The following is a 115,343-nucleotide window of genomic DNA, read 5'->3' as shown; positions in this document are numbered from 1 at the left end:
GTGATGCCGCGTGACGACGAGTTGTGGAGCGTGGAGCGCACTTGCGCCGAGATCGAAAAGCACGGCATCACCATCGCCTGCTTCACCCCGAGCTACCTGGTGCAGATCGCCGATTTCATGGGCGAAGCGGGGCGTGATCTGCCGATCCGTTCCTACACGCCGTGCGGTGAAGGCATGGCCAAGCATGCGTTCGATGAAGTCCAGCAGGTGTTGCAACCGAAGCGCCTGATCAATGGCTATGGCCCGACCGAAACGGTGATCACGCCGCTGATCTGGCTGGCGTATCCGGATACCGAGTTCGACTCGGCGTTCATGCCGATTGGTCGCCCGGTCGGCAACCGCAGCGCCTATATCCTGGACGGCGGCTTGCAGCCGTTGCCGGTTGGCGTGGCGGGTGAGTTGTACCTGGGCGGCGAGGGCGTTGCGCGGGGTTACCATCAACGTCCGGACCTGACCGCTGAACGTTTCGTGCCGGACCCGTTTGTGCCCGGTGGCCGCTTGTATCGCAGTGGCGACCTTGCGCGGTTCCGTGCCGATGGCGTGGTTGAATACCTCGGCCGTATCGACCAGCAAGTGAAGATTCGCGGCTTCCGTATCGAGCTCGGCGAAATCGAAGCCTGCCTGCTGGAGCATGAAGGCGTGCGTGAAGCCTTTGTCATTGACCGCGATGGCCCGGTGAGCCGCCAGTTGGTCGGCTACGTGGTGCCGCGCGATCCGCTCGCCGACGAACAGGATTTGCGTGAAGCGTTGACGTTGCACCTGCGCAGCCGTCTCCCGGCGCACATGCTGCCGGCGCACTTGATGTGCCTGGCCGCATTGCCGCTGACGCCGAACGGCAAGCTTGATCGTCAAGGCTTGCCGGCGCCTGAAGCCACCCGGCAGAACCACGAACAAGTCGCTGCCGCGTCTCCGGCGGAAGCGCTGCTGGTGGAGATCTGGCAAGAATTGCTGGGACTGGAGTCGGTGGGCGTCACCGAGAACTTCTTCGAACTGGGCGGTGACTCGATTATCTCGTTGCAAGCGGTAAGTCGTGCCGGGCAGCGCGGGCTGGTGTTCAGTCCGAAGCAACTGTTCGAGCAGCAAACCATCCGTGCCTTGGCTGCCGTCGCCAGCAGCCGTGAAGACGCGTTGATCGAAGCGCCAAAACTTGAGGCTTTTGCTTTGGTGCCGCACATCGACATCGCCGCCCGCGAAGGTCTGCAAGACTTGTATCCGCTGTCGCCGATGCAGCAAGGCATGCTGTTCCATTGCCTCGATTCGCCGGAGCTCAACCCCTACGTCAACCAGTTGAGCGTAGCGGTGGATGGCTTGCAGGTGCCGCGTTTCCGCGCCGCTTGGCGAACCCTGGTCGAGCGTCATGAAGTGCTGCGCGCGGCGTTCCGCTGGCGCGATGGTTTGGCCGATCCGCTGCAAGCGGTGTTCGCCGACGTCGAGTTGCCGATCGAAGAACTCGACTGGCGCGACCGCTCCGACACCGAACAGGCGCTGAGCGAATTGGCGGCGGCGGAGCAGGCCAAGGGCTTCGACCTCAGTTGCCCGCCGTTGATGCGTTTCATCCTGGTGCGCCTGGGTGACGACCGTTACCAGATGATCTGGATTTACCATCACCTGTTGCTCGACGGTTGGAGCGCCTCGCGGTTGTTGGGCGACATGCTGCGCCTGTACCACCACGAAAGCCTGCCGACCCTGACCGGTCGTTATGCCGATTACATCGCCTGGCTGCAACGGCAGGACGGCGCGCAGGCCGAAGGTTTCTGGCGTGAGCGCCTGGCCTTGCTTGAAGAACCGACCATTCTGGCCAAGGCTTCGGGTGCGGCGGGCTCCGGTCACGGCGTGATGTACAGCAACCTTGACGCCGAGGCGACGCGCAAACTGCACAGCTTCGCCAAGCGTCAGCGCGTGACGTTGAACACGCTGGTGCAAGGCGCGTGGCTGCTGCTGTTGCAACGCCACAGCGGCCAACGCAGCGTCGCGTTCGGCGCCACGGTGGCGGGGCGCCCGACCGGGTTGGCCGGTGCCCAGGATATGCTCGGCCTGTTCATCAACACCTTGCCGGTGATCCAGACGCTTGATCCGCAACGACCGTTGGGCGAGTGGTTGCGCGACTTGCAGGATTACAACCTGATGGTCCGCGACTACGAACACACGCCGCTGTCGGACATTCAGCGCTGGGCCGGGCAGGGTGGCCAGGGCTTGTTCGACAGCATCATCGTGTTTGAAAACCATCCGGTGGACCGTGCCTTGAAAGGGGGCGAGGAAGGTGAACTGCGCTTTGCCGAAGTCGGCAGCGGCGGGGTGACCAACTTCCCGATGGACTTGATGGTCAGCGCCAACGAGGAAGGACTGGAAGTTGAATACCTGTTCCTGCGTGATCGTTTCAGTGACGTGGAAGTGCAGCGGATTCGTGCGCAGCTGGAAGGTTTGCTACGTACGTTGCCTGAGGATGCGACGTGCCTGCTCGGCAACATCGGTTTGCCGGAGGCGCTTATCAGCCTGCCGCAAGCGTCTACCGAAAGCGCCGATTTGCTGCATGCGTTTAATCAGCATGTGCGCATGCAGCCGCAGAAAATCGCTTTGTTCTGTGAGGATCGGCAAGTGAGTTATGCCGAGCTTGAGGCACAGGCCAATGGGCTGGCGCAGCAATTGATCAGTCGCGGTATCGGCGCGGAAAGTCTGGTGGCGGTCGCGTTGCCGCGTTCCGAGCGCACCATCGTTGCCTTCCTCGCGGTCCTGAAAGCCGGCGCGGCGTATTTGCCGCTGGACCTCGCGTACCCGGCCGAACGGCTGGCCTACATGCTCAACGATTCGGCGGCCAGCCTGTTGCTGTGCGACAGCGATCTGGGCGAGCGATTGACCCTGGCTGACAGCCCGCCACGCTTGTTGCTCGATCAGCTATCCAGTGATCACGGTGTCGAGTGCCCGGTTTCCAATCCGCTGCCGGGGCACCTCGCGTACCTGATCTACACCTCCGGTTCCACCGGCCAGCCGAAAGGCGTGGCCGTGGCCCGCGGACCGATTGCCCGGCATTGCCGCGGCATCATCGACCTCTACGAACTGGCACCCCGCAGCCGCGAGTTGCACTTCATGTCGTTTGCCTTCGACGGTGCTCAGGAGCGCTGGTTGAGTGTGATGTTGGCTGGCGGCAGCCTGGTGATTCGCGATGACAGCCTGTGGACGCCCGAACAAACCCTGGATGTGCTGCATCGCCACAACGTCACCGTGGCCTGCTTCCCGCCGGCGTATCTGCAACAAATGGCCGAAGTGGCGGAGCGTCTGGGCAGTCCGCCGGCGGTCGAGGTGTATTGCTTTGGCGGTGACGCGGTACCGGAGGCCAGTTTCGAGCAGGTCAAACGCGCCTTGCGTCCGCAGCGTCTGGTCAACGGTTACGGCCCGACCGAAACCGTGGTCACGCCGCTGTTGTGGCGTGCCGAAATCAGCGAAACCTGCGACGCGGCCTATGCGCCGATTGGTCGTGGTGTGGCCGGGCGTGGGTTGTACGTGCTGGATGCCGACCTCAATCCGTTGCCGGTCGGTGTCAGCGGTGAGCTGTACCTGGGCGGTGAATGCCTGGCCCGTGGTTATCACCAGCGTCCGGGCATGAGTGCCGAGCGCTTCATTCCCGATCCGTTCGAGGCCGGTGGTCGCATGTACCGCACCGGCGACCTGGTGCGCCAGCGTGAGTGCGGGTTGATCGACTACTTGGGGCGTCTTGACCAGCAAGTGAAGATCCGTGGTTTCCGCATTGAGCTGGGCGAAATCGAAGCGCGTCTGCGCGATTGCGTTGGCGTGCAGGATGCGGCCGTGGTGGTGCACGACACGCCGACCGGCAAGCAATTGGTCGGTTATGTGGTGGCGGCGGGTACGACCGGACTGGATCGCCGGCTCAAGGCTGAACTGCAAGCGCAACTGCCGGACTACATGGTGCCGGCGCGGATCATGGTGCTGGAGCGCTTCCCGCTGTCGGCCAACGGCAAGCTTGATCGCCGCGCACTGCCGGAACCTGAATGGGCGCTCGGCGGTTATCGCGCGCCACGCAACGCACTGGAAACGGCGCTGACGGCGATCTGGCAAGAGGTGCTCGGCGTGCCGCAAGTGGGCATCGACGACAACTTCTTCGAACTCGGTGGCGACTCGTTGCAGGTGCTCAAAGTCATCTCGCGGGTACGCAGCCAGCCGCAACTGGGCTTCGAATTGAAGCTGCGGGATTTGATGCAGAAACCGTGCATTGCCGAACTCAGCGGTTATCAGGCGGCCGAGCCTGCGAAAGCTCCGGACCCGTTATTGGCGCTGAATGCGCGGATTCCAAGCGTGCCGGCGCTGTTCTGCCTGCACGCCGGTTTCGGCACGGTGTTCGACTACGAACCGCTGGCGCGGCGTCTGGAAGGCCGGCGCACGGTGTACGGTTTGCAATGCCGGTTGCTGCTCGATCCGCACTGGCAGGATGCGTCGTTGCTGGCGATGGCCCAGGCCTATGCGCAACGGATTCGCGCGCAGCAGGCTGATGGTCCGTATTACTTGCTGGGTTGGTCATTGGGTGGCGCGCTGACGCAATTGGTCGCGCATGAACTGGAACTTCAGGGTGAGACCGTCGCGTTTGCCGGGTTGGTCGACAGTTATGTGGCGGGTACGGCGGAAGCGGGGGATTGGCGTGAGGATCTGGGGGACTTTTTGAAGTTTGTACTGGGGCTGCCGGCCGATGAGGCTCAAGCGCTGATCGCGCTGAAAGCCGCTGACTTGAATGAACGCGAGGGTGCCGCCGCCGTGATCGAGGCCGCCATGCACGGTTCCAATGGTCATGCGGCGTTGGGCTCGGGCGAACTCACGCAGATCTTCGCCACGGGCTCATCGCTCAAGCAATTGGCGTTGGCCCATCGACAACTGCCGAAGGTTCAGGTCGCGGCACATCGCTGGTGGGTGGCCGGGCGCGACGATGAGCGCCGGGTGTTCGAGGCGCAGGTCGGCAGCCAGGGTATTGATCGCTTGTTGGCGGGTGGGCATTACGAGTTGCTGCGCGGTGACGAGTTGCTCGATGAGCTGGAGCGGCTGTTGGAGCGCAGGCCCGCTATCGCATAACCCCTGTGGGAGCGAGCCTGCTCGCGAAGAGGGAGTGTCAGACGGCATTCATGTTGCTGACACGCCGCCTTCGCGAGCAGGCTCGCTCCCACAGGTTCTTTACTGGATTCGAATTTTTTGTACTGTCCGACTTTTGACCTCTTTGTGTAAAAGGATTCGTCCCATGGCTGTGTTGCCAGAACTTGAAGCTTTCCTCGAACTCGCCGAGTTCGGCCGCCTGACCGGTAAAAGCCGTGCGATGCACGAACAGACTCCGCAACAGGCGCGGATCGATTTCGAAGCGTCCTCGGGGTTTCTCGATGTGCCGCTGGACAGCGTTGTCTGTGAGGACTTCACCATTCCCGCGCGGGATGGCCATAGCTTGTCGGCAAGGGTGTATCGCGACGGGAATGCGGTCGCCGGGTTGCAACCGGTGGTGCTGTATTTCCATGGCGGCGGCTACGTGGTGGGCAGCCTGGATTCCCATGATGCGCTGTGTCGGCGGCTGGCGGCCCAGGGTGGTTTTGCCTTGTTGACGGTGGATTATCGCCTGGCGCCGGAGTGGCGTTTCCCGACGCCGGTGCAGGATGCCTGCGATGCCGGCAACTGGCTGATGCGTGAGGGCGCGGTGCGTGGTCTGGACGCGACTCGGGTGGCGGTGGCCGGTGATAGCGTTGGTGCGACATTGGCCACTGTGTTGTCGATCATGGCGGTGCGTGAACCTGAGGAACTGGCGTTGAAGCCCAAGGCGCAATTGCTGGTGTACCCGGTGACGGACGCCACGACAAAACGTGCCTCGCACCGGGATTTTGCCGAAGGCTATCTGCTGGAGACGCCGACGCTGGATTGGTTTTATGCTCATTACGGGCGCACGCCAGCGGACCTGGCCGATTGGCGCTGCTCGCCGTTGCTGGCACAGGATCTTTCCGGCGTGGCCCCGGCGCTGGTGTACCTGGCCGGGCATGATCCGTTGCATGACGAAGGGCTGGCCTATGTCGAGCGCTTGCGTGGTGCCGGTAATGACGTGACATTGCTGGAACAGCCGGGCATGACCCATGACTTTATGCGCATGGGTGGGTTGCTTGGCGAAGTGGCGGGGATTCACGCGGAAGTGGCGGGGTGGGTGCGTTCGCGGCTTTGAATGATCGTTCCCACGCGGAGTGGGAACGATCAAAAAAAATGCCCGCATCTCACGACACGGGCATTTTTCATTTCAGCCTGGCGCTCAGAAATCGTACTTCGCAGTGAGCTGGAAGTTGCGCGGCTCGCCGTAGAACGTGGTGCCGAAGTTGCCCAGGCCCGTCAGGTACTTCTTGTCGAAGACGTTGTACGCGTTGGCGGTGAAGCTCAGGTGTTCGTCGTACTGGTAGCGGGTCATCAGGTCCACGAGGGTGTAGCCACCTTGCTTGAGCATGGTGCTGCCGCCTTCGCCGCCGCCCACGTTCGGGCTGTAACTCTGGCCGTAGAAAGCGCTCTGCCAGCTGACACCGCCACCGACGGTGAACTGGTCCAGCGCGCCGGGCAAGCGGTAGGTGGTGAAGGTACGCACCACGTGCTCCGGTTTGCTGGTGGCCAGCGGGAAACCGAAGATGCGCTGGTGGTCATCGTCACGCGTACGGGCGTAGGTGTAGCCGGCCGACAGGTTCCAGTCTTGCGCCAACTCACCGGCCATTTCCAGTTCCACACCCTGGGTGGTGGCGCCGGAGATGGCTTTGTAGACGTCCTGGCCGTCGTCGACGTTGGTGGTGACGTACTGGGCGACGTTGTCCTGGTCGATGCGGAAGAAAGCCAGGCTGGCGTTCAGTTTGCCTTCGAAGTAGGCCGCTTTCAGGCCGGTCTCGTAGCTGTTGCCTTCAACCGGCTCCAGGGTCTTGCCGCTGGCGTCCTTGTAGATTTGTGGCTGGTAGATGCTGGTGTAGCTGGCGTAGACCGAGTACGTATCGTCCAGGTCGTAGACCACGCCGGCATAAGGCGTGACGACGCCGTGTTCCTTGTAGCTGGCGTGGGTGTCGGCGACGCCGGTGCCCGGATAGTAGGAGTAATCCTCGTTGTACTTGTAGGTGCTGACACGGCCACCGAGGATGAACGACAGGTCGTCGGTCGGACGCAGGCGCGTGGCCAGGTAAGCGCCGTTCTGGCTCTGGGTGCGCTCGTACTTGCCGTTTTTCGGGAAGTCCTGTTTCGCCAGGTGGCCTTCCCAGTCGAAGATGTTGCCCGTCACCTCACCGAAGGCGGTGGAGTCGTAGGTCGCGCCGGTCTGACGGGAGTGGGAGGTCATGAAACCTGCCACCAGTTCATGCTCGCGACCGCCCAGGCTGAACGGGCCGGAGACGTTGACGTCTGCCGTGTTCTGCACGCGATGACCTTCCCAGCGACCCCAGTAAAAGAACATGCCTTCGCCGGTAGCGCGGTCCGGGTAGTTGCCGCTGGCCGAGGCCAGTTGGGTGTCGTGATCGGTGGTTTTCTGATCGAAGCTGGCCTTGAATTTCCAGCCATTGGCCAGTGCTTGTTCCAACGACGCGAAGTAGGTGACGCTGTCGAAATCACGACGGCTCCAGTCGGCACCCGGGTTGAAGCTGCGCGTGAAGTCGGTGCGGCCGCCGTCGGCGAAGTACGGCGAGTTACCGGTCCAGGAACTGCCGCGCGGGGTGGCACTGGACTTGTCGACGCCCACGGTCAACAGGGTATCGTCGGTCAGGTCAGCTTCGAGGATGCCGTAGTACAGGTCTTTCTTCTGGCTGTAGTGGTCAATGTACGAATCTTTGTCCTGCAAGGCGCCGACGAAGCGGCCGCGCACGCTGCCGGTATCGTTCAAGGAGCCGGAGATGTCGCCTTCGGTGCGGTAGTTGTCCCAGGAGCCGGCGGTGGCGCTGACCGACGCCTTGAAGTCCTTGGTCGGCTTCTTGCGGATCAGGTTGACCGTGGCGGACGGGTCACCGGCGCCGGTCATCAGGCCGGTAGAGCCCTTGATGACTTCGATGTGGTCGAGGCTGGCGGCGTCGTCGCTGTTGTTCGGGTTTTCACCGTACACGCCGTCGTAGGGAATGTTGACGCCATCGTACTGAAAGTTGGTGATGGCAAAGCCGCGGGCGGAAAACTCGGTACGGTCACTGTCGTACTTCTGCGTCGTCACGCCGGGGGTGTTGCGCAATGCGTCGGCAACGCTGGTGACGCCGCGATCGTCCATCTGCTGACGAGTGACCACGGTCACCGACTGCGGGGTTTCACGAATGGTCAACGGCAGCTTGGTCGCGGTGGTGGTGGCGCCAGTGGTGTAGGCGCCGGTGTCTTCGGTGGTCAGGCCCAGGGCCTGGCCGGAAATGGTGGTCGCGCCCAGTTGCAGGCTCGAACCGCCGCCGGACACCAGCGTCACGCTATTGCCGTTGATCTGGAACGAAATGCCGGTGCCTTGCAGCAGGGCCTTGAGGGCGTCGGACGGTTCCAGGGAACCGGACACCGCGCGGGACTTGATCCCGGCCACCTGGTCCGGGCTGTACAGAATTTGCAGGTTGGTCTGCATACCCAGTTCGGTCAACGCGTTGGAAAGCGCCTGAACAGGAATATTCACTTTTACCGGTGCAGCATTGGCCATCGAGCTCCCCAGCAAGGTGGCGGTCAGCAGTACGCTGGTGAACAGGGTGCGATGCAAAGTCGGGCGCTGTACAGCCAGCGCGAGAGGTGTGCGGCGTGTTTGAGGTCGCATTACTTACCTGAGCTCCTGAAAAAGGGGTGTGCAGAGTTTTTGTTAATAAGAATGATTATTAGACGCGGCACGAACGAGAAACCGGAAAGAAACCGGGAAAATAAAATTCATAAATAATGGAAGCAGCAGAAGTGGTCGCTTTTTGTAGGAGCCAGCGGTGCGGCGATCCGACTTGCCGGCGAAGGCGTACTCAAGATCGCCTTCGCCGGCAAGCCTGGCTCCTACAGGGCGGTGTTTCAGGCAGGGGCGAGCTCGGTGATGACCCGTCCGCTTTCCATGCGCACCAGTTGGTCCGCGACGTCGAAGTAACGGTCATCGTGGGAGATCACGATGATGGTCTTGCCCAGGCGCTTCAGGTCCGGCAGCAGCTCGGTGTAGAAAATGCGGCGGAAGGTCGGGTCCTGATCGGCGGCCCATTCATCGAACACCAGCACCGGACGTTCCTCCAGCCAGGCATTGACCAACGCCAGGCGTTTGCGCTGGCCCGTGGAGAGGTCTGTGGTGGTGAAGCTGCCGTCCTTGACGCTGACCTTGTGTGCGATCTCCAGCCGTTGCAGGTATTTATTGGCGTCCTCGGGGATGTGCGTATCGCCCTGGACCACGTCATCGAACAGGTAGTAGTCGGCGAAAATGGTGGTGAACAACTGGCGATAGTCATCGCGGTTGGCAGCGTCGATCACTTCGCCGTTGACGTGGATTGCACCCTGCTGCGGCGTATATAGGCCCAGCAGCAGTTTGATCAGCGTGGTCTTGCCGCAACCGTTCTCACCGACAATAAAGGTGATGTCGCCTTGCTTGATCGTCAGGTTCACTGGCCCGAGCTGGAACGGTGCGGCACCTTCGGCCGCCGGGAAGCTGAAGCGCACATCAGCCAGTTTCAGCTCGTGTACAGCTTGCTTGACGTTGCCTTGATCGCTGAGCAGCAGATGAGGTTCCGGCGTCGAAAACTGCTCGGACAGTTCGGCGATCCGGCGGAAGGCAATTTGCGCGCGGCTGACGATCGGCAGGGTGCTGATCAAATGTTCCAGCGGGCCTTTCATGTACAGCAGCACCAACACGAAGCCGCTCATCACGGTTTTGTCGGCGCTCGGCCAGTAGGTTTGCAACGCCAGCGCCAGGCCGATCACCACGAAGAACAGCATCGAGCCGAAGGTCTTGGCGATGACGAAGGTGTTGATCGAGCGCACTTGGGTGTTGCAGATGAACTCGGCAGTGGCCTTGATGCCCGAGACGAACATGCGCTGGCGGCGTGGCCGGTGGATGCGCAATTCCTTGGCACCTTCGGCAATCGCGTTGTAGTGCTTTTGCAGTTCGTCTTCGGCGTCACGGGCGGCCATGAAACCTTGCACGCCTTTACTTTGGGCGTAGGCCTGGATCGCGGTGCCAATCAGGATCGCCGCGACCATGATCAGGAACATCGGCCACGACAGAATCGCCAGGTAGCCCATGCAACCGAGGGTCACGGTGACGGAAATCGCCAGGGGCGCGAAGGCGAAGGCGAAGTCGCTGATGGTGTCGACGTCGTGGGTCAGCACCGGAATCAGGCGATGGCTGCGGTAGCGCTCGATCTGTTCGATGGGGGCTGACAGGACTTTTTCGCCCAGCTGCTTACGCAGCTTGGCGATGATGTGCTGGCCGACATAGTTGGTGCCGATGTCCGAGCAGATCGAGCTGGCCAGGGCCAGCAGGCACAGGCCGGCGAACAGCGCGACGACCCCCTGGGTCAGGCCGGTTTCCGAATGCAGGGCGTTGTTGATGGTCGCCAGCAACACCGTGACGCTCAGGCCGCCGACCATGCCCAGGAAGATCGACGCGGCGACGATGAGCCGAAAGGGTTTCAACAGGGCGAACAATTCGCCGATGGCGCCACGGGTTGGCTGGGTCATGGAAGACAGTTCCTTGGGTCGTAAAGGCAGATACCCAGTAGAACGTCTGGTCGGGGGCTTAATTTAGAAGGTCGCCGACTGGCGGCAACCCGATAGCGGCGTGCCTGTTGATGGCGATATTGGTTGATGGTCCGCCTTCGCGAGCAAGCCCGCTCCCACATTCGACCGTGTTTCTTCAAGGGGAATGCGGTCGAATGTGGGCGCGGGCTTGCTCGCGAAGAACGATCACACGGTGTTTCTGCCAGGCTTAAAGCTCCCGCACGATACGGAAACCCATCCAGTCCCCACGCTCTTGCGGGTACTGGCTGTTGCGGTTGCCGGAGCGGGAGAACACCGGAGCTTCACCCCAGTCATTGCCGCGAATGCGCACGGCTTCGCAGTGGGGCTCGACCCAGGCGCTGCCATCGGTGGGCGCGCCGACGTAGTCCGGGTGTTCGCAGTCTTCGACCCACTCGTAGACGTTGCCGTGCATGTCGTACATACCGAAGGCGTTCGGCGGGAAGCTGCCCACCGGCGAGCTGAAGCTGTAACCGTCCGCCGGGCCGTAGGTGTTGGCGTGCCTGGCGATGCTGTATTCCTTGCCTTCATCGAACGGGAAAGGGAACGGACCTTTGCTGCCGCCGCGTGCGGCGTACTCGCGTTGCGCCTCGCTGACCATTTTGTACGTCTGCCCGGTCTTTTTCGACAACCAGGCGACGTAGTGTTTGACGTCGTCGAAGTTCATGCACACCGCAGGCTGGCGCGGGCTCTGCGGATAACGCGGCTTGCTCGCAACGCACTCGCGGCCAGGCCGGGTGTCACCGTTGGCGATGGTCACGCCGCTCTCGCGCACGTAGCTGTCCCATTCACCGGCGGTGACCTGGAAGCGGCTCATGGCGAACGGCTTGGCGAAGGTCACTTCGTGCATCGGGCCTTCGTCGGGTTCGCGGCCGACTTCATCGTCTGGCGTGCCCATGGTGAAGGTGCCGGCGGGTAGCACGATCATTTCCGGGCAGTCGCGGCAGTCCTTGAACACGTTGCCCGCTGGCGGGGGAGTGGCGGCCTGCGCGGCGGTCGGCAGCAGGCCGGCCATGAGGGCGGTCAGGGCGAGGGCCTTGAGCGGCAAGGCCAATTGATCTCGGTTCATGAGTCATCTCGATAAAAAAAACGGGTGTCAGGCCAGGTCCAATGTGGGAGCGAGCCTGCTCGCGATTGGGCCATCACATTCAACACTGAGGGTGACTGATCCACCGCTATCGCGAGCAGGCTCGCTCCCACAGGGTTCTGCGTCATGGCGTCAGGTGGTTTTGTGTAGCAGGGCCATGAAGCGGTCGATATCGTTCTCGGTGTTGAGCAGGCCGGGGGCGATGCGAATCACCGGGCCGACGTCGCGCTCCACCGAGTCGCAGACCACGCGGTTCGCCATCAACTGGGCGGCGACTTTTTCGCAGTCGCGGTCCTTGATCCGGAAGAAGGTGAAACCGGCCGACAGGTCCGGGCTCATTGGCGTGACCCGTTCGATTTGCGGCTGTTCCAGCAGGCGATTTTTCGCGTAGGTGTTGAGAGCATGGATGCGCGCCTGCACCTCGGCTTTGCCCAGTTCCAGGTGCAGCTTGAAGGCTTCGTCCAGGGCCCAGCGATGTTCGAAGCTGTGATAGCCGCCCGGGGTCATGATGGTCGAGAACGAGGTCGCTTCGGAGAAGGTCGGAATGGTCGGCGTCACGTCCTTCAACTCGGCCGACCGCGCGCAGATGATCCCGGTGCCGCGCGGGCCGAACATCCATTTGTGGGTGCCGGCAATGAAGAAATCACAGTGCATGTCGGGGAAGTCGAGGTCCTCGACGCCGAAACCATGCACGCCGTCGACCACATAAAGAATGCGATCCTTGTCCTCGCGGTTGCGATTGTGTTCGTCCACCAGTTTGCCGATTTCGCCGATCGGCAGCTTCACACCGCTGCCGGATTGCACCCAGGTCATGCCGAGCACGCGGGTGTTCGGGCGAATGCCTTTGGCGATCGAGCCGAGTACCTCATCCACTGAAATATCGCGACTGTTCTCGAACAGTTTCAGCTTGCGAATCTTCACCCCGTCCTTTTGCTGGCGGTAATCCAGCGCGTAGTGGGTCGCGTAGTGCTCGTGTTCGCTGGTGAGGATTTCCTGGTCGGGGCGCACATGAATGCCGCCGTAGATCAACGATAAACCTTCGGTGGTGCTGCCGGTGAGGGCGATCTGCTCAGGTGTGGCCTTGAGGTAACGACCGGCCCAGATGCGTACGGCCTGCTCGCGTTTTTCGGTTTCCCCCAGGTCCCAGTCCATGGCCCGGCCGGGATTGCGGTCGAGGTTGGCGCGGTGCATTTCGATTGCGTCCCGCACGGGTTTCGGGTGCGAGGTCACCAGGAAATTGGCGAAGTGCAGGTAGTCCGGGTCCTGATTGAACAGCTGGCGCAGTTGCGCCCACTTGTCCCTCGGCTGTGCGGGTGCAGTGGCGGCCAGCGCCGGCAGATTCACAGCGCTGCTCAGGGGCAGGCCGGCGGCGAGAATGCCGGCCTGCTTGAGGAATGAACGACGGTTGGTCATGGGCTCGATTCGCTTTTGCAAAAAGTGGGGATCAGTTTTTCGCCACAGGCTTGGACGACTGCTGCACCTGGTCCCAGACCCGCAGGAAATTGCCGCCCCAGAGCTTGGCGATATCGGCTTCACTGTAGCCACGGCTGATCAGCTCGGCGGTCACGTTGCGCGCCTCGCTGACGTCCTTCCAGCCATCAAGGCCGCCGCCATCGTTGAAGTCGGAGCTGATGCCGACGTGGTCGATGCCGATCTTCTTCACCGCATAGTCGATGGCGTCGCCGTAGTCCTTGAGCGTGGCCTTCGGTTCTTCGTCGACGATGGCGTAGAGCTGGCTGGCGTATTCGCCGAAACGCTGTTCGGACCAGACGGTGATGATCGGGTCCCCCGGCATCAGCGCCATTTCCAGGCCTTGCAGCGGTTGCAGGTCAAAGCGCGCACGCAGGGCGTTGAGTTTGTCCTGGGTGGCCTGGCTCAATGGGCGGATGTACGTCGGGAAACCGACAATCTGCACCACGCCGCCACTGTTCTTGATCAGTTGCATTTCCTGGTCGCTGAGGTTGCGCGGGATGTCCACCAGCCCACGCGGGGCCGAGTGCGACGCGACCATCGGGGTGCGGCTCAGTTGAGCGACTTGCTCCAGGGCCTTGGTCGACATTTGCGACACATCGATGATCACGCCGAGGTCGTTGAGGCGATGCACGGCTTGCTTGCCGATCTCTGACAGGCCGCCGAGGGCGTCTCGTGAATCATTGAAGAACGGCAGCGGGCGCGACGAATCGGCCCAGGCGTTGTTGCCCACGTAACTGAAGCCGAACATGCGCATGCCCCGGGCGGCCCACTTGTCCAGGGCGTTCAGGTCGTTGCCCAGCGGGTAGGCGTTGAGCATGCTCATGAAGATCGCGAACTTGCCTTCGCCGTGCAGGCGACGGAAATCGTCGGGGGTGTAGGCGATGGCGACCTGATTGGGGAAGTCGCGCACCAGGGTGCTGATGATTTTGTAGCGGGTTTCCTGCTCGAACCGTGCCTCGTCGACGAAGCCGGCGGTGGGGCGATGCGGGGCGTTGGCGCCGTTCCAGATTTCCGGCCAGCCGAAGATGGTCAGGGCTGCGCCGGAGAGGCGTCCGCGCCCGCTCTTGACCAGGTCGAACTGGCCGGGGCCGTCTTTGTCCGCTTCATTGCCGGCGGTGCCGAAGTCCAGGGGGACGGTGACGTGGCTGTCGAAGGAGAGCATGCGCTCGTGCAGTTCATCGGCCTGTTTCATCACCTTGACCGGGTAGCCTGGGTTGTCCTTGAACCAGTAGCCCCAAGCCGCAAAGCCTGCACCGGCGCTGATCGCCAGCGCCAGCGGCAGGCCGAGGTAAAGCGCCTTTTTCGAACGTGGTTTTGTCATGTTCATCTCAGTCAGGTTCGTTGCCCCGGTGTGGGGGGCTTTGCTATCTGGGATGGACGAGTGATCCCGTTGGAAATTTAGGGTGGGGCTGATGGCCTCATCGCGAGCAGGCTCGCTCCCACAGGGATTTTGCGAACATCGGAAGTCCACTGTGGGAGCCAGCCTGCTGGCGATGCTGTTAAATTTTTGAAGGGGGTGAACGTTCTAGCTTGGATAAAGCCTGCTTCATGGCTGACACAGGTAGGGCAATGACGATTTCTCGACGATGGTTCATGGCAGGCCTGGCGCTGACCGGCGCCGCCGTGCCTGCGGCTTTTTATGGGCATCGCCAATGGACGAAAGCGGATCCGACGATCACCCCCGGCGAAGCGTCGTTCGATGTCGCGGATGTGGCCGGCCAGCACTTGGCGAACACCTTGCGCGGTGTCTGGCAGATTCGCTTCGAAGGGCGTGATGCCGGCATCGAAGGCCTGCCGCTGGACGGGTTGGAGGTATTTCTCGACATCGGCCACAAAGGACGCGGCGTGTGCGGGTTTCTTGACACCGCCGAGCGTTTGCGTTCGACCGAAGCGCCGCGTTACCGGGTGCTCGGCGACCTGGCCGGGGCCAAACCGGCGCAATTGAGCTGGCGGTTGCTCAGCGTCAACGGAACGGCCGATTACGAATTCAGCATGGCGCTGGACGAAGTCTGGGCCGGTTTCGGCAACGCTGGCAGCGGCACGCTCAGCGGTCGGGTGTTGAACCTGGATCGCCCGCTTATGTTGACCGCGCAGGACAATCGCTTCATTGCCGTCAAACGCGTGTTCCCTGAAGCTCGCGAGCGCACCGGTCTCAATCCGACGCTGCTGGGCTGGCTGGTGTCTCCGGAGCATCGGCTGTTTCACCAGCTCTGGCATGCTTCCCGGGACAAATGGCACACCTTGTCCGAAGACAAGCGCGGCGCCCTGCGCGGTATCGGCTGGCAGCCCGGCCCCAGGGACAAGGAGCGTGATGCCCGGGGCGCACGCAAGGACCGCAACGGTTCGGGGGTGGATTTTTTCTTTATGCACCGGCACATGCTCGGCAAGGCGCGTTCGATGCAGGACTTGCCGTCGTGGCCGCATTTTCCGTTACCACAGCCGGAATTGGCGCGGGATCGTGTCGGGTTTGCGCGTTATTTCGACAACCACGACGGTACGGCACTGCCGCCGACCTGGCTGGCCGACGACGATGCCGAGTACTCGCAATGGGTCAGCGACATCAAGACCGCCGAGACCTACCACAGTAATTTCCAGGTCTGGGAATCGCAGTACCGCGATCCGCGTTATCTGTCGAAGCTGACCTTGGGGCAGTTCGGTTCAGAGGTCGAACTGGGCCTGCACGACTGGCTGCACATGCGCTGGGCGTCGGTGCCGCGCGATCCGTCGAACGGGCATCCGGTGCCCTTCGCCCGGGATCCGGCGGACTTTTCCGCGCGCTGGTTTGCGCCGGAAAACGATTTTCTTGGCGACCCGTTTTCCTCCCATGTGAACCCAGTGTTCTGGCACTTTCATGGCTGGATCGATGATCGTCTGGAAGACTGGTTCCGCGCGCATGAGCGCTTTCATCCGGGGGAGGTCAGTCGGCTGGAGGTCAATGGTGTGGCGTGGTTCGCGCCGGGGCGTTGGGTTGAGATCGACGATCCGTGGCTCGGCCCGAGTACTCATGGTTGCGCCACCACGCCGGGATTGCAGGCCGGCAAGTCGCTGGAGATGGACCCGGAAACCATGAAGCTGGCGTTGCGGATCACCTTTGGCGAGGACGAGAAGAAGCTCGCGGATCTGTTCCGCAAGGTGCCGCAGCGGCCTTGGTATGCGCGGCATTTGAAGGCCAGGCAAAGCCAGGCTTGATGAACGCGTAATCGTTCAATCGCGGGCAAGCCCGCTCCCACAGGTTTTGTGTCGTGCCCGAATCATGCGGCAAACACAACACCTTGTGGGAGCGGGCTTGCCCGCGAAGACGGCCGAACAGACACCACCCATTACATCGCCTGCCACCCGCCGCCCAGCGCCTTGTACAGCGCAATACTCGCCTGCAACCGCGACAAGCGCAGCTGCACATTCAAATCCTGCGCCGCATACAGCGTACGCTGGGTTTCCAGCACCGTGAGCAAATCCTCGGCCCCGGCCTGATAGCGGCTTTGCGCAATGTTGAATGCGGTCTGTGCCTGGTTCAGTTCTTCACCTTGCCACTGACGCTGTTCATCGAGCCTGCGAATGCTGTTGAGGGCTTTTTCGACGTCGGCGAAACCGTTGATGATTGCCCCACGGTAGGCTTCCAGCAGTTCTTCCTGACGCGCCGTGGCTTTGTCGCGTTCAGCGCCCAAGCGTCCATTGTTGAACACCGGCGCGAGCAATCCGGCGGTGAGGTTGTAAAAGGGACTGCGCAGGATGTCACCGGCGCGATCGGCGCCGGAGCCGATGTCGGCGGTCAAGGTCACGGTCGGCAACATGGCTGCGCGAGCGACGGTGACGTCGGCTTTAGCGGCCGCCAGTTGCGCTTCGGCACGAGCGATGTCCGGGCGGCGGCTGAGCAATTCGCTGGGCACACCGGCGGCGATGGTTGGCCACGACAGCTGCTCAAAGCGCTCGCCACCCAAGCGCAGTTCCTGAACGGGTCGACCGAGCAGGGCGGCGAGGCTGATCAACGCGTCCTGTGCCTGTTGCTGCACCAGCGGCAATTGCCGTTGTTGCGCGGCCACCAGGCTTTTCTGCTGGGCCAGTTCCAGCGCCGTCGCCGAGCCCGAGTCGAAACGGGTCTGCACCAGTTTCAGAACGTTCTGCGCATTGGCCAGATTCAGCCCGGCAATGCGACTTTGTTCCTGCAGCGCCAGGGTTTGCGCATAGGTGTTGGCGACGCCGCTGAGTAACGTCAACTCCACCGTGGCCTGATCGAACTCGCTGGCCTGCAAGCCGAATTGCGCACTGTCACGGGAGGCGCGCTGGCCGCCCCAGAAATCGATTTCGTAACGGGCGCTGAGGTTGGCGTCGAAGTAATCCACAGCCTTGTTGCTGCTGTCAGCATCGAGTTGGCTGTAACCGTTGCCGCGCAGCAGTTTTTGGCGGTTGGCATTTAAAGCGGCGGTCACCTCCGGCAGCTGCGAACCGCCGGCAATCACCGTGTCGGCCTGCGCCTGGCGGACCCGGGCGATGGCGGCGGCCAGGTCAAAACTGCCGACCCGGGCCTGTTCGATCAATTGATCAAGCTGCGGGCTGCCGAAGTGCGTCCACCATTGCAGGTTGCTGCGGGTGGCGCGCTCGGTGTGCGGCGATTGCCAGGAAGAGGGCGGTTGAATGCCGCTGTCCGGGCGCTGGGCGGGACTGCCGCAGGCGCCGAGCAACAGGCAAAGGGTCAGCAAACTCAGTTGCGGCTTCATCAAGAGATCATTCACTGGTAAGGGCCGTGACCGGGTCGAGTCGGGCAGCTTTGCGGGCCGGCATGAAGCCGAAGACAACACCGGTGACCAGTGCGCAACCGAAGGCGCCGAGCACCGCCATCAAGGAGAACGCGACGGCGACTTCGCTGAGAATCAGCACGCCACCGACGATCAATGCCAGGGCAATCCCGGCAAGCCCGCCGACCACCGAGAGCATCACCGCTTCGGTGAGGAACTGCCGGAGGATGTCCCGTTGGCGGGCACCGGTGGCCATGCGAATACCGATCTCGCGGGTGCGTTCGCGCACGGTCATGAGCATGATGTTCATCACGCCGATGCCGCCGACCAGCAGCGAAATCGCGGCAATCGAGCCGAGCATCAGCGACAGGGTATTTTGCGTACGTGCCTCGGCCTGGATCATCGCGGCGTTGTTGGTCAGTTCGAAATCCTTTTTGCCGTTGTGCAGGCGCAGCATCAGCTGCTCGATGGCTTTTTCGGTCTCCTTGACCTTGCGTGCATCAGCGGCGGCGATGGCCACGTATTCGGGATTGTGCGTGCCGAACAGCCGCACGCTGGCAGCGGAATAGGGGATGGCGATGCGATCGTCGCTGTCGGAATCACCGGAGCTGGCGCCTTTTTCCGCGAGCACGCCGACCACCTGGAACGGCACGTTTTCGATGAGGATGTATTGGCCGATCGGGTTGGCGACGTCCTTGAGCAACTTGGTCCGCACCTTGTGGCCGATCACCGCGACCGCCGCCGCGTTGCGTTCATCATCCTGGGTGAAATAGCTGCCTTCCACCACGGGCCAATTAAAGATGGCCGGGAAGTTGGTGTCATTGCCGCCGACATAGCTCAAGTGGTCGAGGTTGCCGAAACGCACCCCGGCCTCCTGGCCATTGACCGGCATGATCCGCGTCACTTGCGGCAGGCTCGCTACCGCCGCGACGTCATCCAGGGTGACGATGCCCAGCGGCGTGCGCGGGTTCGGTGACGAGCCGCCGAGGTAAATGATGTTGGAACCGAACGCGCCCATCTGCGCCATGACCTGGCGCTTGCTGCCTTCACCGACGGCCAGCATCACCACCACCGACGCAACACCGATGATGATCCCGAGCAGTGTCAGGGCAGTACGGAATTTGTTGATCCACATCACCCGCCAGGCCGCTTGCACGGCATCGACCAGTTCGCCTTTCCAGGCGCCGGTGGCTTCGGCGCCTTCGATCAGGCGTTTGCGCAGATCCACCGCTTGCAGCGCGCCGGGATTGGCTGAGGTTTGTACGTCGGGGTTGTCTCGGGCGCTGTCGCTGATGATCAGCCCGTCGCGAATCTCGATGATGCGTTTGGCCCGGGCCGCGACTTCGCGGTCGTGGGTGATGAGGATCACCACGTGGCCCTGGCTCGCCAGTTCGTCGAGCAGGGTCATGACCTCGGCGCCGCTGTGGCTGTCGAGGGCGCCGGTGGGTTCATCGGCGAGAATGATGTGGCCGCCGTTCATCAAGGCACGGGCGATCGATACCCGTTGTTGCTGGCCGCCGGAGAGTTGATGCGGGCGGTTGCCGGTGCGCGAGGCCAGCCCGAGGCGGTCGAGCAGAGCGGCGGCGCGGGCGTGGCGTTCGGCTGCTGGCAAGCCTGCGTAAATCGCAGGCATCTCGACGTTTTCCTGGGCCGAGCCGGACGGGATCAGGTGATAGCCCTGGAACACAAAACCAAAGGCTTCGCGGCGCAGCCAGGCCAGTTCGTCGCTGTCGAGGGCGGCGACGTTTTCTCCGGCGAAGCGGTATTCGCCCGACGTCGGGCGGTCGAGGCAGCCGAGGATATTCATCAGCGTCGACTTGCCGGAGCCGGACGCGCCGACAATCGCCACGAATTCGCCGGCATGAATCGACAGGTCGATGCCGCGCAACACGTGAACTTCAGGGGCGTCGCCACCGCCGTAGGCTTTGCGGATGTCCTGCAGGTCGATCAGGGGCGTCAGCATTCAGCCGCCACTCCCGTCGGCCGGGCCGATCAGCAAGTGATCGCCTTCCTGCAAGCCCTCGAGGATCTGCACGCGCAAGCGATCGCTGATCCCGGTGCGGACGTCGCGTTGCTCGATGCGGCCGTTTTTGGCGACCACCTGCGCGGTCTGCTGGTCTGCTTGAGTGCCGGTTTGCAGCGCGGCGATCGGCGCGGTGAGGACGTTTTTCGCTTGATCGGCGACGAAGAAGACTTGCGTGGTCATTTCCGCCATCAGCGCGTTGTCGGCGTTATCGACGTCGAGCAGCACGGTGTAAAGCACCACGCGAGCGCTGCCGCTTTTGTTCGAACTGGCCGGGCTGCCGCCGCCCTGGCTGGTCTGGTCGAGTGGCTTGGGCGGCACCGGCAGAATTTGCCGCACGGTGCTGTTCCAGCGCCGGTTGCCGCCGCTGAGGGTGGTGAACCAAGCGGTCATGCCGGGTTTGACGTGGCCGATGTCCGCTTCTGAAACCTCGGCCCAAACGGTCATGGGCGACAATTTGGCGATGCGCAGAATCAACGGCGTTTGCTGCTGGGCGTTGAGGGTCTGGCCTTCACGGGCGTCGAGGGCGACCACGGTGCCGGACATCGGCGCGTAAATCCGCGTGTAGCCCAGTTCGGCCTGATCGCTGCGCAGGCTGGCCTGGGCCTGGCGGATCTGCGCCTGGAACATGTCGATGCGCGCCTGAGTCGCACGCAGTTCGGCCTCGGCGGTCTGCACATCTTCTTCGCGGGTGGCGCCACCGGCCTTAAGGTTCTGTTGGCGCTGGTATTTCTGCTTGGCGAGGTCGTGTTGCGCCCGTTGCTCCTGGAGCTGCGCCTTGAGGTTTTCGATGGAGAAACGCCCAGCGTCGAGTTTAGCCTGCTGCGTCGACGGATCGATTTCCACCAGCAACTGGCCTTCCTTGACCCCATCACCGACTTCCACGTGGATCTTGTGGATTTGCCCGGACGCCTGGGCACCGACGTCGACATAGCGTCGCGGTTGCAGAGTGCCCAGCGCGGTGACGCTGCTTTCGATGTCGGCGCGGGTGACCTGCACGGTGGCGAACTGCTCGCGACCGGGCGGGATGATCTGCCAGGCGGCGACGGCGATAACGGGGATCAGGCAAAGTGCTACAAGCAGGGCGCGTCGGGTCTGTCGGGGACGTTTCATGCAGGTTTCCGGCCAATGAATATCGGCCCGTCGTTCAAAACAGTTGAACACTGCCAGGGAGTCGGCAGGGACGGGGAGCTGTCCTGTAAACGAAGAAAGCAGTGGGGGATTTAGGCCCCGACACAATCTAACTGTGGGAGCGGGCTTGCTCGCGAATAGGGCCTTACATTCAACGGTGTATTTGACTGACACGCCGCCTTCGCGAGCAAGCCCGCTCCCACAGGTTTTTGACTATTTATCGGGTAAGTCAAAGCAACTCTTTAAATCTATATGAGAATTACTATAAATTACGCAACTCGAACTGCCACTATCGTGCCACTGCCTATGTCGGCGGTTGATCAGGTGGCTCAAGGATGGAAACCGCACCCGTGCGGCCGGGAGTCATGTTGGAAAACTACTATCGCGAGCTGGTGTGTTTTTTGAACGCCAAGCTGGGCAACCGTCAGGTGGCCGAAGATGTGGTGCATGACGCTTATTTGCGGGTACTAGAGCGTTCCAGCGACACGCCGATCGAGCAACCCCGGGCCTTCCTTTATCGCACCGCGCTCAACCTGGTGATCGACGACCATCGGCGCAATGCCCTGCGTCAGGTCGAATCGTTGGAAGTGCTCGACAACGAAGAGCGCTACTTCACCCCCTCGCCGCATCACAGCCTCGATCACGGCCAGCGCCTGGAAATGCTCCAGCGTGCCTTGGCGGAACTGCCAAAGCTGTGCCGCGAGAGTTTCCTGCTGCGCAAGATCGATGGCCTGTCGCACCCGGAAATCGCCGAACACCTGGGAATTTCCAAGGCCTTGGTGGAGAAGCACATCGTCAATGCGATGAAGCATTGCCGGGTGCGAGTGCGGCAATGGGATGCGCATTGACCGGTTCTGCTTCGTAAAAAACAGTATTAAATTTTGTTTCATTGTCCTCGTTCCATAGCAACAGACGATCTGCTGTCCTGCTCAAGGCCGGTCAGGTCACTTAGGCTTACGCCCCGTTGCTCGGGGGTTCATCCAGAGGACACTGGAAATGACACAGGCAATTGCATCGCCCTTCGTTCACGACCTGATCGGGGTCGGTTTCGGCCCTTCGAACCTGGCGCTGGCCATCGCCCTGCAAGAGCGCGGGCCGAGCCAGGGCGAACTGGATGTACTGTTTCTCGACAAGCAGGCCGACTACCGTTGGCATGGCAACACCCTGGTGACCCAGAGTGAGTTGCAGATCTCTTTCCTCAAGGACCTGGTGACCCTGCGCAACCCGACCAGCCCTTACTCGTTCGTCAATTACCTCAAGCATCACGGTCGTCTGGTGGACTTCATCAACCTCGGCACCTTCTATCCGTGCCGCATGGAGTACAACGACTACCTGCGTTGGGTCGCCGGGCAATTTGAAGCGCAGAGTCGTTATGGCGAAGAGGTGTTGACCATCGAGCCGGTGCTGCATAACCAGCAGGTCGAAGCGCTGCGGGTGATCTCCCGTGATAGCCACGGTCAGCAGCACGTACGCACCACCCGCTCGGTAGTGGTGAGTGCCGGCGGCACGCCGCGCATTCCCGAAGCGTTCAAGGCGCTGAAGGGTGACAGCCGGGTCTTCCACCACTCCCAGTACCTGGCGCAGATGGCCAAGCAGCCGTGCGTGAACAATCAACCGATGAGCATCGCGATCATCGGCGGCGGGCAGAGTGCGGCGGAAGCGTTCATCGACTTGAACGACAGCTTCCCGTCGGTGCAGGTCGACATGATCCTGCGCGGTTCGGCGCTGAAGCCGGCGGACGACAGCCCGTTCGTCAACGAAGTGTTCTCGCCGGAGTTCACCGACCTGGTGTTCCAGCAGGCGAGCAGCGAGCGCGAGCGTCTGGTCAACGAGTACCACAACACCAACTATTCGGTGGTGGACATCGACCTGATCGAACGCATCTACGGGATCTTCTACCGCCAGAAAGTCTCGGGCATTGCACGCCACGCGTTTCGCACCCTGACCACGATCGAAAAAGCCACCGCCACCGAGCGTGGCATCGAACTGGCGGTGCGCAATAACGCCACCGGTGAAGTCACGGTTCGTCAGTACGACGCCGTGGTGCTCGCCACCGGTTACGAGCGTCAGATGCACCGCAAACTGCTGGCGCCGCTGGAGCAGTACCTGGGCGATTTCGAGGTGGATCGCAACTACAAGCTGATCACCGATGAGCGCTGCAAGGCCGGCATCTATATGCAGGGCTTCTGCCAGGCGAGTCATGGTTTGAGCGATACGTTGCTGTCGATCCTGCCGATTCGTGCCGATGAGATTGCCGGTTCGTTGCATGAGCATGGCAAGGCGCGGGGGCATGGGCGTTCGGTGATGGATTTGTTGTTGGCCACAGCGAGCTGAGATTTTTTGTGGCTGTGAGGCCGCTATCGCGAGCAGGCTCGCTCCCACCTTTGATCTTTGTCTTACACAATATCTGTGTTCACTGAAGATCTATTGTGGGAGCGAGCTTGCTCGCGATGGGGCCCTCATCAGCACCACAAATCCAGAATCCTGAACCCTCCCTGAAGAACCCCGCGATTCCCCCGTCACCTGCCGTTTCTTCGTTTATTCTCCAGAAATCAATCAATAGCGGAGACCCACAGTGGGTACTTGTTCGAGTGACAGTCGTCGGCCGGTTTCAATAACCGGCACCTTCCCGGCAAGATAACGCGCTGCTTTTTATGCCGTTGTCTCGCCGAATAGCGAGCAGCGGCATCCCGATCGCGGCCAGTCCTGGTCCGCGTCCCGACGTCCCTCTCATCGACGCTGAACCGTGCGTGATGTTCGACTTTTTTGGTCGGCATCGCGGCGCACCGACACGCCTGCTCGACGGTTTCCCGGCTGACCCTGGGGGAACTGCCATGAACCTGACCCTGCTCAAGGAATTCTTCGCCGGATTCCTGCGCACCCGCCACATCGCCCGACACTTCCGTCGCCTGGCGTTGCTGGAAAACTTCACCGACACCACGGTCAGCCGTGAAGTGCCGCCCACCCTGGCGCAAACATTGGTGAGCGCCGCCAACAGCGACACCGGCCCACTGCTGGACACTCTCGGCAGCCACACCGACGGCTTGAGCGAGCTCGAAGCCGATGCCTTGCGCGTGCAATTCGGCCTCAACGAAGTCGAGCACGAACAGCCGCTGCCGTGGTGGACCCACCTGTGGCACTGCTACAAAAACCCGTTCAACCTGCTGCTGACGTTGCTCGCAGTTATCTCCTGGCTGACCGAAGACATGAAAGCCGCCCTCGTGATTTTGTCGATGGTGGTGCTCTCGACCTTGTTGCGCTTCTGGCAGGAAACCAAATCCAACCAGGCCGCTGACGCGCTCAAGGCCATGGTCAGCAACACCGCCACGGTGATGCGTCGGGACGCGCAGCGTATCGAACTGCCGATCAAGCAACTGGTACCGGGCGACCTGATCGTGCTCTCGGCCGGCGACATGATCCCCGCCGATTGCCGGGTGCTCAGCGCCAAGGACCTGTTCGTCAGCCAGGCCGCCATGACCGGCGAATCGATGCCGGTGGAAAAATTCCCCCGCCAGCAAGACAACAACACCCGCAACCCGCTGGACCTCGACAACATTCTGTTCATGGGCACCAACGTGGTGTCCGGCACGGCGCTGGCGGTGATTCTCACCACCGGCAACAGCACCTATTTCGGTGCCCTGGCCCAGCGGGTCGGTGCCACCGATCGGGCGCCCACCTCGTTCCAGACCGGGGTCAATAAAGTCAGCTGGTTGTTGATCCGCTTCATGTTCGTGATGGCGCCGCTGGTGCTGTTCATCAATGGTTTCACCAAGGGCGACTGGACCGAAGCGCTGCTGTTCGCGCTGTCGATTGCCGTGGGCCTGACCCCGGAAATGCTGCCGATGATCGTCACCTCGACCCTGGCCAAGGGCGCGGTATTCCTGTCGCGCAAAAAAGTCATCGTCAAACGTCTCGATGCGATCCAGAACTTCGGCGCCATGGACGTGCTGTGCACCGACAAGACCGGGACCCTGACCCAGGACAAGATTTTCCTGGCACGCAACGTCGACGTCTGGGGCAACGACTCCGACGACGTGCTGGAAATGGCCTACCTCAACAGCTACTACCAGACCGGCCTGAAAAACCTGCTGGACGTCGCCGTGCTCGAACACGTGGAAATCCACCGCGAACTGAAAGTCGGCACGGCGTTTCGCAAGGTCGACGAAATTCCGTTCGACTTCACCCGTCGACGCATGTCCGTGGTGGTGGCCGAGCGCGATCAGTCGCACCTGTTGATCTGCAAAGGCGCGGTGGAGGAAGTGCTGGCGGTGTGCACACGAGTGCGCCACGGCGTTGTCGATGAAGTGCTGACCGATGAACTGCTGGCGCGTATTCGCGAGGTCACCGCCACCTTCAACGCCGAAGGCCTGCGGGTGGTTGCCGTGGCCGCGCGGCCGATGATCGAGGGGCGCGAGACTTACAGCCTGGCGGATGAACAGGCACTGACGCTGATTGGTTACGTGGCGTTCCTCGATCCACCGAAAGAAAGCACCGCGCCGGCCCTCAAGGCATTGGCCGCGCACGGCGTGGCGGTAAAAGTGCTGACCGGCGACAACGAACTGGTGACCGCGAAGATCTGCCGCGAAGTCGGCCTGGACCAACAAGGCCTGCTGATGGGCAACGACATCGAGCGCATGAGTGACGCGCAACTGGCGGTGGCCGTGGAGACCACCAATGTCTTTGCCAAACTGACCCCGTCGCACAAGGAACGCATCGTCCGCCTGCTTAAAGCCAACGGCCATGTGGTCGGCTTTATGGGCGACGGCATCAACGACGCGCCGGCCCTGCGCACCGCCGACATCGGCATTTCGGTGGACAGCGCGGTGGACATCGCCAAGGAAGCGGCGGACATCATCCTCCTGGAAAAAAGCCTGATGGTGCTGGAGGAGGGCGTGCTGGAAGGGCGACGGACCTTTGCCAACATGCTCAAGTACATCAAAATGACCGCCAGTTCGAACTTCGGCAACGTGTTCTCGGTGCTGGTGGCCAGCGCGTTTATCCCCTTCCTGCCGATGCTGCCGATGCACCTGCTGGTGCAAAACCTGCTCTACGACATTTCGCAGATCGCCATCCCGTTCGATAACGTCGACGAAGAAATGCTCAAGCAACCCCAGCGCTGGCAGCCAGCGGATGTCGGGCGTTTCATGCTGTTTTTCGGGCCGATCAGTTCGATCTTTGACATCACCACGTTTGCCTTGATGTGGTACGTGTTCGACGCCAACACCCCGGACCACCAGACCCTGTTTCAGTCCGGGTGGTTCGTGGTCGGCCTGCTGACCCAGACGCTGATCGTGCACATGATCCGCACACCGAAGATCCCGTTCCTGCAAAGCCGCGCGGCGATGCCGCTGATGGTGATGACCGGACTCATCATGGCCGTGGGGATTTTCCTGCCGATGGGGCCGCTGGCGCACTACTTCAAATTGCAGGCGCTGCCGTCGCTGTACTTCGTATTCCTGCCGGTGATTCTGCTGGCGTACATGGCACTGACCCAGGCGGTGAAGGGGTTTTACATTCGGCGGTTTGGCTGGCAATAAACAGGTAGTTAAGCGAACGCTCCTACATCCCACGTCCCGTCGGATAAAACAACGGGGTTTTTAGGAAATGTCCTACATCAAGCCGGGTGGGTCTTCCGTAGCCTTGCGCCCCTACGAATCCGACACCCTGCTGGGGGCCCACGTTGTCGAACAAAGCCTTACGTATCCTGATCGCCGACGAGCAGCATTTTCACCGAATGAAGGTCGAGCGACTGTTCAACCACCTCGGCTACTATCGGATAGCACCGGTCAACAGTCTCGAAGAGCTGTTGACCCTGGTCGACTACGGTAGTGCGCCATTCGATGCGGTGGTCATCAATGCATCGCTCGGGGGCGAGGCGTTGAACCTGTTCGATTTCCTGCGCGATCACCCGCAGGTTCATCACGCCTTGATCTACCATGGGCAACAGGCTCGACTGCCGATCTGTGTTGAACAGAAAATCGAGGTGAGCCATGGCGCGTTGCCTGATTTGCCGAGTATCCAGCGTCTGATGTCGATCGTTGATCCCAGGCTACCGTTCGTCGGCACTGTCATTTCTGTCAGGTAGATCCGCCCGGATTTCCATGCAAGAGTCTTCGCGCAGCTGCTGCGTCTAACCTGGGTCAGGCCCATGGGCATTGTTCGCCCGAACGTCGTGTTTATGCACAGGGAGTTGCCATGAAGTCAGTGCTGATTGCGGACGATCATCCGGTGGTTCGCGCCGCAGTCAAACTCGTACTCATGCAGGAGGGGTTCAAGCAGATATACCAGGCGTCTTGCGGGAACGAGGTCCTGCCGGCGATTCGCCAACATGCGCCGGATTTGATGGTGCTGGATCTGGTCATGCCTTCGCTCGACGGGCTGGATGTGCTGGCACGCATCGCAAGCAGTGAGGTGTCGTGCCGAGTCCTGGTCTTTACGTCCCAGGAACCGTTGTTTTTCCAGGAGCGCTGCAGGCGTGCCGGCGCCGCCGCCTATGTGTCCAAAACCAATGACCTGGAGCATTTGCACAAGGCTGTGCACGCGGTCATGGCCGGGTATACCTATTTCGCCCAGCTGCCTTCGAGCTCAGTGTCGCTGAACACGCTGCAACACAGCGAAAAGCAATTGATCGACACGCTCTCCGACCGCGAATTGACCATCCTGCAATACCTCGCCCGAGGCATCACTAACAAGTCAATTGGTGAGACCATGAACCTCAGCCACAAGACCGTCAGTACCTACAAGACCCGCCTGATCGAAAAACTCAAAGTGAGATCACCGGTGCACCTGAGGGATTTCGCCTTACGCAATCGCTTGATCTGAATGAACACCTTCGCCGCGGTGCGTGGCCTGGCAGGCCTGGTGTTGCTGGGGCTTTGTCTCGGTATATCGAGCGTCTACGCGCAGCCGCAAACCCTGACGTTGCTGGGGCGCTCCAGTGTTGATGGCTACCAGGCCAGGCTGTCGCAAGCCGACGCACGCTGGCTGCAACAAAAGGGCCGATTGGTGCTCGCTGTTTCTGCTCCGGATTATCCACCGTTCGACATCACCACCTCGGGTAACGCGTTCGAGGGGCTGACGGCAGACTATGCCAGTCTGCTCCAGCAACTGCTGCACGTGGAAATCGATGTTCGTCGCTATCCATCGCGAAAGGACGCGGTACAAGCGATCAAACAAGGGATGGCGGACCTGCTGGGAACGGCCAACAGTTATGAGGCCGAAGACCCGGAGCTGTGTCTGTCCAGTGCCTATGCCGTCGATCAACCGGTGCTGGTGACACGTACCGATTCACCTCAGGTGCTGGACCCGGACCTGGCTGACACACGGTTGGCGATGCTGTACCACTATTTGCCTGAACATAACGTGCAGCGGTTTTATCCCGAGGCCGATGTTCAGCTGTTTCCCTCGACGCTGGAAGCCGTAGGGGCCGTCGCCTTTGGAAAGGCCGATGGCTATCTGGGTGATGCGATCAGCGCCCATTACCTGATCAATAAAAACTACCTCAACAACGTCCAGCTGGCCGACTTTTCGCGCATGGAGCCCGGTCGCTTCGCCTTTGCCATGGCCCGCGACAACCAACAGTTGCAGCGGATCGTCAACCGGGCGCTGGCGGCGGTAACGACCAACGAGCAAATGAACATCCTGCGTCGGTGGGACGCCAGCGGTACGTCCATCGCCGGAACACAGCCGCTGCACTTCAGCGTGGCCGAGCAGCGCTGGCTCGATCAGCACCCGCACCTGAGGGTGGCGATCAATGAAAACCTGATGCCGATTTCGTTCTTCGACACTGAAGGCAAGTTTCGCGGGATCAGCGCTGATGTACTGGAGAAAATCAGCCTGCGCACCGGATTGAAATTCGACATTCGGCCGACAAAATCAGTGGCCGAGATGTTTGAGTGGATCAGGACCGGGCAGGTCGACCTGGTGGCCGGGATAAGCCCCAGTATCGAGCGTGAAGCCGAGCTGCGCTTCACCCGGCCGTTCCTGACCAGCCCGAATGTGCTGGTGACCCGCGTAGGGCCGGACAGTCCCACGACCCTGGATGAAATGGCCGGTAAAACCCTGGCGGTCACCCAGGGCAACAGTGCCGGCGAGTACATTCGCCAGCATTACCCACAGATCAGGCTGGCCAATGCACCGCTGACGGCAGAGGCCATGGAAATGGTCGCACAGGGCAAGGCACAAGGCGGCATCAATTCATTGATCGGCGCCCGCTACATGATTTCCCGGCAATACCGGGGTCGATTGCAAATCACCAGCACGGTCGGCACCGACCCCGCCCGTAGCACCCTGGCGACCAGTCGAGACGCGCCTGAGTTGTACTCGATTCTGGACAAGGCACTGCTCAGTCTTGCACCCGATGAAATCGATGAGATGGCCCAGTATTGGCGCAATGATCGGATGGTGGAGCAAAGCTATTGGCTGCGTCATCGGCAGGAGATTTTCCAGGCATTCGCTGCGGCTGGAATTTTGCTTCTGCTCGCGCTGGGCTGGATCGCCTATCAGCGCCGGCAGATCCGGCTGCGCCAGCACCTGCTGGGCCAATTGCAGGACGCCAAGGACGCCGCCGACGACGCCAACCGGGCCAAAACCACGTTTCTGGCGACCATGAGCCATGAGATCCGCACGCCGATGAACGCCTTGCTCGGCATGCTCGAACTGGCACAGAAACGTGCGGACGAGGGCGTCACCGACCGTTCCGCCATCGAGGTGGCGTCCAATGCCGGGCAGCAGTTGCTGGCGTTGATCGGCGACATTCTGGACATCGCGCGTATCGAGTCCGGTCATTTATCGCTGACGCCTGAGCGGGCCAATCTGCGGGCGCTGGTCGAATCGGTGTGCCGGGTGTTCGAAGGGCTGGCTCGGCAGAAGCATTTGCAGTGGCGAGTCGAACTGGACGAGCACAGTGACTGCGATGTGTTGATCGACCCGACGCGCTTCAAGCAGGTGCTGTCCAATCTGTTGAGCAACGCGATCAAGTTCACCGGTGAAGGCGAGGTGAGCCTGACGCTGCGGGTGGAGCCTGGCTTGTCGGAACACCTGGCCGTGAGTGTGCGCGTTGAAGACAGCGGCATTGGCATCAGCGAGGCTGATCAGCAGCGGCTGTTCAGCCCGTTCGTGCAGGCCGGCAACAGTCAGCAATCAGGCCGGAGCGGCTCCGGGCTGGGGCTGGTCATCAGTCGCACGCTGTGCGAAATGATGGGCGGTCGATTGCAGCTGGGCAGCGTCCTCGGGCGGGGTACGCAGGTTGAGATCAGCTTTGACTTGATCGTGTTGCAACCGTTGACCGGCAGCGAGTTGCCGGATAGCGAGTTGCAGGTGCCCAGTCGGGCATTGACGATTCTGGTGGTCGACGATTACCCGGCCAATCGATTGTTGCTCTCACGGCAGCTGAGCTACTTGGGGCATCGTGTTGTCGAGGCTGAAGATGGCGAGCAGGGTCTTGTACAGTGGCACGAGCATGAGTTCGATCTGGTCATCACCGATTGCAACATGCCGGTGGTCAGTGGCTATGAATTGGCGGGTGCGATCCGCGATGAAGAGCGCTTCGAGGGCGCCACGCCGACGCTGATCCTGGGGTTTACCGCCAATGCGCAGCCCGAGGAGAAGCTCCGCTGTGTGGAGGCGGGCATGGATGACTGCCTGTTCAAGCCCATACGTCTGGCGGATCTGAGCACCTGGTTGGCATCGCGGTTTGTCAGCGAAACGCCCATCGCGATTGAACAACCTTCAACCCCTGAGATCGACCTGAGCGGTCTGGAACGATACGTGGGGGCGGACCGAGCGCTGATCGATGAATTGCTGCGCGATCTGGCGGTGGCCAACCGCAGTGATCGCGATCACCTGCTCCAGGCGCATGCCAGTGGCGATCAACAGGTCCTGCAAGTGCTGGCGCATCGCATCAAGGGCGGCGCGCTAATGGTCCGGGCGGTCAGCCTGATCGAATGTTGCGAGCAACTCGAACGCGCGTGCGGTGAGGGCCGCGCGGCGCTGATCGACGATGCCGTCGATCAGTTGCAGCAAGCCATGACGCGCCTGGACCAGAGTCTCAAGCAGGCCTGACGCTTAATCCCACTGCGGTGCGATGCCTTTGGGGCTGGTCAACCGATGGCCGCGATCAAGACCGGCGATCAAAGCCATGTCGGCCTCGCTCAACTTCATTGCGCAGGCTTTGAGGTTGCTGGCGAGGTTGGCGCGCTTGGTGGACGAAGGGATCACCGCGTAACCCAGTTGCATGGCCCAGGCCAGGGTGACGTGGGCCGGTGTGGCCTGAAGGCGATCAGCGATTTTCTGGATCACCGGATCTTTCAGCACTTCGCCGTAGGCCAGGGTCATGTACGAGGTGATCTGGATGCCCTGGCTCTGCGCGAACTCGACGACTTTGCGGTTTTGCAGGTACGGGTGCAGTTCGATCTGGTTGGTGGCGATGTTCTCGGCACCGACGGCGGCGATCGCCTGTTTCATCAGGTCGATGGTGAAGTTGGAGACACCGATCTGCCGGGTCAGGCCCAGTTGTTTGGCTTCAAGCAGGGCGCCCATGAACGCTTCGACCGGTACCTGATCTTCCGGGGATGGCCAGTGGATCAGGGTCAGGTCCAGGTAGTCGGTCTGCAATTTCTGCAGGCTTTCCTTGAGGCTGTCGATCAGGCGGTCCTTGGCGAAGTTGGCGACCCAGATCTTGCTGGTGATGAACAGGTCTTCACGGGCAATGCCGCTGGCGGCAATGGCTTCGCCGACTTCAGCTTCGTTTTCGTAGATTTGCGCGGTGTCGATGGCGCGGTAACCGAGTTCAAGGCCAGTGCTCACCGAATCGATGACCACCTGGCCTTGCAAGCGAAACGTACCAAGACCGAATGCGGGAATAGACATCAATGACTCCAGGGTTGCAGTGGGAATGGGCAGCAGTATCCGCGCCCGCATCCGTGAGAAAAACCGCTGGTGGGGCAAAGCAATGTTTACCGAAAGTCATGAATGGTGGGTGTCAGTGGCATTGTTGGTGTTTGCTCCGACGCCTTCGCGGGCAAGCCTCGCTCCTACAGGGAAGGTAGGAGCGAGGCTTGCCCGCGAAGGCCGCGACTCGGTTTCGGAGCCTACCCCCGAGCCTCAAGAATCATGCAGGTGGTCGACCCGGTCGCATACAACCGCCCATCCACGTCATAAATCCGCCCTTCGGCCAACGCCGTAGAGCGCCCCAAGTGCACAATTTTGCCCTCGGCCCGCACCGGTCCGCTGGCGCCGGTCAACGCGCGAACATAGCTGATGCGCAAATCCAGCGTCGTATAGCCCTGACCCTTTTTCAGCTGCGTATGGACCGCACAGCCCATGCACGAATCCAGCAAAGTCGCGGCATAGCCGCCATGCACGCTACCCAGCGGGTTGTAATGCCGCGAGTCCGGCGTGCCCTGGAAGATGAAGAGCCCGGCCGACCATTCGATGGGGATGAAATCCATCAGCGTGCCAATGGGCGGCGAGGGCAGTTCGCCGTTGCCGATGCCTTCGAAAAAATCGGCGGGCGACAGGGCGCTGACCTCGTCCATGGACAAACTGCCAGGCCCGGCAAGGCGGGCGCGCATGGCCTGTTCCTGAGCGATCCATTGGGCGAGTGTGGCGTCGCGGGATGGGCTTTGCATGATCATGTCCTCGGGCGGGAGCGGATATTATGGTTGTAATCTCGCTCGATATTATGTCCGAAATAAAAACTCCGCCACCCTTTACGCGACCTGCTACAAAGGATGTGGTGCGGCTAGGCGATGTCGCTTTGGCTGAACTCTTCGCCCAGAAAGTCGATCAGCGTTCGCACCGACGGCAGCAGCCCACGGCGCGAAGGGAAGATGGCGTGGACGATCCCGCATTTCGGCGCCCAGCCCGGCACCAGTTCAACCAGGCGTCCGGCGGCAATGTCATCGCGCACCACCACATTGGGCAGATGGGCGATGCCGATCCCGGCGAGGACCGCATGACGCAATGCCAGCAAATCGTCGGTGACCATTCGCGGTGCGTGGCGAATCACCGCGCTGGCGCCGTCCGCCCCGAACAGTTCCCACTGATATTCACGCTGCGCCGCGCCCCAATGCAGGCTCGGCAAACCGCTGAGGTCGGCCGGGGCGGCCGGAGTCGACAGGCGCGACACAAACGCCGGGCTGCCCACCAGGCTCTGGACACTGTTGCCCAGCACCTTCATCACCATGTCGGTGTTTTCCAGCGGCGGAAAACGCACCCGCAGCGCGATGTCGAAACCTTCGTGGATCAGGTCGACCCGGCGGTTGGTGCTCTCGATGAACAACTCCACCAGCGGGTACTTGAGCATATAGCGGGTCAGCATCGGCCCGACCCAGGTGTTCAGCAGCGCGGTCGGGCAACTGATGCGCACCAGGCCCTGGGGTTCGGAGCGGTTGCGTTCGATCAGTTCGGCGGCGCTTTCCGCTTCTACACGCATGGCCAGGCAACGCTGGTAGTAGGCCTGGCCGATTTCCGTCAATGAACAATGCCGACTGGTGCGATGCAGCAGACGCACACCGAGGCGTTCTTCGAGCTCGGCGATGCGCCGGCTCAGCTTCGATTTGGGCATGTCCAGTGCCCGCCCGGCGGCGGCGAAACCGTGGTGTTCCACCACTTGGGTGAAGTAGTAAAGGGTGTTGAGGTCTTCCACCATCGTTCTCCAAATAGAACGCTAAGGCTGATTTTTGCAGTCTAGTGCATCAAAGGCTTCAGTTTTAAGCTTTGTCCATCGCGTCAAGCACCTGATTCGGAGGCGGCATGAAAAAGATCATTGGTATCTACACCAGCCCACGGACCCATTGGGTCGGCGACGGTTTTCCGGTTCGCACGCTGTTTTCCTACGACAACCTGGGCAAACACATCAGCCCGTTTTTGCTTCTGGATCACGCCGGTCCCGCTGAATTCACCCCGACCACCGAGCGTCGTGGCGTTGGTCAGCATCCGCACCGCGGGTTTGAAACCGTGACTATCGTTTATAAGGGCGAAGTGGAGCACCGCGACTCCACTGGCAGCGGCGGCAAGATCGGCCCCGGCGACGTGCAATGGATGACCGCCGCCTCGGGGATTCTCCATGAGGAGTTCCACTCCGAAGGCTTCGCCAAAACCGGTGGAACGCTGGAAATGGTCCAGCTGTGGGTCAACCTGCCGGCCAAGGACAAAATGGCCGATGCCGGCTACCAGACGATTCTCGACGCTGACATCCCGAGCATCCCGCTCAAGGACGAGGCCGGCAGCCTGCGCTTGATCGCCGGCGAGTTCGACGGCCGTCGCGGCCCGGCGCGCACGTTTACCCCGATCGACGTGTGGGATCTGCGCCTCAACGGCGGCAAGTTGTTGACCCTGGATCTGCATGAAGGTCGCAACACCGCCCTGGTGGTGCTGCGCGGCACGGTTCAGGTCAACGGCCTGGAGCTGGTGCGCGAAGGGCAGTTGGTATTGCTCGAACGCAACGGCCAACAAATCAGCCTGGAAGCCAATAACGACGCCGTGGTGTTGCTGCTCAGCGGCGAGCCGATCGACGAACCGATCGTCGGCCATGGCCCGTTCGTGATGAACAGCGAGCAAGAGATTCACCAGGCATTCGCCGATTTCCAGTCAGGCCGGTTTGGCCGGATGCACGGCTGAATTAGTTGTTGTGCTGCTGTGGCGTGCCGGGCTTGGGTGACTACGCTTGCCTGGCCGTGATTTAACGAAACATCGGATTTCACTCACGCCGGCCCGTTCGGCATCGATAACACGCGAGGACTACTGCAATGACTACTTCTTACAAACGTCTCGACAAGGATAACGCCGCCGTTCTGTTGGTCGATCATCAGGCGGGTCTGCTGTCTCTGGTACGCGACATTGAACCGGACCGTTTCAAGAACAACGTGTTGGCGCTGGCCGACCTGGCCAAGTACTTCAAGTTGCCGACCATCCTCACCACCAGTTTCGAAACCGGCCCCAACGGCCCGCTGGTGCCCGAGCTCAAAGCGCTGTTCCCGGACGCGCCGTACATCGCTCGCCCTGGGCAGATCAACGCCTGGGACAACGAAGACTTCGTCAAGGCGATCAAGGCCACCGGCAAGAAACAACTGATCATCGCGGGCGTGGTGACTGAAGTGTGCGTGGCGTTTCCGGCGCTGTCGGCCCTGGCGGAAGGCTTTGAGGTGTTCGTGGTGACCGACGCGTCCGGCACGTTCAACGAACTGACCCGCCAATCGGCCTGGGACCGCATGTCGGCCTCCGGCGCGCAACTGATGACCTGGTTTGGCCTGGCCTGTGAACTGCATCGCGACTGGCGCAACGATGTGGAAGGCCTCGGCACGTTGTTCTCCAACCACATCCCGGACTATCGCAACCTGTTTACCAGCTACAACGCCCTGACCAACAGCAAGTAACCGGCGACAAAAATCTAATGTGGGAGCGGGCTTGCTCGCGAAGGCTGCCTGACATTCAACAAATGAGTTGACTGTTAGTCCGCTTTCGCGAGCAAGCCCGCTCCCACACTTTTTGTGTTGTTCTGAAGTCATCAATTGCTCCTACACTGTGCCCAATCTGTGCGATCTTCGCGCCAATGGCCCTTGCTGGAGTTGCTTGATGCTGTCATTGCTCACCGATCACCCACTGGTTTGCGCGCTGGCCTTGATCCTGATCGATCTGGTGTTGTGGCGCTTGATCACCGCCAGTGGCAGCAACTGGAAACTGTTGGTGCGGCTGGTGATTTTCTCGTTGTTCAGCGTCCTGCTGTTCAACGAAGGCTTGAACCCCCTGGAAACAGCACCCTGGCCCGACAACGTCCCGTTGCACCTTGCCGCCACCGGCTTGCAGATCGGCTGGTGGCTGTTCGGCGCGCGCACCCTGACGGTGCTGATCGGCGCGGTGATGATGCAGCGGGTCGGGCACACCGGGCGCCTGTTGCAGGATTTGCTCGGCGCGGTGATCTTCCTGATTGCGGTCATTGCCGCCCTGGCGTACGTGCTCGATCTGCCGGTCAAGGGCGTGCTGGCGACCTCCGGCGCACTGGCGATCATCGTCGGCCTGGCGTTGCAAAGCACCCTCAGTGACGTGTTCTCCGGGATCGTCCTCAACACCACCAAACCCTATCAACTGGATGACTGGATCTCCATCGACGGCACCGAAGGCCGGGTGATCGACATCGACTGGCGCGCCACGCGCCTGCAAACGTCCCAGGGCAGCATGGCGGTGATTCCCAACTCGCTGGCGGCCAAGGCCAAAATCATCAACTTCAGTCGGCCCAGCGATATTTTCGGTGTCTCGATCAGCCTGCAAGTGAGTCCGCACGCTCGCCCGCAAACGGTAATCGACGCGCTGGAGCGGGCGATGCAAGGTTGCCGCTACCTGTTGAACAAACCGGCGCCATGCGTCGCGCTCAAAGGCTCCAGCGCCGCCGGCGTGGAATATGAAATCAGCGGCTTCGTGGTCTCCATGGACCAGAAACGCATGGTGCGCAATCTGCTGTTCGACCTGGCGTACCGGCACTTGCAGGCTAGCGGTGTCACCCAGTTGTCGAGCGTAGAACCCAACACGCCTGCCGGCCTGTCCCGGCCACGGGCATTGCTGGACGCCTCGAACATTTTCTCGACCCTGCGCCAGGAAGAGAAAGAAACCTTCAGCCAGAACATGACCCTGCAAACCTTCCGCGCGGGCGAGATGATCTTGCCGGCGGGAGAGATCAGCGATCACCTGTTCATCATCGAATCCGGTGTGGTATCGGTGGAACTGAGCCGTGGCGGGGTCAAGTTCGAATCCGGACGCATGGGGCCGGGCGAGGTGATCGGCGAGGGCGGGATATTGTCCGATACAGCGCTGCCAGCGGACTTCAGCGCCAAGACGTTCTGCAGCTTGTACCGGATCGAGAAGGAATACCTCAAACCGTGCCTGGATGCGCGGCATGACATCAGCGAAGCGATGAAGGCGTTGCTGGATTTCCGCTTGAACAAGGCGCAGACCTTGACTCAGGAAGTGCCGAAGGTGGTGGAGAAGAGGGGGTTTTTGCAGTGGTTGCGTAAGCGGGCTTAGCGTTCGGTGGTGAATGGCCGCCGCGCGGTTCGCGGGCAAGCCTCGCTCCTACAGGGGTTGTGCAGACCTTGTAGGAGCGAGGCTTGCCCGCGAACCGCGCAGCGGCCATGCTTCCACAATCAGAAATCCACAGTCGCCGAAACCTTCAACGTCCGCGGCGTACCCTGTGTCAAATATCCCCCATTCGCCGACGCCCAATAAGCTGGTTCGCCACATTCTCCAGATTGGCGCGCAAGGTGATTTCCTTCTCATCCAGCTTGAAGGCATACCGCGAACCCACATCAAACCGGTTCCAGGCCGGAATGCTTTGGGTGTTGGCGCTGCTGAGCAGGTTTGATCACCAGCCCGTAGACCGGCGTGGTAATCGACTCTTCATAACTGGAGATGCGCAATTCTCAAGTAACACTTTCTTTTGGGGCGCCCGCCAATGGCCTTCTCGACTTCTGAAATATTGGCTATTTGTGCAATGGGTCAGCGGGACTAACGTATCCCCCCACACCCACTTGCACTGGAACCCACGATGAAACCTCGTCTCGATTTCTACACCGCATCCCCTGACGCACTCAAAGCGATGATCGCGCTGGAAACCGCTGTGTCGAAGTTGCCGCTGGAAAAAAATCTGATCGAACTGGTCAAACTGCGCACTTCGCAAATCAACGGCTGCGCTTTCTGCCTCGATATGCACAGCGCCGATGCCCTCAAGAGCGGTGAAGACCCGCGCCGTCTGCATACGCTGTCGGCCTGGCGTGAAACGCCGTTCTTCACCCCGCGTGAACGTGCGGCGCTGACGTGGACTGAGTCCTTGACGCTGCTGAGCCAGACGCATGCGCCGGATGCGGATTACGAACTGGCATTGTCCGAGTTCAGCCCAAAGGAATTGGTCGACCTGACCGTGGCCATTACCACCATCAACGCCTGGAATCGCCTGGCAGTTGGCTTCCGTAAAATGCCGCAAGCCTGATCAATGAGCGTCTGCTGACGGCGCGGCCGGTGGTTGCACCTTGCGCATCAAGGGCACCATCGCCGTGGCGATGACGAAGCACACCCCGATCATCAAAAACGCGTCGCCATAGGTTTGCGTCTGGGCTTCGCGGTAGGTCAGCAGCCATAGCTGATGCAGGCTGGCAGTGACGCCGGCATCGCCGCTCTGGCCAAGGGCGGCGAAGTTGTGGCCGACCTGGGACAGCCACTGATTGAGTGCTTCGTTGGTGCTGTTGAGGTTTTCCGCCAACCGTGTGAAGTGCAGGTTGGTGCGGTCGTTGAGGATGGTCGCGCACGCGGCGATGCCGATGGCTCCTCCCAGGTTTCGCATCAAGTTGAACAACCCCGACGCATGTTTGAGCCGTGCTGGCGCCAGCCCGCCGAGGGTCAGGGTCACCGCTGGCGGCACCGCCAATTGCTGGGCAATCCCGCGCAAGGCTTGCGGCAACATCAATTCTTTAGCGCCCCAGTCATGGGTGATCGGGCTGAAATCCCACATCGACAGCGCGAACAGCCCAAGGCCGGTCATCATGATCCAGCGCAGATCGACGCGGTTGGCCAGAAAGGCGTACAGCGGAATCGCCATGATCTGGAACACCCCGGTGGAAAAAACCGCCAGACCAATGTCCAGCGCACCGTAGCCGCGCACCCGGCCGAGAAACAGCGGCGTCAGGTAAATGGTGGCGAACAGGCCAATCCCGGTGACAAACGAAAAGAAGCAGCCGAGGGCGAAGTTGCGGTCTTTCAAGGCGCGTAAATCAACGATCGGGTTGGCCACGTGCAAGGTCCGGCCGATGAAGGCGAGACCGGCCAGGCCGCTGATCCACGCGGTGGTCAGGATCGTGCTGTCGCTGAACCAGTTCCAGCGCGGGCCTTCTTCGAGGGTGTATTCCAGGCAGCCAAGAAACAGCGCCATGAACACCATGCTCAGGTAATCGGCGCCCTTGAGCAGCGAGAGTTCCGGTTGGTCGATCTTCACCAGCATCGGCACCGCCACGGCGACAAAAATGCCCGGCACCAGGTTGATGTAGAACAGCCAGTGCCAGGACGACACATCGGTGATCCAGCCACCGATCACCGGTCCCAGGGTGGGCGCCAATGAAGCCACGGCACCGATGGTCGCGGCGGCAATCACTCGTTGCTTGCCGGTGAAGAAAAAGAACGCCGTGGTGAACACCAGCGGAATCATCGAACCGCCAAGAAACCCTTGCAGGGCGCGGAAGGCGATCATGCTCTGAATGTTCCAGGCCGCGCCGCACAGCAGGCTGGCCAGGGTAAATCCTACGGCTGAAGCGCAGAACAGCCAGCGCGTCGAGAACACCCGGGACAGCCAACCGGACAGCGGAATCACGATGATTTCGGCGATCAGGTAACTGGTCTGCACCCACGCGGTTTCGTCGGTACCGGCCGAGAGCCCGCCGCCGATATCACGCAAAGACGCTGAGACGATCTGGATATCCAGCAGCGCAATGAACATGCCGATGCACATGCTGGCGAAGGCAAAGACCTTGGTCGCCGTCGCCATGCTCGCGGCATTGAACGGTTGCGCGGGGGCGGCGAGGGTGCGGCTCATGGCGCGCTGGCCACGGCTGCGGTTTCAGGCTCCTTGCGCGTGTCGACTTCTGCCGTGACCGACAAGCCCGGACGCAGATGGCCGAGTACGCCGTCTGCCGGGTCGAGCAGGATCCGCACCGGCACGCGCTGGACGATTTTGGTGAAGTTGCCGGTGGCGTTTTCCGGTGGCAGCACGCTGAACTGCGAACCACTGGCCGGAGCGAGGCTGTCCAGATGACCGTGAAATTCCTGCCCCGAAAGTACGTCGGCATGAATGATGACCCGTTGACCGGGGATCATGCGCGACAGTTGATCTTCCTTGAAATTGGCATCGACCCACAGACCGCTGGCCGGCACCACCGATAGCAGTTGCGAACCGGCCTGGGCATAAGCGCCGACCCGCGCCCGGCGATTACCGATCACGCCGTCTACCGGAGCCTTGAGTTCGGTGTAGGCCACATTCAATTGCGCCAGATCCCGTTCGGCCTTGGCCTGCATTAACGCGGCGCGGGCTTGCTGTTTCTGGGTCGCGATCACGTTCAATTGCCGTTGCGCCGCCAGCAGTTCAGCCTGGGCGCGGGCACCTTGGGCTTGCGCCGTCTTGAACGTGGCGTCGACGCGTTGGGCACTTTCCACCGAGACGGCATTGGTGCTGACCAGGCGTTTGTAGCGGGCATTGTCGTCCCGTGAACGAGTGGTTTCGGCGTTGGTGGCATCGATGCCGGCGCGGGCCTGGCCGATCACGGCGTGTTGCAGCTGTTCGGTGGCGTCGAGGTTGGCGAGCAACGCTTCTTCAGCTGCAACCGCGCCTTCAGCCTTGGCCAGGTGGGCGCGGTAATCGCGGGAATCGAGACGAATCAGCACATCCCCGGCCTTGACCTTCTGATTGTCGGTGACCAACACGTCTTCGATATAACCCGCCACCTTCGGCCCGATGACCGTCACATCGCCGCCGATGTAGGCGTCGTCGGTTTCTTCGATGAAGCGGCCAGCGGTCCACCAGTGAGCGGCATAAAAGCCGGCAAACACCAGCGCGGCAAGGGCCGCTGTCAGCAGGATCAACCGTTTGAGCAGGGGAGGCTTGGGTGTCACCGGGACAGCAAGGTCTTGTTCAAGGCTGGGCATGCTGGTCATGGAAATTACCTGTGGAAAGCGGGTCTTTATTACGCATGTAATATGACGCAGGTAATATATTGTGGCAAATGATTTCTGCTGCCGGTCGTCAAGTGTCTGGTCGCAAGCCTGGAAGAGGGCAAGGTAAAGGCCTCTTCCGGGTCCTGATGATCCCCGCCGTCTTCGGGGCTTTGCTGTTTGCGGGTTTGGCAGCTTTGCATGGGGCGATCTCCACAGTGACAGGCCGCACGGCACGGCGACGTGTTCTGGGCGTTAATCCAGGGCGCGGGGAGGGGGCGGGATTGATCAATTGCGACCCGTTACGCGAGAAAATCATCAACCCCGTACCCCTGTAGGAGCTGGCGCAGGCTGCGCCAGCTCCTACAAGGAAGGGCGGGGGTTAGAAGTCGTATTTGAAACTGGTCATCAGGTTACGCGGGGCGCCGTAGTTGCCGGTGTAGCCGGCGAAGTTGTAGTACTCGCGGTCGAAGACGTTGTTCAGGTTGACCGAGGCGCTGAGGTTTTTGCTGATGTCATAGCGGGCCAGCAGATTGGTAATCGCATAACTGCCTTGGGTAAACGTGTGCAAGTCGCTGCCGACTTTGCTTTGCCAGTTGACGCCGCCACCCAGGGTCAACTTGTCGAGTTCGCCGCCCAGTCGGTAAGTGGTGAAGGTCTTGAGGCTGTGACGGGGCAGGGTTGTGTTAATGCGCTGGTCGTCGGCATCGGTGGTGACTGTGTAGGCGTAGCCTGCGCCGATCTGCCAGCCTTGGGCCAGTTCGCCGTCCAGTTGCATCTCCACGCCTTTGGAGGTGGTGTCCTGCTCGGACTTGTAGACGTTGCTGCCCGGGGCCTCGGCCTGCCACACCGCCAGGTTGTCCTGTTCGAGTTTGAACAGTGCCAGGCTGGAATTGAGCATTCCATCGTAGTGACTGCCCTTGATGCCGACTTCGTAGCCTTTGCCTTCCATCGGGTCCAGCGGTTTGTTGTTTTCGTCACGCACCCACGAGGCTTGGGGATTGAAGATGCTGGTGTAGCTGGCGTACAGCGACCAGACGTCGGTCAGGTCGTAGACCACGCCGGTGTAGGGGATGAACACGCCGGTTTCCCTGGAGTGGGTTTCGGTGTCATCGCCCGCATAAGGCCGGTCTTCGGTATCGCGTTTCCAGTCCACGACACGGCCACCCAGTATCAGGCTCAAATCGTCGGACAGGTGGAAGCGCCCGGTAAGGTAGGCGGCATATTGGGTTTCATCGATCGACGTTTTGCCGGTGACCGGAAAGTCCGGTTTCGGGTTATTGCCGTCATAGTCGAACAGGTTGTCGATGGCGCCCTCGGCAGACCCCGAATAGTCGTACAGCCAGCCGCCGTAACTCGGGACGCTTTCGTTGTACTTGGACAGCGTCAGGCCACCGATCAACTCATGCTCGCGACCGAACAGGTTCAGCGGCCCGGTCAGGTATACGTCGAGATTGTCCTGGCGCGGTGTACCGGTGAACTTGACCGGCAACAGATTGGTGCCGCTGCCATCGGTTTGCAGGGTGCCATTGAGGTAGGTGAAGACCTCGTCGAATTTGTTTTCGGTGTGAGTGAACTCGATTTTTCCACTCCAGCCGTTACCCATTTGCTGTTCGATGGACGTGAAGTAACTGGACTGCTCATGGTCATTGTGGGACCAGTCCGGGGAGCCGTTGGTCGAGCGACTCAGGTTTGTCCGGTCGCCATTCGGGAAACGCGTCGGCAAGCCCGAGCGCAAGGGCGATTCGACATCGGTGCGCAGGTAACTGAAGCCCATGGTCAGCAGGGTGTCTTCGCTCAGGTCAAACTCGGTGATGCCGTAGAACAACTGCGAATCTTGCTTGAAACGGTCGATCCAGGCGCCGCCGGTTTTGTAATCCGCCACCAGGCGCCCACGAATGTTGCCGCTTTCCGTCAACGGGCCGGAGACGTCGAAACCCGTGCCATAACGATCCCAGTTGCCCGCCTCACCGGTCACGCTGGCCCGAGCCTGCGCGGTCGGGCGCTTGCGGATCAGGTTGATGGTGGCGGCAGGGTTGCCCAGACCGCTGATCAGCCCCGTGGCCCCGCGGACGACTTCCACACGGTCGTACTGGGCCATGCTCTGGGCGTAGTTATCCATGCGCGTAACGGTCGGCACGCCGTCGATTTCGAAGTTCTGGATCTCGAAACCACGGGACCAGAAACTGTCGCTTTCCGCGCCCAGACCGTCGCGCAGCACAATGATCCCGGGTGTCGCATCCAAGGTATCGCTCAGGGTGGTCAGGCGTTGGTCATCGAGCCGCTGGCGGGTCATCACCGTCAGCGATTGCGGCGTTTCGCGAGGCGTCAGGTTCAGGCGCGTCGAGCTGCTGGACGATAGCGTGGTGTAGGAGCCGGTGTCTTCTGTGGTTGAGCCGGGCGCCTTGCCCGAAATGCTCAGCGCGTCCAGCTGCAAGGCGTCGGTGCTCAAACGGCGGGCAATCTGGTACGAGCCATTGGTGCCGCGCAACGCTTCAAGGTCGGTGCCGGCCAACAGCGTCGCGAGCCCGCTCTCGATCTCGAAACGACCGTTCAAACCGCGGGTGTTCCGGCCTTCGGTCAATTGCGCCGGGTAACTGATGAGCAGGTGGGCCGTTTCACCAAATTGCGCGAGGGCATTGCTTAACGGTCCGGCCGGGATAGCGAAGTCAGCGTGCGATTGCTCCGCCTGGAGGTAACTCGAAGCCAGCAAGCACGGACCGGCAACGCTCATGCACGCCATGCCCCGCAGGACGGCGGCGGCGAGTTGATGCTTGATCAGGCGCGGGCGCCGTTGGCGTATTTGTTGCGAGTGCGGCATGTGTCATTCCCCAATGAAAGTGATCTTTGGGGATACAAGTCTCGCGAGAAACGAAAACGGCTCACCCGAACGGAAAAAAGATTCAGCTGTGGACGCGTTTCGACTTCAGCGTCACCCAGTAGCGCGTCATGTGGTGCACGTCGAGATTGAAGGTATCGCTCACGGCCGCGAGTACCCGGTCAGTGTCATCCAGTGGAAAGGTGCCGGAAACCTTCAGGTCGGCAAGGCCCGGATCGCAACCCAGATGCCCGCGACGGTAGCGCGCCAGTTCGGCCAGAAAATCCGCCAGACGCTGGCCTTGGGCGATGATCATGCCGTGGCTCCAGGCCTGTTCGGTGCTGAGGCGGGGCCGCTGCGACAGCAACTGGCGGTGATCGAAACTGACCACTTGGTCTTGCGCCACAGTGGCAAAACCGTCCCGTTGATCCAACGGATAAATGCCGATGGCCCCGGCAAGGCTACTGGCCTGGGTAAAGCCCTGACGCTGACGCACGGCAACACGTTGGCCCAGCAGTTGAATCCGGCCTTGCGCAGTGTGTATCCACAGTGGCCGGCCAGGCGGTGCGTCCACGAGAATCTCGCCACGCAGCAGGTGAATCAATCGTGCCTGCTGATCGAAACGCACGTCGATGGCGCTGTCGGTATTGAGTTGCACGTGCACCTGTTCGGCCAACTGCACACCGCGGCGCTCGCCGACGGCGCTGCTGAAGTCGCTGGTCCAGTCTTGCACCAGCGCAGTGTCTTTGGCGGTCCAGGCCGAACCTGCGGCGGCCAACAGTATGGCGAGGTTTTTCAGCGTGCTGCGGCGCGAGAGCATTGGCGACAGCACGGCACTGGCGAGCGCTTGCTGGCCGGGTGAACGCAGAGTGTTCATGCGCGAAGAAAAGGCTTGCGCCCGTTGCCAGGCCATTTCGTGCAGCGCGTCGGCTTGTCGCCACTTCAGCCAATCAGCACGGGTTTGCGCGTCGACGTCCGGCTCTTGCAGCTCCAGTAGCCAATGCATGGCCTGTTCGGCCACGGGCAGAGGAATCGGAGCCTGGTTCACCGAGCCTGCCTGCGACTTCATCAAGCCAGACTGCCATCAAGCACGATGCAATGGGCACCGGCCTTTACGATGTAGCGTTTTACGGTGGCAATCGAGACCTGCAGCCGTTTTGCGATCTCGCCGTGACTCAGGCCGTCGAGCTGCGACCACAAAAAAGCCCTGCGCACGGGCAGTTCAAGACGCTCCAGCACCGCGTTCAGTTCCAACAGGGTCTCCAGCATGATTGCCTGGGTCTCAAGGTCCGGCACGACGGCTTCCGGCAGTGTCGCCAGGGCTTGCAAATAAGCCTTTTCAAGCTTCTGCCGTCGGTAATGGTTGGACAATACACTCTGCGCGACCGTTGCCAGAAAGCTGCGCGGTGCATGCAACTCAATCAACTCGGCCTTGGCCAGCAACCGGACGAAGACATCCTGTGCCAGATCTGCCGCGCTATGGGAGCAACCGAGGCGGCACCGCAGCCAGCGTTGCAGCCAGGAATGCTGCTCGCGGTAAAGGGTTGCGAGACCGTGGTGGCTTGCTGAAGGGGTCGAAGGCATTGGGTTCGCACAAAATGAAAAGGCTATAAATGATAATGATTATCATATTTGGCGATGTGTTGACTGGCAAGCGTTGTGGACAATCCCTCGGGAATCCAGCAGAGAAATGACACAAACAGGAATCGGAGACGGTCATTTCGCAAACTTCCCACACCCAGAATGTGAGCTTCCCGGTAGACCCTGTAGCAGCTGGCGAAGCCTGCGTTCGGCTGCGCAGCAGTCGTAAGACCGGAGTGCGAGGTCTTCCTGAAACACCGCGTAGTCTGATTTCACGACTGCTTCGCAGCCGAACGCAGGCTTCGCCAGCTGCTACAAGGGAACGCGACAACCCAGGCCACACACCCATTCGGGGTATGGCGCCACTCGCCAAACCACCCAATAGTAGGCCCATCCGCTCATCCAGAGCCGAACTCGCTTGATAAGGTGAATTTGCTATGCGCAAGGCCCTCACGGTGATTTCCAGCCTGTTTTTCGTTCCTTTTCTAACCCACGTCCAGGCCGCTGAGGTGGACGACAGCCATACGCTGCGGCTCTATAACTGGGCGGATTACATCGGGGAAAAAACCCTGGCTGATTTCGAAAAAGCCACGGGTATCAAAGTCATCTACGACACCTTCGATGCCTATGAAACCGTCCAGGCCAAGTTGCTCACCGGGCACTCCGGTTATGACCTGGTGGTACTCAACGCATCCCTCGCTCCGCCGCTGATCAAGGCCAACGTGTTCCAGCCCCTGGATAAAAAACTGCTGCCGGGCTGGACCAACCTCGACCCGAAAGTCCTGCAGGACATGCAAGGCTTCGATGCCGGCACCGTGTACTCCGCGCCGTATACCTGGGGCAGTAACGGCATCACGTACAACGTCGACAAGATCAAGGAGCGCATGCCGGATGCGCCGATCGGTTCATTGGCGATGATCTTCGATCCGAAAATCGTTTCGCGCTTCGCCGACTGCGGCGTGACCCTGGTCGATGCCCCCACGGAAGTCATCCCGCTGGCGCTCAAATACCTTGGTCGAGACCCGAGAAGTGCCGCGCCGGCAGACTTGAAAGCCGCGCAGGAGTTGCTGTTGTCCGTGCGGCCTTACATCCGAAAATTCGATTCGGTCAACTACCTGACCAGCCTGCCCAATGGCGATGTGTGCATGGCCATGACCTGGTCCGGCGATTATGCGACGGCCATGGCCCGTGCCGAAGAAGCCAAGTTGAAAATCAAACTGTCCTATTTCATCCCCTCGGAAGGCTCATTGATCTGGTTCGACAATATGTACATTCCAGCCGATGCCCCGCATGTCGCCAACGCGCACAAGTTTCTCGATTACCTGATGCAGCCGCAGGTGATGGCCGATGTGACGGATTACATCCACTACGCCAACAGTAACGCGGCAGCGACGCCGTTGCTGAGTGCCGATGTGCGCAACAACCCCGCCATTTATCCCGATGCAGAAACCCGTCAGCGCCTGTTTCCGCAAAAGACCCAGGACGCGAAAGACATGCGCGCGATGACTCGTGTCTGGAGCACGGTGAAAAGCGGGATCTGATCGTTCAACTATTCGGTTTGAGGTTTTCATATGGCTACGCCAACCAGAAAAGTAGTGTCCGCCGTTGATGAGTCGCACTTGGTCAAGGCTGACAAGGCTCACTACATGCACGGCTATCACATGTTCGACGAACACAGCGAACAGGGTTCCCTGAACATTGTTGCGGGTGAGGGCGCCTATATTTACGACACCCAGGGCAACCGTTTTCTGGACGCCGTCGGTGGCATGTGGTGCACGAACATTGGGCTGGGTCGTGAAGAAATGGCGTTGGCGATTGCCGACCAGGTGCGGCAACTGGCGTACTCGAACCCGTTCTCCGACATGTCCAACAACGTCGCCATCCAGTTGTGCGAGAAGCTCGCCAGCCTGGCGCCGGGGGATCTCGATCATGTGTTCCTGACCACCGGTGGCTCCACCGCCGTGGACACGGCGTACCGGTTGATTCAGTACTACCAGAACTGCCGCGGCAAACCGGACAAGAAGCACGTCATCGCACGCTTCAATGCCTATCACGGCTCGACCACGCTGACGATGTCGATCGGCAACAAGGCGGCCGACCGCGTGCCGGAGTTCGATTACGCCAATGACCTCATTCACCACGTGTCCAACCCGAACCCCTACCGCGCTCCGGCCGGCATGGACGAAGCGCAGTTCCTCGAGTTTCTGGTGCAGGAGTTCGAGGACAAGATCCTGTCCATCGGCGCGGACAAGGTCGCGGGCTTTTTTGCCGAGCCGGTCATGGGCTCCGGTGGCGTGATCATACCGCCCAAGGGCTATCTGAAACGCATGTGGGAGGTCTGCCAGCGCTACGACATTCTGTTCGTCGCCGATGAAGTGGTGACGTCCTTCGGCCGCCTTGGCAAGTTTTTCGCGTCCTATGAAGTGTTCGACGTGCAGCCCGACATCATCACCACGGCAAAAGGACTGACGTCCGCTTATCTGCCGTTGGGTGCCTGCATCTTTTCCGACCGTATCTGGAAAGTGATCGCCGAGCCGGGCAAGGGCCGCTGCTTTACCCACGGTTTCACCTACAGCGGTCATCCGGTGTGCTGCACCGCAGCGCTGAAGAACATCGAAATCATCGAGCGGGAAAACCTGCTGGAGCATGTCGATGTGGTTGGCGCCTATCTCGAAGAACGCTTGGCGACACTCAGCGATTTGCCGCTGGTGGGCGATGTGCGCTGCCAGAAGTTCATGGCGTGCGTCGAGTTCGTGGCCGACAAGCGCACCAAGGCGCTGTTTGCCGACGAGGTCAACATTGGCGAGCGGATTCATTCCCGTGCGCAGGCCCGAGGGCTGCTGGTGCGGCCGATCATGCACCTTAACGTGATGTCGCCGCCGCTGATTCTGACGTGCGCCCAGGTGGATGAAATCGTCGAGACCTTGCGGGTGTGCATTCTTGAGGTGGCGGCCGAGCTTGAGCAGAGCGGTCAGTATTTCGGCCAATGAGTTCGATCACCGGGCACTTACGAGGTATCGGTTCTCCCGCTAGACTGCGGGGCATGAGCAAACCAAACGACGACACATTGATTGCCTTGCCCTTCGGCGCATTGCACAAATGGCACGGTGACCTGCGCGAGGCATTCGCCCACATCGATGAACCCGACGCGCTGCGCTATCTGGCGTCGGCGTTCGGACATCTGGTGTCGATCGAATCGGTGATGATCAGCCTGGAACACAAGGACCGTGCGCCACAGTTGCTGTATCAGCAGGGCATTGCGGAGCAGTATCGGGTGTCGTTGCTCGAACGCTATTTTTCCGGGGGCTATCTGCTCGACCCGTTTTGCCTGGCGGTGGAGCAGGGATTGGCGCAAGGGTTTTACCACCTGGAGGAAATTGCCCCGGACAACTTCTTCGACAGTGAGTACTACAAGACTTACTACTTGAAGGCGGGCAGTTCGGAGGACAGTTTTTACCTGGTGAATACCGGCAATGAGACGCAGATTTCCGTGAGCCTGTTTCAAGGCTTCGGCGGTGAGAGCCTGCGGGTCGAACAACTGAACCTGTTGCGGGCCGTTGAACCGCTGGTGCGGGAGTTCATTGCCGAATTTGGCCAGCGTGGCTTGCAGCATCGTGCGGTGATCCAGAGCGATCACGAAGCGGGTGGGCGTGACGATCTCAAGCAACGAGTGCAGTCGGCTTTCGAGCATTTTGGCAGCGACTTGCTGACCGAGCGCGAGCGCCAAGTGGCGCACATGGTGCTGCGCGGGCACTCGGTAAAATCCACGGCCAGCCAGTTGAGCATCTCGCCGGAGACAGTGCGCATGCACCGCAAGAACCTGTATTTGAAACTGAACGTCGGTTCGCAAGCGGAATTGTTTGCGTTGTTTATCGAGTGGTTGCGCAGGCATTGAGGTGGGTGATTGTCTGTGGTCTTGCGGGTAACAGAGATCAAATGTGGGGAGCGGGCTTGCTCGCTCCCACATTGGTTTTTGGTAGACCTCAAGATCAGTGGTCAGCCAGGTGGTTCGTGATCAATCCTCGCGTTTAACCACGAGGGTCAAAATGTCGTAACTGGCGACCAGTTCGCCCAACTGATTAGTGACTTCCACATCCCACGCCACCACACCCTGCGCAATCCCTTGCGGGCTCTTTTTGCCCTGGTCGATTTTGCGTTTGCAGGTCAGGCGTGCCTGGATGGTGTCGCCGATGCCCACCGGGTTGATGAAGCGCAAGGTGTCGAGGCCGTAGTTGGCCAGGACCGGGCCGGGCGCCGGGGACACGAACAGGCCGGCTGCGGCCGACAGCACGAAGTAGCCGTGGGCGATGCGTTTGCCGAATTGCGATTCCTTGGCGGCGATGTCGTCGAAGTGCATGTAGAAGTGGTCGCCGGACAGGCAACCGAAGTTCACCAGATCGGCCTCGGTCACGGTGCGACGGTGGGTCAGCAGCGATTCGCCGATCTGCAAATCCTGGAAGAAGCGGCGGAACGGGTGCACTTCGGTTTCGATGACCTTGGCGCCACGCACGTATTCGCCGGTGACGGCGGCGAGCATGGTCGGCGAGCCTTGCACCGCGGCGCGTTGCAGGTAGTGTTTCACCGCGCGCAAGCCGCCGAGTTCTTCACCGCCACCGGCACGACCCGGGCCGCCGTGTTTGAGTTGTGGCAGGGGCGAGCCGTGGCCGGTGGATTCGGCGGCGGATTCACGATCCAGCACCAGCAAGCGTCCGTGCCAGGCCGCGGCGACCGGTATGGCCTTGGCGGCGATTTGTGGGTCCTTGGTGATCAGACTGGCCACCAGGCTGCCCTTGCCGCGAGCGGCCAGAACCAGTGCTTCGTCCAGGTCGTCGTAAGCCATCAAGGTGCTGACCGGGCCAAACGCTTCGATGTCGTGAGCGCCACCTTCGGCGTGCGGGTCGCGAGCCTGCAACAGGGTCGGCGCAAAGAACGCGCCTTGGTTGACGTTTTCACCGCGCGGTTCGAAACCGTCGCGGGCGCCGAACAACATATCGCTGCTCTGCAACAGGCTTTCCAGGCGTTCGGCGACGTCTGTTTGCTGATCGTGGGAGGCCAGCGGGCCCATGCGCACGCCTTCCACCGACGGGTCACCGACCACGACTTTTTTCAGTCGATCGCGCAAGCGAGTGGCGACCGCATCAATGTGTTTGGCCGGGACAATGGCGCGGCGGATGGCGGTGCATTTCTGCCCGGCCTTGGTGGTCATCTCGCGCGCGACTTCCTTGATGAACAGCTCGAACTCTTCGTCGTCCGGGGTCACGTCCGGGGCGAGGATTGCGCAGTTCAGCGAGTCGGCTTCGGCGTTGAACGGCACCGAGTTGCGGATCAGGTTCGGGTTGACCCGCAGCTTGGCGGCGGTGTCGGCGGAACCGGTGAAAGTCACCACGTCCTGGCCTTGCAGGCGATCGAGCAAGTCACCCGTGCTGCCGATGATCAACTGCAGGCTGCCTGCCGGAAGCAAACCGGACTCGTCCATCAGCCGCACCACGGCTTCGGTCAGGTAACTGGTGGCGCTGGCGGGTTTGACGATGCACGGCATGCCGGCGAGAAAGCTCGGGGCGAATTTTTCCAGCATGCCCCAGATCGGGAAGTTGAACGCGTTGATGTGCACGGCCAGGCCGCCGCGTGGCACCAGAATGTGCGTGCCGGCGAAGGTGCCGAGTTTGCTCAGTTGCATCGCCGGGCCTTCGTGGACGATGTTGCCCGATGGCAATTCCCGCGAGCCGAGGCTGGCGTAGGTGAACAGCGTGCTGTTGCCGCCTTCGATGTCGATCCAGCTGTCGGCGCGGGTGGCGCCGCTGTGGTGGGAGATCGCGTACAGCTGTTCTTTGCGTTCGCTCAGGTACAAGGCCAAGGCCTTGAGACGCTGCGCCCGTTGCTGGAAGTCCAGCGCCATCAGCCCGCTGACGCCCTGGCGGCGACCGTGCTCGATGGCTTCGGCAAAGTCCGGGCGTTCTTCATGGGTGCGCGCAATCTCATGGCCGTCGATGGCGCTGCGCAGCACCTGGGCACCGTGTTGACCGATCCAGCGACCGGCGATGAAACTTTGCAGGGTAGGGGCGTGAGGCATCACGATTCCTCCAATTTATGAAAAGTGTTGGCGCGACCGTGACCGCGCCATTAAGGGATTACCAAAGCGCCAGGGTGTAACCGACAATCAGCCGGTTCTCGTCGAGGTCGGTGGTCAAGCCATTGCCGGAACGGAAGGTCACGTTGCGCCAGCGCAGGCTGACGTCCTTGAACACGCCGCTCTGGATCACGTAACTGATGTCGGTGTCGCGTTCCCGCTCGCGGCCGTTGTCGACGCTGCCGGCCTTGACGTGGTTGCCGTCGGTGTAACGGGTCATGAAGGTCAGGCCGGGGATGCCTTGCGCCGCGAAGTCGTAGTCGTAACGCAGTTGCCAGGAGTCCTCGTCGGCGCGGGTATAGGTGTTGAAGGTCACCAGGTTGACCACGTACGGATCGCCGCCGTTGAGGAACGGAAAGGCGCTGTCGCCGGACAACTGCTGGTACGTGGCACTGACCTTGTGGGCACCGTGGGACACGCTGAACATACTGTTGAAGTTGCGGTTGTCGATGCGCCCGGCCCGCTCGGCGCCATCGCCCCGACTGTCGAAATAGCGAATGTCGCTGCGCAGGTTGAACCCGTTGCCCAGCGGCTGGGTATGCACCAGCCCGACGAATTGCTGGCGATAGATCTGATCGAGCTTGCCGTAGTAGTAGCTCAGGTTCAGTTGCGGGCTGAAGGTGTAGCTGCCGCCGGCGAAGTCGAAGTGATCGCTGCTGGCGGCGCCGAAGCCGATGTCATCGTTGCTGGACGAGTCCCGCAGGTTGGCCTTGGTCAGGCGCCCGGCATTGACCGTCAGGCCAGTGATTTCCTGACTGGTGAGCAAGCCGCCCTCAAAAGTGGAACTCAGCAGGCGGGTGTCGTTGTAGGTCGCTACCGGCAACAACGGTTGCAGGGTGCCGAGTTTCAACACGCTTTTGGACACCCGCAGCTTGCCGGTCAGCCCCAATTCGCTGAACTCGTCCGCCGGTTCATGGCTGTTCGGGCCAAAGGGCAACAGCCCGGTGCCACGGCGATCCGCGCTGGAATCGAGTTTCAATCCCAGCTCGCCCAGCGCATCGAGACCGAAGCCGAAGGTGCCGTCGGTGAACCCCGACTCGATGCGCGCGGTGAAGCCCTGCGCCCATTCCTCGGCCTTGGATTGCGGCGCGTTGTCCTGACGGAAATCGCGATTGATATAGTGGTTGCGCATTTCAATACGGGCCTTGCTGTCGTCGATGAAGTCGGCCATGGCGCACGGTGCGACCATGGGCAGACTCAATGCGGCGGCTAACGAAAACAGTGATTCGTAAGGGGCGGTACGTGCGGGCTTCATTGTTTTTATTCCCTGCCTTGATCGTCGTGGTTTAGTGCTTGCTGGCGCCGGAGGCACCAATGCCGGTCATCGAACGGATGAACTGCGCCAGATAACGGCCACGCTCAAGGGCGGCACGGGGCGAGGTGTCGGTGACGGAAAACACCCAGGCGCTCAAGAAGGCCAGGCTCATGGAAAACAGCGCCGGGTTGGAGTAGGGGAACAGGGCTTTGTCGTGGTGCAGCACGTTGACCCACACCGCCGGGCTCAGCACCAGCAAGACAATCGCCGAGGTCAGCCCGGCCAGACTGCCGGTCACCGCGCCGCGAGTGGTCAGGCCTTTCCAGTACATCGAGAGGAACAGCACCGGGAAATTCACCGACGCGGCGATGGCCAGCACCAGCCCGGAGAGGAAGGCAATGTTCTGCGATTCGAACAACAGGCCGAGGATGATCGCCAGCACGCCGATGCACAGCGTGGCAATCCGCGAGACGCGAATTTCCTGCTGTTCGCTGGCCTGGCCCTTGCGCATCACGCAGGCATACAAATCGTGGGACACCGCCGACGCGCCGGACAACGCCAACCCGGCGACCACCGCCAGAATGGTCGCGAACGCCACCGCCGAGATGAAGCCGAGGAACAGGTTGCCACCGACGGCTTGCGCCAGGTGCACGGCGATCATGTTGCCGCCGCCGATGATCGCGCCGCTGGCATCGCGGAACGCGGGATCGGTGCCGACCATGACGATGGCGCCGAAGCCGACGATGATCAGCAGCAAGTAGAAATAGCCGATAAAACCGGTGGCGTAGAACACGCTTTTACGCGCTTCCTTGGCATCGCTGACGGTGAAGAAACGCATCAGGATATGCGGCAGGCCGGCGGTGCCGAACATCATGCCCAGCCCCAACGAGATCGCATCGATCGGGTTCGACAGCAAGCCGCCCGGCGCCATGATCGCGTTGCCCTTGGCGTGCACGGCGGTGGCGCCGGCGAACATGGCTTCAGTGCTGAAACCGAAATGCTTGAGCACCATGAACGCCATGAAGGTGGTGCCGAACAGCAGCATCACCGCTTTGATGATCTGCACCCAGGTGGTGGCGAGCATGCCGCCGAAGGTCACGTAGAACACCATCAACACGCCGACCAGCATCACCGCGTAGAGGTAATCGATGCCGAACAGCAACTCGATCAACTTGCCGGCACCGACCATCTGCGCCACCAGGTACATCAACGCGACGGTCAGGGTGCCGAAGGCCGAGGTCAGGCGCACCGGGGTTTGTTCCAGGCGATAGGACACCACGTCGGCGAAGGTGTATTTGCCGAGGTTGCGCAAGCGTTCGGCGATCAGGAACAGAATGATCGGCCAGCCTGCCAATACGCCCAGGGCGTAGAGCAAACCGTCATAACCATTGAGGAACATCATCGCCGAAATGCCCAGGAAGGACGCTGCGGAGATCATGTCACCGGCAATCGCCAGGCCGTTCTGGAACCCGGTCATGCCACCGCCTGCGGTGTAGAAATCACTGGCGGAACGGGTGCGCAACGCGGCCCAGCGGGTGACGCCGAGGGTGAACAGGACGAACACCAGGAACATGCCGATCGCGTTCCAGTTCAACGGGCGGGATGCGCCGTCGGCCGCAGCCGCAAAGTCAGCGACACAGGCCAGGGGCAGCAGGAAAAACGCTAGAAGCCGGCTCATTGGGCGCACTCCTGCTTCAGCTTTTCGTTGAGCGGGTCGATCACGTTGTTGGCGCGATAGACGTAGAAACCGGTCAGCGCGAACGCCAACACCACAATCACCACGCCGACCAGCATGCCCACGCTGGTCACGCCGCCACTCAGGGATTGGCCGAGGGTGCTGGGGGAGAACGCCACCAGCAGGACGAAGCCGAAATAGATCACCAGCATGATCAGCGACAGCGACCAGTACAGGTTCTGCTTGCGGCGAACCAACTGGATGAAGTCGGGGTGCTGGCGGATGAGTTCTACGTCTTTGGGGGTCATGGCGCGCTCTCGTTTTGTTGTTTTTGTTGTGGGTAAATCTGAAATGCGGTGTCCCCCCCTGTAGGAGCTGGCTTGCCAGCGAAGGCAGCCTGAAGATCGACGGAGATCTCACTGGCCTCTTCGCTGGCAAGCCAGCTCCTACAGGGGGGTGTGGTGCTTTAGAGCTGGTCGAAATCCAGTACGACTTTGTCGCTGATCGGGAATGCCTGGCACGACAGCACATAGCCGGCGGCCACTTCGTAATCTTCCAGGGCGTGGTTGCTGTCCATGTCCACTTCGCCTTCGATGACCTTGCATTTGCAGGTCGAGCACACGCCGGCCTTGCACGAATAAGGCAGTTCAGCGCCTTGCGCGTTACCCGCGTCGAGGATGCTTTGCGTGTTGCGCGGCAGGTCAAAGGCCAGGGCGCGGCCGTCGCTGATCACGGTGATCTGACTGACCGCCGCATCAACCTGGCGAGCGGCCTCGCGGGCTTGGCGTTTTTGCGGGCTGCCGGCAGCGGCAAACAGCTCGAAATGGATGCGTTCAGCCGGCATACCTTTGGCTTTCAGGCTGTCGCAAACGGTTTCGGTCATCTCCTGCGGGCCGCAGATGAACGCGGCGTCGAGGGCTTTGACGTCGAGCCAGCGGCTGAACAATTGCTCGCACTTCTCGGCGTTGATCCGGCCGTTGTACAGGTCGACATCCTGCTGCTCGCGGCTAAACACGAAGATCAGGTTCAAGCGCTGCAAGTAGCGGTTTTTCAGGTCTTCGAGTTGTTCGCGAAACAAGGCGCCGGAACTCGAGCGGTTGCCATACAGCAGCGTGACGCGGCTGTGCGGTTCGGTTTGCAGGGTGGTCTTGATGATCGACAGGATCGGCGTGATGCCACTGCCCGCCGCAACGGCCAGGTAGTTGCCATGGCGAGTCGGGTCCAGTTCGACATGAAAGTGCCCGGCTGGCGGCATCACTTCCAGGCTGTGCCCGGCCTTCAGCTGTTCGTTGGCAAACGCGGAAAAACGCCCGCCGGCCACGCGCTTGATGGCGATGCGCAGTTCACCGTCATTGACCCCGGTGCAGATCGAATACGAGCGGCGCACTTCTTCGCCATCCATCTGCGTGCGCATCACCAGGTGCTGGCCTTGAGTGAAGTGAAAACTGTCTTGCAGGTGCTGCGGAATATCGAAGGCGATGGACACCGCGTCACGGGTCTCGGGGCGCACGTCCTTGATGGTCAGGCTATGAAATTTACTCATTTTTGTTCTCCAGCTGGGACGGCCGATCGCCGCTCAGATGCACTTGAAATAGTCGAACGGTTCCCGGCAATCGCAGCAGCGGTACAACGCCTTGCAGGCGGTGGAGCCGAATTCGCTGAGCACTTCGGTGTGCGTGCTGCCGCATTGCGGGCAAGCAATCACCGGGCTTTCGCCAAGCAGGCTGCGTTTGCTGGAGCTGCCGTCGGGCGGTGCGATGCCGTAGGCGCGCAGGCGTTCGCGGCCCATGTCGGTGATCCAGTCGGTGGTCCAGGCCGGGGTCAATTTGCGCTCCAGTTGCGGCGCCCTGAACCCGGCGAGTTCCAGCGCGTCGCGGATATCGCTTTCGATCACTTCGGTGGCGGGGCAGCCGGAGTAGGTCGGCGTGACCACCACGTGCAAGTGCCCGGCCTGCCAGTCGAGATCGCGAACGATGCCGAGGTCGACCACGCTGACCACTGGCACTTCCGGGTCCATGACCCGCGCCAAGGTTGCCCACGCAGCGGCCAGGTCGGTCGGTTGTGCCGGCCGCGCGCCCTGGTCGCTGGCGATCAACTCACCAGGTCGCATCGGGGTACGCTCGGGGCAGGAACTGCATCTCGGCCAGCAAAATACCCAGGTGTTCGGTGTGCAGGCCCTTGCGAGCATTCAGGTAGAAATAGCTCGGCGCGGCGGGCACGGGCAGAGTGGCGCTGGCGAAAATCTCGCTGACCGTGGCTTGCCAGGCCGCAGCGACTTGCGCGGTGTCCGGGGTGATGCCGGCATTGCACAGACGTTGTTCGCTGTCGTCGGCGCTGGTCAATTCGACCGTGAAACGCCAGACCTCAGGGATGGCCGCGAGCATGCGTTTGTGGCTTTCCTCGGTGCCGTCACCCAGACGCTCGACCCACTCGCCGGAACGGCGCAGGTGATAGGTGACTTCCTTCACTGCTTTGGCGGCGATCCCGGCAATGCGCTCGTCGCTGGACTGACTCAGGCCACTGAGCACTTGCAGGTGCCAGGCGTCGTAGAGGAATTGCTTGAGAATGGTCACCGCGTAATCGCCGTTGGGTTGTTCCACCAGCAGCAGGTTGCGATAGGCGCGCTCATCACGGCGGAACGCCAGGTCATCGGCGTCGCGACCGTCGTCGAGCAATTCGGCGGCGTAGTCCAGCCAGTTGCGGGCCTGGCCGACGAGGTCGAGGCCGACGTTCATCAGCGCCAGTTCTTCTTCCAGCGCCGGGGCCTTGCCGCACCATTGGCACAGGCGCTGGCCCTGGATCAGGGCGCTGTCGCCGAGGCGCAGCAGGTATTCGATCAGATCAGTCTGGTTGTTCATGGTCGACCTCACATGTGCCCGACTTCGGCCGGCAGCTCGTAGAAGCTGGCGTGGCGGTAGACCTTGTCGTCCGCCGGGTCGAACAGCGGGTCTTTTTCATCCGGGGAGGAGGCGGTGATCAGCTTTGAGGGCACGACCCACAGGCTCACGCCTTCGCTGCGGCGGGTGTACAACTCGCGCGCATTCTCGATGGCCATGGTGGTGTCGGCGGCATGCACGCTGCCGACATGCTTGTGGTTGAGACCGTGCTTGCTGCGCACGAAGACTTCAAAAAGGGTCCATTCAGACATTGCGGTGACTCCACATCAGGTGGCCGATCAGGCGGCGTTTTTGTTCTGTTTTTTACGCGCGTGGGCGACCGCGGCTTCGCGGACCCAGGCACCGTCTTCAATGGCTTTGCGGCGGGTGGCCACACGTTCCTGGTTGCATGGACCGTTGCCCTTGAGCACTTCGTAGAATTCGCTCCACTGGATTTCGCCGAAGTCGTAGTGACCGCGCTCGGCGTTCCACTTCAGGTCCGGGTCGGGGCAGGTGCAGCCCAGCAATTCCAGCTGCGGGATGGTCTGGTCGATGAAGCGCTGGCGCAGTTCGTCATTGCTCTGGCGCTTGATTTTCCAGGCCATGGATTGGGCGCTGTTCGGCGAGTGTTCATCGCTCGGGCCGAACATCATCAGCGACGGCCACCACAGGCGGTTGATCGCGTCCTGGACCATGTCTTTCTGCGCCTGATTACCGTGACGCATCATGGTCAGGAGGATTTCGTAGCCCTGGCGCTGGTGGAAACTTTCTTCCTTGCAGATCCGCACCATGGCCCGGGAGTAGGGGCCATATGAGGTGCGCTGCAGCACCACCTGATTGACGATCGCCGCACCGTCCACCAGCCAGCCCACCGCGCCCATGTCGGCCCAGTTCAGCGTCGGGTAATTGAAAATGCTCGAGTACTTGGCCTTGCCGCTGTGCAGCTTGGCGATTTCTTCGTCGCGGTCGGCACCGAGGGTTTCCATGGCGCTGTACAGGTACAGGCCGTGGCCGGCTTCGTCCTGAATCTTGGCCATCAATTGCAGTTTGCGTTTGAGCGACGGCGCGCGGGTGACCCAGTTGCCTTCGGGCAGCATGCCGACGATTTCCGAGTGGGCGTGCTGGGAGATCTGGCGGATCAGGGTTTGACGATAGGCATCAGGCATCCAGTTTTTAGCTTCGATCTTGATTTCTGAATCGATTTTTTCCTGAAAGGCGCGTTCCTGCTCGGACATCTCCGAGAGGTCTTTGATGCGCTTTACGCCGGTTTCTACGAGCTGTGCGTACATTTGGGGTCTCCCGCCTTGAATCTTGTCGAGGGCATGGAGAACTTTATAAGCGATACAGAATTTAATATCAAACACAAAATGATGTGTCGTAATTGTTTTTTGTATCGCTTTGGGTGGGTGTGTATATCCGTTTTTTCGGTGATGGCGGATTTTGGTTCCGCCCTTACGGCGGGTTACTTGGAAAAGCGCCAAGTAACCAAGCGCTTGCGCCCCTGACGTACGGTGCCTCGCTTGGGCTCGGCATGCCCTCACTCCGGTCCTGCTCCGTGGGCCCGCCGCCATCGGCCATCCATGGCCGGGGGCGGCTAACCCGGCATCCATGCCGGTTTGCCCACTGCGCAGAACCTGCGTTCGGCCTTCCGACGGGGCAGATCAAGATCAAAAGCCAGGCAAAGCGAGGCGGCCTGCGGGCCAACCTGGCTTTATGACGCTGCGCGGGGCTTTGATCGTGACGCGCTGTCGACGTTGGGCCGGAGTCGTGCGCGGGTGTGACGCGGAGCGTCACGGGATGCATTCCCACGCGGAGCGTGGGGAACGATCAGGTTGAGGGGGGGCGCCGAGTAAGTCTGGTCGGCTGTCAGATTGCGGTAGGCAGAGAGAACTTGGTCGGCTGTCAGGATGTCTTCGCGAGCAGGCTCGCTCCCACAGGGGAACGCGTACTCCCCAATCAGGCCGGCCTGTAGGCCGCCGTGCTTTTGATCTTGATGCACCGCCGCCTCGAGAGGCCGAGTGGAGGTTCTGCGTAGTGGGCAAACCGGCATGGATGCCGGTTTAGCCGCCCCCGGCCATGGATGGCCGATGGCGGCGGGCCCACGGAGCAGGACCGGAGCGAGGGCATGCCGAGCCTTAGCGAGGCACCGAACGAAAGGGGCAAAAGCGCTTGGTTACTTGGCGCTTTTCCAAGTAACCCGCCGTAAGGGCGGAACCAAAAGCCGCCGTTACCGCAGAAATGGATATGTACACCTGAACGAGAATGGTCGGCTATAAGGCCGCTTTCGCAGGCAAGCTGAACTGGCCTAATGATTTTGGACACCTCAATCGGGCGCTATGATGGCGCCCAAATCTGAGGTGTTTGGATATGCGTAAATCTTATTCCAATGAGTTCAAACTCAAGGCTGCCAGCATGGTGCTGGACGAGGGGCAGTCCGTTCCCGAGGTCTGCACCAGTTTGGATATTGGCCCTACGGCCTTGCGCCGCTGGGTCGATCAGGTTCGTAAGGAACGCTTGGGTTCGACTCCGGTGGGAGCCAAGGCGATTACCGCGGATCAGCGAGAGATCCAGGAACTTAAAGCCTTGCTCAGGCAAAGAGACCGGGATATCGAAATCCTAAAAAAGGCCAGTGCTCTCCTGCTTTTGGACGCCAAAGATCACTCTCGTTGATCTGTGAGCTGGGCGAGCAGTACGGCGTTAACGATTGCTGTCGTGTCTTCGGAATAAACCGCAGTAGCTTTTACGCATGGCGTCAGCGCCAAGGCAAAGTGAGTCCTAAGCGAGAGAGGCTCAAGGCCATGCTGCTCAAACACCACAGGGCGTCGAGAGAGTCTGCGGGTGCTCGTACCTTGGCTAAACAGCTGCAAGCCGGCGGGTATGATGTCGGGCGATTCATGGCTCGCAGCCTGATGCGAGAAGCAGGCATTGTCAGCCGTCAACGCCGGCGCCATAAGTACAAGTCACCCGGCGTGGAAGCTTTGGTGGCACCGCATATGCTCAAACGCAAGTTTGATGTTACGGCGGTCAATCAGGTGTGGTGTGGGGACGTGACGTACATCAAAGTCGGCAAGCGCTGGCTGTATTTCGCGGCAGTTCTGGACTTGTTCGCTCGCCGGATCGTGGGCTGGTCATTTTCGATGATCTCCGATGCCACGCTGACCTGCGAAGCCCTGCGGATGGCGATTGAACTACGCGGTCGCCCAAAAGACGTACTGTTTCACTCCGACCAGGGTTGCCAGTACACCAGCCATAAATTTAGAAATGAACTGCTGGAACATGGACTCCGGCAGAGCATGAGCCGTAAAGGCGAATGCTGGGACAACGCTCCGATGGAGCGTTTCTTTGGAAGTTTGAAATCAGAGTGGGTGCCAGAAGCAGGCTACGGATCGGAACATGAGGCCCGAGCGGATGTGCAGCGCTATGTATCGCGCTACAACATCACCAGGCCGCATAGCTACAACGACTATCGGTCACCAGTCGCCAGGGAGAAGTTGGCGGCGTGAAACCTTAATCGGTGTCCAAGATTACTTGACCAGTTCAAGCCAGCTCCCACAGGCACCGCGCCTGCTTGAAAATGAAGTGGGCACCCAAACCAGTGAAAGCCCCCAAAAAAAACCCCGCAAAAGCGGGGCCAAAAAGGGTGCAGCAGTCATGCCTTCGGGCGCTTGTCCATCACGTGACAAGCCTTCCCCTCAGACCGCTTGATCGAATGCACAGGCTGCAAAACAATCCGCGAACTGATCCCGATATACGTCTTGATATGCCGACTCAACTCTGCACAAACCGCCTTCTGCTGATCATCCCCCAAATGCTGATGCTCAGCCTTCAACTCCACATGCACATCCACACTGTCCAGATTCCCGTTGCGATACAGATGAATCTCATAACACTCTGAAAGCTGTTTGATTTTCAGCACCTGCTCCTCAATCTGCGTCGGGAACACATTGACCCCACGAATGATCAGCATGTCATCGCTGCGCCCGGTGATTTTGTCGATCCGCCGCATCGGCCGCGCAGTCCCCGGCAACAAACGCGTCAGGTCACGAGTCCGATAGCGGATCATCGGCAACGCTTCTTTACTCAGAGAGGTAAACACCAACTCACCCATCTGCCCATCCGGCAACACTTCACCGGTGACCGGGTCAATGATTTCCGGATAGAAGTGGTCCTCCCAGATCGTCGGCCCGTCTTTGGTTTCCGCGCATTCCATGGCGACGCCCGGGCCCATGATTTCTGAGAGTCCGTAGATGTCCAGCGCGGTAATGCCCAAACGGTTCTCGATGGCGCTGCGCAATTCAGCGGTCCACGGCTCGGCGCCAAAGATGCCCAAGCGCAAGGCCAATTTGTGCGGATCAATGCCCTGGCGCTCGATTTCATCGGCGATGTTGAGCATGTACGACGGCGTGACCATGATGATGTCCGGCTGGAAATCCCGGATCAGTTGCACCTGTTTTTCAGTCTGGCCACCAGACATCGGAATCACCGTACAGCCCAGCCGTTCGGCGCCGTAGTGCGCGCCCAGGCCGCCGGTGAACAGGCCGTAGCCATAGGAAATATGCACTTTGTCGCCACGCCGCCCGCCAGCGGCGCGGATCGAACGCGCGACCACGTTGGCCCAGGTGTCGATGTCGTTCTGGGTATAGCCGACGACGGTCGGTTTGCCGGTGGTGCCGCTGGACGCGTGCAGGCGCACCACGTCATGCATCGGCACGGCAAACATGCCGTAGGGGTAGTTGTCGCGCAGGTCGGATTTGGTGGTGAAGGGAAACTTCGCCAAGTCCTCCAGGCACTTGATGTCATCCGGGTGCACGCCCAGCGCATCGAAGCGTTGACGGTACAGCGGCACGTTGTTGTAGGCGTGATTAAGGCTCCAGCGCAGGCGTTCCAGCTGGTGCTGACGGAGTTCGTCGATGCTGGCGGTTTCCAGCGGGTCCAGCACGGGATCAAGCACGGCTTTGGCAATTGGCATGTTCATAACTTCACTCGAATTATTTTTGTGTTTCAGCCCTTTTGCACAAGGGCTTTGAGTGCATGCCCCAAGGATACCTCTCGGCTCCTCGGGAATCGCGGTTCTTTAGTCGCAAAGGCGCTCGATGATCAGCGCGATGCCCTGGCCGACGCCAATGCACATGGTGCACAAGGCATAGCGACCCTGACGTTCTTCCAGTTCATGCAGGGCGGTGGTCACCAGCCGTGCGCCGCTCATCCCCAGCGGATGGCCGAGGGCAATCGCACCGCCGTTCGGGTTGACCCGCGCATCGGTGTCGCTCAGGCCGAGTTCGCGCAGTACCGCCAGACCCTGCGCGGCAAAGGCTTCGTTGAGTTCGATCACGTCCATGTCCGCGAGACTCAGGTTGGCCAGTTCCAGCACCTTGCGCGTCGCCGGCACCGGCCCGATGCCCATGATCCGAGGTTCGACCCCTGCGGTGGCCATGGCGACGACCCGGCCGCGTGCTTTCAGACCGTGGCGTTTGGCGACTTCCGGGCTGGCCAGCAATAGCGCGCAAGCGCCGTCATTGACCCCGGACGCATTGCCGGCGGTGATGCTGCCGCCTTCGCGGAATGGTGTGCCGAGCTTCTGCAATTGTTCCAGCGTGGTGTCGCCGCGTGGGTGCTCGTCGTGCTCGACGACTTTGGCCGGACCTTTGCGCTGGGGGATTTCGACCGCGACGATTTCCTTGGCAAAGCGTCCACTGGCCTGGGCTGCGGCGGCTCGCTGCTGGCTGCGCAGGGCAAAGGCGTCCTGGTCGGCGCGGGAGATGTTGAACTGCTCGGCGACGTTTTCGGCGGTCTCCGGCATCGAGTCGATGCCGTAGGCTTTTTTCATCAGCGGATTGACGAAACGCCAGCCGATCGTGGTGTCGTAGAGCTGCGCGTCGCGGGAAAAGGCCTGCTCGGCCTTGCCCATCACCAACGGTGCGCGGGACATCGATTCGACGCCGCCGACCAGCATCAGCCCGGCCTCGCCACAGCGTATCGCCCGCGCCGCCGTGCCGATCGCATCCAGCCCGGAACCGCACAACCGGTTGAGCGTGGTGCCGGGCACGCTGACCGGCAACCCGGCCAGCAATGCCGACATGCGCGCAACGTTGCGGTTGTCTTCGCCGGCCTGGTTGGCACAGCCGTAGATCACGTCGTCCACGGCATTCCAGTCGACCTGCGGGTGGCGGCGCAGCAGTTCGCGCAGCGGCACCGCGCCGAGGTCGTCGGCGCGCACGCTGCTCAAGGCTCCGGCGTAGCGACCGATCGGGGTCCGCACCGCGTCGATGATCAAGGCGTCATTCATTAGGGGTCTCCTGCGTCAGCACAGCGCCGCGCACTTTGTAGGATTTGCCATGAAACAGGGCGATCAACTGGCCCTGTTGGTTTTCAATGCGTACGTCGTAGTTACCGGTGCGACCGGAACGACTTTGCTCGGTGCAATCGGCCGTCAAGGTGTCGCCCAGGCGCGCCGGGGCGATGTAGTCGATGCTGCAACCGATGGCCACCGTGGCCTCGTTGTAGCTGTTGCAGGCGAAGGCAAACGCCGAGTCAGCGAGGGCAAACAGGTAGCCGCCGTGGCATGTGCCGTGGCCCTGGATCATCTCGGCGCGCACGTTCATGCCCACGCGGGCACAGCCGGGCGCCGCCGAGAGCAGGCGCATGCCCATGGCCTGGCTGGCGGCGTCGCGCTTGAACATCGTTTGCGCACAGGTGCTGGCCAGATTCATTGCTTCATGGTTTGTCATGGAATGTCCTTCCTTCAACGACCCGACGGCGCAACAGCAGCGACGGCCGATAACGTTCTTCGCCGTAGCCGGCTTGCAGGTTTTCCAGCACGGTAAGGATCTGCGACAGCCCGATGGCATCGGCCCAGGCCAGCGGGCCTTGGGGATAATTGACCCCGGCGCGCATCGCCAGATCGATGTCGGCGGCCGAGGCCACGCCTTGCAGCAGGGCGTCGGCGGCTTCGTTGGCAAGCATGGCGACGGTGCGCAGCACGGCGAGGGCCGGGCTGTCGCTGAGCAGGCTGACAGTGAGGCCGGCCCGTTGCAGCAACGCCACGCCTTGTTCGAATGCGGATGGATCGATGCCCGCCGAACAGCTGATCGCGATGCGGCTGGCCTTGCCGTAGTCGAACGCCAGATCCAGCAGGATCAGATTGCGCAGGCCATCCTTCTTGGCCCGTTGACTGGCCATGCGTCCGTCACTCAACGCCAGCACGGCGTCGCCAATCCGCAGCAAGCCTTGGCCATCGCGTTGGACGATTTCGACGCCGTGGTCACGCAAGCGAGGGATCAGGCTTTGGGCGATGCCCAGATCACCTTCCACAATGCAGGTTTGAACGGAATGTTCGCTGCTGATTGATGAGGGCTGCGCACGCTCGGCACCGTCGGCATAGCGATAGAAGCCCTGACCGCTTTTGCGTCCCAGTCGCCCGGCGTCGACCAACTCTTTCTGAATCAGCGACGGCAGGAAACGGGTGTCGCCGTAATAAGCGTCAAACACCGAACAGGTCACGGCATAGTTGACGTCATGGCCGATCAGATCGGTCAGCTCGAAAGCGCCCATGGCAAAACCACCGGCATCGCGCATCAGCGCATCGAGGGTTGGGCAATCGGCGGCACCTTCCTGCAACAGACGCAGGCTCTCGGCATAAAACGGCCGGGCCACGCGGTTGACGATGAAGCCCGGCGTGGAGCGGGTGTGCACCGGTTTTTTGCCCCAGGCTTTGGCGGTGTCATACAGACACTCGGCCAGCGCCGGATCGCTGGCCAGGCCCGAGACGATTTCCACCAGCGCCATGACCGGCGCCGGGTTGAAAAAATGCAGGCCGAGCAAACATTGCGGATGATCCAGTTGCGCGGCGATGCTGGTAATCGACAGCGACGAGGTGTTGCTCGCGAGAATGGTGTGCTCGCCGCAGATGCCTTCCAATTGGCGGAAGAGGGCGCGTTTGACCTCGAGGTTCTCGACGATGGCTTCGATGATCAGCGCGCAGTCGGCCAGCGCTTCGATGGCTTCCACAGCCCGTAGGCGGGCGAGGGTTGCAGTACGTGCTTCGGCGGAAAGCTTGCCGTTTTCGACGCGTTTGCCCAGTTGCCGATCAATACCATCGATCGCCTGTGCAGCCGCGCCGGGACGATTGTCGAGCAACAGCACCGGATGGCCGGCCTGTGCGGCAACCTGCGCAATCCCGGCGCCCATGGCCCCGGCGCCGATCACCGCGATGCGTGCGTGGGTGTTCAGTGCAGTCATGGCTTAGCGCCCCTTGAAACGTGGGCTGCGTTTTTCCATGAAGGCGCTGACGCCCTCACGGTAATCCTCGCTGCGCCCGGCCAGGCGTTGCAGGTCTTTTTCCAGCTCCAGCTGCTCGTCGAACGTGTTGCTCAAGCTGGCGTTGAGGCTGCGCTTGATCAGTGCCAGGCCGTACGTCGGTTGCGTGGCCAGATGACGGGCCAGCGTCAGCGCTTCATTGCGCAGTTCCGCATCGTCCACGCAGCGGTAGATCAGCCCCCATTGCTCGGCTTGCTCGGCACTCAAACGGTTGCCGAGCAAGGCCAAGGCCTTGGCGCGGGCCATACCGACCAGGCGCGGCAGCGTCCAAGTGCCGCCGGAATCAGGGATCAGGCCGATTTTGCAAAAGGCCTGAATGAAACTCGCCGAGCGCGCCGCCAACACCAGGTCGCAGGCCAGCGGAATATTGGCTCCGGCCCCGGCGGCCACGCCGTTGACCGCGCAGATCACCGGCAGCGGCAGGTCGCGCAATTGGCGGATCAGCGGGTTGTAGAACTTCTCGATCGATTCACCCAAATCCGGCACGGCGCTGCCCGGCGCGACATTGCGGTCGCTGAGATCTTGCCCGGCGCAGAAGCCGCGGCCTTCACCGGTCAGCAGCAGGACGCGCACGTCTGGATGCTGTCGGACCTGTTTCAACGCTTCCTTCACTTCGCCGTGCATCTGCGCGTTGAAGCTGTTGAGTTGGTCCGGACGATTGAGGCTGAGCAGGGCGACGCCGGCCTCGATGGAAAACAGGATGTGTTCGAAGTTCATGGTCATGGCGCTCTCTGAGAGGTCGTTCGAATTCGTTGGCGTTTTGGCAGCTATTCGCCGGTAAAAGTCGGCGTGCGCTTTTCCTGAAAGGCCCGAATGCCTTCGTCACGGTCGCGGGTGCCGGCCAGCACCGTGAAGGCATGACGTTCAAAACGCAGTCCGCTGGCCAAGTCGGTGTCCATCGCTTTGAGCAGCGCTTCCTTGGCCAGACGCACGGCCAACGGGGCTTTGCCGGCAATGGCGCGAGCAATCTGCAAAGCACGTTCGACGGTGAATTCCGGTTGCGTCACTTCACTGACCAGTCCTGCGCGTTGGGCTTGGCGGGCGTCGATCGGCTCGCCAGTCAGGACCATCTGCATGGCCATGGATTTGCCGACGGCGCGCAGCAGGCGCTGGGTGCCACCGGCGCCGGGCATGATCCCGAGGTTGATTTCCGGCTGGCCGAAGCGGGCGTCTTCACCGGCAATGATGACGTCGGCGTGCATCGCCAATTCGCAGCCACCGCCGAGGGCGAAGCCGTTGACGGCGGCGATCAGCGGTTTGTTGAAGCGGGTGATGGTTTGCCATGACGCCTGGCGCGGGTCGTCGAGGATGCCGACCAGATTGCGTTCGGCCATTTCCTTGATATCGGCACCGGCCGCGAAGGCTTTGCGGCTGCCGGTCAGGACCACGACGCGGGTGTCGGGGTCGGCTTGTGCGGCATTCAGTTCATCCGCCAGTTCACCAAGCAATTCGGTGGTCAGCGCGTTCAGTGCTTGCGGGCGTTGCAGCGTAATCAGGCGAACGCCCGGCTCGAGGAACTCGACAGCGAGGGTTAGAGGCATGGCGGATGTCCTCACGGTGCACGCTCGGCTGATGTGCCGGCTCGTTATTGGATCGGCCAGGTGGGCCGGTTTTGCCTGAGTATACCTACAACGTGATACGCAAATACAATAGTAAAACTTATTTAATGTGTCTTATTGATCGGCGGTGTGTTTTCAGTGACTGGTTTTTTGGAGTCGCTTTTCAGCGACATAACCCCGGTTCTATTGGTTTGTATGGCGAATTAAGCGCCATCGTCGAGCGTTCTCGACAGCGCCGGCTTAAGTGATACGGTTTTTTGTCTTTGTGTTGATAAAAGCGATGTGATACAAAATGAGTCAATATCGGCATCGCTTTGCGCAAAGAGGAACGTTCCATGACCTGCTACAGCCTCGATGGCTTGACCCCGGTGGTTGATCCCACTGCTTACGTGCATCCGTCCGCCGTGCTGATCGGCGACGTAATCATCGGCCCGCATTGCTACGTCGGGCCGCTGGCGAGTTTGCGCGGGGACTTTGGCCGGATCGTGCTGGAGGAGGGCGCCAATCTGCAGGACACCTGCGTGATGCACGGTTTCCCGGACAGCGACACCGTGGTCGAGCGCAACGGCCATATCGGTCATGGCGCCGTACTGCACGGTTGCCGGATCGGCGCCGATGCGCTGGTGGGCATGAATGCCGTGGTGATGGACAACGCGCGCATTGGCCCGCGTTCATTCGTCTCGGCGGCGGCCTTCGTCAAGGCCGGCTTCGAATGCCCGGAACAGTCGCTGGTCATGGGCGCCCCGGCCAGCGTCAAGCGCACGCTCAGCGATGAAGAAGTGGCGTGGAAGCAGGCCGGCACTCGTGAGTATCAGCAACTGGCCAAGCGTTGCCTTGAACAGATGCAAGTCTGCGAACCGCTGAGCGAACCGGAGCCGGATCGCCCACGCATCAGCGACAGCGGCTTGCGCCCGAAAGGCAGTTCTCTATGAACACAACACCCTGTGGGAGCGGGCTTGCCCGCGATAGCGTAGTGTCAGTGGACACACATGTTATTTGACACACCGCTTTCGCGGGCGAGCCCGCTCCCACAGGGGAATGCGTATTCGGTATATTCCTTTCTTTTTTTCAGCTCGGTACGCCCATGTCGTCCCTGACACCGTTAAACCATCTGATCACCCGTTTCCAGGAACAGACGCCGATCCGCGCCAGCTCCCTGATCATCACCTTGTACGGCGATGCCATCGAGCCCCATGGCGGGACGGTCTGGCTGGGCAGCCTGATTCAATTGCTCGAGCCCATCGGCATCAACGAACGGCTGATCCGCACCTCGATCTTCCGTCTGACCAAAGAAGGCTGGCTGACTGCCGAGAAAGTCGGGCGTCGCAGCTATTACAGCCTGACCGGGACCGGTCGCCGGCGTTTCGACAAGGCGTTCAAACGGGTCTACAGCTCTACCGTGCCGGCGTGGGACGGTTCCTGGTGCCTGGTGATGCTGACGCAACTGACCCAGGACAAGCGCAAACAGGTGCGCGAAGAACTGGAATGGCAAGGTTTTGGTGCGATCTCGCCGGCCGTGCTGGCCTGTCCGCGCAGTGACCGTTCCGATTTGAATGCAACCTTGCTCGACCTTGGCGCCCAGGAAGAAACCATCGTCTTCGAGACCACCGCGCAGGACGTCCTGGCCTCCAAGGCCTTGCGTTTGCAAGTGCGCGAGAGCTGGAACATCGAGGAGCTGGCGACCCATTACAGCGAATTCATCCAACTGTTCCGACCGCTCTGGCAAGCGCTTCGCGAGCAGGAGAACCTGGAACCGGCCGACTGCTTCCTGGCACGCGTCCTGCTTATTCATGAGTACCGCAAATTGCTGCTGCGCGACCCGCAACTGCCGGACGCGTTGCTGCCCGGTGACTGGGAAGGCCGTGCCGCACGCCAGTTGTGCCGCAATATTTATCGGTTGATCTACGCCAAAGCCGAGGAATGGTTGAACAGTGCGCTGGAAACCGCCGATGGCCCGCTGCCGGACGTGGGCGAGAGTTTCTACCGGCGCTTTGGCGGGCTGAAATAGCCCGTCGTTGTCCAGGAGCAATGCGGTTACGGAGAACCTGTGGATTGGCGTAGACAATAAAAATAAGCCTGCGTGAGGCCCGACATGATTTCTTCAACTGCACAGCGCCATGATGGGTTTGATCAGTGGATCCATCAGATCAATCAGATCTGTGGCGCCTTCAATGCACAACCCCTCGGCGCAGAGTTCGCCGGGCGGATCCGCGAGCATCAGGACGGCGCGCTGAAACTCAGTTTTGTCGATGCCCGCCAGGCGCGGTTGTACCGTACGCCTCAGGAAGTCGCCGCCGGCGAGGGCGGTAAATATTTCGCGGTGTTCCAACTCGACGGCACGGCCGGCATGGCCCAGGGCGACAGCAAGGTTTTACTGTCGGCCGGGGATATCACGCTGATCGACGCTTCGCGCCCCAGCGACTTCACCTACAGCGAAAACTCGCGGCAGCTGTCGCTGATTCTGCCGTATCAGTTGGTTGAACAAACCCTGCGTTTCAATCAGGTCAAATGCGGCCACCGGATTGCCGCGACATCGCCAATCGCGATGCTGTCCCACCGCTTGATCCTCGACGCCACGTCCCAGCAAAACCTCAGTCGCCCGGAAAGCGAAGCGACCCTGGAGGCGATTGTCAGCCTGCTGCGCCCGGCGATCAGTCAGACCGACGACGGCGGCGATGTGCATGAACGTACCTTCCGCAAGACCCTGAGCTTTATCGATGAGCACATCCGCTCGGAGGAACTCTGCCCGGAATGGCTGGCGCGGGAAGTGGGCATGTCGACCCGTGGGCTGTATCGGATGTTTGCCAGGAAGGGGTTGGTGGTCGCGCGCTACATCAAGAATCGGCGTCTGGATTTGTGTGCGGAATCCCTGCGTCGCTCGGGCACGGAGCAGAAGTTGTCGGTGCTCGGCTATTCGTGGGGGTTTTCCGATTCGAGCTATTTCTCCACAGCGTTCAAATCGCGCTTCGGCATCGCGCCGGGTGAGTACCGCAAGAAACACGCGTGAAATTCAATTGGATAAACGCGTACCCCTGTGGGTGTTTATTGAGGGGCGTTGAGGTTCAACGTCGGCGTTTCATCGAAGAAGTTCCACGGCTTCAACAGCACGTGCACCCACTCGGTCGGCATGATCGGCCACTCTTCGGCCCGGGCGATGTGCGTGGTGCCGGTGGTCAGCCAGACCACGTCGTCGCTGTTTTCGATGGACTGGTCATCGTGGGTGAACTGCCCGAGCCCCGAGTCTTTGTCCGAGCGGTTCGGGTACTTGCCTTCCGGGTATTTCTCATCCGGGTTGTAGCGCGTCACCCACAGTTGCTTGTCCATGAAACTCAAGCGGTGATAGAGCCATTCGTCCTTGCCGAAGTTGGCGCCCTTGGCCACTGGGTGAGTCCCGCCGGCATACGGAATCAACTGATAGGACACCGGGTTGCCGACCTTGTTTTCCTTGCTGAAGTTGGTCAACAGGCGCACGGTCGACGGGTCGAATTTCTGTGCGGCTTGCTGTTCGGTGCTGACCACTTTGTTTTCAGTCTGCATGGTGCTGGTGCGCGGCCCGCCACGGTCGTTTGGCAGCACCACGGGGTTCACTTCAACCAGTGAATTGGTCTCACCATCCACATCCATGTCCAGTCGGAAGTTGTAGATGTGCTGGTGGGTGGTGCCGACGATGTTGTGGTCGAGCAGGGTGCCGTAGCGCGTGTCTTCCTTGGCCGTGGCCTCGTGCATGGTTTTCGATTGCACGCCTTTAACCGCTTCGATCCCGGTGGCGCCAGCGTCGATGCCGATGGTGCCGTTCTGCTGGAAGACCCAGTCGAAGATGTAGTCGTAATTGCCAACGGTGCTGATCCAGCGCACCACCAATTCGCGACGCTCGGTGCTCAGGTTCGGCTGGCCCATCTCCTGGTGTTTGTATTCCGGGCCGGCGTAGCGCTCGAACACGGCCATGGCGCGCGGGATCGACGTCGGGGCGCCGGTGTAGTCTGCAATGGTGGCGTCCAGCAGCACGGCGTTTTCCGGGGCGTCTTTGCCGCGGGCGATTGGCGACGTCAACGTGCCCATGCCGTAATCGCCGGAATCAAGGTAAGCCTTGAAATACCAGCCGCCGTCGGGATCGCCGTAAGGCACGATCATCCCGCCCAGCGAGCCTTCGTACATGATTTTGCGTTTCTTGCCTTTGTCGTCATAGGTGACCGTCGACAGGATCGGCCCGACACGGGAATCGAGGCGGACGTGGAAATCCCAGTTCTGCCAATGAATGCTGTTGCCGGTGATGGTGTAGTTTTTCCCCTCCGGCTCGATGATCTCCAGCGGCTTGACCTGTATGCCTTTGCGCCCGCGCCCGTCATACGGCGTCGGCTTCATCGGCACCGGAATGACCGCGCCGTCTTCGATCTTGATCAGCTTCTTTTGCTCCAGGTCGACAATCGCCACCAGGCCCTCGATCGGATGGCTCCAGTAATTGCCGTCACCGGTGTTGAGGTAGCTGACGATTTTCAGCAGGCGTTTATCTTGCGCCAGGCCGTCCTTGCCGTCGAAATAGCCGACGGTCAACGGCGTGGCCACGACCTTTTTCACATCGGTGATGCCACGCTTGGCCAGCGCCTCGGCGTATTCGGGGCTGGCCTCGATGGCCGATTGCACGGTGGCGAAGTCGTCGAGCAAGACCATGCCGTGAGCGCCTTCGACCGGTTTCCATGATTTAAGGGTCTTGCTGTCGAGATCGACCAGCGCCTCGATCACATGCTTGCCATCGAGTACGACGATATTGGCCTGGCGCGGCTGGGTGACGTTCTGCCCGGTGTATACGAAGTTCCAGACCTGATCCTTCGGCGGCTCATTGACGGAGACTTCGGTGAAACGGAAACCGGGCTTGTAGTGGTCGGATGTCTTGACGATAGCCACCGCTGCCTTGATTTCATCCGCACTCAGCGGGTTGAGCGGGTTAGGGCGGGTCTCGACCACGAAGGTCTTGTCCAGGCCGGACTGGAACACCTGATTGATGAAGTCCTTGGACATGAACGCGGTGTTGTTCTTGAACACCACCGGCACCGACAGCTCCATCCGCTTGCCGTTGAGCATGGCGACTTTGCTGTCCGGTTTGACCTTGAGGTAGACCCCGTCCTTGGCAATGGTGAACAGGTTGGAATAGTCATCCCATTTGACCGTCGCCCCAAATTCCTCAAGGGTCGATTGCAAGGGCACCATGTCGGCATGACCGCCGTGGGCATGGGCACTGGACATCCAGCAAGGCAAGCCAAGGGTGCCCAAGGTGATGGCCAGCGCGAGTCGAGCCAGGGGTCTTCTTTTAAACATGAACATTGGCAATTCCTTGGGTAAAACCGGTGACAGGCATAGCTGCACTTTGCTACAGCCTGTGGATCGCTTCTTTTGGATGCCTGCCAGAATCCTTTGGCTCCGTGCCTAAATCAACTTTTCCCTCTCCAGCCCCATCGGCGCAAACGTGTGGCATCGGTCTGGAATCCGTTGCTTCCAGTTAATAGGAAGCATTACTATTCACGCCCCGTCTCCACAGCACGCCGCAATGACCCCCAAGTTGCCCCGCAGACACGGCTTTTTCGAGCATTACGAAGAGTTGGTTGGCACCTGGACCCGTCGCCTGAGAAATCGTCAGCAGGCCGAGGATCTGGCCCACGACACCTTCGTGCGGGTGCTTGAGTCCGATTCGGCGGCGGTGGAGCAACCTCGGGCCTATTTGCACCAGACCGCCCGCAATATCGCGGTGGATGGTTATCGGCGTGAGGATCGGCGGGGCGCCATGGAGTCGGAGGCGATCGATCACAGTGCGTCGTCGTCCGGCGACCCGGAGCATTTCATGCATGCGATCCAGTTGGCTGATTCCATTGAACGGGCGCTCACCGAGCTGCCGGTCAACTGCCGCAAGGTGTTTGTCTGGCAGAAAATCGAAGGCCTGACCCAGGCCGAAATCGCCGAACGCCTGGGACTGTCCAAGAACATGGTGGAAAAGTATATGATCCGCACGCTGCGGCACCTGCGTGATCGTCTGGACGGATTGCACCCATGATCGGCCGCGCCTCTTTATCCCCAGCCAAACAGGAACTTCCATGATGGATACTCGTGATTGTGCGTGCGGGCAAACAACGGTTCGTGACAATGCAGCGCGCTGGTTTGTGCGTCTGCAGGAACCTGCGGTGGATGTCGAAGACTATCGGCGCTTCGAAGCCTGGCTGGCCGAACACCCTCAGCATCGTGATGAATTTCAAGTGCTCCAGGGCTTATGGACGGCAACCGACCTGGTGCCTGCCGCGCGACTGAAAGCCTTGTGCGAAACCCCGCCGGCCCGCAGTAAGCGCCGCCCGATGGTGCGTTATGCGGTGGCCGCCAGTGTGTTGGCGGTAGCGCTCGGGCTAGGGCTGTTCAGCGGCTTGAATCACTCGTCGACGTACACCGCCGAATTCTCTACCGCGTTGGGCGAGCGCCGCCATGTGGCGTTGCCGGATGGCTCGGTGATCGACCTCAACAGCCGCAGCCGGGTGCAAGTGCAATATGACAAAAATCGGCGGGGCATCGAGCTGACTGAAGGCGAGGCGATGTTCAGCGTCGAGCACGACACTGGCCGACCTTTCGTGGTCGAGGCGGGCAACGGCAAGGTCACCGTCACCGGCACCCGCTTCGATGTGCGCCGCGACAGCGCCCAGACCCGGGTCGCCGTGGAGCAGGGCACCGTCAAGGTCCAGCGTCTTGACGCCGCCGACAGCGATTTCGTCAGCCTGACTGCCGGCCTCGGCTCGCACATTGATGCCCAAGGCAACGTGGCCGCCGCCTACGCGGTCAATCCGGCAGAACTGACTGCCTGGCGCAGCGGCAAACTGGTGTTCAACAACGCCAGCCTTGCCGAAGTTGCTGCTGAAGTCTCGCGTTACCGGGAAAAGCCACTCACGGTCGGCAACGACAAAGTGGGCAATCTGCGCCTGACCAGCGTGTTCAAATCCGACAACACCGACGCACTGCTCAAGGCCTTGCCGAGCATCCTGCCGGTGGCCGTGCGCACCCTCGACGATGGCAGTCAGGAAATAATTTCAAAATAAATTCAGGTTTTTTTCGAGTTGATCGTCTTCCTGTCCAACTGCAACTGGTTTGCATTAACAGGCGCACACTCTTGCGATCCACAGGACTCCGTTCGACGTGAAAAAATCCACCGCTAAAAACAACAAATCCCCTTGGTTGCGGCTCACTTTGGCTTTGGCCGTCAGCTCGGCACTGCCCCAGGCATTCGCCGCCGACGCTATTCATATCCAGGCCCAGCCGTTGGGCCAGGCCTTGAGCCAGCTGGGTCAGCAAACCTCGCTGCAGGTTTTTTTCAGCCCTGAACTGGTGGCCGGCAAACAGGCCCCGGCGGTGGACGGCAACCTCTCTCCGGAAGAAGCCCTGCGTCAGTTGTTGCAAGGCAGCGGTCTGCAATACCAGATCGATCAAGGTTCGGTGACCCTGATGCCCGCGCCGACTTCCGCGTCGAATGGTCCGCTGGAGCTGGGCGTGACCGACATCAAAGTGGTCGGCGACTGGCTCGGTGATGCCAATGCCGCCGTGGTGCAGAACCACCCTGGCGCGCGCACCGTGATCCGCCGCGAGGCGATGGTCGAGCAGGGCGCGATGAACGTCGGCGACGTGCTTAAGCGCGTGCCCGGTGTGCAAGTGCAGGACGCCAACGGTACCGGCGGCAGCGATATTTCCTTGAACGTCGGCGTGCGCGGCCTGACGTCGCGTCTGTCGCCACGCTCCACCGTATTGATTGACGGCGTGCCGGCAGCCTTCGCCCCATACGGCCAGCCGCAACTGTCGATGGCGCCGATTTCTTCCGGCAACCTCGACAGCATCGACGTGGTTCGTGGCGCCGGCTCCGTGCGTTATGGGCCACAGAACGTCGGCGGCGTGATCAACTTCGTGACCCGTGCGATCCCGGAAAAAGCTTCCGCTGAAATCGGCTCGACCCTGGAAACCTCCCAGCACGGCGGCTGGAAGCACATCGACACGGCATTTGTCGGCGGCACCGCAGACAACGGCATCGGCGTGGCGCTGTTGTACTCCGGCGTGAACGGCAACGGTTACCGTGAACGCAACAACGGCAACGACATCGACGACGTGATCCTCAAGACCCACTGGGCGCCCACCGATGTCGACGATTTCAGCCTCAATTTTCACTACTACGACGCCAGCGCCGACATGCCCGGCGGCCTGACCCAGGCGCAGTACGACGAAGACCCGTTCCAGTCCGACCGCAACAACGACAACTTCAGCGGTCGCCGCAAGGACGTGTCGTTCAAGTGGGCCCGGCAGATCGACGACCGCACCCAGGCCGAAGTGCTGACCTACTATTCCGACAGCTTCCGCGGCAGCAACATCGCCGCCCGCGATCAGAAGACCCTCGGCTCGTTCCCGCGTACCTACTACACCTTCGGCATCGAGCCGCGCGTGTCCCATGTGTTCGATGTCGGCCCGACGACCCAGGAAGTCAGCGTGGGTTATCGCTACCTCAAGGAAGGCATGCACGAATCGGCCAGCCGCCTGGCGCTGAACAGCAGCAACGAACCGGTGGTGCGTCCGGGTTCCGACGGGCACGTCTATCAGGACCGCACCGGCGGCACTGAGGCCAACTCGGTCTACGTCGACAACAAGATCGACGTCGGCAACTGGACCGTCACGCCCGGCATCCGTTTCGAACACATCAGCACCGACTGGCACGACCGCCCGGTGCTCGACACCGCTGGCAAGCCGGTGCCGGAAAAGAACCGCAGCATTGAAAGCAATGAGCCGCTGCCGGCCCTGAGCGTGATGTATCACATCTCCGATGCCTGGAAACTGTTCGCCAACTACGAGACTTCGTTTGGCAGCCTGCAGTATTTCCAGCTCGGCCAGGGGGGTACGGGTGACGATACCGCCAATGGCCTGGAGCCGGAAAAGGCCAAGACCTACGAGGTCGGCACGCGCTACAACGATGATGTGTGGGGCGGCGAAGTGACGCTGTTCTACATCGACTTCGATAAAGAACTGCAATACATCAGCAACGACGCGGGCTGGACCAACCTCGGCGCGACCACGCACCGGGGCATCGAGGCCTCGGTGCATTACGACATGGCAGCCCTGGACCCACGCCTTGACGGCCTGACCGCCAACGCCGGTTTCACCTACACCCGCGCTGTCTATGAAGGCGAGATTCCGGGCTTCAAGGGCCGCGACCTGCCGTTCTACTCGCGCCAGGTCGCGACTGCCGGACTGCGTTATGACATCAACCGCTGGACCTACAACATCGATGCGTTCGCCCAGTCCAAACAGCGCTCGCCGGGTGTGGCGGTGAACGCCGATGGTAGCTTCACCAACAACTACATCACCGAAGGCACCGCGGATGGCCAGTACGGCGACATTCCGGGCTACGTGACCTGGAACGTGCGTGGCGGCTATGACTTCGGTCCGCAGGTGTCGAACCTGAAAGTCGGGGCGGGGATCAAGAACGTCTTCGACAAGCAGTACTTCACCCGCTCCAGCGACAACAACTCGGGCATGTACGTCGGCGCACCGCGCACGTTCTTTGTGCAGGCCAGCGTCGGGTTCTGATAGACCAAGTCGACCCCATCGCGAGCAGGCTCGCTCCCACAGGAATCTTCAGTGAACGCAAATTTTGTGTTCGCTGAATATCCCCTGTGGGAGCGAGCCTGCTCGCGATGCTTTTAGACTTTCAACACTTTCCCGCCAATGGCCACCGCCACCAGCAACACCGCCATCAACGCGAAGGCAAAACTCAAGCTGCTGGCGTGAGCGATAAAGCCGATCACCGCAGGCCCCGCCAGAATTCCCGCATAACCCAGGGTGGTGATAGCCGGCACGGCGATGCTTTGCGGCATGACGGTCTGCTTGCCTACCGCGGTGTACAGCACCGGAACGATGTTCGAACAGCCAGCCCCGAGCAATGCATAACCCACCAGCGCCGCTTCCCAGCTCGGTGCGAATGTCGCCAGAAACAGACCGGCCGCCGCCGTCAGCCCGCCGAACACAATCACCTTGGTAGCGCCTAATCGCCGCACGATTGAATCACCGGTCAACCGCCCGACCGTCATGGTCAGCGCGAACGCCGCATAACCCAGCCCCGCATACGCCGTGGCGATTCCGCGCTCCTGTGTCAGGAACACCGCGCTCCAGTCGAGCGCCGCGCCTTCGGCCAGGAACACGATGAAACACATCCCGCCGATGAACAGCACAATGCCGTGGGGAACGGCAAACGCCGGGCCCGAACGTTCGCTGCCATACGGCAGCAGGTGCGGCGCCGCTTTAAATAGCGCGATCAGCAGGACCGCGTTCACCACCAGCATCGCCCCCAGCGGTGAGACCTCCAAGCCGAGCAAGGCGCTGACACCGGCAGCACCGACGATGCCGCCAAGGCTGAACATCCCGTGGAAACCCGACATCATGGTTTTGCCGCTGGCCCGCTCGACGATCACCGCTTGCAGGTTCACCGTCGAATCCACTGTGCCAAGGCCGGCGCCAAACAGGAATAGCGCCACGATCAGCGCCGGAACCGAAGACACCGTTGCCAGCAACGGCAGGGCCAGGCAGATCAGCAGCGTGCCGGCGGTCGCTACCCGGCGACAGCCATAGCGCGTGGACAAAATCCCGGCCATCGGCATCGCCAGGATCGAGCCGACCCCCAGGCACAACAGCAACACACCGAGCGTTCCTTCATCCAGCCCGGCCCGCGCCTTGGCGTACGGCACCAGCGGCGCCCACGCGGCAATCCCGAAACCGGCAATAAAAAAGGCGATGCGCGTGGACATCTGTTCCAGGCGCCCGGGAACGAATGAGGTTTGGGTGTTGAGGTTGGTCATATCAATCCTTGGCAAAAAACGTCGCGTCCCCAAGGGACAGTGATTGACCGGTGTGGGTTCGATCAGCGTCCGGGCGAGTTTGCGGTGAGGCAGGGTGACATCCTTGCACAGCCTGACGGCGTTTCGCGATATGTTGAGCCCGACCAATGATCTAATCAGGGAGGGCGCCATGGCGCGGATGTACGATGCACGAGGCAATATCTACCTGGTTGTGGCGCCTGAAGACTTGCGCCGCGACGGCATCGACTTGCCCGATCAGGCCCGTCACGCCGCGCAAACCCGTGAAGCCTGGGCGTTGGCGGCCATCGAGGCGTGCTGTGGCTGGGCCCCCGGCACACAACCACCAGGCAGCAAGGACCATTGCAGCGATGGTTTGCTGGTGGGGCCGTTCCAGGCGTCGCCTCCATTTGATCTGTTGATCGTGAACACCGACGGCACCCTGGCCGAGCGCAGCGGCAATGGCCTGACGATTTTCTCCCAGGCGCTCAGTGACCTTGGGCTCTGGCCGAAGGGCGAGGCGTGCCTGCTCAGGGTCCACCACGACAAGGCCGATGTTGGTTCACCGGGCGAGACATCGGTGAAACCGGCGCAGGTCGAAGGCGTGCAGGGGTTCTGGCTGGACTTGGGCAAGCCTGCCTTCGGACCGGGTGCGGTCAGTGCTGAAGGGGTTGAAAGCGTGGCGTTCAACGGTCGCGAACTCAGCCACGTGCAACCGTTGGCGTTGCTGGATGGCGCTTGGGCGCACAGTCAGTTCGTGCGGGTAGGTAATCCGCATTGCGTAACGCTTGTGGATAACGCGGGTGCCTTGCCGAGTAATGAGCAGATGCGCCAAGCGGAATTGGCCGAAGGGCTGACGCGCATCGCTTATGCCATGCCGACCGGGGCAGGGCGACCCTGCCCGGCGGGGATCAACCTGCAATGGGCGTTGCTTGAGTCCGCGGGCCGAGTGACGGCGCGGGTGTTCGAGCGTGGCGAAGGGCCGACAGCGTCGTCGGGCACCAGCGCCAGCGCAGTGGCGTGCGCGGCTTGGCGGGTGGGATGGGTGTCGGCGGGCGAAGTGAACGTCGTCATGCCCGGCGGTACGGCGCCGATTCTGCTGGAAGAATCGGGCGGTGAGTTGAGTCGGGTCAGCCTGTTTGGTACGGCGCGATTGATGCGGTGATTGTTAGATCGCCATCGCGAGCAGGCTCGCTCCCACAGGGTTTTGCGAACGACACAAAACCCATGTGGGAGCGAGCCTGCTCGCGATGGCGCCAGTCGAGTCAATCGCAACTTTCAGACCTGATCGCCGAAAAACTCCACCACCGGCATCGTCCTTTTCATCAACACCTTGCCCCCACGAACCGAATACAACGGCAAGCCCTGGCTGCGAATCACCTCATAATCGCTGTCCGCCGACAAAATCAGCAAATTCGCCGGCCGCCCGCGCTCCAGTCCATACCGATCACCCAGGGCCATGGCCTTGGCGCTGTTGTCGGTGACCAGGTCCAGCGCACTTTGCAGGTTGCGATAACCGAGCATGTGGCAGATGTGCAGGCCGGCTTCAAGCACCCGCAGGATGTTGCCGTTGCCCAGCGGATACCACGGGTCGACGATCGAGTCCTGGCCGAAACACACGTTCATCCCCGCTTCGAGCAGTTCGTTGACGCGGGTCACGCCCCGGCGTTTCGGGAAATTGTCGAAGCGCCCTTGCAGGTGAATGCTTTCGGTGGGGCAGGAAACAAAACTGATCCCCGAGTGCCCGAGCAAGCGAAACAGTTTGGCGCAGTAGGCGTTGTCGTAAGAGCCCATGGCCGTGGTGTGGCTGGCCGTGACCCGCGAACCCATGTCGCGGCTGCGCGCCTCTTCGGCCAGCACTTCAAGAAAGCGTGAGTGCGGGTCGTCGGTTTCATCGCAATGCACGTCCACCAGGCAGCCGGTGCGTTCGGCCAGGTCCATCAGGAACTTCACCGAACTCACGCCCTGATCGCGGGTGTACTCGAAATGCGGAATCCCGCCGACGACATCGGCGCCCATGCGAATCGCTTCTTCCATCAGCTCGCGACCGTTGCGGTACGACTCGATGCCTTCCTGGGGGAACGCGACGATTTGCATATCGACCAGATGACGGCTTTCCTCGCGCAGTTCGAGCATCGCCTTGAGGGCCGCCAATGTCGGGTCGGTGACATCGACGTGGGTGCGCACATGCTGGATGCCATGGGCGGCGAGGGTCTGGATGGTTTTCCTGGCACGGGTCTTGGTGTCTTCGAGGGTGATGGTCGCCTTGCGCTCGCCCCAGCATTCAATGCCTTCGAACAGCGTGCCGCTCATGTTCCAGCGCGGTTCGCCAGCGGTGAGCGTGGCGTCGAGGTGAATGTGCGGCTCGACGAATGGCGGCACCACCAGATTGCCGGCGGCATCCAGATCGTCGGGGCCCAGGGTCGGCGCTTCGGTCTGCCGGGCGATGCTGCTGATCAGGCCGTTTTCCAGGTGCAACTCATGCAGGCCTTCTTGGTTGCGCAGGCGGGCGTTGATGATGTGCATCAGGTGAATCCTTTTATAGATCTTGTAAGGGGGCGTTGGCGGTGCGGGCACCCGATAGGCCAGTCAGTAACACATACGTTAACGCGGCGGCGGCAATCCCTACCAGCGGCGCGACCCACGGCGAACTGAAAGCGGCCACTGTACCGACCGCGTAAGCGCTCAAACCCGACCCGTTGAATGCCGGCAATCGGGCGTCGGCCAGACGTGGATATTGACCACGATAGCGGAAAAAAAAGTCCGCCATGATCACGCCACCGATCGGCGGAATCACCGTACCCAGCAGAATCAGGTACGGCACCAGCAAGTCGTACATGCCCAGCAACGCCAGCAGCGTCCCGATCACTGCGCCGGCCAGGGTCACGGTCTTGCGTCGGCCCGTGCGCAGCAAGTTGCAACCGGCGACCGCGAAGTTGTAGATGGTGTTGTCCTGGGTGCTCCAGATGTTCAGCAGCAGCATCGCCATCGCCGCCATGGCGAAACCTTGCAACAGCAGCACTTCGACCACGTCCGGTTGCTGATAAACGATGGCCCCGTAGGCGCCGATCAACACCATCAGGCCATTGCCGATGAAAAAACCGATCAGGCTGGCCAGCACCGCGACCCGGGCCGAGCGGGAAAAGCGCGTCCAGTTGGTCGCCTGGGTGGCGCCGCTGACGAAGGTGCCGAACACCAGGGTGATCGCGGTCGACCAGTCCAGGGTTCCCGTCGGGACCACCGCAAGTAATCCATCGAGTCCGCCGACCTTCACCGTGGCCACCCACATCGACAGCATCAGCAACAACATCATGGCCGGCACTGCGATGTACGACAGAATCTCCAACCCGCGATAGCCGACATACGCGGTGGCGCAGAACACCAGGCCGAACAGCACCATCAGGCCGAGCACGCTGCCCTCGCTCAATTCGAAATACTTGCCCAACACCACGGCGGCCGTGGCGGTGCCCCAGGCGTACCAGCCGATCTGGGTGAAACCGAGGATCAGGTCGCTGAGTTTGCTGCCGATTTCACCGAAGCAGAACCGCCCCATCAGCACCGAATTGAGGCCGCTTTTGAAGGCGATGTAGCCAAGCCCCGCAGCGTAGATCCCCAGCAGCAGATTGCCGATGATGATCACCGCCATCATCTCGCCAAAACTGAACGCCACCCCGAGCTTGCCGCCGGCAAACATGGTCGCGGTAAAAAAGGTGAAACCCAGCAGCACCATGGCCGTCGAGGCCAGGCCCTTGCGCGCATGCATCGGCACTTCGCTGAGGGGGTAATCGTTGCCCGGATCGTTCTGCGTCATGTGGCGTTCCTTGCTGGATGAGAGATGAGCGGGGTTTTGCACAGGGCATGCCAAGCGTGAGGGGGTGTCATTACTTATAGCCGAGCGAGGGGGATGGCACAAAAGCGGTGCAACTGACGAAACACGGACCCAATGTGGGAGCGGGCTTGCTCGCGAAGGCGGTGTGTCAGTCAATGCACATGTCTGCTGATCCACCGCTATCGCGAGCAGGCTCGCTCCCACAGGGGGCCGTGTTTGTTCAGGAGGATTTTTGGAGGGGGAGAAAGCGCAGCAGTGCCGCGATGATGGCTTCCGGTGCATCTTCCTGAACCAAATGCCCGGCATTGGCGATTGGGTGAAACTGCGACCCCGGAATCATCTGATGCAGCGCGCGGCCCCGTTCGATGGGAATCCACTGATCATCCTCGCCCCAAAGAATCTGCACCGGGCAGCGTATTGTCGGGAACAACTTTTCAGCCTCGAGGGTATAGCGTTCATCCATCTGCGCGATCTGCCGATAAAACGCCGCTTGCCCCGGATCACCCAGCCATGGCTGCACATAAGGAGCGAGTTCGTCGTCGGGGATTTCCCGTTTGATCGCCCCCCGAATGTAGGTCGGCACAATCGCTCGCTGAATGTAATCCGGCAGCCCGCTGAACGCCGCCTCGTGCCGGCGCACATGCTGCACGAACGGCGAACCCCAGGGCGTCAGCGCCACCGGGTCGATCAGCGTCAGGCTGCGGAAATCCTTGCCGTTCAACAGATGGGTGCGCAGCGCGGTGGCGCCGCCGAAATCGTGGGCCACCACGTCCGGACGATCCAGGCCCCAATGCTCAAGCAGTTGCGCCATCAACTCGTTCTGCACGCCCAGGGACACGTCGCTGTCGCGTTGCTCGGACTGGCCGTAACCCAGGAGGTCGAAGTAATGCACGCGGTGTGTGGTGATGAAGTGCGGCGCAATCCGGTGCCACACATAAGAAGAGAAGGGCGTGCCATGCACGAACAGCAGGGGTGGGCCGTCACCACGGACGGCGTAGCGAACGGAGTGCCCGTTGAAGCGATAGGTTTGAGCCAGCGGCCAGTCAGTCATGGGTGTGTCCTCTTGGCGTGTGGGAGCCAAAAAGCATAGGCATAAAAAAACAGCCATAGAAGGCTGTTTTCTGTATCACTGACGAAACGCATTCTCCCTGTAGGAGCGAGCTTGCTCGCGAGGGTGTGTCAGCAACTGTGTGTCGCCTGACACTCCATCGCGAGTAGGCTCGCTCCCACATTGAATGTGCGTTGACCTTTAGATCTGATTATTCGCCGTGATAGATGCAACCGCTGGTGCAGGTCTCGTGGATGCGGATCGCGCTGAGTTCCGGCAACAGGGGCTTCAATTCCTTCCAGATGAATTTGGCCAGCACTTCACTGGTCGGGTTTTCCAGACCGGGAATGTCGTTCAGGTAGTTGTGGTCCAGGCGCTCGTAGAGCGGCTTGAAGATCGCCTTGATTTCCGAGAAGTCGCGGATCCAGCCAGTGTGCGGATCCAGATCACCGCTCAGGTGAATCGCCACTTTGAACGAGTGACCGTGCAGGCGACCGCACTTGTGGCCGTCCGGCACGTGGGGCAGGCGGTGGGCGGATTCGAAGGTAAATTCTTTGAAGATTTCCACAGTGGTTTCAGCTCTGTCAGGTGGCGATCGCCGCGGCGATGTGGGCAGGCGGCGAGTTTAACAGTTTGCGTTTGGTGATGCGGGAAAACACTGACTAAAGGGTCAGTAAGCGCTCGCCCAGGCGACCATTAGCGGCCAGTTCGAGAAACTCGTCACCGAGGCGACGGCTTTCATCCATGGTGGTGCGCCAGTACTTCTGCCGGCTCGGCGCATCGCCCATGAAGCGCTTAAAGTCGTTACGGTCCGGCAGTTTGCCGTAGGGCAGGCGCGCCAGGTAGTCCTTGGACGGCGCCAGCAGCAGAACATCCTGCAAACGCGTCGTACAGGCGCGACGCCACGGCAAGGTCTTGTCGAACCAGCCGGGAATCACCCGGTCGGTGAAGTGCGGATAGAGCACGATGTCGTTGCCGCTGTAGGGCAGGTCGAGGTGATAGTCCAGCAGGCCACCATCGCGGAACGTGCCGGCGCCGGCACCCGGCAGATCACGCACGCCTTCCATCACCATCGGGATCGAGCCCGATGCCAGCAAGGCTTGGCGCAGGTTGCCGACGTCCAGCGCAACGAAGCGCGACGGGAAGTCGTTCAGAGCATGGACCGGCGGTGCGAGGCGTGGGTCGTGAATGATCAACCGCTCGAAATGCCGCGATAGCCGAGCGCGGCCGCGCAGGTTGTCGGCGATCACCGATGACAAGCCCAGACCCAATCGACCGCGATGATCGTCCGCCAGCAGGCCGTGGCTTTTGACCACCATGATGTTCAGTCGGTAATCGGCGTTGCTCAGGATCGAGGCATCGCGGCCGTCGAGCAGCTCATCGAGCATGCGTTGCGAGCTCTGGCTGAGCTGCGCCATGGTCACGCCTTTGGCAAAGTTCTGCTCGGTGTACAGATGGCCGAGGCGGCGGATGCCCTCGGCGGCGTCCGGCAGGCACGCGCTGGCGAAGCGCCAGGAACCTACCGATGCACCGATCAATGAACGCTCCCGTGGCGCGGCCGGTAGCCATTCGCCGAACAACGCCAGGTCCAGACCTTGAATCCCCAACGCCTTGGGACCACCGGCGGCACCGGGTAGCGTGCCCACCTCGGCGGCGCTCAAGCCGTTGGCACGGATGCGCGCAAACGCACGCGGGCCGGCCTTGAGGGTCAGGGAAGGGAACTTGATGTGGATAGCGGTCATACCGGTCTCGATGTCTGGCAAGCGGGGGATTATAGCCATGTGCGCAATTCCCCTGTAGGCGCCAGGCTTGCCGGCGAAGGCGTCCTTGAAATCGCCTTCGCCGGCAAGCCTGGCGCCTACAGGGGATTGCGTGCAGTTGCTCCAATGATGGCAATTCAGCTTCAGTTAAGTTCAGCTCGCTAAGGTGGCTCCCGTAGGCAACACATAAAAATACGGAGACACCCATGAAAACTTTGACTGCCCTGTTCACCGCCGCCCTCATCGGCATGACTGCCAGCCTCGCCCACGCTCGTGACCTGGGCCCCGACGAAGCCCTGCGGCTGCGCGACGCTGGTACCATTGTGTCGTTCGAGAAGCTCAACGCCACTGCCCTGGCCAAACACCCCGGTGCCAAGATCACCGAAACCGAGCTGGAAGAAGAGTACGGCAAGTACATCTATCAGGTTGAACTGCGCGACCCACAAGGCATTGAGTGGGATCTGGAATTAGACGCTGTGAGCGGGCAGGTTCTCAAGGATCATCAGGATACGTAATGAAGGTGTTTTCAGTTTCACGCATGGCGCTGGTGCTGCTGGCGTTCTGCTCGGTCGTCATGGCCCGCGACCTCGATCAGGACGAAGCCCTGCGCCTGCGACAGCAGGGCGTGATCCTGCCGCTGGAGCAACTGTTGCAACAGGCGCTGGACCGCTATCCCGGCTCCAAACTGCTGGAAGCCGAGCTCGAAGAAAAACATGACGTCTACATTTATGAAGTCGAGCTGCTGACCACCGAAGGCGTGGTCCGCGAACTGGACATCGAAGCCGCCACTGGCCGACTACTGAAAGACAAGGAAGATTGACCGATGCGTTTGCTCCTGGTGGAAGACCACGTGCCCCTGGCCGACGAACTGATGGCCGGTTTGAACCGTCAAGGCTATGCCGTGGATTGGCTGGCCGACGGTCGCGACGCGGTCTACCAGGGCAGCAGCGAACCCTATGACCTGATTATCCTTGACCTCGGTTTGCCGGGGTTGCCGGGGCTTGAGGTGCTGACGCAATGGAGGGCTGGCGGCCTGGCCACGCCGGTGCTGATCCTCACCGCGCGCGGTTCCTGGGCCGAACGCATCGAAGGCCTCAAGGCCGGCGCCGATGATTACCTGACCAAGCCCTTTCACCCGGAAGAGCTGCACTTGCGGGTCCAGGCACTGTTGCGCCGCTCCCACGGCCAGGCCAATCAGCCGACGCTCAAGGCTGCCGGCCTGCACCTTGATGAAGGTCGGCAATGCGTGACCCGCGACGGCGCCGACATCCAGCTCACCGCCGCGGAGTTCCGCCTGCTGCGTTATTTCATGCTGCACCCCGAACAGATCCTCTCCAAAAGCCACCTCGCCGAACACCTCTACGACGGTGAAACCGAGCGCGATTCCAATGTGCTGGAAGTCCACGTCAACCACCTGCGGCGCAAGCTCGGCCGTAGCGTGATCGAAACCCGTCGCGGCCAGGGTTACCTGTTCGGCGGGCAAGCCCAGTGAGGTCGATCCAGCGCCGCTTGAGCCTGGGGCTGATCAGCGTGATGGTGATCGTCGGCCTGGTGTTGGCGCAAACCAGTTTGTGGTTGTTTGAAATGGGCTTGCAGCGTTACCTCGAAGCCGGGCTGCGCAACGACAGCGAAAGCCTGCTGGTGGCGCTGGTGCGCGGGCCACAAGGCTTGCAGCTGGATGAGCGGCATCTGTCACCGGCCTATCAACGACCGTTTTCCGGGCACTACTTCCGTATCGATTTTGCCGACAGCCATTGGCGTTCCCGTTCGCTGTGGGATCAGGAAATGCCGCCACTCGATCACCCCGGGCTGCACAGCAACCTGCAGTTGGGCCCGGAAGGTCAGCAGTTGCTGGTGTTGCGCTCGGACTATCGCCGCTTGGGCCAGTCGATTTCGATCAGCGTGGCCCAGGATTACACCCCGGTGCGCGAAAGCTTTTTGCGCATGCAACAGATCGGTTTGGGCTTGGGGTTGGCGGGGCTGTTGTTGATTCTGTTGCTGCAACGGATCACCGTGCGCCGCGCCTTGCGGCCACTGGAAAAGGCCCGCGAACAGATTGCCCAGTTGCAGCAGGGCCAGCGCTCGCAACTCGACGATCAGGTGCCGGTAGAGCTGGAGCCGCTGGTGGCGCAGATCAACCATTTGCTGGCCCACACCGAAGACAGCCTCAAGCGTTCGCGCAATGCCTTGGGCAACCTCGGCCATGCCTTGAAAACCCCGCTGGCGGTGTTGTTGAGCCTGGCTTCAAGCGAAAAACTCGATGCTCAGCCGGAGCTTCGTAAAGTGATTCAGGCGCAACTTGAGCAGGTGCAGCAACGGCTCAATCGCGAACTCAATCGCGCGCGGTTGTCCGGCGATGCGCTGCCGGGGGCGTTGTTTGATTGCGATGCTGAATTGCCGGGGTTACTGGCCACGTTGAACATGATTCATGGCGAGCATCTTGAACTCAGCTATGTTGCACCGCCCGGATTGCAATTGCCGTGGGACCGCGAGGATTTGCTGGAACTACTCGGCAACCTGCTGGACAACGCCTGCAAATGGGCGGATGCCGAGATTCGCTTGAGTGTGGTCGAGACGGCGGAAGGTTTTCAGTTGAGCGTGGAAGACGATGGGCCGGGGATTCCCCTGGATCAGCGTGAGCAGGTATTCAGTCGCGGGACCCGGCTGGATGAGCAGACTGACGGGCATGGGCTGGGATTGGGCATCGTGCGCGACATCGTTGACACCTGGGGCGGGGTGTTGAGGTTGGAAGAGAGCGAGTGGGGCGGGCTGAAGGTGGTCATCGAATTACCCAAACGCTGAGTAACCTGAGGGAGCGGGCTTGCTCGCGAAAGCGGTGTGTCAGGCAACAGAGATGTCGAATGACACACCGCTTTCGCGAGCAAGCCCGCTCCCACATTGGATCTGCAGTGGGCACTCAGACGCGGAACTGATCCATCAAGCGCTGCTGCTGATTCGCCAGGCTATTGAGCGACTGACTCACCCGTGCCGACTCGTTAGCCTGCCCCGACAACGATTCAGTCACATCACGAATCGTCGCGACATTGTTGTTGATCTCCTCGGCCACCGCGCTTTGTTCTTCCGCCGCGCTGGCGATCTGCAGGTTCATGTCGCTGATCACGGTCACCGCCTCGCCAATCTGGCGCAGCGCCGTCACCGCCTGACCCACCTGTTCGACGCTGCCCTGCGCCTGACGGTGGCTGTTGTTCATCGAACCCACCACCTCCTGAGTACCGCTCTGCAACTGCTCGATCACCAGGCGGGTTTCTTCGACAGATTCTTGAGTCCGCCGCGCCAGGTTGCGCACCTCATCAGCCACAACCGCAAAACCACGACCGGCTTCACCGGCGCGGGCCGCTTCGATCGCTGCGTTCAGTGCCAGCAGGTTGGTCTGTTCGGCGATGGCGCGAATCACTTCCAGCACCGAGCCGATCTTCTCGCTGTTGGCCGCCAGGCCTTCGACTTGCACCATCGCCGCACTCATGTCAGCGGCAAGGTTGCCGATGCTGTTGGTGGTGCGGTCGATCACGGTCAGGCCCTGACGAGTGGCCTGATCCGCATCCCGCGCGGCCTGTGCCGCTTGTGCGGCGCTGCGGGCTACGTCCTGGGCGGTGGCGCTCATTTCGTGGGACGCGGTGGCGACCTGATCCACCTGACGGTATTGCTGTTCCATGCCCGCGCTGGTCTGGGTGGCGATGGCCGAGGATTGGTCCGCCGTGCTGCGCGCGTCCTGCACCGAGCGTTTGACCTCGGCGATGATCGGTTGCAGCTTGTCGAGGAAGCGGTTGAACCATCCGGCCAATTGGCCCAGTTCATCCTGCTTGTCGTAGGCCAGGCGACGGGTCAGGTCGCCTTCGCCGCTGGCGATGTCTTCCAGCATGTGCGCTACGCCGAGGATCGGCTTGGTCACGCTGCGCGCCATCAGCCACACCAGCATCAAGCCAATCAACGCCGCCAGCACGCCCAGGCCGAGTTCGATCAGGGTGCCGGCCCGGTTGCTTTCATCGAGTTGTTTTTTCAACGTTTCGGCAGGGCCGACCAGGACTTTCTCCGGCACGTCGAGCAACACGCCCCACGACTTGCCACCGGGAATAGGCTGGAACGGCGCCAGCACTTTCAATTGCTGATTGCTGTGCAGGCTTTCGGTTTTGCTGCTGTTGGCCAGCCTGCGGATCAACTCGGCGCCATTGGTGGTGTCCACGGCGTCCAGGCGCTGGCTGAGTTTGCTGGCGTCCGGGCTGTAGCCGGCGAGCAAGCCGACCGGGCTGATGATGCTGACGCTGGTCTGGCCGTCATAGAGCTTTTTGCTCGCGCCCTGGCTGACCGCTTGCAGGCTGTTGAGGTTGATGTCCACCGACAGCGAAGCGATGACTTTGCCGTTGACCATCAGCGGGAAAACGATGCTGGTCATCAGCACCTTCTGGCCGTCGATCACGTAGAAATAGGGCTCGATCACGCACGGTTTGAGCGTGGTGCGCGGGCAGGTGAACCAGGCGTTGGCCGGTTCGCCGCTGGGGCCGGTGCGGGTGTCGGCCATGTCGCTTTCAGGCAGTGGCATGGAAGTCAGCTGGCCTGCGGTCGGTTGCGACCAGTACAAGGCAAAGCGGCCCTTTTCGTTGCTGCCGACTTCGCTTTGACCGGCGAACAGCTCGTCCTTGCCGTCCAGCGCATTGGCTTCGAACACCAGGGACAGGCCGAGCAGGTCCGGGTTGGCTTGCAGGGCCGACTTGACCTGGCGCGTCAGGTCTTCGCGCAGGTCGAAGGCATCGAGAAAGCGCTTCTCGGCCTGATCACGCAGGAACAGCACCTGACGCGAAAAACCGTGGCCATATTGGTAGGCGTCCATGAACTCCTGGCGAATCCCCAGCGCCTGGTTTTCACCCTGGGATTCGATCCGCGCCTGGGCGGCTTCGGTGAGCATCTCCATGCTCGAGGCTTTCACCAGCGCGGAGCTGTGCTCCATGCGATACAGCGAAAGACCCACCAGCAGGGTCACGATACCCGCCAGGCAAAGCCCGGCCAGCAGGGTGATCTTCCATTGAATGGAAAGTTGTCTGAGCGACATGGAGGCGTCCTTTATTCGATAAATATCTGAGACTCCGCACTGTAACGGCCCCAAAGCAGCTTTCTTGAGCGACAAGCTGCAAGTGAAAAAATAAGCGCTTGCAGCTTCAGGCTTGCAGCTTGGCGCTGCTTCCTTCACAGTGCGCGCCCTCTAATAAAACCCTCTCTTTAATCCGCTGGCGGCTCTTCGCAGACTGCCGGCCGGACTCTTTCCGTTTGTGTTGAGGTAGTGATGATTAATGCAGTAATTGCCGCGGTCGGCGTCATGCTGATCCTCAGCCTGTCCCGCGTGCATGTGGTGATCGCGCTGATCGTCGGCGCGCTGGTCGGTGGCTTGACCGGTGGCCTGGGCATCGACGCGACATTAAAAGCCTTCAACAGCGGGCTCGGTGGCGGCGCGACGGTGGCGTTGTCCTACGCTTTGCTCGGCGCTTTCGCGGTGGCGATTGCCAAGTCCGGCCTGGCCCATGCCTTGGCTGACAAGGCCCTGCTGATGGTCGACCGTCAGCACGCCAGCGGTGGTCGTCAGGTCAAGTGGCTGCTGATCGGTTTGCTCTGGGTGGTGGCCATCGCTTCGCAGAATATTCTGCCGATACATATCGCCTTTATTCCGTTGTTGGTGCCGCCGCTGCTCTATGTGCTGACCAAGCTGCAACTCGACCGTCGCTTGATTGCCTGCGTCATGACCTTCGGTCTGATCACGCCGTACATGTTCCTGCCAGTGGGCTTCGGCAACATCTTCCTCAATGAAATCCTGCTGGCCAATGTCGCCCGCAGCGGCGTGGACATCAGTGGCATCAACGTCACCCATGCCATGGGCATCCCGGCGTTGGGCATGGTCGTCGGGCTGGCGGCGGCGTTTATCAGCTACCGCAAGAAACGCGTCTACGACCTGGAAAAGATCGAGCAAGTCGAACAGGTGGCGGTGCAATACAACCCGCTGAGCCTGATGGTGGCCGGACTGGCCATCGCAGCGGCATTCATCATTCAGCTGCTGCTGGATTCGATGATCATCGGTGCGCTGGCCGGGTTCCTGATTTTCTCGGTGTCGGGCGTGGTGAAATGGCGCGACACCGATGACCTGTTCACCGAAGGCATGAAAATGATGGCGATGATCGGCTTCATCATGATCGCCGCGTCCGGGTTTGCCGAGGTGATGAAAGCCACTGGCGAAGTGCAAACGCTGGTCGAAGCATCGGCCTCGTGGATCGGTCACAGCAAAGGCATCGGCGCGTTGCTGATGTTGTTGGTCGGGTTGTTGGTGACCATGGGCATCGGTTCGTCGTTCTCCACGGTGCCGATCCTGGCGGCGATTTTCGTGCCGCTGTGCGTGCAACTGGGCTTCAGTCCGTTGGCGATCGTTTGCATCGTCGGCACCGCTGGCGCCCTGGGGGACGCCGGTTCGCCCGCCTCGGACTCGACCCTCGGCCCGACCTCCGGCCTGAACATCGACGGCCAGCATCACCACATCTGGGACACCGTGGTCCCGACCTTCCTGCACTACAACCTGCCGCTGCTGGCATTCGGCTGGGTGGCCGCGATGGTTCTGTAACCCGCTCCCACAATTTGATTGGGGGTGACCGTTATTCAACTTTTGATCCGGCGTGCCGTTAAAGCCTTTAACCACGCCAACAACATCAAAAGAGTGAACGTCATGCGCATGAGCCTGAAGGCTAAAGTCCTGTCCCTTGCGGTCCTCCCGGTGTTGCTCTTTGCGCTGGTCATCAGCCTGACCACGTTGTTCATTCTGCAAGAACAGGCCCACAAGGAAGTCGAGGAAACCCGCCAGCGCCTGCTCAGCGATGCCAAGGCAACCCTGCAAAGCTACGTCGCCGTGGCCATGACCGCGATCAAACCACTTTATGACGCTGCCGCCCCCGGCGATGAAGCGGCGCGGGCCCAGGTGATCAAGTTGCTTTCGAGCATCACCTACGGCAAGGACGGCTACTTCTTCGGCTACGACTCCAACACCGTGCGCCTGTTCAAGGCCAACAGCCCCGAAGGCGTGGGCCAGAGCTTCAAGGACAACCGCGATCCGAACGGGGTCTACGTCAATCGCGACCTGGTGAAAGTCGCGAAGGACGGCACCCATTACCTGGAATACAGCTCGCCATTGCCGGGCAACACCCAAGTGCTGGTGCCCAAGCTCGGCTACACCGAGTACCTGCCGAAGTGGGACATGGCGGTCGGCACCTCGGTCAACCTCGATGGCATCGAAGCCCAGGTGGCGCTGGTCCAGGCCAAGATTACCGAGCGGATGGAAGGCGTGGTGCTGAGCATCATCGGCGTCGCCGCGCTGGTGCTGCTGGTGATTGCCGCCGTCGGGTTGCTGCTGGCCAACGCCATCCTGCGCCCACTGAACCTGATGAAAGCCAACCTCGACGACATCGCTGCGGGCGAGGGCGACCTGACCCGGCGCCTTACCATCACCAGCCAGGATGAACTGGGCGAACTGGCCGGCTCGTTCAACCGTTTCGTCGACAAGATCCACGGCCTGGTGCGCCAGATCACCGAAATGACCTCGCAACTGACCGGACTGGTGAATCAGGTTTCCGACCAGGCCCAGCGCTCGGATCAGGCCATGGAGCGTCAGCGTCACGAAACCGATCAGGTGGCCACGGCGATCAACGAGATGTCGGCGGCGGCTCAGGAAGTGGCCAAAAGCGCGCAAAACGCGGCGGTGGCTGCCCAGCAAACCGACGAAGAAGGCCAGGCCGCCAAGCGTGTGGTGGCCGGCAGCATCGTCAAGATTCATGCCTTGGTGGATGACATTCGCAGCAGCGGCGTGTCCCTCGACAGCTTGCAAAAAGACGTGTCGTCGATTGTCAGCGTGCTTGGGGTGATCCGCTCGATTGCCGAGCAGACCAACCTCCTGGCGCTCAACGCCGCCATCGAAGCGGCGCGCGCCGGTGAGGCCGGCCGTGGTTTTGCGGTGGTGGCGGACGAAGTCCGGGCGCTGGCCAGTCGCACGCAAATCAGCACGCAGGAAATCCAGGGCATGATCGACCGTTTGCAGGCCGGCACCCAATCGGCGGTGGAAGCGATGCGCCGTTCCAGCGAGGCCGGCGACGGTACCTCCGCGCAGGCCAACCAGGCCGGCGCGTCGCTGGACACCATGGCTCAGCTGATCGCCACCATCAACTCGATGAACGCGCAGATCGCCAGCGCCGCCGAAGAGCAGACTGCCGTGGCCGAAGAGATCAACCGCAGCGTGCACCAGATTGCCGTCGCGGTGGACAACGTCGCCGACGAAACCCAGCTCGGCGCCCAGACCTCCCGCAGCCTCGCCGACCTCGGCCACCGCCTCGGTAAACTGGTCGGACAGTTCCGCATTTAACGCCACTAAACCTGTGGGAGCGGGCTTGCCCGCGATGGCGGAGTGTCAGCCGACATCAATGTTGGATAGGCCGGCCTCATCGCGGGCAAGCCCGCTCCCACAGGGGATGAGCTGTCGTTAATTGAAAGGCCTGTCCCAATACGGCACTTCGCCAAAGCATTCGACAAAGAAATCGATCACCGTCCTGACCTTCACCGACAACCGTCGGCTGCCGGGCCATAGCACGGCGATCTGTTGCGGTTCGAGGCTGTTGGACACCTGATACTCCCCCAGCACCGGCACCAGCGTGCCGTTGCGCACCGCTTCACCAATCAGCCACGACGGAAACATCACCAATCCCAAGCCCTGCTCGGCCGCCTGGGTCAGGGTCTCGGCGTGGTTGCCGGTGATCGGGCCCTTCACCGAGTAGGGCGTCCAGTCCCGCTGACCCTTGCGGAAAAACCAGCGCTGTAGACCGGTCACGCCTTTGTAGGCCAGGCATTGATGGGCCTTGAGATCGTCAGGGTGTTGCGGCGTGCCGTGACGTTTCAGGTAAGCCGGGCTTGCCGCCACCTGAAAGCGCTGGGGTGCCAGGATGCGTGCCTGCATGCTCGAATCCTGTAGCGGGCCGATGCGAAACAGCAGGTCCGCCCCTTCCTGCAACGGCGCGACGTAGCTGTCGGTTTGCTGGATATCCAGTTGCAGTTTCGGATAGCGCTCGCAGAGCTGCCCCAGCCACGGCGTCAGGTGCCGCTGGCCAAACACCACCGGTGCATTGATCCGTACCAGCCCGTTGGGCTCGCTTTGCTGTTCCTGCAAGGCCTGTTCGGCTTCTTCCAGTTGCACCAACACCAACCGGGCGTGGTCACCGAGCATGCGCCCGGCCTCGGTGGGGGTGACGGCGCGGGTATGCCGGTAGAGCAATTGCAGGCTCAGGGCCTGCTCCATCAATTGGATCTGCCGGGAAATCGAAGAAGGCGCCACATTTTCGCGGCGGGCGACTTCGGAAAAACTGCCGTGATCGAGCACGGCGACAAACAGCCGAAGCGCCTTGAATCCCAGTTCGCTGAGGCCGTGCATGTTCAATCCTGCTGTGCGAGTTGCGCAAAAGTGTTGTCAGGATACTCCCATTTATCGCAAAGGATCGCCAGTCGATAATGCGCGCCATGTTTCTTCGAACGGAGTTTTCTTATGCAGTCTTCATCTCTCGACAACGCTGGCGTGATTGCGGCGCCTGGCACCAGGTCCGGGTGGCGGCTCTTGCTGCTGCCCCTGGTGATCCTGGCCGGCATGGGCCTTTCCGTGGAGGCCGGTTTGCTCGGGCCGCTCGGGGTTCAGGTCGGTCACTTGTGGGCGACCTTGAGCATTTTCGGCGTTGGCTCGGCGATTCTGTTTTTCCTGTTGCTGCTCAGTGGCCCGCAACAGGGGCCGGCCTTTGGCGAGCTGCCACGCTGGCAATTGATCGGTGGCTTTCTCGGGCCGATGTATGTGGTGGTGCTGACGTTGGCCACGCCGCATATCGGGATCGCCATGACCATGATCGCGATCCTCTCCGGACAGGTCGGGAAAAGCGTGCTGATTGACCACTTCGGCTGGTTCGGCGCCACCCGCAAAAAGGTCAACGGTGAACGTTGGCTGGCCTTGCTGCTGATTGTCGCGGCACTTGTTCTGATTGCTCGGGGTTGATGATGAATCTGATTATTTTGTTGGCGGTGGTCGTGGCGGCCGGTGCGGTGTTGAGTGTTCAGGCGGCGATCAATGGCCGGCTGGGCGAAACGGTCGGCGTGTTGCGCAGCAGTTTGTTGACCTTCGTAGTGGGCGCGGTGACCACTGGGTTGCTGATCCTGTTCTTCGAACCGGCCCATGCCGTGAGCCTGCTGGACGTGCCGAAATGGCAACTCAGCGGCGCATTGTTCGGGGTGGTGTACATGATGGTGATGGTCGGTGCGGTGCCGCGAGTCGGCACGGCGGTGGCGACGGTGGCCGTGATTGTCGGGCAACTGGGAATGGGCATGCTGATCGACAACTTCGGCTGGCTGGGCAATCCGTCGATCGAACTGTCCAGTAGCCGGATATTGGCGATGGTGTGTCTCGCATTAGCCTTGCTGTTCATGTATCGCAGCAACACCCGGGCGAGTAAACGCTGACGCTCCTACACTGGTAATGAAGTGCGCATCAGGCGCACGCGACGACCACAACCCTGGAGTCAGACTCATGATCGACAGTGAAGGTATCTGCGACTGCCCCAAATGCTCCTGCAAACTGGGCGAACATCCGATTGCGCGCCACGGCAAGCACTATTGCTGTGAAGCCTGCGCCAAGCACCACGAACATGGCGAAGAATGTGCCAGCAAGGGCTGCAAGTGCGCCCACGCCAAGTAACTTATCCAGGTCAAGTGGAGCCGCTCGGGCTCCACTTTCAGTTTCACTTCTCCAATCCTCCTTGATAGTCAGTTCGCCGGTCGCCAGGTCACATTCTCGACCCCGAATTTCTCTGCCATCGGCTTGCTGGTCTTCTGCACCTTTTCACGGCCAAAACGCGGGATTCTTCCCACGCCGGCGTCGCAGCTTGCCCAATGCCAAGCCTCCGCATTGTCCATTTTGTCCAGGCGGATAATGAAAGACTTGGGGGCGCCATGAAGGGTGTATTCAATGACGAAAAGTTTTGCGTTGTTCATATAGCCCGTATTCCTCCCTGTGGTAATACAGGGATCGTTGGGATTACGGAAAATTCAGTTGGATTGTCAGACGGTTGCCGCCAGTGGCGACAAGGCCTGCGGCTCGTTACCATGCAATCTCCGAAAAGCCCAATGAACACTGCCCATGGCCCTTGCTGCCCCGCCAGACTTGAGTGATACCGACGTGCCGGTGCAACCGCTGGCGCGGACCTATCCGCGCGGGTTGTACATCGAGCCGCATGAGCATGTCTGGGGGCAGTTGTTGTACGCGATGAGTGGGGTGATGTGGGTCGAGACGCCCCAAGAAGCGCTGGTGGTGCCGCCGCAGCGAGCGGTGTGGCTGCCACCGGGCGTGCCCCACGGGATACGCGTGGTTTCGGACCTGCAGATGCGCAACATCTACCTGCGGCCGTCGCTGGCGGCAACCCTGGACGACACGGTGCAAGTGATCGAAGTCGGTGGTCTGTTGCGCGAGCTGATCGTCGGGCTGGTGGAGCAGGGCGACGATGGCGCTCCCGAGTATTACGAAGCGCTGGTCGGCCTGGCGCTGCTGGAACTGCAGCGGGCCAAGCGCTCGCAACTGAAAATCCCCTTGCCGGACGATTCCGACCGGCGCCTGATGAATGTCTGCCAGGCGGTCATGGCCGCGCCATCCCTGGACATTCCTTTCGAACAACATGCCGAAAACGCCGGTGCCAGCGTGCGCACCCTGGCGCGGCTGTTCAAGGACGGTTTGGGCATGGGCTTCGCCGAGTGGCGGCGGCAAGTGCAATTGGCGACGGCGGTGGCGGAGTTGATCCAGGGCGTGGCGGTCAGTGCGATTGCCCGGGAACTGGGGTATTCGCCGAGCAGTTTCAGCGACATGTTCCGACGCGAACTGGGCGTCGCACCCTCGCAATACTCAAGCCACAACGAACCCCTGTAGGAGCTGGCTTGCCAGCGAAAGCGTCCTTCCAGACAACACCTTATTGATTGACACACCGCCTTCGATGGCAAGCCAGCTCCTACAGGTTTGCCTGGCGACCGGCGATAGTGCTTTGACCGAAATTCAGAAGCACTTGGCCGATGCCCGCCGGCGTGTCTCCCTAGACTCATCGCATACCTCAGTGACACGCGGAGTCTGCCATGAACTACCTCATCTCAATCGTCATCGGCCTGGGCGTCGGCCTGCTTTACGGCGCTCTGGATTTTCGTTCCCCCGCACCACCAGCCATCGCGCTGGTCGGTCTGCTCGGCATGCTGGCCGGCGAACAGTTGTGGCCGATGGGCCGGCAGCTGGTGGCTGGCTGGATCTCCTGAGTCATTTGTGACGCGCCTTTTCACTCATTCGATGGACACTCCCATGAAAGCACTGCAATTCGACAAAACCGGCGACCTCTCGGCCCTGCGCTTCGTCGAGGTTCCCACGCCCGTTCCCGGCGCCGATGAAGTCCTGGTGCAGATCAAGGCTGCCGGCCTCAATCCCAGCGACGTGAAGAACGTATTGGGGCGTTTTCCCTACACCACGTTGCCGCGAATTCCGGGGCGTGATTTTGCCGGTGTCGTCGTCGAAGGCCCGCAGGCGCTGATCGGTGAGGAAGTCTGGGGCACCGGCCGCGAGCTGGGCTTTTTCGCCGACGGCTCCCATGCGCAATTCGTAAAATTGCCGGCCAATGGCGTGGCGCGCAAACCCACTCACCTGGACTTCGCCCAGGCCGCCAGTCTCGGTGTGCCTTACACCACGGCGTGGGACGCACTGGAACGCAGCCTGGTGACGGCCGACACCCGATTGCTGGTGATCGGCGGTGGGGCGGTCGGCAGTGCCGCGTTGGCGTTGGCCAAGGTACGTGGCGCTCAGGTATTGGCGGCGGCGCGGCGGCCGGAGCAGGTCATCGAGTTGCAAGCGCAGGGGTATCAAACGCTGCAACTGGATAAACCCGAGGACCTCGGCGCGCAGGTGAATGCCGTGTACGCCGGCGGTGCCGATGTGATTTTCGATACCACTGGCTTCTGGCTGCCCGCGTCGGTTGCGGCATTGGCGGCGTTCGGGCGCATCGCGATCATCGCCGCGCCGGTGGACGGCCTGGTGCAGCTGCCGGCCCTGGCGTTGTATCGCAAGGGTGGTTCGGTGGTGGGGATCAACTCGTTGCTGTACGGGGTTCAGGCCTGTGCGGCGATGCTTGATCAGTTCGGCAAGTTTTTCGATCAAGACTTGTTGCCGTTGCCGCAGGGACTACTCGAATCGCCGTTGGCCGAAGGGCTGGAGCGCTATGCCGAGGTGAATCAGGGTCGCGGCGAGAAAGTGATTTTATTGCCATAACCTAATCAATGTGGGAGCGGGCTTGCTCGCGAAGAGGGCCCTGACAGTCGACATCAATGTCGTCTGCTAGAATCGGCGCCATTGATCCCACGAGGTACCCCCATGAGCGAGCCGATTCGTCTGACCCAATACAGCCACGGCGCAGGGTGTGGCTGCAAGATTTCTCCCCAGGTGCTGGAAGTGATTCTGGCCGGCAGCGGCGCGCAGAACCTGGACCCGAAACTTTGGGTCGGCAACGCCTCCCGTGATGATGCCGCGGTGTACGCGATCGATGAAGAGCGCGGCGTGGTGTCGACCACCGACTTTTTCATGCCGATCGTCGACGATCCGTTCGACTTCGGCCGCATCGCCGCCACCAATGCCATCAGCGATATCTACGCCATGGGCGGCGATCCGTTGATGGCGATTGCGATCCTCGGCTGGCCGGTGAATGTACTGGCGCCGGAAATTGCCCGGGAAGTGATTCGCGGCGGGCGTTCAGTCTGCGATGAAGCGGGGATTCCGTTGGCCGGTGGGCATTCCATCGATGCGCCGGAGCCGATTTTCGGCCTGGCGGTCACCGGTCTGGTGCAAAAGCGCCACATGAAGCGCAACGACACCGCCACCGCCGGTTGCCTGCTTTACCTCACCAAACCCTTGGGCATCGGCATCCTCACGACTGCCGAGAAGAAGGGCAAGTTGCGCCACGCCGACATCGGCCTGGCCCGCGACTGGATGTGTACCCTGAACAAACCCGGCAGCCGCTTCGGCAAACTCGACGGCGTGACCGCGATGACCGACGTCACCGGTTTCGGCTTGCTCGGGCATCTGGTGGAAATGGCCGATGGCAGCAACGTGACGGCCCGAATCGAGTACGACCGCGTGCCGCGCCTGCCGGGCGTCGAGTATTACCTCGACCTGGGCTGCGTGCCGGGCGGGACGCTGCGCAATTTCGACAGCTACGCCAGCAAACTCGGGCGGCTTCAGGAAATGCACAAACGCGTGCTGTGCGACCCGCAAACCAGCGGCGGCCTGCTCGTCGCGGTCACCCCTGAGGGTAACGAACAATTTCTCCAAGTGGCTGCCGAATTAGGCCTGGCCCTTGAGCCAATCGGTGAACTGGTCGAGCGACAGACAAACGCGGTCGAGGTGTTTTGATGTCTATCGACTGCACCGATTACCGCAACCTCTTTCTCAACGACCGGCCGATGCTGGATGCCCGCGCGCCGATTGAATTTCACAAAGGCTCATTCCCCGGCGTGGTCAACCTGCCGCTGATGAACGACAGCGAGCGGCAACGGATCGGCACCTGCTACAAACAGCACGGCCAGCAAGCCGCCATTACGCTGGGCCATCAATTGGTGTCCGGCGAGATCAAAGCCGAGCGCATCCAGGCCTGGGCAGAGTTTGCCCGAGCCCATCCCGATGGCTATTTGTATTGTTTTCGCGGCGGCTTGCGCTCGCAGATCGTCCAGCAGTGGCTCAAGGACGAGGCGGGCATCGACTATCCAAGAGTCGGTGGCGGCTACAAGGCCATGCGCACCTTTCTGCTGAACACGCTCGATGCGGCGGTGACCCAATGCGATTTCGTGCTGTTGGGCGGCATGACCGGCACCGGCAAGACCGAGGTGCTCACGCAGCTGCGCAACGGGCTGGACCTGGAAGGCCACGCCAACCATCGCGGTTCCAGTTTCGGTAAACACGCCACTGGCCAACCCTCCAACATCGACTTTGAAAACCGCCTGGCGGTGGATCTGCTGAAAAAGCGCGACCACGGCATCGAGCAGTTTGTGCTGGAAGACGAGAGCCGGGCGATCGGCAGTTGCGCCCTGCCGTTGCCGCTGTTTCAGGGCATGCAGCAGTTCCCGATGGTCTGGCTTGAAGACAGCCTGGAAGGGCGGGTCGAGCGAATCCTGCGCGATTACGTGGTGGACTTGTGTGCCGAGTTCATTGACGTGCATGGCGATGAGGGTTTTGCGCTGTTTTCCGAGCGTTTGCTGGAGAGCCTGAATAACGTGCAGAAGCGCTTGGGCGGTGAACGCCATCGGCGGATGTTGATCTTGATGGAAGAGGCGCTGGCGGAGCAGGCGAACAGCGGGGCAGTGGACTTGCACCGGGGCTGGATCGAAGGGTTGCTGCGCGAGTATTACGACCCGATGTACGCCTTTCAGCGGGAGAAGAAGGGCTCGCGGATCGAGTTTGCCGGGGAGCGTGGGGCGGTGCTTGAGTACCTGCGGGAGCGAGTCAGTCAGCGAGGGTGAGGGTGGTTTTGCCGGCCTCTTCGCGAGCAAGCCCGATCAGACACCCAGCCACTCAAGTCGGACAAGTCTCCCGACCATTATCCAGACCTTGCTTGTAACTGTGGCTCACCAGGCTGGCCTTGCCGTTGTGCCAGGTCAGCGTGAGTACATACAGCGAGTCGTAGTCGCTGGATTCCCAGTCATCGGTGATGTTCTGTTTCTTGCCAACGGCTTCCCCGGCGACCTTGTTGATCAGCTCTGGCAGGTAGCCGTGGGACCAGGCGGTGTAGATGACCGAGTTGTGATACTTGTCGTGCAGCAGTTCATCCGCGAGGTCACTGGTGTCATTGGCCGAGAAGTTGATGTTCACCGGCAAACCAAGCTTGATGGCGCTGGGGCTGATGGTCATCAGGGGGCGAATGTAACTGTAGGAATTGTCCAGTTCGCCTTCCTCGACATTGCGCGTCGGATTGGCGGCAAACACGTAGTTGGCCTTGCCGAACTTTTCCGGCAACAAGGTCGCCAGGTCGATCGCGCGGTTCAGACCCTGGCAATTGAGTTGGCCGAGGCCGCCAGCAGGTTTTTCCGCGTGGCGCAGGAACACCAGCGTCTGGGTGCCGTCCGCCGGTTGGGCGCGGCTTTCGCTGGATTCCAGCACCAGAAACAATGCGCTGGCTGCCAGCAACGCGGGCAGCAGCAAATAAGCGCGATGTTTGAAGCGGTTGGCGAATTTCAGTGGGTTCATCATTGGATTAAGGGTTCTTCAGCGCATTTCGTTAAGGCTGACAAACCTTTACACCGCGAATTTCCTGCGTCGGGTGTTTTCCATGTCGTTCAGCCGGTCCGTTTTCAAAGGAGGCAGTGCTCAGAGTCCTCTGACGCCCGTTTGGTTCGATTCCGGCAAAGAGCGCAGCAATCTACCGGGAACCTTTAACGGGTTGGAGTAAAGGTTATCGACAGGATGTTGCGGATTTATGGACACGTTACACGTGTAAGCGCCGCCGGAGGCTGCAATCTCTCGATCTTGAACATCAGTGAGATTGATACCGGCAACAGATCTCCTGCATTAAGATCGTCATTCTCAATTTCCTCGTGGATCCTCCCATGACCGATTTGTCCCTGTTTCCCATCACCCAGAAATGGCCGGCGCAGTACCCCGAGTGGATTCAGCTTTACTCCTTGCCGACCCCCAACGGCGTCAAGGTATCGATCATGCTCGAAGAGATCGGCCTGCCCTACGAACCGCACCGTGTGGGCTTCGACACCCATGATCAGCTGTCGCCTGAATTCATGTCCCTGAACCCCAACAACAAGATTCCGGCGATCCTCGACCCCCATGGTCCGGGAGACCAGCCGTTGCCGCTGTTCGAGTCCGGGGCGATTCTGATCTACCTCGCTGACAAGAGCGGGCAGTTGCTGGCGCAGGAATCGGCCGCGCGTTACGAGACGATTCAGTGGCTGATGTTTCAGATGGGTGGCATCGGGCCGATGTTCGGCCAGTTGGGTTTTTTCAATAAATTCGGCGGCAAGGACTACGAGGACAAGCGGCCCCGTGATCGCTATGTCGAAGAAAGCAAACGCCTGCTCAGCGTGCTGGATGGACGCCTGGAAGGGCGTGACTGGATCATGGGTGAGCGTTATACCATTGCGGACATCGCGACGTTCCCGTGGGTGCGCAACTTGATTGGCTTCTATGAGGCCGGCGATCTGGTGGGCATCGAGGATTTCCGCAACGTCACGCGGGTGCTGGAAAAATTCCTGGCACGGCCGGCGGTGATTCGCGGGCTGGAGATCCCTAAGCCCCTCTCCAATTAACCGAAGAACCTGTGGGAGCGGGCTTGCCCGCGATAGCGGAGTATCAGACACATTGATGCTGGGTGGGCCGCCGCCATCGCGGGCAAGCCCGCTCCCACAGGGTATTGTGTTGCTACGGTGATTGTTGCGGGTCCGGTAACTGTTTGTTCCCTCGCAGACGTTTGTGCCCTATAGCGCTCAGGGCATAAGCTTTCGCCCCCTCTACGACGTTCGTCTCGTCCTCCGATTTTCAGGAATATCCAATGTCCAGTCAGTTCCCCGAAGCACGTCCACGCCGTTTGCGCCGCAATGCGAGCCTGCGCAGCCTGTTCCAGGAAACCGAGTTCAGTTTGAACGACCTGGTGCTGCCGATCTTCGTCGAGGAAGAAATTGACGACTTCGTGCCGATCAAGAGCATGCCCGGGGTGATGCGTATTCCGGAGCGGAAACTGGCCGGCGAGATCGAGCGTTATGCCCGGGCCGGGATCAAATCAGTGATGACCTTCGGCGTTTCGCACCACCTGGACAGCAGCGGCAGTGACACCTGGAGCGACAACGGCCTGGTGTCGCGCATGTCGCGCATCGCCAAGGACGCGGTGCCGGACATGATCGTCATGTCCGACACCTGTTTCTGCGAGTACACCGATCACGGCCACTGCGGGGTGCTGCACAACCACGAAGTCGATAACGATCAGACCCTGATCAACCTTGGCAAACAAGCCGTGGCGGCAGCCCGTGCCGGAGCCGATGTGATTGCCCCGTCAGCCGCCATGGACGGACAGGTTCAGGCCATTCGCCGGGCGCTGGATGACGCCGGTTTCAGCCAAACCGCGATCATGGCGTATTCGACCAAGTTTGCTTCGGCACTCTACGGCCCGTTCCGCGAAGCCGGCGGCAGCGCGCTCAAGGGTGACCGCAAAAGCTATCAGATGAACCCGATGAACCGCCGCGAAGCCGTGCGCGAATCGCTGCTGGACGAACAGGAAGGCGCTGATGCGTTGATGGTCAAGCCGGCCGGCGCGTACCTGGACATCATCCGCGACATCCGCGAAGTGTCGCGCCTGCCGCTGTCGGCGTATCAGGTGAGCGGCGAGTACGCGATGATCAAATTCGCCGCCCAGGCCGGGGCGATCGATGAGGACCGCGTGGTGCGCGAGAGCCTTGGCGCGATCAAGCGGGCCGGGGCGGACCTGATCTTCACCTACTTCGCCATGGACCTGGCCCTGGCCGGAATCTAAACCCCACCACATTCGGACGGTGGTGAATCAGGGGGACCGAAGTACGGCCGAATCCCGTGATCCCGGAAATACCGCTCGATCACCTTCGGATCGGAACACGTCTCGGCAATCGCCACATAGGTATCCGGGCGCAACAGGTAAAACCCGCTGTGCCCCAAACCTGCGCCTTCGAACGCCGGCCGCCAGCCGAACACGTGCAGCGGCAAATGATGCTCGTGGCACCAGGCGATCATCTCGTCGCTGGTGTCGCCGTACACATGCACTTGCCAGACGGGGCATTTCAGCGGTCCGAAATTATCCCCCTCACCGTCGTGCGCCCAGGGCAGTCGATCTCCGCCATGAACGTGGCCGGCAACGCCGTTGCTCAACGCCATCCCGCGATAATTCAGGGTGATCTGCGACACCGTGCGAAACAGGAGCTCCCGGGCCGTACCCAGCGAGGCCATTTTCGGCAACACGAACGGCGCCAGACGCGTGCGCAGCAAATCGGCCATGCGCCCCTCGGCGGTGACGAAACTGAACACCCGATCGGTGGTGGCGACCAGTTTGCGGGCAAACGCGATGCGCTCGGTTTCGTACGTGTCGAGCAATTTGGCCGTGGCGCCGCCGCTCAATACCGCCGCAAGTTTCCAGGCAAGGTTGATGGCGTCGCCAATCCCGGTGTTCATGCCCTGACCGCCGGCCGGGCTGTGGACGTGGGCGGCGTCACCCAATAGAAACGCGCGTCCGCTGCGAAAGTGGTCGGCAACCCGATGGTGCACGCGGTAGGTCGAGAACCAGTTCAACTGTTCGATCTGCACCTTCAGGTTTTCGATGGCGCGGCGGCTGACGTCTTCGAAACGCAGGGTTTCGGCTTGCTCGGCGCGTTCATCGCGCACGGTACCAATCAGGCGCGCGCGGCCGGTTCCCGCCAATGGAAACACCGCCAGAAAATCCGCTTCATCGAGGTCCACATGCAGTTCGCCATTGAACGTCGGCCCGCTTGCCTGGACGTCGGCGACATAGAAAATCTGCTGGTAGGTGCCGCCGGGAAATCCGGTGTCCAACGTCTTGCGCACAATCGACCGGGCACCGTCACAGCCCGCCAGATAACAGGCCTGACAGCTTTCCTGCTGGCCATCGGGCAAGCGCAACCGGGCGTTGATGCCGTCACCGGTTTCCTCGAAACCCTCCAGTTCCGTGTTGCGTTCCACCTGGATGCCGAAACCTTCGAGGCGTTCGATCAACAGTCGTTCGTGCTCGTCCTGGGGGAAGATTTCGAGGAAGGCGTAGGGCGTCAGGCCCTCGCCGATGGTGCTCAGCGGCAACCGCGCCACGGGCTCGCCCTTGACCCAGAAATTGGCGGCGGCCACGTGATGGCCGTTCTGCACAACCGCTTCGCTGAGGTCGAGTTGGCGATACAGCTCCAGCGTCCGCGCCTGCACGGCCAGCGCCCGCGACGTGGTGCCGGGTGCCGAGGTCTTGTCGATAATCCGCACTCGGACGCCCAGTTTGCTCAGCCACAGCGCCAGTACCAGCCCGGTCGGGCCAGCGCCGATGATCAGTACGTCGCTACGATTCATGAGCCTGGCCTCCTCGATGTGTGGATCAAGTATGGTCCAGCCGAGGCAGACGGCCAGGCTCACTGCTCAACGAAAAAAAACCCCTCAATGCCTGTAGCAGCCGTCGAGCCAGCATACGGCTCTGTAGTAGCTGCTGCAGAGTTGAACGTGTGGAACAGTCGACGGTGGCCGCAGTCATAGCCTGCGCCATGCCATTGGTCGTATGGTTAACCCGGCTCAACGGATTAGATGGAGCACCATGCAAGCCAATCGATTGATCATGAGCATCGCGGCGCTGCTGATTCTGGCCGGTTGCGGGACTCAGCGCACGCAACAACCTCCGGCGCGCAAGCCCGCCGAGGTCAAGGCCGAAATCGTGCGCCTGCTGCCGGCCAAAACCGTCGACCGCCAAGGCTGGGCCACGGACATCTACGCAGCCTTTGCCGCCCAGAATATTTATCCCTCCACGCAAAACCTGTGCTCGGTACTGGCAGTGGCCGAACAGGAATCGACCTTCCAGGTGGACCCGCCCGTGCCGGGCCTGGGCAAGATCGCCCGTGAGGAGATCGACCGCCGCGCGGCCAAGGCGCACATCCCCAGCCTGCTGGTGAGCGGCGCGTTGCAAGTGAGTTCATCCAACGGTAAAAGCTACAGCGACCGCCTGAATGCCGCGCGCAGCGAAAAAGAGCTGAGCGCGATTTTCGATGACTTCATCGGCATGGTGCCCATGGGCCGGACCCTGTTCGGTGGCTTCAACCCGGTGCATACCGGTGGCCCGATGCAGGTCAGCATCGATTTCGCCGAGGGACAGGCAAAGAATTATCCCTACCCGGTGGAGGGCTCGATCAGGCATGAAGTGTTCACGCGCCGTGGCGGGATGTATTTCGGCATTGCCCACTTGCTCGGTTACCCCGTGAGCTATCAGCAACCGCTGTATCGCTTCGCCGATTTCAATGCCGGTTGGTATGCCAGCCGCAACGCGGCATTTCAGAACGCCGTGAGTCGTGCTTCCGGTATACCGCTGGCGCTGGACGGTGATTTGGTGCGCTACGATTCCATTATGCCCGGCACCACGGAACGGGCAGTGCGCACCCTCGGCAAGCAACTGGACATGCGCAATCCGACCATCCGGGACCAACTGGAGGAGGGCAAAAGCCTCGAATTCGAGAACACCGAGCTTTATCAGCGGGTCTTCGCACTGGCGGAAAAGACCGAAGGCCGTTCCCTGCCGCGTGCGGTATTGCCGGGGATCGTGTTGGAGAGTCCGAAAATCACCCGAAAACTCACCACGGCATGGTTCGCCAAACGGGTTGATGAACGATATAAGCGATGCATGGCGCGCTGAGCGAGCCGAAAAAAAGCACAAAAAACCCGGCTGATCAGGCCGGGTTTTTCGTTATGTGCTGCGGCGAAGCCATTGACTCATGCGGCGCGGCTTTCGATCAGACGATCCGAACCACCTTCAGCAACGCGGTTTTCGATCAGACGATCCGAACCACCTTCAGCGACGCGATTCTCGATCAGACGATCCGAACCACCTTCAGCGACGCGATTCTCGATCAGACGATCCGAACCACCTTCAGCAACGCGGTTTTCGATCAGGCGATCAGAACCACCTTCGGCCACACGATTCTCGATCAGACGATCCGAACCACCTTCGGCCACACGATTCTCGATCAGACGATCCGAACCACCTTCAGCGACGCGATTCTCGATCAGACGATCCGAACCACCTTCAGCCACACGACTTTCAATCAGACGATCCGAGCCGCCTTCAGCGACAACCGGGTGAGTCGAGGTCGCGGCGAACGCGTTAACTGCAAAAACCGAGAAAGCGATGCTGAGGAGGGTTTGGCGTTTCATGATCGTGTGCTCCGGGGGTGTTGTTGGTTGGTATGGAGCTGATGTTACGCCGTGGATTTTTTATGAGAACTTCATTGACGTGATGGTGAACATCGACAGCAATGATGGGCCGAGCGACCTGCCTATCGCGGGCGTGATGGTGCGGTCGACGGGTGGCAACGGTGCGGTCGATGGTGGCTTCTACACTGAATAGCCTGATGTCGCAGGCTGAGATCTGTTGACCAACCGCTTAAACAAAACCGAATCTCGGGGACGTGTTTATGTACCAGCTCTATGGACACAAGAACTCAGGCGCCGCGGCGATTGAAGCGGCACTGGAGCTTTGCGAGATTCCTTATCGCTTCATTGATGTCGAGACCTCCCCGGAGGCGGCCAAGGCCCTGGAAAAGCTCAATCCGCTCAAGCAGATTCCAACGCTGCAAAAGCCTGACGGCGGCATTCTCACTGAAAGTGCGGCGATCCTGATTCACCTGGGAATGGCGTTCCCCAAGTCGAACTTGCTGCCGGAAAACGTCGCCGAGCGCGATCAGGTCATCCGGGGAATGGTGTACATCGTCAGCAATTGCTATGCGGCCATCGGCATCATCGATTACCCCGAACGCTGGTTGGCCAAGGCGGATCAGTCGTCCAGGGAAAACCTCATGGCCGGTACCCGACAGCGACTGCATTGGAGCTGGGAGGTGTTTGCCGATCAGTTTTCGGGTGATTTGTACCTGGGCGATGAAACCCCGGGTGCGCTGGATGTGCTAGCGGCGGTAGTGACGCGCTGGGAGGGCAGTCGGGAGTACCTGCGCCATGCCCGACCCGGATTTTTCGCCTGGCTGACACGAATCGACCGGCACCCGACATTGGCCCCGGTCTTCGCCCGGCATTGGCCCTCCTGAGCACCGCCGCTCCCACCTTTTGATTTGTGGTGATTCGCAATCACTCGCCGCGGATGTACTGCTCCAACTGCCGGATCAGCTCCGCCTGTTCGGCGATGGCTTCCTTGACCAGGTCGCCAATCGACAGCAAGCCGATCAACTGGCCGTTTTCCACCACCGGCAAGTGGCGCAGGCGCTTGTCGGACATGATGCCCATGCAGGTTTCGACGGTTTGATGGGTGTCCACGGTAATCACCGGCGAGACCATGATGTCTTCCACCGGTGTGCCGACGGAAGAGCGGCCCTTGAGCACCAGTTTGCGCGCATAGTCACGCTCGCTGATGATGCCGACGACCTCGCCATCTTTCACGACCGGCAATGCACCGACGTTTTTCGCGGCCATGACCATCAGCGCTTCCAGCACCATTTGATGAGGCGCAATGATGTGGACTGCATGATTCTGTTCAGCCTTGAGCTTCAGCAATTGGGCGACGGTTTTCATGGTGGCTTCTCGGGTGTTGTCGTTATCCTTGAAGAATCGTAGACCTGAGCCCGAAGGGCAAGGCAGAAAGCGGCAGATAACGCGCAAAAAACGTCATTCGGCGGTTTTTCTTCGGAAACCTTACCCATCCAGTCAACAAACACCCGCCCTCCGACGGTGGAACCGAACCCTGTGGAGCGAGCCTGCTCGCGATAGCGGTGTGTCATTCAATACAGGAGTCAACTGAGCCACCGCCTTCGCGAGCAGGCTCGCTCCCACAGGTTCTACATCTGCCTGACATGCTTGAGCCAGGCGGGCTATCCCCCGCAATGACGCGTAGAATTGCAGCCAGAATCAAATATGAGGTTGCAGTGGTGGATTTACAGCAGGGCTTCGTCCTGACCCGGCATTGGCGCGATACCCCGGCCGGTACGGAAGTCGAGTTTTGGCTGGCGACCGATAGCGGTCCCCGACGAATCCGCCTGCCTTATCAACCCTCGGTGGCGTTTATCCCGGCAGCGCAGCGCGAGCAAGCCGAGGTGCTGCTGAGGGGCGAGAAAAACGTCGAACTGAAACCATTGGCCCTTGAGGATTTCGAGCACCGCCCGGTGCTCGGCCTGTATTGCCAGCAACACGGTCAGTTGATGCGCCTGGAAACCGCACTGCGCAGGGCCGGCGTCGATATGTTCGAAGCCGACGTGCGCCCGCCGGAACGCTACATGATGGAACGCTTCATCACCGCGCCGGTGATCTTTGGCGGCACGCCGAATGCCGAAGGCCTGCTGCTCGACGCGCAGATGAAACCAGATCCCGCCTACCGTCCCACGCTCAGGCTGGTGTCGCTGGACATCGAAACCACCGCTCAGGGCGAGTTGTATTCCATCGCCCTGGAAGGCTGCGGCGAGCGTCAGGTCTACATGCTCGGCCCGCCCAATGGCGACGACCGCGAGGTGGATTTCCAGCTCGAATACTGCGACTCGCGAACCCTGCTGCTGAAAAAACTCAACGAATGGTTCGCCCGGCACGACCCTGACGCGATCATCGGCTGGAACGTTGTGCAATTCGATCTGCGCGTCCTTCACGAACACGCCCGGCGCCTCGGGGTGCCGTTGAAACTGGGCCGTGGCGGCGAAGAAATGCAGTGGCGTGAACACGGCAGCCGCAACCATTACTTTGCCGCCGCCGCGGGCCGGCTGATCATCGACGGCATCGAATCCCTGCGTTCGGCCACCTGGAGCTTCCCGTCATTCAGCCTGGAAAACGTCGCGCAAACCCTGCTCGGCGAGGGCAAGTCGATCGACAACCCGTACCAGCGCATGGACGAAATCAATCGCATGTTTGCCGAGGACAAACCGGCGCTGGCCAAGTACAACCTCAAGGACTGCGAACTGGTCACGCGGATTTTCGCCAAGACCGAACTGCTGACCTTCCTGCTGGAGCGCGCCAGCGTCACCGGTTTGCCGGCCGACCGCAGCGGCGGCTCGGTGGCGGCGTTCACTCACCTCTACATGCCGCTGATGCACCGCCAGGGTTTCGTCGCGCCCAATCTCGGCGGCAAGCCAGCTCAAGCCAGCCCTGGCGGTTTTGTCATGGACTCGCAACCGGGGCTGTACGAATCGGTGTTGGTGCTCGACTACAAGAGCCTTTATCCGTCGATCATCCGTACCTTCCTCATCGACCCGGTGGGTTTGATCGAGGGACTCAAGCATCCCGATGACAGCGAATCGGTACCCGGTTTTCGCGGTGCACGTTTTTCCAGAACCCGGCATTGCCTGCCCGCCATCGTCGCCCGAGTCGCCGAAGGCCGGGAAACTGCCAAACGCGAACACAATGCGCCGCTGTCCCAGGCGCTGAAGATCATCATGAACGCCTTCTACGGCGTGCTCGGTTCCAGCGGTTGCCGGTTTTTTGATACGCGCCTGGCGTCGTCGATTACCTTGCGCGGCCACGAGATCATGCTGCGCACCCGACAGTTGATTGAAGCCCAGGGCCATACGGTGATTTACGGCGACACCGACTCGACCTTCGTCTGGCTGCGCCGTGCCCACGGTCAAGAAGAAGCGGCGAAGATCGGACACGCGCTGGTCGATCACGTCAACCAGTGGTGGCGCGAGCATGTGCAGCAGGAATATGGCCTGGTCAGTGCGCTGGAGTTGCAGTTCGAAACCCATTACAAACGCTTCCTGATGCCGACCATCCGCGGTGCCGAGGAGGGCAGCAAGAAGCGCTATGCCGGGCTGGTCACCCGCGCCGATGGCACCGACGAGATGGTCTACAAGGGCCTGGAAACCGTGCGCACCGACTGGTCGCCGCTGGCCCGGCAATTCCAGCAGGAGTTGTATCTGCGTATCTTCAATCGCCAGCCGTATCAGGATTACGTGCGCGACTACGTGCGCAAAACCCTGGCCGCTGAGTTCGACGACCGGCTGATCTACCGCAAGCGCCTGCGTCGCACCCTCAATGACTATGAACGCAACGTGCCGCCTCATGTGCGGGCGGCGCGGATTGCTGACGAGTACAACGACCAGCAGGGCCGGCCGCGGCAATACCAGAACGGTGGCTGGATCAGTTACGTGATCACCGTCGCCGGGCCCGAGCCGCTGGAGATCCGCAGCGCGCCCATCGATTACGACCATTACGTGACACGGCAGTTGCAACCGGTGGCGGACGCGATCCTGCCGTTCGTGGACGACGACTTTTCAACCTTGATTGGTGGGCAACTGGGCCTGTTTTGAGTCCAGCAGCGACAGCGTCCAGTCATCCAGAATGCCGTGGAAGTACCTGTTCAAGGCTTGATGAAAGAGACTGTCATCGGCCGCGACCTGGGCGAACAACGTCATCGAGGAATGAAATTTGAGGTTGTCGGGATGGCCGAATATGGCGGCAATCGAGCTCTTTTCAATGTTCAGCACCAGCTGCGTGCAAGTGCGCAGCCGTGAACCCAGCAGCGGATGATTCAGGTACGCCGTGGCTTCCTCGGCGGAACGAATGGCAAAGTGGCGCGACATTTCGCTGCCCCCCAACCCGGCGAGCTGCGGAAAGATGAACCACATCCAGTGACTGCGCTTGTGACCTGCACCCAGTTCGTCCTGAACCCGTTTGAACACCGGGTCCTGCGCCTGGATAAAGCGTTGCAGATTGAATGAATCAAGCGGATCGGTGCTTCTCATGCCGAAGCCTCTGACAGACCGCGATGGCTCAGACCATGGCCAACCGCTGCTTTCGTTGTGGCGCGTGAAAAGCCTGGTCCAGCGCCTCCAGATCCCCAGCGTCCAGATGCAACTGCGCCGCTTGCGCATTGAGCCTCACATGCTCGGGTCCGACCGCTTTGGGGATGGCGATCACTCCTTCCTGTCGAAGAATCCATGCCAGCGATACCTGGGCAGGCGTCACGCCGTGACGGTTGGCAACCTGCTTGAGCGTTGAATTGACCAGCATATGCCCACCCTGGCCGATCGGACAGTAGGCCATCAAGGGCAACCGATGCTGTTGGCACCAGGGCAGCAGATCAAATTCGATGCCGCGCTCTTCCAGGTTGTAGAGCACCTGGTTGGTGGCGCAGGCGGGTGAGTCCAGTTCGTGCAAGTCGTCGAGGTCGAAATTGGACACGCCCCAACGGCCGATCTTGCCTTGTTCCCGCAGGCGCTCGAAGGCTTCGACCGTTTCCTCCAGGGGAAACTGGCCGCGCCAATGCAACAGGTACAAATCGATGAAATCGGTGCCGAGCCGCCGCAGGCTGCGCTCGCAGGCCTGGGGGATACCTTTGCGGCTGGCATTGTGCGGGTAGACTTTGCTGACCAGAAAGACCTTGTCGCGCAGGCCGGCGATGGCTTCACCCACGACTTCCTCGGCGCCGCCTTCGCCGTACATTTCGGCGGTGTCGATCAGGGTCATGCCCAACTCGATGCCCTGGCGCAGCGCTGCGACTTCCTGGGTTCGCCGGGAGGCATCCTCACCCATGCGCCAGGTGCCTTGTCCGATGACCGGTACTTCGACGCCGGCTAATTGAAGCGTGCGCATTCAAACCTCCTTTTCGTCATTCAATTAATACATCAGTTGGCAGCAAAATAACCCGGAGGTTCCGTGGACCTGTAGCAGCTGTCGAGCCCGCGAGGCTGCGTTCGAGCCGGGGGCGCGCTCGACCGAAGTCCTCGCTAAACCTGCGCAACAGGGTTTGCCTGAAACTCCGCGTTGCCTGAATTTACGACTGATTCGCAGCCTCGTGCCTCGACAGCTGCTACGAGGATTGTGCGAAGTCAGGTTTTTGTGAACGGACCGTCGGCACCGCACTTTTTCGGGATTGGCGGTTCTATCCTTGGCAGCCTGCGGCGATCCCCACCGCAAGCCCATGCCCCAGTTCAAGAACCCATGGCTCGAGTTTTACCCTTGGTTACACTGAAAATCCGCCGCCGCAGCCTGCTGTTGGCCTGCTTGTCGATGTGCTTCGCCACGGGGTGCAGCCAGCAGCAGGGCAGCGACATCGTCAATCAGTTTCGCGAGGGCAAACCCCAGGAATTCCTCCAGACCAGCGTCGACCGCATGGCGACCCTGACGATGCGCGATAACCTCGACAGCTTGTATTTGCTGATGAGCAAGCTCTACCTGCGCAACCCCGAGGAGCTGAAAAAATCCGGGTTCCTCGACGCCCGCACCGCTGAAAAGCAAGTGCGCATGGCCATCGAACAGCAACAACCGCTGCCGACGCTCGGAGGCAAAAAAGACCTGGCGGCGCTCAGTTACGCCATGAGTCCGCAGTTCCTAGGCGACCGGGTCGGGGCCTTCATCTATGCCATCGGCAGCATGCTGGTCACCGCCCACGGCAACCGTCTGGAGTTCTACATGACGGATGCGATCAACCCGACCTTCGTCAGCAACGCCGCGCGCAACATCGAGAAAGCCACCTGGATCCTCAGCCAGCGACAAAGCAAAAGCGGCGAGCCGTTGTTGTTCTCCAACGAAATCTCGGAGGAGGGCAGCAACCTGAGTTTTGCCGTGGAGTTCGGCAAGATTGTGGCGCGCCTGGATTTGCTGACCCAGATGCTCGATGAGCGCTACCGCCGGATCGGCTTGAATTACGCGCAAAGCCTGCTTTTCCTGAATTTCCTGCCCGTGCAGTAACCTTGGCCACTTAATCTATCCCCTGTGGGAGCGGGCTTGCTCGCGAAGGGGCCGTGCCAGTCGACATTATTGTTGCCTGACACACCGCTTTCGCGAGCAAGCCCGCTCCCACACGGCGTTGTGTGAATAAAGCATTCGGGGAATAACGATAGTTCGCATCGATATAAGTGGTTATAAGAAAAATCGCTATGCTGCGGGCCAGATTTTTCATGCGTTTTTTGTGGGCGTGTTAATGGATTTCGTTAACTTCGGTTTGGTAGTTGCAGGTTTGGTAGTGGGTTTCATCGTCGGCATGACCGGCGTGGGCGGCGGCTCGCTGATGACGCCGATCCTCCTGTGGTTCGGCATCAACCCCGCGACGGCGGTGGGCACGGACTTGCTGTACGCGGCGATTACCAAATCCAGCGGCGTGCTGGTTCACAGAAAGAACAAGAACATCGATTGGGCGATCACCGGTTGGCTAACCCTCGGCAGCGTGCCGGCGGTTGCCATGACGCTGTGGTTCCTCAGTACGTTGCACACTTCACCTGATGCAATGAACGCCGTGATCAAACAGGCCCTGGGCTTCGTGCTGTTTGCCACGGCGCTGGCAATTTTCTTCAAGAAACGCCTGCTCGATTTCGCCCACAAACGCGCCGGTGGCAACTACAACCCCAGCGGCTCGCGACTCAATGCGCTCACGGTCATCACCGGCCTGGTGCTCGGCACGATGGTCGCGCTGACCTCCATCGGTGCTGGTGCCCTCGGCACCGTGGCGTTGTTCATCCTCTATCCGCTGCTGCCGACCCGTCGCCTGGTCGGCACGGAAATCGCCCACGCCGTACCGCTGACGCTGGTCGCCGGTCTCGGCCACGCCAGCATGGGCAACATGGATTGGCATGTGCTGGGCTACTTGTTGGTCGGTTCGCTGCCGGGCATCTACCTGGGCAGTCATTTGACCGGCCGGATCTCCGATGAAGTGCTGCGCCCGTGCCTGGCCACGATGCTGGTGCTGATCGGGTACAAACTGGCGTTCTGATTCTGCGGGCCTGGGGTTGTACATTTGCCGCAGCATCGTCCAGGCCCATGGCGGCGAACTCTGGGCCGAGAGCGAACCTGGCGTTGGCAGTGTGTTCACCTTTTCCATCCCGGCGTTGGCCGTGGCCGCTGCTTAGGCTCGGGTCAGAATCTCCAGCAGGTGGCCGTCCGGGTCATCGAAGTAGACCCGTCGGCCAGCGCCATAATCGTTGATCTCGTTCGGTCGCTGCTTGCCGGGGTCGGCCCACCAGGGCTGCTGTCGCGCTTGCAGGCGGGCGAAGGCGGCATCGAAATCCTCGTCACCGATCAAAAACGCATAGTGCTGCGAGGCAATCGGCGGGTCGTTGTCGTAAAAATCCAGCGATACGCCGTTGTCGAACTTGACGACCAGCATCGGGCCGAAGGGTTCGGGGCTGGGCAGGCCGAGGATGTCGGCCAGATAGTTGGCCGATGTCTGCTTGTCGCGGCACCAGACGATGGTGTGGTTCAGCTGAGCGCTCATGGCATGATCCTCATAGAGCGATCCTCACGGTGGATCAGGTGTCTCGTTTTCAGTGTGAGATTAGCCCAGCCTGTTGCGCAATGACCGCCCTGACCTAAGCTTGGGGCAAGGCGAGAGACAATTTGCGGTGCGTCACCCGGAACGAACGCCGCGATGCGCAATCACTAGAGCGTGGATATCAAAAGGAGATGCGCATGCTCATCAGGTCATTGACCCTGGCTACCCTGCTGGCTGTCGCCGGCCCCTTGTTCGCCGCCGATGGCGACTCACCGCTGGACATGGACAAGGGCAGGGCCCGGCCGTTGATCGTCATCGCGCCGAGCACGGTTGATCCAACGTGGGTCAGCCTGAAAAAGTCGCTGGATGAGCCGGCCAACCGCAAGGGTTTCACTGATCGGAACATGGTGCTGTACACGGTGCTCAATTTGATGGGACAGCGCGAAGGCAAAGACCTCGGGCCACAAGACACGGCGGCGTTGATCCGCTCGCTCAAGTTGGGGGCCGGGGCGAAGAGCAAGGTGATTCTGGTTGGCAAGGACGGGGAGAAAAAGCTTGAAGAGTCGGGGGCGGTCGAGCTGAAGGCGATTTTCGATGCCGTCGACCAACTGCCCGCGTCCGAGAAGGAAGCCACGGTGCCGACGCCGGCCCCGGTCGCGGAAGTTGCGCCGGCCAAAGGCGCCAAGGGCACAAAACCCGCCAAACCGACGAAACCCACCAAACCGCCAGAAATGCCGGATGATTGAATAGGCGCAGCTGCCGATGCCGTACATTCGCCGAACGCAGCCTCGCAGGCTCGACAGCTGCTACAAGGGGCTGAGTTAT

98 protein-coding genes and 2 pseudogenes (2 of these 100 running past the window's edge) are annotated in these 115,343 nt (G+C 61.0%); 49 read left to right on the top strand and 51 right to left on the bottom strand.

Annotated elements, in window-relative coordinates; translation table 11 throughout:
* Positions 1–5,073, top strand: partial view of an amino acid adenylation domain-containing protein gene (locus ACA057_RS22090; RefSeq protein ID WP_497342318.1) — the 3' end only. 6,804 nt of this gene lie to the left of the window's left edge; the window shows 5,073 of its 11,877 coding nt (coding positions 6,805–11,877); its start codon lies beyond the left edge, outside the window; it ends in the stop codon at positions 5,071–5,073.
* 163 nt (positions 5,074–5,236) lie between these two features.
* Complete coding sequence (locus ACA057_RS22085) at positions 5,237–6,193, top strand: alpha/beta hydrolase (RefSeq protein ID WP_497342316.1); 957 nt, start codon at positions 5,237–5,239, stop codon at positions 6,191–6,193.
* Between the two features lie 84 nt (positions 6,194–6,277).
* On the opposite strand, the gene ACA057_RS22080 is transcribed toward ACA057_RS22085, so the two are convergent.
* From ACA057_RS22080 to pvdM, 5 genes are all read right to left on the bottom strand, one after another.
* On the bottom strand, positions 6,278–8,755 hold the full coding sequence (locus ACA057_RS22080; protein WP_497342315.1) for a TonB-dependent siderophore receptor: 2,478 nt from the start codon (positions 8,753–8,755) through the stop codon (positions 6,278–6,280).
* Between the two features lie 236 nt (positions 8,756–8,991).
* Positions 8,992–10,641 (bottom strand): cyclic peptide export ABC transporter, encoded by a 1,650-nt coding sequence (locus ACA057_RS22075; protein ID WP_497342313.1) that lies wholly within the window; start codon positions 10,639–10,641, stop codon positions 8,992–8,994.
* Between the two features lie 247 nt (positions 10,642–10,888).
* Complete coding sequence (gene pvdO, locus ACA057_RS22070) at positions 10,889–11,767, bottom strand: dihydropyoverdine dehydrogenase (RefSeq protein WP_497342311.1); 879 nt, start codon at positions 11,765–11,767, stop codon at positions 10,889–10,891.
* Positions 11,768–11,917: 150 nt separating this feature from the next.
* Positions 11,918–13,198, bottom strand: a complete 1,281-nt coding sequence (gene pvdN / locus ACA057_RS22065) for a pyoverdine-tailoring periplasmic protein PvdN (protein WP_497342309.1) — start codon at positions 13,196–13,198, stop codon at positions 11,918–11,920.
* Positions 13,199–13,229: 31 nt separating this feature from the next.
* A complete protein-coding gene (pvdM, locus tag ACA057_RS22060) occupies positions 13,230–14,579 on the bottom strand; it encodes a pyoverdine-tailoring dipeptidase-like protein PvdM (protein ID WP_497342307.1) in 1,350 nt (449 codons plus the stop codon).
* Positions 14,580–14,827: 248 nt separating this feature from the next.
* On the opposite strand from pvdM, the gene pvdP reads away from it, so the two are divergent.
* Entirely contained in the window at positions 14,828–16,447 is a 1,620-nt protein-coding gene (pvdP, locus tag ACA057_RS22055) for a pyoverdine maturation tyrosinase PvdP (protein ID WP_497342305.1), read from the top strand.
* A 131-nt stretch (positions 16,448–16,578) separates the two neighbouring features.
* Here pvdP and ACA057_RS22050 read toward each other — a convergent pair whose 3' ends face one another.
* From ACA057_RS22050 to ACA057_RS22040, 3 genes are read right to left on the bottom strand one after another with little or no spacing between them, the layout of a single operon-like run.
* On the bottom strand, positions 16,579–17,973 hold the full coding sequence (locus tag ACA057_RS22050) for an efflux transporter outer membrane subunit (protein WP_497342303.1): 1,395 nt from the start codon (positions 17,971–17,973) through the stop codon (positions 16,579–16,581).
* A gap of 7 nt (positions 17,974–17,980) precedes the next feature.
* Positions 17,981–19,954, bottom strand: a complete 1,974-nt coding sequence (locus ACA057_RS22045; RefSeq protein ID WP_497342301.1) for a MacB family efflux pump subunit — start codon at positions 19,952–19,954, stop codon at positions 17,981–17,983.
* Positions 19,955–21,127, bottom strand: a complete 1,173-nt coding sequence (locus ACA057_RS22040) for an efflux RND transporter periplasmic adaptor subunit (RefSeq protein ID WP_497342299.1) — start codon at positions 21,125–21,127, stop codon at positions 19,955–19,957. It abuts the gene before it with no gap.
* Positions 21,128–21,510: 383 nt separating this feature from the next.
* Between ACA057_RS22040 and ACA057_RS22035 the strand changes: the two genes are divergently transcribed.
* From ACA057_RS22035 to ACA057_RS22010, 6 genes are all read left to right on the top strand, one after another.
* A complete protein-coding gene (locus ACA057_RS22035; protein WP_497349988.1) occupies positions 21,511–21,993 on the top strand; it encodes a sigma-70 family RNA polymerase sigma factor in 483 nt (160 codons plus the stop codon).
* Positions 21,994–22,141: 148 nt separating this feature from the next.
* On the top strand, positions 22,142–23,479 hold the full coding sequence (locus tag ACA057_RS22030) for a lysine N(6)-hydroxylase/L-ornithine N(5)-oxygenase family protein (RefSeq protein ID WP_497342297.1): 1,338 nt from the start codon (positions 22,142–22,144) through the stop codon (positions 23,477–23,479).
* Positions 23,480–23,979: 500 nt separating this feature from the next.
* A complete protein-coding gene (gene mgtA, locus ACA057_RS22025) occupies positions 23,980–26,682 on the top strand; it encodes a magnesium-translocating P-type ATPase (protein WP_497349986.1) in 2,703 nt (900 codons plus the stop codon).
* A 143-nt stretch (positions 26,683–26,825) separates the two neighbouring features.
* A complete protein-coding gene (locus ACA057_RS22020) occupies positions 26,826–27,230 on the top strand; it encodes a response regulator (protein WP_497342295.1) in 405 nt (134 codons plus the stop codon).
* A 110-nt stretch (positions 27,231–27,340) separates the two neighbouring features.
* Positions 27,341–27,967: a response regulator gene (locus tag ACA057_RS22015; protein ID WP_497342293.1), complete on the top strand. Its 627-nt coding sequence runs from the start codon at positions 27,341–27,343 to the stop codon at positions 27,965–27,967.
* Positions 27,968–31,207 (top strand): transporter substrate-binding domain-containing protein, encoded by a 3,240-nt coding sequence (locus tag ACA057_RS22010; protein WP_497342291.1) that lies wholly within the window; start codon positions 27,968–27,970, stop codon positions 31,205–31,207.
* Between the two features lie 3 nt (positions 31,208–31,210).
* Here ACA057_RS22010 and dkgB read toward each other — a convergent pair whose 3' ends face one another.
* From dkgB to ACA057_RS21995, 3 genes are all read right to left on the bottom strand, one after another.
* Complete coding sequence (gene dkgB, locus ACA057_RS22005) at positions 31,211–32,014, bottom strand: 2,5-didehydrogluconate reductase DkgB (protein WP_497342289.1); 804 nt, start codon at positions 32,012–32,014, stop codon at positions 31,211–31,213.
* A 221-nt stretch (positions 32,015–32,235) separates the two neighbouring features.
* Positions 32,236–32,775 (bottom strand): PaaI family thioesterase, encoded by a 540-nt coding sequence (locus ACA057_RS22000; RefSeq protein ID WP_497342287.1) that lies wholly within the window; start codon positions 32,773–32,775, stop codon positions 32,236–32,238.
* Positions 32,776–32,888: 113 nt separating this feature from the next.
* Positions 32,889–33,797 carry a LysR substrate-binding domain-containing protein gene (locus tag ACA057_RS21995; RefSeq protein WP_497342285.1) on the bottom strand — a complete coding sequence of 303 codons (909 nt, stop codon included), beginning with the start codon at positions 33,795–33,797 and terminating at the stop codon, positions 32,889–32,891.
* 104 nt (positions 33,798–33,901) lie between these two features.
* Between ACA057_RS21995 and ACA057_RS21990 the strand changes: the two genes are divergently transcribed.
* The 3 genes from ACA057_RS21990 (at position 33,902) to ACA057_RS21980 (ending at position 37,165) form a co-directional block, all read left to right on the top strand.
* A complete protein-coding gene (locus tag ACA057_RS21990; RefSeq protein WP_497342283.1) occupies positions 33,902–34,768 on the top strand; it encodes a pirin family protein in 867 nt (288 codons plus the stop codon).
* Between the two features lie 128 nt (positions 34,769–34,896).
* Positions 34,897–35,523, top strand: coding sequence for an isochorismate family cysteine hydrolase YcaC (ycaC, locus tag ACA057_RS21985; protein ID WP_033061120.1), 627 nt, complete (start codon positions 34,897–34,899; stop codon positions 35,521–35,523).
* A gap of 199 nt (positions 35,524–35,722) precedes the next feature.
* Positions 35,723–37,165, top strand: coding sequence for a mechanosensitive ion channel domain-containing protein (locus ACA057_RS21980; RefSeq protein WP_497342280.1), 1,443 nt, complete (start codon positions 35,723–35,725; stop codon positions 37,163–37,165).
* Between the two features lie 119 nt (positions 37,166–37,284).
* Here ACA057_RS21980 and ACA057_RS21975 read toward each other — a convergent pair.
* Positions 37,285–37,493, bottom strand: a pseudogene (locus ACA057_RS21975) (hypothetical protein); the annotation flags it as partial.
* 192 nt (positions 37,494–37,685) lie between these two features.
* On the opposite strand from ACA057_RS21975, the gene ACA057_RS21970 reads away from it, so the two are divergent.
* The gene (locus tag ACA057_RS21970) at positions 37,686–38,126 is read left to right on the top strand and encodes a carboxymuconolactone decarboxylase family protein (RefSeq protein WP_497342278.1); all 441 of its coding nucleotides are present in this window, start codon (positions 37,686–37,688) and stop codon (positions 38,124–38,126) included.
* Here the strand turns inward: ACA057_RS21970 and ACA057_RS21965 are convergent, their stop codons facing one another.
* From ACA057_RS21965 to ACA057_RS21945, 5 genes are all read right to left on the bottom strand, one after another.
* Positions 38,127–39,719, bottom strand: coding sequence for a DHA2 family efflux MFS transporter permease subunit (locus ACA057_RS21965; RefSeq protein ID WP_497342276.1), 1,593 nt, complete (start codon positions 39,717–39,719; stop codon positions 38,127–38,129). It lies immediately after the preceding gene.
* The gene (locus ACA057_RS21960) at positions 39,716–40,834 is read right to left on the bottom strand and encodes an HlyD family secretion protein (RefSeq protein WP_497342274.1); all 1,119 of its coding nucleotides are present in this window, start codon (positions 40,832–40,834) and stop codon (positions 39,716–39,718) included. Before ACA057_RS21960 ends, ACA057_RS21965 begins: the two co-directional genes overlap by 4 nt.
* A gap of 379 nt (positions 40,835–41,213) precedes the next feature.
* Positions 41,214–43,652 (bottom strand): TonB-dependent siderophore receptor, encoded by a 2,439-nt coding sequence (locus ACA057_RS21955; RefSeq protein WP_497342272.1) that lies wholly within the window; start codon positions 43,650–43,652, stop codon positions 41,214–41,216.
* A gap of 82 nt (positions 43,653–43,734) precedes the next feature.
* Entirely contained in the window at positions 43,735–44,718 is a 984-nt protein-coding gene (locus tag ACA057_RS21950; RefSeq protein WP_497342270.1) for a FecR domain-containing protein, read from the bottom strand.
* Positions 44,718–45,233, bottom strand: coding sequence for a sigma-70 family RNA polymerase sigma factor (locus ACA057_RS21945; RefSeq protein ID WP_497342268.1), 516 nt, complete (start codon positions 45,231–45,233; stop codon positions 44,718–44,720). The genes ACA057_RS21950 and ACA057_RS21945 overlap by 1 nt, the downstream gene beginning before the upstream one ends.
* Before the next feature lie 434 nt (positions 45,234–45,667).
* On the opposite strand from ACA057_RS21945, the gene ACA057_RS21940 reads away from it, so the two are divergent.
* From ACA057_RS21940 to ACA057_RS21930, 3 genes are read left to right on the top strand one after another with little or no spacing between them, the layout of a single operon-like run.
* Positions 45,668–46,771 carry a polyamine ABC transporter substrate-binding protein gene (locus ACA057_RS21940; RefSeq protein WP_497342266.1) on the top strand — a complete coding sequence of 368 codons (1,104 nt, stop codon included), beginning with the start codon at positions 45,668–45,670 and terminating at the stop codon, positions 46,769–46,771.
* A 30-nt stretch (positions 46,772–46,801) separates the two neighbouring features.
* Complete coding sequence (locus ACA057_RS21935) at positions 46,802–48,220, top strand: aminotransferase (protein ID WP_497342264.1); 1,419 nt, start codon at positions 46,802–46,804, stop codon at positions 48,218–48,220.
* Between the two features lie 53 nt (positions 48,221–48,273).
* A complete protein-coding gene (locus ACA057_RS21930) occupies positions 48,274–49,125 on the top strand; it encodes a helix-turn-helix transcriptional regulator (RefSeq protein WP_497342262.1) in 852 nt (283 codons plus the stop codon).
* A gap of 120 nt (positions 49,126–49,245) precedes the next feature.
* Here the strand turns inward: ACA057_RS21930 and paaZ are convergent, their stop codons facing one another.
* From paaZ to paaA, 9 genes are all read right to left on the bottom strand, one after another.
* Complete coding sequence (gene paaZ / locus ACA057_RS21925) at positions 49,246–51,300, bottom strand: phenylacetic acid degradation bifunctional protein PaaZ (RefSeq protein ID WP_497342260.1); 2,055 nt, start codon at positions 51,298–51,300, stop codon at positions 49,246–49,248.
* A gap of 58 nt (positions 51,301–51,358) precedes the next feature.
* Positions 51,359–52,612, bottom strand: a complete 1,254-nt coding sequence (locus ACA057_RS21920) for an OprD family porin (protein WP_497342258.1) — start codon at positions 52,610–52,612, stop codon at positions 51,359–51,361.
* 31 nt (positions 52,613–52,643) lie between these two features.
* Positions 52,644–54,290: a cation acetate symporter gene (locus tag ACA057_RS21915; RefSeq protein ID WP_497342256.1), complete on the bottom strand. Its 1,647-nt coding sequence runs from the start codon at positions 54,288–54,290 to the stop codon at positions 52,644–52,646.
* Positions 54,287–54,595, bottom strand: coding sequence for a DUF485 domain-containing protein (locus ACA057_RS21910; RefSeq protein ID WP_059406968.1), 309 nt, complete (start codon positions 54,593–54,595; stop codon positions 54,287–54,289). The genes ACA057_RS21915 and ACA057_RS21910 overlap by 4 nt, the downstream gene beginning before the upstream one ends.
* A 158-nt stretch (positions 54,596–54,753) precedes the next feature.
* A complete protein-coding gene (gene paaE, locus ACA057_RS21905) occupies positions 54,754–55,830 on the bottom strand; it encodes a 1,2-phenylacetyl-CoA epoxidase subunit PaaE (protein WP_497342254.1) in 1,077 nt (358 codons plus the stop codon).
* Positions 55,831–55,863: 33 nt separating this feature from the next.
* Positions 55,864–56,397, bottom strand: coding sequence for a 1,2-phenylacetyl-CoA epoxidase subunit PaaD (paaD, locus tag ACA057_RS21900; RefSeq protein ID WP_497342252.1), 534 nt, complete (start codon positions 56,395–56,397; stop codon positions 55,864–55,866).
* Positions 56,384–57,145 carry a 1,2-phenylacetyl-CoA epoxidase subunit PaaC gene (paaC, locus tag ACA057_RS21895; RefSeq protein ID WP_497342250.1) on the bottom strand — a complete coding sequence of 254 codons (762 nt, stop codon included), beginning with the start codon at positions 57,143–57,145 and terminating at the stop codon, positions 56,384–56,386. Before paaC ends, paaD begins: the two co-directional genes overlap by 14 nt.
* Positions 57,146–57,153: 8 nt before the next feature.
* Positions 57,154–57,435 (bottom strand): 1,2-phenylacetyl-CoA epoxidase subunit PaaB, encoded by a 282-nt coding sequence (gene paaB / locus ACA057_RS21890; RefSeq protein ID WP_155582068.1) that lies wholly within the window; start codon positions 57,433–57,435, stop codon positions 57,154–57,156.
* 27 nt (positions 57,436–57,462) lie between these two features.
* Positions 57,463–58,452, bottom strand: a complete 990-nt coding sequence (gene paaA, locus ACA057_RS21885) for a 1,2-phenylacetyl-CoA epoxidase subunit PaaA (RefSeq protein ID WP_008032385.1) — start codon at positions 58,450–58,452, stop codon at positions 57,463–57,465.
* 1,078 nt (positions 58,453–59,530) lie between these two features.
* Between paaA and ACA057_RS21880 the strand changes: the two genes are divergently transcribed.
* Together ACA057_RS21880 and ACA057_RS21875 are read left to right on the top strand one after the other, a co-directional pair.
* Positions 59,531–59,833, top strand: coding sequence for a transposase (locus ACA057_RS21880; RefSeq protein ID WP_497342247.1), 303 nt, complete (start codon positions 59,531–59,533; stop codon positions 59,831–59,833).
* Complete coding sequence (locus ACA057_RS21875) at positions 59,830–60,666, top strand: IS3 family transposase (protein ID WP_497342245.1); 837 nt, start codon at positions 59,830–59,832, stop codon at positions 60,664–60,666. The genes ACA057_RS21880 and ACA057_RS21875 overlap by 4 nt, the downstream gene beginning before the upstream one ends.
* A gap of 146 nt (positions 60,667–60,812) precedes the next feature.
* On the opposite strand, the gene paaK is transcribed toward ACA057_RS21875, so the two are convergent.
* The 6 genes from paaK to paaF all read right to left on the bottom strand — a co-directional run bounded on the left by paaK (position 60,813) and on the right by paaF (position 67,020).
* Positions 60,813–62,138: a phenylacetate--CoA ligase PaaK gene (paaK, locus tag ACA057_RS21870; protein WP_497342243.1), complete on the bottom strand. Its 1,326-nt coding sequence runs from the start codon at positions 62,136–62,138 to the stop codon at positions 60,813–60,815.
* Positions 62,139–62,237: 99 nt separating this feature from the next.
* A complete protein-coding gene (gene pcaF, locus ACA057_RS21865; RefSeq protein ID WP_497342241.1) occupies positions 62,238–63,449 on the bottom strand; it encodes a 3-oxoadipyl-CoA thiolase in 1,212 nt (403 codons plus the stop codon).
* Positions 63,442–63,891 (bottom strand): hydroxyphenylacetyl-CoA thioesterase PaaI, encoded by a 450-nt coding sequence (paaI, locus tag ACA057_RS21860; RefSeq protein ID WP_497342239.1) that lies wholly within the window; start codon positions 63,889–63,891, stop codon positions 63,442–63,444. Before paaI ends, pcaF begins: the two co-directional genes overlap by 8 nt.
* Entirely contained in the window at positions 63,878–65,401 is a 1,524-nt protein-coding gene (gene paaH / locus ACA057_RS21855) for a 3-hydroxyacyl-CoA dehydrogenase PaaH (RefSeq protein ID WP_497342237.1), read from the bottom strand. Before paaH ends, paaI begins: the two co-directional genes overlap by 14 nt.
* 3 nt (positions 65,402–65,404) lie before the next feature.
* Positions 65,405–66,196: a 2-(1,2-epoxy-1,2-dihydrophenyl)acetyl-CoA isomerase PaaG gene (gene paaG / locus ACA057_RS21850; RefSeq protein WP_497349984.1), complete on the bottom strand. Its 792-nt coding sequence runs from the start codon at positions 66,194–66,196 to the stop codon at positions 65,405–65,407.
* A 50-nt stretch (positions 66,197–66,246) separates the two neighbouring features.
* The gene (paaF, locus tag ACA057_RS21845) at positions 66,247–67,020 is read right to left on the bottom strand and encodes a 2,3-dehydroadipyl-CoA hydratase PaaF (protein WP_497342235.1); all 774 of its coding nucleotides are present in this window, start codon (positions 67,018–67,020) and stop codon (positions 66,247–66,249) included.
* A 353-nt stretch (positions 67,021–67,373) separates the two neighbouring features.
* On the opposite strand from paaF, the gene paaY reads away from it, so the two are divergent.
* The 3 genes from paaY to feaR all read left to right on the top strand — a co-directional run bounded on the left by paaY (position 67,374) and on the right by feaR (position 70,045).
* Entirely contained in the window at positions 67,374–67,970 is a 597-nt protein-coding gene (gene paaY, locus ACA057_RS21840; protein WP_497342233.1) for a phenylacetic acid degradation protein PaaY, read from the top strand.
* Positions 67,971–68,122: 152 nt separating this feature from the next.
* On the top strand, positions 68,123–69,046 hold the full coding sequence (paaX, locus tag ACA057_RS21835) for a phenylacetic acid degradation operon negative regulatory protein PaaX (protein WP_497342231.1): 924 nt from the start codon (positions 68,123–68,125) through the stop codon (positions 69,044–69,046).
* Positions 69,047–69,130: 84 nt separating this feature from the next.
* Positions 69,131–70,045, top strand: a complete 915-nt coding sequence (feaR, locus tag ACA057_RS21830; RefSeq protein WP_497342229.1) for a transcriptional regulator FeaR — start codon at positions 69,131–69,133, stop codon at positions 70,043–70,045.
* 35 nt (positions 70,046–70,080) lie between these two features.
* Here feaR and tynA read toward each other — a convergent pair whose 3' ends face one another.
* Complete coding sequence (gene tynA, locus ACA057_RS21825; protein WP_497342227.1) at positions 70,081–72,357, bottom strand: primary-amine oxidase; 2,277 nt, start codon at positions 72,355–72,357, stop codon at positions 70,081–70,083.
* 223 nt (positions 72,358–72,580) lie between these two features.
* On the opposite strand from tynA, the gene ACA057_RS21820 reads away from it, so the two are divergent.
* From ACA057_RS21820 to ACA057_RS21810, 3 genes are all read left to right on the top strand, one after another.
* Complete coding sequence (locus tag ACA057_RS21820) at positions 72,581–73,081, top strand: sigma-70 family RNA polymerase sigma factor (RefSeq protein WP_059406951.1); 501 nt, start codon at positions 72,581–72,583, stop codon at positions 73,079–73,081.
* 40 nt (positions 73,082–73,121) lie between these two features.
* Complete coding sequence (locus ACA057_RS21815; RefSeq protein WP_497342225.1) at positions 73,122–74,105, top strand: FecR family protein; 984 nt, start codon at positions 73,122–73,124, stop codon at positions 74,103–74,105.
* A gap of 97 nt (positions 74,106–74,202) precedes the next feature.
* Positions 74,203–76,629, top strand: coding sequence for a TonB-dependent siderophore receptor (locus ACA057_RS21810; RefSeq protein ID WP_497342223.1), 2,427 nt, complete (start codon positions 74,203–74,205; stop codon positions 76,627–76,629).
* A gap of 113 nt (positions 76,630–76,742) precedes the next feature.
* Here ACA057_RS21810 and ACA057_RS21805 read toward each other — a convergent pair whose 3' ends face one another.
* Positions 76,743–77,894 (bottom strand): MFS transporter, encoded by a 1,152-nt coding sequence (locus ACA057_RS21805; protein ID WP_497342221.1) that lies wholly within the window; start codon positions 77,892–77,894, stop codon positions 76,743–76,745.
* 169 nt (positions 77,895–78,063) lie between these two features.
* On the opposite strand from ACA057_RS21805, the gene ACA057_RS21800 reads away from it, so the two are divergent.
* Complete coding sequence (locus tag ACA057_RS21800; RefSeq protein WP_497342219.1) at positions 78,064–79,056, top strand: diaminopimelate epimerase; 993 nt, start codon at positions 78,064–78,066, stop codon at positions 79,054–79,056.
* Positions 79,057–79,169: 113 nt separating this feature from the next.
* Here the strand turns inward: ACA057_RS21800 and codA are convergent, their stop codons facing one another.
* The 5 genes from codA to ACA057_RS21775 form a co-directional block, all read right to left on the bottom strand.
* Positions 79,170–80,417, bottom strand: a complete 1,248-nt coding sequence (codA, locus tag ACA057_RS21795; RefSeq protein WP_497342217.1) for a cytosine deaminase — start codon at positions 80,415–80,417, stop codon at positions 79,170–79,172.
* A gap of 13 nt (positions 80,418–80,430) precedes the next feature.
* Positions 80,431–81,702, bottom strand: coding sequence for a cytosine permease (gene codB, locus ACA057_RS21790; protein ID WP_497342215.1), 1,272 nt, complete (start codon positions 81,700–81,702; stop codon positions 80,431–80,433).
* A gap of 238 nt (positions 81,703–81,940) precedes the next feature.
* A complete protein-coding gene (locus tag ACA057_RS21785; protein ID WP_497342213.1) occupies positions 81,941–82,771 on the bottom strand; it encodes an alpha/beta fold hydrolase in 831 nt (276 codons plus the stop codon).
* Between the two features lie 208 nt (positions 82,772–82,979).
* Positions 82,980–83,336, bottom strand: a complete 357-nt coding sequence (queD, locus tag ACA057_RS21780) for a 6-carboxytetrahydropterin synthase QueD (protein WP_059405420.1) — start codon at positions 83,334–83,336, stop codon at positions 82,980–82,982.
* A 94-nt stretch (positions 83,337–83,430) separates the two neighbouring features.
* On the bottom strand, positions 83,431–84,510 hold the full coding sequence (locus ACA057_RS21775) for a patatin-like phospholipase family protein (RefSeq protein ID WP_497349982.1): 1,080 nt from the start codon (positions 84,508–84,510) through the stop codon (positions 83,431–83,433).
* Positions 84,511–84,734: 224 nt separating this feature from the next.
* Here ACA057_RS21775 and ACA057_RS21770 point away from each other — a divergent pair, with 224 nt between their 5' ends.
* Genes ACA057_RS21770 through ACA057_RS21755 form a run of 4 tightly spaced genes read left to right on the top strand, consistent with a single transcriptional unit; the run spans position 84,735 to position 87,330 of the window.
* Positions 84,735–85,043, top strand: coding sequence for a PepSY domain-containing protein (locus ACA057_RS21770; RefSeq protein WP_497342211.1), 309 nt, complete (start codon positions 84,735–84,737; stop codon positions 85,041–85,043).
* Positions 85,043–85,348 (top strand): PepSY domain-containing protein, encoded by a 306-nt coding sequence (locus tag ACA057_RS21765; RefSeq protein WP_059405417.1) that lies wholly within the window; start codon positions 85,043–85,045, stop codon positions 85,346–85,348. Before ACA057_RS21770 ends, ACA057_RS21765 begins: the two co-directional genes overlap by 1 nt.
* 3 nt (positions 85,349–85,351) lie before the next feature.
* Complete coding sequence (locus ACA057_RS21760; protein WP_497342209.1) at positions 85,352–86,020, top strand: response regulator transcription factor; 669 nt, start codon at positions 85,352–85,354, stop codon at positions 86,018–86,020.
* Positions 86,017–87,330 (top strand): sensor histidine kinase, encoded by a 1,314-nt coding sequence (locus ACA057_RS21755; RefSeq protein ID WP_497342207.1) that lies wholly within the window; start codon positions 86,017–86,019, stop codon positions 87,328–87,330. Before ACA057_RS21760 ends, ACA057_RS21755 begins: the two co-directional genes overlap by 4 nt.
* Before the next feature lie 115 nt (positions 87,331–87,445).
* On the opposite strand, the gene ACA057_RS21750 is transcribed toward ACA057_RS21755, so the two are convergent.
* A complete protein-coding gene (locus ACA057_RS21750; protein WP_497349980.1) occupies positions 87,446–88,201 on the bottom strand; it encodes a methyl-accepting chemotaxis protein in 756 nt (251 codons plus the stop codon).
* A gap of 102 nt (positions 88,202–88,303) precedes the next feature.
* A pseudogene (locus ACA057_RS21745) lies at positions 88,304–88,450 on the bottom strand (HAMP domain-containing protein); the annotation flags it as partial.
* A 1,377-nt stretch (positions 88,451–89,827) separates the two neighbouring features.
* On the opposite strand from ACA057_RS21745, the gene ACA057_RS21740 reads away from it, so the two are divergent.
* Both ACA057_RS21740 and ctpM read left to right on the top strand, forming a co-directional pair.
* Positions 89,828–91,144: a Na+/H+ antiporter family protein gene (locus ACA057_RS21740; protein ID WP_497349978.1), complete on the top strand. Its 1,317-nt coding sequence runs from the start codon at positions 89,828–89,830 to the stop codon at positions 91,142–91,144.
* A 102-nt stretch (positions 91,145–91,246) separates the two neighbouring features.
* Positions 91,247–92,929, top strand: coding sequence for a methyl-accepting chemotaxis protein CtpM (gene ctpM, locus ACA057_RS21735; protein WP_497342205.1), 1,683 nt, complete (start codon positions 91,247–91,249; stop codon positions 92,927–92,929).
* A gap of 117 nt (positions 92,930–93,046) precedes the next feature.
* Here the strand turns inward: ctpM and ACA057_RS21730 are convergent, their stop codons facing one another.
* Positions 93,047–93,988 (bottom strand): LysR family transcriptional regulator, encoded by a 942-nt coding sequence (locus tag ACA057_RS21730; protein ID WP_497342203.1) that lies wholly within the window; start codon positions 93,986–93,988, stop codon positions 93,047–93,049.
* A gap of 111 nt (positions 93,989–94,099) precedes the next feature.
* Between ACA057_RS21730 and ACA057_RS21725 the strand changes: the two genes are divergently transcribed.
* From ACA057_RS21725 to ACA057_RS21715, 3 genes are all read left to right on the top strand, one after another.
* Positions 94,100–94,594 carry a DMT family transporter gene (locus tag ACA057_RS21725; RefSeq protein ID WP_497342201.1) on the top strand — a complete coding sequence of 165 codons (495 nt, stop codon included), beginning with the start codon at positions 94,100–94,102 and terminating at the stop codon, positions 94,592–94,594.
* Between the two features lie 2 nt (positions 94,595–94,596).
* Positions 94,597–95,055 carry a DMT family transporter gene (locus tag ACA057_RS21720; protein WP_497342199.1) on the top strand — a complete coding sequence of 153 codons (459 nt, stop codon included), beginning with the start codon at positions 94,597–94,599 and terminating at the stop codon, positions 95,053–95,055.
* A 67-nt stretch (positions 95,056–95,122) separates the two neighbouring features.
* Entirely contained in the window at positions 95,123–95,290 is a 168-nt protein-coding gene (locus ACA057_RS21715) for a metallothionein (protein ID WP_497342197.1), read from the top strand.
* 68 nt (positions 95,291–95,358) lie between these two features.
* Here ACA057_RS21715 and ACA057_RS21710 read toward each other — a convergent pair whose 3' ends face one another.
* On the bottom strand, positions 95,359–95,586 hold the full coding sequence (locus tag ACA057_RS21710) for a DUF6555 family protein (RefSeq protein ID WP_059405408.1): 228 nt from the start codon (positions 95,584–95,586) through the stop codon (positions 95,359–95,361).
* 145 nt (positions 95,587–95,731) lie between these two features.
* Between ACA057_RS21710 and ACA057_RS21705 the strand changes: the two genes are divergently transcribed.
* The 5 genes from ACA057_RS21705 to mnmH all read left to right on the top strand — a co-directional run bounded on the left by ACA057_RS21705 (position 95,732) and on the right by mnmH (position 100,125).
* Complete coding sequence (locus ACA057_RS21705; protein ID WP_497342195.1) at positions 95,732–96,511, top strand: AraC family transcriptional regulator; 780 nt, start codon at positions 95,732–95,734, stop codon at positions 96,509–96,511.
* A 200-nt stretch (positions 96,512–96,711) separates the two neighbouring features.
* Complete coding sequence (locus tag ACA057_RS21700) at positions 96,712–96,885, top strand: DUF1427 family protein (protein WP_497342193.1); 174 nt, start codon at positions 96,712–96,714, stop codon at positions 96,883–96,885.
* Positions 96,886–96,928: 43 nt separating this feature from the next.
* A complete protein-coding gene (locus tag ACA057_RS21695) occupies positions 96,929–97,885 on the top strand; it encodes a quinone oxidoreductase family protein (protein WP_497342191.1) in 957 nt (318 codons plus the stop codon).
* A 102-nt stretch (positions 97,886–97,987) separates the two neighbouring features.
* Entirely contained in the window at positions 97,988–99,022 is a 1,035-nt protein-coding gene (selD, locus tag ACA057_RS21690; RefSeq protein WP_497342189.1) for a selenide, water dikinase SelD, read from the top strand.
* A complete protein-coding gene (gene mnmH, locus ACA057_RS21685) occupies positions 99,022–100,125 on the top strand; it encodes a tRNA 2-selenouridine(34) synthase MnmH (protein WP_497342187.1) in 1,104 nt (367 codons plus the stop codon). Before selD ends, mnmH begins: the two co-directional genes overlap by 1 nt.
* A 52-nt stretch (positions 100,126–100,177) precedes the next feature.
* Here the strand turns inward: mnmH and ACA057_RS21680 are convergent, their stop codons facing one another.
* Complete coding sequence (locus ACA057_RS21680) at positions 100,178–100,852, bottom strand: histidine phosphatase family protein (protein ID WP_497342185.1); 675 nt, start codon at positions 100,850–100,852, stop codon at positions 100,178–100,180.
* A gap of 356 nt (positions 100,853–101,208) precedes the next feature.
* Between ACA057_RS21680 and ACA057_RS21675 the strand changes: the two genes are divergently transcribed.
* Both ACA057_RS21675 and hemB read left to right on the top strand, forming a co-directional pair.
* Positions 101,209–101,919 carry a glutathione binding-like protein gene (locus tag ACA057_RS21675; RefSeq protein ID WP_497342183.1) on the top strand — a complete coding sequence of 237 codons (711 nt, stop codon included), beginning with the start codon at positions 101,209–101,211 and terminating at the stop codon, positions 101,917–101,919.
* 242 nt (positions 101,920–102,161) lie between these two features.
* The gene (gene hemB / locus ACA057_RS21670) at positions 102,162–103,136 is read left to right on the top strand and encodes a porphobilinogen synthase (protein WP_497342181.1); all 975 of its coding nucleotides are present in this window, start codon (positions 102,162–102,164) and stop codon (positions 103,134–103,136) included.
* Here hemB and ACA057_RS21665 read toward each other — a convergent pair.
* A complete protein-coding gene (locus ACA057_RS21665) occupies positions 103,133–104,698 on the bottom strand; it encodes an FAD-dependent oxidoreductase (protein ID WP_497342179.1) in 1,566 nt (521 codons plus the stop codon). The genes hemB and ACA057_RS21665 overlap by 4 nt on opposite strands.
* A 238-nt stretch (positions 104,699–104,936) precedes the next feature.
* Between ACA057_RS21665 and ACA057_RS21660 the strand changes: the two genes are divergently transcribed.
* The gene (locus tag ACA057_RS21660) at positions 104,937–106,022 is read left to right on the top strand and encodes a DUF1615 domain-containing protein (protein WP_497342177.1); all 1,086 of its coding nucleotides are present in this window, start codon (positions 104,937–104,939) and stop codon (positions 106,020–106,022) included.
* 77 nt (positions 106,023–106,099) lie between these two features.
* On the opposite strand, the gene ACA057_RS21655 is transcribed toward ACA057_RS21660, so the two are convergent.
* Positions 106,100–106,540, bottom strand: coding sequence for a phage infection protein (locus tag ACA057_RS21655; RefSeq protein ID WP_497342175.1), 441 nt, complete (start codon positions 106,538–106,540; stop codon positions 106,100–106,102).
* Here ACA057_RS21655 and ACA057_RS21650 point away from each other — a divergent pair.
* Both ACA057_RS21650 and ACA057_RS21645 read left to right on the top strand, forming a co-directional pair.
* Entirely contained in the window at positions 106,539–106,733 is a 195-nt protein-coding gene (locus ACA057_RS21650; RefSeq protein ID WP_497342173.1) for a hypothetical protein, read from the top strand. The genes ACA057_RS21655 and ACA057_RS21650 overlap by 2 nt on opposite strands.
* A gap of 67 nt (positions 106,734–106,800) precedes the next feature.
* Positions 106,801–107,424: a glutathione S-transferase N-terminal domain-containing protein gene (locus ACA057_RS21645; RefSeq protein ID WP_497342171.1), complete on the top strand. Its 624-nt coding sequence runs from the start codon at positions 106,801–106,803 to the stop codon at positions 107,422–107,424.
* A gap of 40 nt (positions 107,425–107,464) precedes the next feature.
* On the opposite strand, the gene ACA057_RS21640 is transcribed toward ACA057_RS21645, so the two are convergent.
* Positions 107,465–107,905 carry a CBS domain-containing protein gene (locus ACA057_RS21640; protein ID WP_497342169.1) on the bottom strand — a complete coding sequence of 147 codons (441 nt, stop codon included), beginning with the start codon at positions 107,903–107,905 and terminating at the stop codon, positions 107,465–107,467.
* 353 nt (positions 107,906–108,258) lie between these two features.
* On the opposite strand from ACA057_RS21640, the gene ACA057_RS21635 reads away from it, so the two are divergent.
* Positions 108,259–110,619: a DNA polymerase II gene (locus ACA057_RS21635; protein ID WP_497342167.1), complete on the top strand. Its 2,361-nt coding sequence runs from the start codon at positions 108,259–108,261 to the stop codon at positions 110,617–110,619.
* On the opposite strand, the gene ACA057_RS21630 is transcribed toward ACA057_RS21635, so the two are convergent.
* Together ACA057_RS21630 and ACA057_RS21625 are read right to left on the bottom strand one after the other, a co-directional pair.
* A complete protein-coding gene (locus ACA057_RS21630; protein WP_497342165.1) occupies positions 110,584–111,054 on the bottom strand; it encodes a DUF1810 domain-containing protein in 471 nt (156 codons plus the stop codon). The two genes, ACA057_RS21635 and ACA057_RS21630, sit on opposite strands and share 36 nt — an antisense overlap.
* 28 nt (positions 111,055–111,082) lie before the next feature.
* Positions 111,083–111,904, bottom strand: a complete 822-nt coding sequence (locus tag ACA057_RS21625) for an aldo/keto reductase (protein WP_497342163.1) — start codon at positions 111,902–111,904, stop codon at positions 111,083–111,085.
* Between the two features lie 348 nt (positions 111,905–112,252).
* Here ACA057_RS21625 and ACA057_RS21620 point away from each other — a divergent pair, with 348 nt between their 5' ends.
* The 3 genes from ACA057_RS21620 (at position 112,253) to ACA057_RS21610 (ending at position 114,156) form a co-directional block, all read left to right on the top strand.
* On the top strand, positions 112,253–113,002 hold the full coding sequence (locus ACA057_RS21620) for a hypothetical protein (RefSeq protein WP_497342161.1): 750 nt from the start codon (positions 112,253–112,255) through the stop codon (positions 113,000–113,002).
* A 232-nt stretch (positions 113,003–113,234) separates the two neighbouring features.
* A complete protein-coding gene (locus ACA057_RS21615; RefSeq protein WP_497342159.1) occupies positions 113,235–114,020 on the top strand; it encodes a sulfite exporter TauE/SafE family protein in 786 nt (261 codons plus the stop codon).
* 10 nt (positions 114,021–114,030) lie between these two features.
* Entirely contained in the window at positions 114,031–114,156 is a 126-nt protein-coding gene (locus tag ACA057_RS21610) for an ATP-binding protein (protein WP_497349976.1), read from the top strand.
* Here the strand turns inward: ACA057_RS21610 and ACA057_RS21605 are convergent.
* The gene (locus ACA057_RS21605) at positions 114,153–114,521 is read right to left on the bottom strand and encodes a VOC family protein (protein ID WP_497342157.1); all 369 of its coding nucleotides are present in this window, start codon (positions 114,519–114,521) and stop codon (positions 114,153–114,155) included. The genes ACA057_RS21610 and ACA057_RS21605 overlap by 4 nt on opposite strands.
* Before the next feature lie 194 nt (positions 114,522–114,715).
* Between ACA057_RS21605 and ACA057_RS21600 the strand changes: the two genes are divergently transcribed.
* Positions 114,716–115,264 (top strand): DUF4174 domain-containing protein, encoded by a 549-nt coding sequence (locus tag ACA057_RS21600; RefSeq protein WP_497342155.1) that lies wholly within the window; start codon positions 114,716–114,718, stop codon positions 115,262–115,264.
* Between the two features lie 75 nt (positions 115,265–115,339).
* On the opposite strand, the gene ampC is transcribed toward ACA057_RS21600, so the two are convergent.
* Positions 115,340–115,343, bottom strand: partial view of a class C beta-lactamase gene (gene ampC / locus ACA057_RS21595; RefSeq protein ID WP_497349974.1) — the final stretch only. It continues 1,118 nt past the right edge of the window; only the last 4 of its 1,122 coding nucleotides appear in the window; its start codon lies beyond the right edge, outside the window — the gene reads right to left on this strand; the stop codon is at positions 115,340–115,342.

The sequence above is a fragment of the Pseudomonas sp. LBUM1661 genome (genome assembly GCF_059695925.1).
This window is presented reverse-complemented; position numbering and strand designations above follow the sequence as displayed.

Excerpts from the sequence above, each read along its gene's own strand:
- ACA057_RS22085 (WP_497342316.1), top strand. The coding sequence starts at position 5,237 with ATGGCTGTGTTGCCAGAACTTGAAGCTTTCCTCGAACTCGCCGAGTTC.
- ACA057_RS22080 (WP_497342315.1), bottom strand. The coding sequence starts at position 8,755 with ATGCGACCTCAAACACGCCGCACACCTCTCGCGCTGGCTGTACAGCGC.
- ACA057_RS22075 (WP_497342313.1), bottom strand. The coding sequence starts at position 10,641 with ATGACCCAGCCAACCCGTGGCGCCATCGGCGAATTGTTCGCCCTGTTG.
- pvdO (WP_497342311.1), bottom strand. The coding sequence starts at position 11,767 with ATGAACCGAGATCAATTGGCCTTGCCGCTCAAGGCCCTCGCCCTGACC.
- pvdN (WP_497342309.1), bottom strand. The coding sequence starts at position 13,198 with ATGACCAACCGTCGTTCATTCCTCAAGCAGGCCGGCATTCTCGCCGCC.
- pvdM (WP_497342307.1), bottom strand. The coding sequence starts at position 14,579 with ATGACAAAACCACGTTCGAAAAAGGCGCTTTACCTCGGCCTGCCGCTG.
- pvdP (WP_497342305.1), top strand. The coding sequence starts at position 14,828 with ATGACGATTTCTCGACGATGGTTCATGGCAGGCCTGGCGCTGACCGGC.
- ACA057_RS22050 (WP_497342303.1), bottom strand. The coding sequence starts at position 17,973 with ATGAAGCCGCAACTGAGTTTGCTGACCCTTTGCCTGTTGCTCGGCGCC.
- ACA057_RS22045 (WP_497342301.1), bottom strand. The coding sequence starts at position 19,954 with ATGCTGACGCCCCTGATCGACCTGCAGGACATCCGCAAAGCCTACGGC.
- ACA057_RS22040 (WP_497342299.1), bottom strand. The coding sequence starts at position 21,127 with ATGAAACGTCCCCGACAGACCCGACGCGCCCTGCTTGTAGCACTTTGC.
- ACA057_RS22035 (WP_497349988.1), top strand. The coding sequence starts at position 21,511 with ATGTTGGAAAACTACTATCGCGAGCTGGTGTGTTTTTTGAACGCCAAG.
- ACA057_RS22030 (WP_497342297.1), top strand. The coding sequence starts at position 22,142 with ATGACACAGGCAATTGCATCGCCCTTCGTTCACGACCTGATCGGGGTC.
- mgtA (WP_497349986.1), top strand. The coding sequence starts at position 23,980 with ATGAACCTGACCCTGCTCAAGGAATTCTTCGCCGGATTCCTGCGCACC.
- ACA057_RS22015 (WP_497342293.1), top strand. The coding sequence starts at position 27,341 with ATGAAGTCAGTGCTGATTGCGGACGATCATCCGGTGGTTCGCGCCGCA.
- ACA057_RS22010 (WP_497342291.1), top strand. The coding sequence starts at position 27,968 with ATGAACACCTTCGCCGCGGTGCGTGGCCTGGCAGGCCTGGTGTTGCTG.
- dkgB (WP_497342289.1), bottom strand. The coding sequence starts at position 32,014 with ATGTCTATTCCCGCATTCGGTCTTGGTACGTTTCGCTTGCAAGGCCAG.
- ACA057_RS22000 (WP_497342287.1), bottom strand. The coding sequence starts at position 32,775 with ATGCAAAGCCCATCCCGCGACGCCACACTCGCCCAATGGATCGCTCAG.
- ACA057_RS21995 (WP_497342285.1), bottom strand. The coding sequence starts at position 33,797 with ATGGTGGAAGACCTCAACACCCTTTACTACTTCACCCAAGTGGTGGAA.
- ACA057_RS21990 (WP_497342283.1), top strand. The coding sequence starts at position 33,902 with ATGAAAAAGATCATTGGTATCTACACCAGCCCACGGACCCATTGGGTC.
- ycaC (WP_033061120.1), top strand. The coding sequence starts at position 34,897 with ATGACTACTTCTTACAAACGTCTCGACAAGGATAACGCCGCCGTTCTG.
- ACA057_RS21980 (WP_497342280.1), top strand. The coding sequence starts at position 35,723 with ATGCTGTCATTGCTCACCGATCACCCACTGGTTTGCGCGCTGGCCTTG.
- ACA057_RS21970 (WP_497342278.1), top strand. The coding sequence starts at position 37,686 with ATGAAACCTCGTCTCGATTTCTACACCGCATCCCCTGACGCACTCAAA.
- ACA057_RS21965 (WP_497342276.1), bottom strand. The coding sequence starts at position 39,719 with ATGAGCCGCACCCTCGCCGCCCCCGCGCAACCGTTCAATGCCGCGAGC.
- ACA057_RS21960 (WP_497342274.1), bottom strand. The coding sequence starts at position 40,834 with ATGACCAGCATGCCCAGCCTTGAACAAGACCTTGCTGTCCCGGTGACA.
- ACA057_RS21955 (WP_497342272.1), bottom strand. The coding sequence starts at position 43,652 with ATGCCGCACTCGCAACAAATACGCCAACGGCGCCCGCGCCTGATCAAG.
- ACA057_RS21950 (WP_497342270.1), bottom strand. The coding sequence starts at position 44,718 with ATGAAGTCGCAGGCAGGCTCGGTGAACCAGGCTCCGATTCCTCTGCCC.
- ACA057_RS21945 (WP_497342268.1), bottom strand. The coding sequence starts at position 45,233 with ATGCCTTCGACCCCTTCAGCAAGCCACCACGGTCTCGCAACCCTTTAC.
- ACA057_RS21940 (WP_497342266.1), top strand. The coding sequence starts at position 45,668 with ATGCGCAAGGCCCTCACGGTGATTTCCAGCCTGTTTTTCGTTCCTTTT.
- ACA057_RS21935 (WP_497342264.1), top strand. The coding sequence starts at position 46,802 with ATGGCTACGCCAACCAGAAAAGTAGTGTCCGCCGTTGATGAGTCGCAC.
- ACA057_RS21930 (WP_497342262.1), top strand. The coding sequence starts at position 48,274 with ATGAGCAAACCAAACGACGACACATTGATTGCCTTGCCCTTCGGCGCA.
- paaZ (WP_497342260.1), bottom strand. The coding sequence starts at position 51,300 with ATGCCTCACGCCCCTACCCTGCAAAGTTTCATCGCCGGTCGCTGGATC.
- ACA057_RS21920 (WP_497342258.1), bottom strand. The coding sequence starts at position 52,612 with ATGAAGCCCGCACGTACCGCCCCTTACGAATCACTGTTTTCGTTAGCC.
- ACA057_RS21915 (WP_497342256.1), bottom strand. The coding sequence starts at position 54,290 with ATGAGCCGGCTTCTAGCGTTTTTCCTGCTGCCCCTGGCCTGTGTCGCT.
- ACA057_RS21910 (WP_059406968.1), bottom strand. The coding sequence starts at position 54,595 with ATGACCCCCAAAGACGTAGAACTCATCCGCCAGCACCCCGACTTCATC.
- paaE (WP_497342254.1), bottom strand. The coding sequence starts at position 55,830 with ATGAGTAAATTTCATAGCCTGACCATCAAGGACGTGCGCCCCGAGACC.
- paaD (WP_497342252.1), bottom strand. The coding sequence starts at position 56,397 with ATGCGACCTGGTGAGTTGATCGCCAGCGACCAGGGCGCGCGGCCGGCA.
- paaC (WP_497342250.1), bottom strand. The coding sequence starts at position 57,145 with ATGAACAACCAGACTGATCTGATCGAATACCTGCTGCGCCTCGGCGAC.
- paaB (WP_155582068.1), bottom strand. The coding sequence starts at position 57,435 with ATGTCTGAATGGACCCTTTTTGAAGTCTTCGTGCGCAGCAAGCACGGT.
- paaA (WP_008032385.1), bottom strand. The coding sequence starts at position 58,452 with ATGTACGCACAGCTCGTAGAAACCGGCGTAAAGCGCATCAAAGACCTC.
- ACA057_RS21880 (WP_497342247.1), top strand. The coding sequence starts at position 59,531 with ATGCGTAAATCTTATTCCAATGAGTTCAAACTCAAGGCTGCCAGCATG.
- paaK (WP_497342243.1), bottom strand. The coding sequence starts at position 62,138 with ATGAACATGCCAATTGCCAAAGCCGTGCTTGATCCCGTGCTGGACCCG.
- pcaF (WP_497342241.1), bottom strand. The coding sequence starts at position 63,449 with ATGAATGACGCCTTGATCATCGACGCGGTGCGGACCCCGATCGGTCGC.
- paaI (WP_497342239.1), bottom strand. The coding sequence starts at position 63,891 with ATGACAAACCATGAAGCAATGAATCTGGCCAGCACCTGTGCGCAAACG.
- paaH (WP_497342237.1), bottom strand. The coding sequence starts at position 65,401 with ATGACTGCACTGAACACCCACGCACGCATCGCGGTGATCGGCGCCGGG.
- paaG (WP_497349984.1), bottom strand. The coding sequence starts at position 66,196 with ATGAACTTCGAACACATCCTGTTTTCCATCGAGGCCGGCGTCGCCCTG.
- paaF (WP_497342235.1), bottom strand. The coding sequence starts at position 67,020 with ATGCCTCTAACCCTCGCTGTCGAGTTCCTCGAGCCGGGCGTTCGCCTG.
- paaY (WP_497342233.1), top strand. The coding sequence starts at position 67,374 with ATGACCTGCTACAGCCTCGATGGCTTGACCCCGGTGGTTGATCCCACT.
- paaX (WP_497342231.1), top strand. The coding sequence starts at position 68,123 with ATGTCGTCCCTGACACCGTTAAACCATCTGATCACCCGTTTCCAGGAA.
- feaR (WP_497342229.1), top strand. The coding sequence starts at position 69,131 with ATGATTTCTTCAACTGCACAGCGCCATGATGGGTTTGATCAGTGGATC.
- tynA (WP_497342227.1), bottom strand. The coding sequence starts at position 72,357 with ATGTTCATGTTTAAAAGAAGACCCCTGGCTCGACTCGCGCTGGCCATC.
- ACA057_RS21820 (WP_059406951.1), top strand. The coding sequence starts at position 72,581 with ATGACCCCCAAGTTGCCCCGCAGACACGGCTTTTTCGAGCATTACGAA.
- ACA057_RS21815 (WP_497342225.1), top strand. The coding sequence starts at position 73,122 with ATGATGGATACTCGTGATTGTGCGTGCGGGCAAACAACGGTTCGTGAC.
- ACA057_RS21805 (WP_497342221.1), bottom strand. The coding sequence starts at position 77,894 with ATGACCAACCTCAACACCCAAACCTCATTCGTTCCCGGGCGCCTGGAA.
- ACA057_RS21800 (WP_497342219.1), top strand. The coding sequence starts at position 78,064 with ATGGCGCGGATGTACGATGCACGAGGCAATATCTACCTGGTTGTGGCG.
- codA (WP_497342217.1), bottom strand. The coding sequence starts at position 80,417 with ATGCACATCATCAACGCCCGCCTGCGCAACCAAGAAGGCCTGCATGAG.
- codB (WP_497342215.1), bottom strand. The coding sequence starts at position 81,702 with ATGACGCAGAACGATCCGGGCAACGATTACCCCCTCAGCGAAGTGCCG.
- ACA057_RS21785 (WP_497342213.1), bottom strand. The coding sequence starts at position 82,771 with ATGACTGACTGGCCGCTGGCTCAAACCTATCGCTTCAACGGGCACTCC.
- ACA057_RS21775 (WP_497349982.1), bottom strand. The coding sequence starts at position 84,510 with ATGACCGCTATCCACATCAAGTTCCCTTCCCTGACCCTCAAGGCCGGC.
- ACA057_RS21770 (WP_497342211.1), top strand. The coding sequence starts at position 84,735 with ATGAAAACTTTGACTGCCCTGTTCACCGCCGCCCTCATCGGCATGACT.
- ACA057_RS21765 (WP_059405417.1), top strand. The coding sequence starts at position 85,043 with ATGAAGGTGTTTTCAGTTTCACGCATGGCGCTGGTGCTGCTGGCGTTC.
- ACA057_RS21760 (WP_497342209.1), top strand. The coding sequence starts at position 85,352 with ATGCGTTTGCTCCTGGTGGAAGACCACGTGCCCCTGGCCGACGAACTG.
- ACA057_RS21750 (WP_497349980.1), bottom strand. The coding sequence starts at position 88,201 with ATGGAACAGCAATACCGTCAGGTGGATCAGGTCGCCACCGCGTCCCAC.
- ctpM (WP_497342205.1), top strand. The coding sequence starts at position 91,247 with ATGCGCATGAGCCTGAAGGCTAAAGTCCTGTCCCTTGCGGTCCTCCCG.
- ACA057_RS21730 (WP_497342203.1), bottom strand. The coding sequence starts at position 93,988 with ATGCACGGCCTCAGCGAACTGGGATTCAAGGCGCTTCGGCTGTTTGTC.
- ACA057_RS21725 (WP_497342201.1), top strand. The coding sequence starts at position 94,100 with ATGCAGTCTTCATCTCTCGACAACGCTGGCGTGATTGCGGCGCCTGGC.
- ACA057_RS21720 (WP_497342199.1), top strand. The coding sequence starts at position 94,597 with ATGAATCTGATTATTTTGTTGGCGGTGGTCGTGGCGGCCGGTGCGGTG.
- ACA057_RS21715 (WP_497342197.1), top strand. The coding sequence starts at position 95,123 with ATGATCGACAGTGAAGGTATCTGCGACTGCCCCAAATGCTCCTGCAAA.
- ACA057_RS21710 (WP_059405408.1), bottom strand. The coding sequence starts at position 95,586 with ATGAACAACGCAAAACTTTTCGTCATTGAATACACCCTTCATGGCGCC.
- ACA057_RS21705 (WP_497342195.1), top strand. The coding sequence starts at position 95,732 with ATGGCCCTTGCTGCCCCGCCAGACTTGAGTGATACCGACGTGCCGGTG.
- ACA057_RS21700 (WP_497342193.1), top strand. The coding sequence starts at position 96,712 with ATGAACTACCTCATCTCAATCGTCATCGGCCTGGGCGTCGGCCTGCTT.
- ACA057_RS21695 (WP_497342191.1), top strand. The coding sequence starts at position 96,929 with ATGAAAGCACTGCAATTCGACAAAACCGGCGACCTCTCGGCCCTGCGC.
- selD (WP_497342189.1), top strand. The coding sequence starts at position 97,988 with ATGAGCGAGCCGATTCGTCTGACCCAATACAGCCACGGCGCAGGGTGT.
- mnmH (WP_497342187.1), top strand. The coding sequence starts at position 99,022 with ATGTCTATCGACTGCACCGATTACCGCAACCTCTTTCTCAACGACCGG.
- ACA057_RS21680 (WP_497342185.1), bottom strand. The coding sequence starts at position 100,852 with ATGATGAACCCACTGAAATTCGCCAACCGCTTCAAACATCGCGCTTAT.
- ACA057_RS21675 (WP_497342183.1), top strand. The coding sequence starts at position 101,209 with ATGACCGATTTGTCCCTGTTTCCCATCACCCAGAAATGGCCGGCGCAG.
- hemB (WP_497342181.1), top strand. The coding sequence starts at position 102,162 with ATGTCCAGTCAGTTCCCCGAAGCACGTCCACGCCGTTTGCGCCGCAAT.
- ACA057_RS21665 (WP_497342179.1), bottom strand. The coding sequence starts at position 104,698 with ATGAATCGTAGCGACGTACTGATCATCGGCGCTGGCCCGACCGGGCTG.
- ACA057_RS21660 (WP_497342177.1), top strand. The coding sequence starts at position 104,937 with ATGCAAGCCAATCGATTGATCATGAGCATCGCGGCGCTGCTGATTCTG.
- ACA057_RS21650 (WP_497342173.1), top strand. The coding sequence starts at position 106,539 with ATGATCGTGTGCTCCGGGGGTGTTGTTGGTTGGTATGGAGCTGATGTT.
- ACA057_RS21655 (WP_497342175.1), bottom strand. The coding sequence starts at position 106,540 with ATGAAACGCCAAACCCTCCTCAGCATCGCTTTCTCGGTTTTTGCAGTT.
- ACA057_RS21645 (WP_497342171.1), top strand. The coding sequence starts at position 106,801 with ATGTACCAGCTCTATGGACACAAGAACTCAGGCGCCGCGGCGATTGAA.
- ACA057_RS21640 (WP_497342169.1), bottom strand. The coding sequence starts at position 107,905 with ATGAAAACCGTCGCCCAATTGCTGAAGCTCAAGGCTGAACAGAATCAT.
- ACA057_RS21630 (WP_497342165.1), bottom strand. The coding sequence starts at position 111,054 with ATGAGAAGCACCGATCCGCTTGATTCATTCAATCTGCAACGCTTTATC.
- ACA057_RS21625 (WP_497342163.1), bottom strand. The coding sequence starts at position 111,904 with ATGCGCACGCTTCAATTAGCCGGCGTCGAAGTACCGGTCATCGGACAA.
- ACA057_RS21620 (WP_497342161.1), top strand. The coding sequence starts at position 112,253 with ATGGCTCGAGTTTTACCCTTGGTTACACTGAAAATCCGCCGCCGCAGC.
- ACA057_RS21615 (WP_497342159.1), top strand. The coding sequence starts at position 113,235 with ATGGATTTCGTTAACTTCGGTTTGGTAGTTGCAGGTTTGGTAGTGGGT.
- ACA057_RS21605 (WP_497342157.1), bottom strand. The coding sequence starts at position 114,521 with ATGAGCGCTCAGCTGAACCACACCATCGTCTGGTGCCGCGACAAGCAG.
- ACA057_RS21600 (WP_497342155.1), top strand. The coding sequence starts at position 114,716 with ATGCTCATCAGGTCATTGACCCTGGCTACCCTGCTGGCTGTCGCCGGC.